Here is a 115,343-nt window from a genome sequence, read left to right on the forward strand (position 1 = left end):
GTTTTATATAATACCATAATAATTTAGGCATACTAGATTAAAATAGTCAGTATACCTAAATTATTATGATGATAATCAAAATACCTACAATTATCTTCAATTTTCGCATATTGATACACTAGGATAAGTATATAATCTACTTCATTAATACTTCCCTTAACCTCTTACCAATGCTATTATAATATTTTCATTTTTTATCATTTGTGCCATAATAAACTTATTAAATATTTGGAGATGGTTTTATGAGTAATGAAATAGAAAAGCTAATTCAGATTTTAAAAACAAGTAGCAATATTGTTTTTTTCGGTGGCGCTGGTGTTAGTACTGAATCTAAAATTCCAGACTTCAGAAGTTCAACTGGGCTATTTAATGAAAAACTTAATGTTACATTTACTCCTGAACAACTAGTATCACATTCATTTTATATTAGATACCCTGAAGAGTTTTACAAGTTTTACAAAGCTAAACTTATATATCCAGAAGCTAGACCTAACGCTGGTCATTTAGCTTTAGCTAAACTTGAAGAAATGAGAAAATTAAAGGCTATAGTAACACAAAATATAGATGGTCTTCACCAAGCTGCAGGTTCTAAAAATGTTTTTGAACTTCATGGATCTGTTCACAGAAATTATTGTGTAAAATGTCATGAATTTTATGATGCTAAATATATTTTAGAATCAGAAGGAGTTCCTACTTGTAGAAAATGTGGTGGAACTGTTAAGCCTGATGTAGTACTTTATGAGGAAAGCTTAGATGATACTGTAATTACGGGAGCTGTAGCTGCAATTTCTAAAGCTGATACTCTTATTATTGGAGGAACTTCACTTGTAGTTTACCCAGCTGCAGGTCTTATAAATTATTTTACAGGTAAAAATCTTGTACTTATAAATAAGAGCTCTACTTCTGCCGATGCCAAAGCTGATTTAGTTATTAATGATTCTATTGGAAAAGTTCTAAGTGATGCTGTAAATGCACTTTAAAGGTAAAGCAAAAACCTACATTAGTCAATATATCTATATATTACCAAAGCCATTACTTATATATCTGTTATAAACTAAAAAAATGCTGATAGGATGTTAGACGTACACTAACAACTATCAGCATTTTCAATAATTATGACTACTTGCTATGCCCTGGATGAATCCCTAGTCCTTCCCCCTTAGTTAATACCTTTTACTACCTCTACTCCATTTATTATCATGCTGTACAAAGCCATTATATCCATGAGGTCTGCATAATGAGTTTCCAAATCATATGTATCCACAGCATTTAGCGGAACTATAACTCTTGATTTTCTATTATTTAAATTAAAATACGCCTTTAAGCTTTTTGAAAATTGTTCTATACATATATCTGTACAGTCTCCAACTACTATAAAATTTGTCACTTCCTCATTCTGCCTTATCCATTTCTGAAATGCATTTTCCAAGAAGCCGTTTGTTGAGTTTTTAGGAATTAGCAAATAATCATTAGCTTCTTTCAATTCCGCTACTAATTCACTTTCTGAGGTACCGGTTATGCAGTGGCTTGGGTATGCCTCAAACTCAATAGAGTCATCTGTATGATTATCTGCAAATGCAATCTTTGTAATTCCACTTTTATCACATAACTTTGAGAGCCTTAGAATTTCTGGAATAAGAGCCTCTACTCTTTCACTCTTCAAAACACCTTCTCTTGCAAATCCATTAATCATATCAACAATAATAAAAACTGTATTTTCCCCATGAAAATCTTCTAGATTTATTGCAGGTAATTTATCTATTGTATCCATAATATCATTTAAAATATCTTTGCTTTTTTCTAAGAATTCTTGTGGATTTTTAATTATAGCCATATTGTGTTCTCTCCTTTTTCTTATTTTATCCTTAATAAAATTATATCTCATTATTTAACTTATTTATTCCTTTTATTCATTGCAGCTATCTTTATTTATTAACTCATTGCCAAGCATAAAAGCCCTATAAGCATATCCTAACAAATAGCTTACAGGGCATATTTTATACAAGAGATGCAGCAAGCTCTCCCAGAGTATTTATAAAGTTGAAATCTTCAAATTTAAATTCTTTAGCATTTGTAGATACAGTTAGATATAGTACCCCTTTTACCTGACCGGAGTTTATTAGGGGAACCGCCACAATAGACTGCCAATCTGGCATGCCAGTAATAATATCAAAATTGGCACTTTCATCCCAATCTGTCATATATACTCCTTGTTTCTTTTCAATAACGCTCTTTAATATTTCCGCGTTATAGCTCTTTCCACTAATCCATTCCTCTTCATAATTTTTTCTAGTGTACTTTTTTTGTAAATTATCATCCTTTAAAAGAAATAGCATACCGTACTGGGCTTCAGTAATTTCTATGGTTCTACCTAAAAAATTATATATCTTTTCTTCTGTACTTATATCCTTCTCTATAAGCTCTATTATTTCTACCATAGCAAGAACATTTCTTAAATCCTGAACTGTATTTCCAGAAACTATTCCAGCTAGCTTATTAGTAACCTTTGTTTTATTGGAGAATTCTTTACTCCATACTTGACACCTATTTCTACCTAGCTCCTTACTTACATATAAAGCTTGGTCTGCCTTTTCTATTAATTCTTGCTTCCACTGTGCATGAATTGGATAGGAAGCAATACCCATACTAATTGTTACTGGAGTACTCTCTCCTAATATTTTTGCTGCTTCAACTTGAACCCTAATTCTTTCAGCTGCCTCAAGTGCTTCTTTTGAGTCAGTGTCAGGAAGCACAACAATAAACTCTTCGCCTCCATACCTGCAGCATACATCTTCTTTTCTTATATTATTTTTTATAATTTCACAGGTTTCCTTAAGTACCTTATCACCGGTCTGATGTCCATATCTATCATTAACCTGCTTGAAGTGATCCAAATCTAGCATTATTACTGAAAACATGCCATTTGTCTCTTCTGCTAAATCAATCTGATAACTTAAAAGCTCCTCCATGTACTTTCTTGTATATGAACCTGTTAACTTGTCTATAGAAGAACTTCTCTGAAGCTGATACTTTTCAATAATGCAGCCTACAAGCTTAGCTACTTCTATACACCTTTCAAGCCCCTCTTTATTAAAATTATTTAATATTCTATCTGACTCAAGATATATATATCCCTTTATCTGTTCTCGTAAATGGCTAACTTTAAACTTACTTTCCTTTTCTTGTGTTCTTCCAATGTCCATCTCATTCATCAATATAGGCACACAAATTATAGCTTTTACACTTTGTGACACCATATTGGATTCAGGTATTACTTTAAACGGTGTCCTATCATTTATTAAAACTGGTTCCTTTAGTGCTCGTACATTTTCAAAAACGTATTTATTTAATACTATATTGTTATCACCATCACTTGAAGCTACAACTTGAAGCTTTCCTTCTAAGTTATCAATTAATATCACGCTTCTTGTAGCTAAAGTTGCAGATGCCAGGTACTCTGATACAAGATTAAGATTTTTAAGTGAATCTGAATTAAGGTTTTTTATTACATCCTTTATATCCTTAAGCTTCTTTGAAATGCTTGTTGAATAAATTTTTCTTGCTGATTTTATAAAAAACTTATTAGTAAGAATATCTTTAAAATCTTCGTAATCAAATAAACTATTTAATTGTTTTAAGCTTTCTACCTTATTAAAAGCAGCCCTTATTTCGTGTACATTGTTGTAATTATTATACTCCTTCATTCCCATAAGTTTAATAAATGGACTCAATAATCCTCTATTATTGATAAAATTAAGTTTAAACTCATTAGGTATTTGCACAGCCAAGTTTTTTATAACTTCACAAGCCTCAAAATAATAATTTACAGCGTAAAAGTAATTCTTCTTTAAGAAATAAAAATCTCCTATAGCTTCATAAATTTTATACTGAAGATTCTTTTCACCAATTTTTTTTGCCATTTCTAAAGCTTCATTAAATAAATTTAACTTGCGCTTTCCTGAATCGAATATGCCCTTTAAATATATTTTCTTAGCTTGAATAATCTCGGGTACATTATTGCATCTCAAAGCCTGAGCATCGTTAAAAATAGCCTCAGCTTTATCTATGATTTTTTTATTAGACAATACTATAGCCATATCATATAATGCATTTAGTTTGACCCTTGAATCCTTATAATTAGGCAATATATTTTTAATTTCTTTTATATAGGTTTCTATATTTTCTTTATTAGTCTCAAATAATAGCATTTGCTGGTTCCACATTAAAAGCAAATCCCATTTTGGTAAATATGCTTCATCATAATTAAGCTCCAAAAACTTATTAACAAATTCATTGCCTTTTTCATATTCACCAAATTGAAAGAACATCTCTGCGGCAGTTCCATAATAACTATTTATATCTGAGCCATGGTCAGGATATAGCTCAAGTTCCATTTCGGCATTTAAATGATTGCTATATGCATCATCAAATTTGTATAATCTTAAATCTACCCCAACTAAGTTGCAGTAGCAGGTAAAAATAGAACTCTCAAATTCAATATCCTTTGCCTTCTTCAAAGCATCATTGAAGTATTCAAAAGCTAGATCATACTTCCACTCATAAATGTAGGAACAGCCAAGGTTAAATAATGCAAAAATCTCATTGTTTATTATTTGATTCCTCTCACTTAAATCCTTCATTTTTAAAAGATAACTAATGCACTTTTCATTATCCTGATAATAGTCACCATAAATTACGGCTATATTGTTTAGACACATCACAGTGCCTCTAATATAGTTATCCACCTCAAAACACTTTATACCTTCATTGTAGCATTGAAGTGACATTTCTGATTTTGAAGTATTCATGTAAGTATTTCCAAGACAATTATAAAAAAGTCCCTTCAATCTGTTAAAATTATTACCACATAAAGTAATACACTTTTTACAAATTTCCTCTGCTTTTTCATAATCAAGCCTTACAACACACATGTTAGCTTCTAGCCTTTTACTTTCTAAATACCCCTCTAAATAATAAGCTTCAGCACCATGCCTGCTTAGTATTTTTTCAACTCTCTTCACATATCTTTCCGTGTTTTTTAATTCATTTTTTACATAATAAGCCCCTGCTATCTTATTCAAACAATCTATTTCAAGCTTGTAATTAGACGTCTTAGCAGCAAGCTTTTCGGCTTTATCATAGTATTTTATAGCAACAGCTATACTTCCTTCACTTTCATAAAGCTCTCCAGTTCTAATTAATAGCTTTATAGTTCTTTCATCCATGCATTCTTCATCCATCATGGACAAAGCCTTTTCTAAATTTTTAATAGCTTCTCTTCGATTCTTAAAGGCCTCCATTTTATCGGCATTTTCAAGACAATATCTTATTACCTTTTCTTTTTCTCCAGCTTCTTCTAAGTGAAAAATTAGTTCTTCTCTATATTCCCTTCCTTCTTCACATTGCCTTTCAAGTATTTCAGCTGCTTCTTTATGCTTTAACCTTTCATAGTTTTCTTCTAGTCCGTCTCTTATAATATTTTTCAGTACTCTATTACAAAAATCAAAAACAAAACCTCTATCTTCAATTTTTTTGCATAGAATCCCCTTGTTTTCCAAACCCTTGGTAAGCTCTTCAACAACTTTTAGATCTTCTCCTAAAAGCTCTACAATATTTTCTAAAAACAAGCCTAAATTAAAAATACTTAGCACTCGTAATATTTCATAGCTTTGCTCATCAATTCCCTTTATTTGATTCATAACAGCTTGCTGCATATTTACTGGAAGTGGTATTCCCTCGAAACTCTTATAATAATCATCATAATTCCACTTTCCTGTTTTTTTATCTACATATATTACTTTTTGTGATACGAAATTCTTTATTGTTTCTTCGATAAATAGAGGATTTCCATAGGTTTTAGAGTATACTCTTGATGTAAAATTCATAGGCTTTTTATCCATACACAGTATATCCCTTATTAAAGCTGCTGATTCTTCTACACTAAACCCATGTATGGGCATATCAAGAGAATAATTTCTTCCACTAAGTTTTGAGAGCAATTGGAAAAAGCTCTTATTGTTTTCTGTTTCTCCATCACAATAGGATACTATAAAAATTATATTCTTGTTTCTTAAAAATAAATGTTCTATTACATTAATTGCAAAATCGTTTGATAAGTGCAGATTATCAATAATGAAAATCGCTGGTCTATTTTCAAGAAAGTCCGTAATAAGGCCTATTACACTATTCAAAAGTCTATTTCTTTCCTTTTGTCCGCTTAAAGGCTCCACAGGTACTATCTTTTTCAGCTCACCTATTTCAGGTATTATTTTCATAATATCAGCTTGATATCTCTCTAAAATCTCCTCATCACACTCAGAAATAATCTTCCTAAGAATATCCTGGTAAGCCTTCTCTACATTATTAGCACCGCTATTTAAAGAGAAACTAGAATACACCCTAATATTTCTAAGGTACATTATTCTTTCTGCTTCTTTCAAAAGCTTTGTTTTTCCTACTCCATATTCTCCGTGAACAAAAATAATCTTTTTATCAGATTGATTTTTCAGCATGGTATTATATATATTAACTATAGTATTAATTTCATAATCTCTTCCAATTAGTTTTGTATTTATATTTATTCTTTCTCGTTCTTCTTGTTTATGCGCAATAAAATTTGTATCAAACTTCCTGTTTATATCTTCTACAATCTCAGCTATATTGTTATACCTATTCTCAACATTTATTTCAATCATCTTTTCTACAATCTCAATAAACTTGTCCACAAATTCAAAATAACTTCTATTTACCTTAAATTTTTTATTTGCTGAAATTTTTATTCCTCTAACTTTTTCATATAGATCAGTTGAACTTTTATCTTCTTTTCCTAGTAAGGTAATAAACAATACTCCTAAAGAATAAATATCTGATGCTGCTGATGCTGCTTGTCCCGCCATAACCTCAGGTGATTTATACAAAAGCATGTCACTTTTAGATGTCCAGTAGTCGTATTTTTTATAATCAACTGTAACCAAATCTTTAAGCATGATTCTGAATCCATCAGCGCTATCAACCAAATAAGCATTATCTAGGTTTAATTCTCCATACACCATTCCTCTAAGGTGCAGATAATTAATAGTCTGCAGCAAATCTACAAAAAGATTTAACAAAGCTTTCTCATCTACACTTCTCAAAGCTTCAATTAAATTATACTCACTTTTTATATTATCGCTGGTAAAATAATATTGGATGGTGTCCAGCTTTTTGTTGTCCATTAACTTTACTAATCCGAAGTCATATACTTTAGCAATACCACAAGTATCAATATTGGCAAGTTTAACAAACTCCCTAGAATAATACTTCAACAAGCTTTCTGGGAAATACTCGGAGCTAAGCATATTCAATTCTATTGTTCTATGATTATTTAACATATCAACTGCTAAGTATGTTGATACTAGTTTATGCTGTTTAATATGTTTAACAATTCTATATCTACCATTTATTAACTCCATATTGCTGAACCTCCCAAAGAAGAATATACATCTATAGTATACCACTTGAAATATTTAATATAAATATTATATCTAAATATTTTCAATTTTGAATTTTGCAAATCCATAACCACCAATTTATTTGATATTTTCTATAATATCAAATATTTATCACACCCCCTTTAGAGGTTAATATACTAATTAGTATGAAAAATAAATATAAGGTGAAGTCTATGAATTCTGTAACAATGGAAAACAACTATAGAGATTTAGTAATAGGAACAGACACCAAAATACCTCTATCTAACGGTAAGCTTGTACCAGTTGTAAATTTTGACAATGCCGCCACTACTCCACCATTTAAATCGGTGATGGAGGAGTTAAATAGCTTTGCTCCTTGGTATTCTTCAATTCATAGAGGAAAAGGACTAAAATCTCAAATTTCCTCTGAATTTTATGATAACGCAAGAAAAATTATAATGAGCTTTGTTGGAGCAAACCTGGAAAGTGATACTGCTATCTTTGTAAAAAATACTACTGAAGCCATAAACAAATTATCATTTAGACTGTGTACTAATAATAAAAGATGCGTTATACTCTCCACAAACATGGAGCACCATTCTAATGATCTCCCTTGGAGGGATAAATACAGAGTGGATTACATTGCAACAAATGCTTCAGGAAAGCTGTCTCTTTCTGATTTAGAGAATAAATTAAAAAAGTATGACGGATTTGTAAAACTGGTAACTGTATCTGGTGCATCAAATGTAACTGGATATATAAATCCTATTTATAAGGTTGCAGAGCTTGCACATAAATACAATGCAAAAATACTTGTTGATGGAGCTCAGCTAGTCCCCCATGTACCAGTTAACATGAATCCTGAAAACTATAGCCACCACATTGACTATTTAGCCTTTTCCGCACATAAGATGTATGCACCATTTGGTATAGGAGTTTTAATCGGTCCAAAAGAAACTTTTAAAAGCGGTCCTCCAGATTATTCAGGTGGAGGTACAGTGCAAATAGTAACTCATCAATTTGTTAGCTGGAATGACCCTCCAGATAAAGAAGAGGCAGGTTCTCCTAATTTAATGGGGGTAGTAGCTTTAGCTGCTTCAATTGCTACACTAACCAATGTTGGTATGGGTAAAATAGATAAATACGAAAAACAACTAACCAGATACACATTGAACAGACTAAGAGACATTGACGGAGTAGAGATCTATGGAGATAGCATTGATTGCAGCGAGAAGGTTGGAATAATTCCCTTTAATATAGACGGCTTTCATCATAATACAATAGCTGAAATATTGTCCTATGAAGCAGCTATTGCCGTAAGAACAGGCTGCTTTTGTGCTCAACCTTATGTCCAAAATCTACTAAATATCTCTGAAGAAGCAATGAAAAGCTATATTGCAAATCCAAAGTCTCCAAGACCTGGAATGGTAAGAGTGAGCTTTGGCTTATACAACACTCTTCAAGAAATAGATATCCTGCTCCATATGCTAAAAAAAATTACTTGTAATAAAAACTATTATTTATCCAAATATAATAATCCTTAAAAGTCTTCTTTTTAGAAGGCTTTTTTATTTAAATAACTTATTTATGAATAAAAAATGGTAATAAGCTTAAAATAAATTTGTTATTTGAGAGCAATAATAAATACAAATATTGATATACTTGCTTACCTTAGAAGTACAAGGAGGGTAAATTGTGGATAAAAAGATGAACCTACTGGTATTCAGCGGAGACTATGATAAGGCTTTAGCTGCATTAATACTGGCTAACTCTGCAAGGGAAATGGATATTGAAGTATCTATGTTTTTTGCCTTTTGGGGGCTCCTATTAGTAAGAGATCCTGAAAAGTCTATTTTGGATGACAAAAGTTTATATGAAAAGCTCTTTGGAATGATGACCCCTAAGGGTCCCGAAGAATTACCTCTATCAAATATGAATATGAGTGGTATGGGGAAGGCTATGCTTAAAGCAATGATGAAAGATGATGAAACCCCTAGCTTAACCCGTTTTTTACAAGGCGCTAGGAAAAAAGGTGTCAATTTTTACGGTTGTAAGCTTTCAGTAGAAGTTATGGGCTTTAAAGAAGAAGAATTAATTCCAGAACTCCAAATAATTGATGCTAAAGAATATTTGAAAGATGCTATTAGTTCAGACATGCAATTATTTATTTAAAAGGCAGGTTGATTAATTATGAAGGCACTATGCTTTGAGGGAATTAGAAACGTACAAGTTAAAACTGTAAAAGATCCTACCATAGAGAAAAATGACGATATAGTTGTTAGGGTTACTTCAACTGCCATTTGCGGCTCGGATCTCCACCTGATTCACGGCCTTGTACCTAATATGCCTAAAGGCTTTATACTAGGTCATGAAACTATGGGGATTGTGGAGGAGGCAGGAAGTGAAGTTCACAAGGTTAAAAAGGGCGATAGAGTTATAGTTCCCTTTCCTGTTTCTTGTGGGCATTGTTGGTACTGCGAGCATGACTTATGGTCTCAATGTGACAATTCAAACCCCCATGGAGAAGTCGGTGCAATTTTGGGCTACAGCAACACTTATGGAGGTTACGACGGTGGTCAGGCTCAATATATCAGAGTTCCATATGCAAATGTTGGTCCTACAAAAGTACCTGAAGAGCTTACAGATGAGCAAGTATTATTCTTAACCGATATTCTACCCACCTCTTATTGGGGTGTAGATATTGGGGGTGTAAAACCAGGGGATACAGTGGTTATCCTAGGCTGCGGACCTGTTGGACTTTTAGCCATTAAATGGGCCATTTTCAGAGGAGCAAAGAGAGTAATAGCTGTAGACTGCGTAGATTATAGATTAAATCATGCACAAAAATATAATGGTGTTGAGATTATTAATTTTGAAAAGCATGACAACACAGGAGAATACATAAAAGAAATAACAAGCGGCGGAGCAGACGTAGTAGTTGACTGTGTTGGTATGGACGGAAAGATGTCCGGCATAGAAAAAGTTGAAACAGTACTTAAACTTCAGGGCGGATCCAAGTCTGCTATTGAAATAGCATCACAGGCTGTTAGAAAAGGTGGAACAGTAGTATTAGTAGGTGTTTATGGTTCAAAATATAACCTATTCCCACTAGGAGACTTCTTTTCTAGAAATATAACCTTAAAGATGGGTCAATGCCCGGCACATGCCTATGTAGAACCAATACTGGATCTTATAAAAACAGGCAAATTTGATGCACGGGATATAATAACCCACGTGCTTCCATTAGATCAAGGAGAACATGCTTATAAAATTTTTGATGGAAAGCAGGACAATTGTATTAAAGTTGTTTTAAAGCCTTAACTAACACTATAATTCTAAAGTACATGAAAACACCCTTCTGCTAGCAAAGCTATAAGAAGGGTGCTTGTTTCTTCACATTTTATTCCTCTACTGGCTCAAATTGATCCTTACCTACTCCACAAAGCGGACATACCCAATCTTCAGGAACGTTTTCCCAAACTGTTCCTGGTTGTACCCCGTTATCTGGATCTCCTTCTTTTGGATCGTAAATATACCCGCAAACTAAACATACATACTTTTGCATATTCATTTCCTCCTTTCACTGATTGCACTGAGTATACTAAGCTTACTGATACTCATCAGAAGTTTACTCGCAAAAGTCATAAAAAGACTTTTATTTTCTTTATCTACTTTCTCTAACATATCATTCCCAATAATACGTCCAATTTATTCTACAGTAACCACTCTTCATATGTATTCATACATTATATTGAATATGAATTTTGAAAAATAAGAACATGGAGGAATCAATATGTGCGGTATAGCAGGATGGATAAACTTCGAACAAAATATTTCTTACCAAAGAAAAGTTATTTTAGATATGACAAACACACTAAAAAAGAGAGGACCAGATGATGAGGGCTTTTACTATTCAACCAATGCTCTTCTGGGCCACAGAAGACTTATAGTAGTTGACCCTAAAGGCGGTGCACAGCCAATGATTAAGATAGTAGGTTCTAAAAAGTACGTTATTGTTTATAATGGCGAACTTTATAATACTGAAGAATTAAGAAAATGCCTTTTATCAGAAGGTTTCATATTTGACGCCTACTCAGATACTGAAGTACTTCTTACCTCCTACATTTACTGGGGAATAGACTGTCTAAAGCATATCAATGGAATATATGCCTTTGCAATTTGGGATGAGGCTAAAAATAGAGTTTTTATGGCTAGAGATCCTCTTGGAGTAAAGCCTCTATTTTATACAATAAAAAATAATTCTCTTATATTTGGATCTGAGATTAAGACACTACTTGCTCATCCTTATGTTACTCCTGTAATTAATCGTGAGGGCCTAACAGAGTTGTTTTCCTTAGGACCTGCTACTGCTTTAGGCAGCGGTGTTCTTCAGGATATATCAGAAGTACCTCCAGCATACTATCTTCTCTACGACAAAGCTGGTATAAAATTAAAGGAATACTGGCGCCCTAGTGCAAAGCCACATGATGAGGACATAGATACTACAGCTGAACATGTTAGAGAATTATTAACTGACTCTATTAAAAGGCAATTAACTGCAGATGTTCCAGTATGTACTTTCCTTTCTGGCGGATTAGATTCTAGTATCATATCTGCTGTGGCAGCTGAGGAATTTAGGAAGCAGGGAAAATTGCTTCATACCTACTCTATAGACTACGAAGATAATGATTTATATTTTAAGGCTAATGAATTTGAGCCAAACTCTGATAAAATTTACGCTTTAAAAGTTCATAAATATATAGGCAGCATACATCACAATATTATTAACAGTAGTACTGATTTAGCTGATGCCTTAGCCAACTCAGTAAAAGCTAGGGATTTACCAGGAATGGCAGATATAGATTCTTCACTCTATCTCTTTTGCAAAGAAATCAGAAAGTCCAATACAGTAGGAATTTCTGGTGAATGTGCTGATGAAATATTTGGTGGTTATCCATGGTTTAGAAGAGAAGAAGACATTAATTCAGATACTTTCCCATGGTCCAAGTCTATAGGTACAAGAAAGCAATTATTATCTGCTGATTTAAAATCTCTTGACCTTGAAGAATATACTAGAGAACAATATCGTAAAACTATAGCAGAAGTACCTCATCTTACCGGAGAATCTGATATAGATTACAGAATGAGAGAGATTTTCTATCTTAATATTAAATGGTTTATGGTGAATCTTCTTAATAGAAAAGATAGAATGAGTATGTCAAACAGCCTGGAAGTTAGAGTTCCATTTGCAGATTACAGGCTAGTTGAATATGCCTTCAACATTCCTTCACAGATTAAATTCTGCGGTGATAGAGAAAAGGGTATATTAAGAAAAGCGCTGGAAGGAATGCTTCCTGAAGATATCATTTATAGAAAAAAGAGCCCTTATCCAAAAACTCACAACCCACAGTATACTATGCTAGTTCAAAAGTGGCTAGGTAGCATACTAAAGGATAAAAACTCACCAATTCTTCAACTTATAGATCAAAACGCAGTAACTGAATTAGTTGAGACTGGCGGCAGCTCCTTTAAAGCACCTTGGTTTGGACAACTAATGAGAGGTCCTCAGCTCATAGCTTATCTTATTCAACTTAATGTTTGGCTTGAGGAATATAAAGTAAGCATAAAAATATAAAAATAAGGTGGCAGAGAACTACTCTCTCTGCCACCTTTAAAATACTTATTTAATTATGAAACTAATAATTTTGTTTATATTTTCCTCGCTAAAACAATCTATTATTAAATCTGCCATGCTTAAATCTTGTATACCAGAATTTTCATTCTTAAACCCAACACATTTCATTCCACCAGCTTTTGCTGCAATTACTCCATTTGCTGAATCTTCTACTACTATACACTTTGAAGGGTCTATACCAAATTGCTTAGACGACTTTAAGAATATATCTGGATTTGGCTTACCATGAGCAACTTCATCTCCACTTACAATAAAATCAAAGTACTTTATTAATCCTAGCTTTGACAATATAAGTTCTATGGTTCTTCTTGGCGATGAAGAACCCATACATACCTTTACCCTTAAAGTCTTTAAACTCTTTAATAATAATTCTATCCCATCAATAGCTTGCAGGCTCTCGATAGTTTTTAAATGCTGAAATTTTTCTTCTTTTCCTCTAAACATAAGTTCTTCTAGGGACAGGTCGGTATTACATTTATTCTTTACAGTTGTCCATTTTTTATTAGAAGCAATTCCAACAAAAGAATGCTGTTCTTCTGGGGTAATTACTGCTCCTAAGGATTTAAATATTTTTCTATCAATATCCATGTATATAGGTTCAGTGTCAATAATAACTCCGTCCATATCAAATATAACTATCTTATCCATGCTACACTCCTATTTAATGATTTTGCATATTTATACTTGTACCCTCTATATTTAATTTTATCATGTGGATTATACACTAACAAGCATGGAACTCAATAATGTAAAGCTTCATAGAAAATGTATAAAAACTTAGGAATACTTTATAATATTTATGTAATGAAATACTTTATAGAATTTATAATTTAAGTGGTACTTCTCCTATTACTATCTTAACTTATTACTATAAATAGATTAATATATTAATAGGAAAATGGTTTATATATAGATTTTAAGGCGGTGTTACTGTAATGCTTAGTTTCGTAGTAGCTATTTCAGAAAATAATGTTATTGGCAAAAACGGCAGTCTTCCTTGGAGGCTTCCTGAGGACTTGAAATTCTTTAAGGATATAACTTCTACCTCTTCAAAAACTATGATTATGGGCCGTAAAACCTTTGAATCTCTTCCAAAGGTGCTGCCAGGCAGGAAACATATAATTCTTACTAGAAATAAGAACTTTAAAATTAATGATGAGCAAGTTAGTGTAATATATGATATTAAAGATCTACAACCTTATATCGAGGCCCCAGAAGAGTACTTTGTAATAGGCGGAGCTGAAATTTTCAAGCAATTACTCCCCTATGCTGATAGAATTTATCTTACAAGAATTCATGAAAACTTTCATGGAGACACCTTTTTTCCTGAATTTGATGAAAATCAATGGAAAACCAATATTCTTCGTAAAGGTACTGTGGATGAAGAAAATACATATGCTCACACTTATTTAATATTAGATAGAAAAAATGAGGCTTAGAGCCTCATTTTTTTATACCCTTGGAACGTTAATTCCATAAAAAATCTCTGTCATTTCTCTATCAAGCTTTTCTATAATGTCCTGCTTCTCATTTTCTGATAAATCCTCTTCTTTTATTTCAAAGAGATAATTATCTAAATTCATATCTTTAACCTTCATCTTAGTATGGAATATATTAGATTGATATATATTCATATCAATTAGATTGTATCTATCTATAGTTTCTTTTGCTATAAAGTTTTGTATTGAATTAATGTCGTGATCTATGAAATGCTTTCCTCCATCTACGTCTCTTGTAAAGCCTCTAACTCTGTAATCTATAGTAATTACATCTGAGTCAAAGCTTCCAATAAGATAGTTTAAAGCCTTTAGTGGTGATATAGTTCCACAAGTTGAGACATCAATATCTACCCTGAAAGTACTTATATCATTTTGCGGATGACTTTCTGGATAGGTATGCACTGTTACATGGCTCTTGTCCAAATGCCCCACAATATTTTCACGAATAGGTGTTAAAATTCCTCTATTACAAGATGGATCAAGAACATATAAAGGAACCTCTTCTTCGGATATAAGCAGGGTAACACTTGCCCCTTGAGGATCATAATCCTGTTTTGCTACATTGAGCACACTAGCACCAATAATCTCTGTAACCTTTTTTAGAATATTAGTTAACCTCTCAGAATTATATTGTTCATCAATATACTCAATATATTTCTTTCGGTCTTCTTCAGATCTTGTATAACAAATATCGTAGATATTAAAACTTAAAGACTTTGTTAAATTATTAAATCCGTACAGCTTTATTTTGTTATTCTCCATCTTATGCAATGATTCTCCTTTTCCAGCAAATATTTTTACACTAATAATAGATTAGTCAAAAATAGACTATTTTTAAAATACGAATATAAAAATTTACTAATAAAAAACTTTAATAAAGTCTATTGAAATTATACATACCTATATTGCAAATGTAAATCCTTAATTAATCCATTCAGAATATTTTACTGCTATATTAAAATTTTTTCTACACTTTTTCATTATTTTGTAAAAAATTTATTACTTATTCTTACAAGTATTACTTATATTGATTTGTATACTTTATGGTGTTATACTTATTTACAGGTGTATATACACAATAAATAATACGGAAGTGATTTAATATGAGTCCTAATATTAAGGAACAAATTTTAAAATTAAAGAAGGAAAAAAACGCAATAATACTAGCACACTACTATCAAAGACCAGAAGTACAAGATATTGCAGATGCTGTAGGAGACTCTTACTATTTGAGTCAAATAGCGCAAAGCTGTAATGAAACAACAGTAGTCTTTTGTGGAGTTAAATTCATGGCTGAAAGTGCTAAAATACTATCTCCAGAAAAAAATATTCTACTGCCGGTTTTAGATGCGGGCTGCCCTATGGCTGATATGGCTGAACCTGAAGCTCTGCTAAACTTAAAAAAACAACATCCTAATGCTGCAGTAGTTGCATATATTAATTCTACAACAGAGGTAAAGGCACTGTGTGATGTTTGTGTAACCTCCTCTAGTGCTCTTAAGATAATTAACAATATAGATAGTGAAGAAATAATATTTTTACCTGATAAAAACCTAGGCTCTTATATAGCGGAGCAATTTCCTAAAAAGAAATTCATATTGTGGGACGGTTATTGTATAACCCATAAAAAAGTTCGACAAGAAAATGTACAAGCTATTAAAAACATTAACAAGGATATAAAGGTTTTAGTTCACCCTGAATGTGAAGCAGAGGTTAGAGCTCTTGCTGACTTTATAGGCAGTACAGGAGAAATTATAAGCTATGCTTCAAAGTGTGAAGCCAGGGATTATCTTATAGTAACTGAAGAAGGGGTACTTCATGAATTAAAGAGAAGAAATCCTAATAAAAACTTTTATGTACCTGGCAATACTATGACCTGCATAAATATGAAAAAAACAACCTTAGAGGATGTATACGAAAGCCTTCTAAATAACACCTACCAAATAAACATTGAGGAAGAAATGAGAATTAAAGCCTATGATTCCTTAATGAACATGCATAAGCTGGCAAGGTGATATTATGAACGTTAAATATGATGTATTAATAGTAGGTACAGGAGTGTCTGGATTATATTCTGCTCTAAATCTTAGAACTGACCTTAATATTTTAGTTATTACAAAATCTACAATTACTAATACCAACACATATCTAGCTCAAGGTGGTATATCAACTGCAAGAAATTTAGAAGACATACCACTATTCATAGAAGACACTATGAAAGCTGGAAAATATAAAAATAAAAAGGAAGCTGTTGAGATACTTGCAAAGGATTCTATGTGCAATATTAAAGCCATTTTAGATATGGGTATTAACCTTGATAGGAAGAATGGTGAACTTCTATATACCCGTGAAGGCGCCCACAGTATAAATAGGATTGTGCACCACAAGGATACTTCGGGAAAAGCCTTGGCTGATACTCTTATCGAACAGGCTAAAAGGCAAAAAAATATAACTATATGGGAAAATACTTACCTGGCAGACATTTTGACAGCTTCACACATATGTGTTGGCGGTATAGCTATAAAAGAAGATAGGCAGATAAACATACATTCAAAATGTGTCATATTGGCAACAGGCGGCATTGGAGGTCTTTTTAACAGTTCAACAAATAGACGGCATATAACAGGTGATGGTATTTCCATAGCCATGAAACACAATATAGCTGTTAAAAATTTAGATTACATTCAGTTTCATCCAACTGCACTATATGATGCAGGTGATAATTCTGAAAAGTTCTTAATCTCAGAGGCTGTAAGAGGCGAAGGAGGAAAACTATACAATACTAAGGGTGAACGGTTTATTGATGAGCTTCTCCCTAGAGATGTTGTTTCGGAGGCAATTAATAAGGAAATTAAAAAATCATCTATCCCCTATGTATTTTTAGATATATCTTTTCTAAATAGCAGCTACATAAAAGCTAGATTTCCATCAATTTATAAAGAGTGTTTAAGCCGCGACATTGATATTACTAAAAAGCCAATACCTGTATGTCCTGCTCAGCACTATTTTATGGGTGGTATAGATGTTGATCTTAATTCTAAAACCTCTATTGAAAATCTCTATGCTGTAGGTGAAACCAGCTGTACTGGTGTGCATGGTGCTAATAGGCTTGCCAGTAATTCACTTTTAGAAGGATTGGTGTTTTCTAGAAGGGCAGCTCTTGCAATAAATGGCCTCATAGATGAAATAGATATAATTAGGGCTATTCCTCCTTGTATTAAGAGTGATATAAACGCCCTAAAACTAGAAAAACAAAAATCTACCATTAATATTTTTAAAAGGAGAGTAATTGGATTAAATGATGAATTATTTAGTTATAGATAAATTAATTATTAGCGCTCTAGAAGAGGACATCCCAAATAGTGATATTACTACAAATTCAATAATAGCCTTTAATTCCAGATCAAAGGTAGACTTAATTGCTAAGGAAAATGGAATTATCGCTGGACTTCAGGCCTTTGAAAGAGTTTTTACACTTCTAGGTGATGTATCAGTTGAATTTTATAAAAAAGATGGAGACTCTGTTAAAGCTGGGGACATTCTTGCAGTAGTAAGCGGCTCCACTAAAAGTATATTAAGTGGTGAAAGAACTGCCTTAAATTATCTGCAGAGAATGAGCGGTATAGCAACAATAACTAATAAATTTGTGAATAAGCTTCAAGGCAGTAATACTAAACTTTTAGATACTCGAAAAACTACCCCTAATATGAGGATACTTGAAAAGTATGCTGTTAAAATAGGTGGTGGGTGTAATCACAGGTTTAATCTATCTGATGGAGTTCTTTTAAAGGATAACCATATCAGTGCAGCAGGTGGTGTAAAAAGTGCCATTAGACTTGCAAGAGAAAATACCTCTTTTGTTAGAAAAATTGAAGTTGAAGTTGAAAATTTAGAAATGGTAAAGGAAGCTCTAGAGGAAGCTGCCGATATAATAATGCTTGACAACATGGATATTGAAACCATGAAAAAGGCTGTTACCTTAATAAACAAAAGAGCCTTAACAGAATGTTCAGGAAATGTAAACTTAGATAATATTGAAGAAGTTGCAGGAACAGGGGTTGATTTTGTATCCGTGGGTGCCCTTACCCATTCTGCAGGAATACTTGATTTAAGCATGAAAAATTTAACTAATCTATAGTGTGCCACAGGGACACATGCATGCCCGTAGCACATTAAAAACTTAACTAATATATAAAAATAGTTTATTAGCAAATTCCCTTCCATTTGCAACTAAGACGCTGCATTGTGGCACATCCCCTCCAAACAGCATAGGATACAATAGAAGCCTTTCTTAGTGGAAATATTACCACTGGGTAGCTGTAAAATAGGAGGGGGTTATATGATATTTCAGGAAGTTAGTTGGATACGTTCAAATACTGATAAATTTTGTCCTACCCTTAGAAAACTGGCATTGGAGTGGTATAGGCCCTTTAAGCATGTGCCCTGTTTTATGCAGGGATTATTTAAGGGTATTAAGCAAAGATTCAAAAAGCTGCCAGTAATAGTTCAATTTGATGATAACTTTGAATATAATACTTGTTTAGAATTTCTTTCTATAACTACTAAGTGCAAGGTATCTAAAGAAATGCCCTTAATCCACGGTTTTTGCGCCAATGTAAATGCAATAGTTCTAGAACAGCTTATTTCGCAAAAGAAAGTTAAAAAGATATGGTATGACAATACTGTAAAAGCTGTGCTTGATATCGCTTCAAAAGAAGTGAATGCTTCTACTCTATGGAGTTCAAATCCGCCATATACAGGTAAAAATATCGTAGTAGCGGTGCTGGATACAGGTATTTATAACCATCCTGATTTATCAGGGAGAATTATAGCTTTTAAAGACCTTATAAATGGAAAGACTGCTCCTTATGATGACAATGGACACGGTACTCACGTTGCTGGAGACATCGCCTCAAATGGCAGTAAGTCTAACGGTACTTATAAAGGTCCAGCTCCAGAGGCTAGCCTTGTAGGTGTTAAAGTACTTGACCGATTTGGGTCTGGAACTCTTTCTAAAGTTATACAAGGAATACAATGGTGCATTTCGAATAAAGATGCTCTAAAAATAAAGATCATCAGCATGTCCTTAGGCAGCACTGCCTCACAACCTCATACTGATGACCCAGTTTGCCAAGCCGTAGAAAAGGCTTGGGACGCCGGAATTGTAGTATGTGTTGCTGCAGGAAATGAAGGCCCGGATGCCAATACTATTAGCTCTCCAGGAATAGATCCAAAAGTAATTACTGTAGGTGCAATAGATGATAATAATACCCCTGATATCTCTAATGACGAAATAGCATACTTTTCAAGTAGAGGTCCTACTCTTGAAAATATATCAAAACCAGATATAGTATCTCCGGGTGTGAATATCATTTCTCTGCGCTCTCCAAACTCTACTTTAGATAAACAGAATAAGAGTTCTCGAGTAGGAAACTATTACTTTTCACTATCCGGTACATCAATGGCTACTCCAATTTGTTCAGGTGTAGCAGCATTACTTCTTCAAAAGAATCCAAATCTTACACCAAGTCAAGTTAAAAAACTAATAATGACTACTGCGCACCCTATAGGGATTCTGCCAGCAACTACACAGGGCAGCGGACTTATAGATGCCGCTAAAGCAATAGAACGAGTTTCTCGTTAATACAGTTATAAAAATAGGAACAGCTAAATCTAACACTGCTCCTATTTTTATTCCCATTTATCGTTTTGTTTTATCCTTTAGTTTTTGGTATTCTGGCCGCTTCTTTGTAAGCACTATATTACTCAATATAAAATCTTTTATGTCATTAAAATAAAATGGTGCTACAGGCGCTGTATATGGTATGCCAAAGCTTGTGATTGATGCAAGCTTTACTACTATGAAAGTAATTCCCATCACTAGGCCAAATAGTCCGAAAATACCAGTTAAAAAGAGCATTAAAAATTTCAAAATTCTTATAGGATTCATTATTGTGTAATCTGGTACAGCAAAGGATGCCATTAGTGACAAAGCTACTATGATTATCATAAGAGGGCTTACCAGTCCTGCACTAGCAGCTGCCTGACCTATAACAATAGTTCCTACTATACTTACAGCAGACCCTATTTGCTTTGGAAGCCTTATACTTGCCTCACGAAGAAGTTCAACCACTAATTCCATAAGCAGGGCCTCAGTAAATGCATTTACAGGTACAGTAACCCGAGATGCTGCAATGGCCAAAATATACTGTGACGGAATAATATCAGGATGATAAGCTACTAGAGCTACATACAAAGATGAAAAAGTCAGTGTTATAATTAAAGCTGCGTATCTGATTACCTTAACAAAAATGCCCATATAAGTATTATCGTAGTGATCATCAGCAGCATCAAAAAATTCAATAAAATTTTGTGGCCATATCAAAGCTAAATTGCTTCCCTCTACCATTATGCATAATTTACCACTTAATATAGCTGCACAAGTTGAATCAGACTTTTCCGATATACCCGATTGAGGAAACAAGGATGTCTTATTGTTTGATATAAATTTTTGTATGTAGCCTGATTCAAGAATTCCATCAACACTAATTTCTTGAAGTCTATTTTTAATATCCCTAACATACTTTGGGTTTGCTATATCAACCATATAAAGAACTGCCACAGTGGTTTTAGTCCTTTTTCCTACTCTAAAATATTCAACTTTTAATGCTTTACTCTTAATTCTATATCTTATTAGAGATAAGTTAGTCTCCATATTCTCAGTGAAAGCATCTCTAGGTGACCTTATTGTACCTTCTATCTGTGGAGCTTCAGTACCCCTTTTTTCAATATTAACTGTATTTGCAACTAAGTATCCAATATTGTTTGAAAACAATATTACAGTTTTCCCCTGCAATATGTAATCATTTATGGCATCATCATCATATTCTAAAAAAACATCATCAACATAAATAACAGAACTTATAATTATCTCTGGTGTTATTAGCTCATTCTTATGATAGTGTAATAGTGGTTTTATTATATTATTTGAAATAGCATTTCTATCAGAAATTTCCGATATATATAATATGAAAATTTCTATATCCTGCACAATAACTTTTCTTATGGAAATCCCAGATACAGCATGGCTAATCTGTCTAATCCTATATGTAACGTTATATTGATTGTTCATCATATTCACCTTCAGCTCTTTTTCTTCATATCACTATTAAATAAATTGGTATTAATGATTTTTACTTTTACCTCCACATTAAAGTTTACATTAGGATATTCTTCCTTCCATTTTAATTGCTTATAAATACTGGGATTATCAGCTCTAAAATATCTAGCAAAACCAAATACATCACTTTGAAATTCTCCCTTGGACTTTTCTAAAGCACTGTTTACTTCTTTTTTTAAATCCTCAGCAACTATATGCTCAGCTTCACTAATAGCTTTTGAACTTATAGGTTCTATAAAATATCCGTATTGCATCTTGGCATCAAAGTTTAAACCAATATTTATATTTATTCTATTATCATTATAACTAGTTTTTATCTTTCTTTTTTTTAGAACAGACTCAATGGAAATCTTGTTACTCTTATTTTCAGGACTTATTATGGATTCTCTAAATACAGGCTTATCCTCTACAAGGAATAAAAAGCCCCTAGATTCTTTTTCATCTATTAGTCCAACTAATTTTGCATCCTTCAGTACAGCAAGTCCTAACAACTTAATAGAATTATCTTCTAGCCCTACATAAGGTAAAAGAAAGCCAATATCCTTAACCTGTATATCAGATTGTATATCTTGAGCTGTTTTATATATAGTCATTCCTTGTTTTGAAAGTGATCTAATTGTATCTTCTATTGCATAGCCCGCAGAAATATCATTAACAACGTTTGCTTCAAATAGTGTGTCTGTTGTTTCTCTGCTCACTACCACAAGCAATGATTTTCTAAGTCCTTGAATAAAATCAATTCTATTTATATATTGCTCTATTCCATCTTGCGCATATTCCTTGCTAAATACCACAACTCTATTAGCTCCAGAAAAATCAACAAAGGGTATCTTTGCGTCATATTCAGCTCTTACATCTTCAAAATCCTTGCCTACTGACCTATTATGATACTTCCCAGGAACTTGAGGACCTTCTTTTCCCTTTCCTATACTTGATGAAAACTCTGCAAATTCAGTGTTAGCCTGCCCTTTATTTCCTTTTTTATCTATTCCTATAGCAAGGGATATGCTTCTCCTATTTATATCTTCATAGTCCCAGCAGCCTTCTAATGTTAATGATAGTATTAAAATAAAGCACAATTTACTGTATTTTTTTATCATGATTTTTCACCTTCATAACAATAAATAGAATTGTTGGTATAAAAAAAGCTGCAGCAATACCTAAATAACTTGCATAATTTATTATCTTCTCTACTAACATCTTAGACTTTGGGGCTAGAGATATAATAAAGGAAATAATTATTGTAACAGTAAGTACAGCATTAAACCTAGCACCTTTAAAAATGCTGCCGAGTGAAACTGTCAATGAATATCCCCATAAGCATATGCTGCAAAATACATCTATTGTCCAAATAATCATATAAATACCATCCAGCCTTCTAAAAAACTCCAAATAGTGTACATCAACCCCTCTTACTATATTAAATAGGGAAGCTTTATAAATAACTGCTGTTTCCACACCAACTACTGAGATTGCTGATTCAACCACAAATATATAGAAAATTCCTATAAACAGTACTGTAAAAATGGTGTATTTATATAAGCCTCTGTTATTCTTTTTACTTATAGGCATAAACAAAAGTAATTCCATTCCTAAAAAAGGAAGTATCAACTGATACGATGATTTTATATAACTCATCACTCCCTGTTTCATAAAAAATGGTCTTAAATTAATTAATCTCCCCTGAGTAAATAGTATAAAACTCATAATAATTATTCCTATAATTGCCATAGGAACATATAGCTCGCAGACTCTTCCAATTACACTAGGTCCTTTGCTTATAGCATAAAATACTACGCTATAGAGCAACATTTCTATAGCCCATATAGGAGTCCTAATTAACATAACAAGCTTTAATGTTTCAGCATACATTCTTATTAAGTATGAAAATATTAATATAAAATATGTTATAAATATAATTTTAAAGATGAATGTTATAAACTTTCCAACTAATTCTTCACTGTACTCATAAATAATTTTATTTTCATTATTGTAACAAAGATATGTAATAATATAAGTTGCTGCACCAGCTGCAACCGTTACAATGAGAATAGAAATCCAACCAATTGTGCCGCCTGCTTCTGATACATTTTGAGGCAGATTAATAAGTCCATATCCTACTATTGCACTGTATACTATAAAACTGCATTGCCTATTGGTTAATGCTTTATTCATCTTCTATTACCCCTTATGATATTTGATATTAGTATAACCATTTTTATGAATCAAATATGAACTAATACTTTTTTTTAGACAAAAAAAGAGCATGGATTTCAAATCCATACTCTTTGAAGTTAGTTATTTAGCCGCATCCTGATTCTTTTTCTCAGCGATATTTTTCTCATCTTTATTAATACTCTTATTTAAAAAGTCTAAAATATTAACCCCTGTTAATGCTTCAACTGTTTCAGGAAGCTGAGCCATAATATCATTTACATAGCCTGTAACCTTAGATGCCCCTTTTCCTTCTCCTGTTCCTGAGCCATTGTCAACAATAACGATTTTTTCAGTTTTTGATAATGGTTCTGATACAGCCTTAGCTATTTCAGGAAGCTTTTCAATAATCATTTGAGTCATAGCAGCATCGTTATACTGTTTGAATGCTTCTGCCTTCTTAGCCATAGCCTCTGCTTCTGCTTTACCTTTTTCTCTTATGATATCTACTTCAGCCATACCTTGAAGTCTTAGGGCTTCTGCTTTTGCCTTACCTTCTAGTTCTATAGATCTTGCTCTTGCTTCTGCATCTGCAATTTCCTTATACTTAACTGAGTCTGCTACTTGTACTTGCTTATATTTTTCTGCCTCTGCTTGTTTTCTTACTGTAGCTTCAAGTTCTCTTTCTCTTCTTAAAGCTTCTTTTTCTGCAAGTTCTATTTCTTTATCTTTTCTTGTAATATCAACTTGTACAGTGGCCTCTGCCAATTCTCTTTCTTTTTGCTTCTTAGTAATCTCTACTTGAATTTGAGTTTCAGTAACTTCTTTCTTAGCTTTGTTTGCTTCTATTTCATAAGCTAAGTCAGAAACAGCTTTTGCCTGTTCCTGTTCTTTTCTATAAGCTTGAACCTTTAATTCCTTTTCCTTTGAAGATTCAGCAATTTGAGTTTCTGATAATATCTTTGCAGCTTCTCCAAGTCTTATAGCTTCTGCAGTTTTAATCTTAGTTTCTTTATTAGCCTCCGCCTCAGCTATTAAAGCATCTCTCTTAACTGCAGCAATTCTTGGTTTTCCAAGAGCCTCTAAATAACCATTCTTATCGGATATATCTTTTATAGTTAAAACCTTTAGTTCAAGACCCATTTGAGCTAAATCAAGAGCTGCCACTTCTTGAACATGAGAAGCAAATTTTTCTCTATCTTTATATATTTCTTCTACAGTCATCTTAGAAACAATTTCACGAAGCTTACCTTCAAGTACATTCTTTGTAGTATGCTCTATAATCTCAAGCGTGTGTTGAAGTCCGTTGGAAGTGTTAAACTGCTCTGCAGCTGATAATATGGAATCAGTATCTGATTTTACCTTAACAACAGCAACACCGTCTGCAGTAATACCAACGCCTTGCCCTGTAAGAGCTCCGTCAATTCTAATTTCTATCTCCATGTTCTCAAGTGAAATCTTATCTGTTCTTTCTAATAGCGGTATAACAAATCCACCACCACCAGTTATAACTCTCTTTTTAAGGCCTGTAACAACTAAAGCCTTGTCTTGAGGCACTCTTTTCCACATGGAAAAAATGCTTAAAATAAGTAAAATTACTACTCCTACTATTATTGCAGGAATAACAAAAATTGTATAATCCATAAATTTACCCCCTGAATTTATTTTGATTCATTTAATGGTTGAACATAAAATACATTGTTCACTATCTCATAAATCATTACCTCTTCCCCCTGAGGTACTGACCTTTTGTTAATATGCTGTGCTGGAGCATTATACTTGCTTCCATTTACAACATATGCTATAGTTCCAAAGCCATTTTCAAATATTGGAGATATGACTTCAGCTTTTAGCCCAATAAGCTGGTGTTGAGTTATAGCGCTGGTATTTTGAGCCTTATATAGCGGTACTACTATAAATTTATATAGCAGAAAAGAAATAAATAGTGCTATAACTATAGCCAGTATAAATACTATTACGGCACCTAACTTGCTTCTCGTCCCCATAAGCCCAACTCCACCAAATACAGTTAAAAAAGAAACTACCGTTATAGGCTTTAACGGGAACACAGTAAAAGTTGGTGAAACACCCGGTCCATCAATATGAGTGTCAATATGAGTATCTACATGCATATCAATATGAGTGTCTATATGTCCGCCAAGATGTACAAAGCCCAATAAACCTCCCATTACAAAGGTAACCACAGTATAAATTACTCCTACTAGAAAAACAGTGGTATAAAAATATTCCATATACCCCCCTCCTTTTAATAATATTTTATAATGTCTTGGTTTACTCTATTACTACTTTAAGTAGTAATATGCAAGCAATTTGTACTAAGAGCAAGTTGCATTAAATAGTATTTAATAACTTTTTATATGATATAATTTATTATACCACATATCCTGCTTTCAGCAAATTACCATTTAGTAATATTATATACTTTTCTTACATATTTAGGCTATAATAAAAATTTAAATCACTGTATCTTATCGCAGCTCCTTTTATCACTATTTATCTATGCTTTTCAATTTCTTCTTATGTGTTCCACGGGGACGTTTCGTTTGGCACATGCACTAGGGATATGCTATCGTACTTGCCACGTGGGTGTGGCCTTTGGCACACAGATAATTATGTGCCGGAGAGATGGGCTGCCGGGACATTTAGTCAGGGGCCCACGGCATAAAAAAATGTCACAGAGAAGTTTCACATGGTGCATGTGTACCAAAGAAAACTTCTCTGTGACATCAGTTAATGCAAATATTTATCATGAACCCTTAAAGCTTTTAAGGCATTCTTAACAATTGTGTATATTGGGACAATGGCAAAGGCTGCAAAAGGCCCTCCTACTGCTATAGCACCAATAACTAAAAATATATCTGTCAATGGGTGTATTTTCATGCTTTTAGCCATAACAGCCGGCACTACTACTCTTCCCTTTAAGGTCTGCACAATAACAAAAACTGCTGCTAACTTTAAAGACATATAAAGTCCCATGCCTAGTGATATAACACTTGGAATTATCATAGAAATAAAAAAGCCTACAAAAGGGATAAAGGCTAGTATAAATGTAATACTCGAAAGCAGCATAGCATTTGGCATGCCTATTATCTTATACCCCGTAAATATCATTATTGCTAGTGACAGTGCCACCTTTGCCTGACCAGTAACATAGTGGCTGAGTATTACATCACTGTCAGAAAGAATTGTATCTGACACCGCTTTATATTTTTCTGGTATAAAATATAATACCTTTTCTTTAAATATATTTCCATCCTTCAACATATAAAACACAATGACTAAGATTAAAAATACTGTAGAGAAGGTATTCATAAAGTATCCAACAAACCTTTTAAAGCTAAGTCCAATTTGGTGTATGTAATTTTTAACCATTCCAGCAGCTAAAGTATATATTTCATCCACATTTATGTATTGATTAAGCCAGGCTACAAATCCATCTATTTCCCTTCCATCACCTAGAAGCTGAATCAGCTGATTAGTAAGCTGTCTAAACTGCTCCATTGCATATTTTGCGAAGTAAGATAAAATACCACTTAGTATAAAAGCACAAATAACTAAGCTAAGCATACTTGCTTTACCGCGTCCCATACCCTTTTCTATAAAGTGATTATTAATTGGCCTTATAATATAATAAAGGAGTACAGATATAAAAAGCGGAATCAAAAAACCTTTTGACAAAGTAGCCACAAGCTTATGCAAAATCTGTATCTTTCCTAAAAGTATGCAGGCTAAAAGAATTAAATTTATAATTATAAGAATACGAATAACTCTATTCTTTATTTTTATCATCCCCTTCAAAACTCACAATAATAGTTATTTAGTAGTCTTATTGTAAGCATATTGAAGGACTCTTATTCTTATTTTTTCTTACACTTTTTATCTATGCCCTCATAAAGGTATTCTAGGTATTCTGTATTTGCGCCTTCGTTTTTCAAGAAGGTTATTCTTGATTTAGCCTTTTCTAAAGTTTCCCTTGCTTCCTCAAAATCATTTTGCTTTATGCAAGTACTAGCATACTCTAGTATGTAATCAATCTTTAAAACTACCTCCGCTAGATCTTCTCTGTCTTCATTTACAAGCTCCAATAAAATATCATATATCTTAGGAGATGTATTAGCCTTTGCACTATTTAATAATTCACTGTTTCTTGTACTTTTCTTTGACATACAATTGTCACCTCAATTTACTTTTTTATTAATATTATATAGCATTCCTTAAACTCTATAAACATATTATAGAGTTTAAACAGCTTATTACTCCTTTGAAAGTAAAATGCCTGCAATGGTTTTTGACTTGTATGAATTAAATGATATAATTAATATTAATATGATATTTAAACTATCATATCTTCTAACAGGAGGTTATTTATGAAGAATTTGCTCTTAGATATTGAAAATCCTAAGATGATAAAGCAAAACAAAGAAGATGGTCATGTTATAGCCCTGCCCTATGATGATTTCCAAGCAGCCTTGTGTTTAAATCCATCAAAATATAAATTGAGCCTTAATGGCAATTGGAAATTCAAATGGATAATGGGCATTAAAAATATACCTTCTAATTTTTATTGCGAAGATTATTCAGTAGATAGTTGGGCGCACATTGAAGTTCCTAGCGTATGGCAGTTAAAGGGCTATGGAAAGCCTTATTATATAGCTTTTGATTACCCTCCCGCATTGAGTAAAAGAAAGAGACATATTCCCAAAATAGATCAAAATTTGAATGAAGCTGGTTTATATAAAAGAACCTTTATTCTTCCAAAGCATTTTGAAAATAGAGAAGTTTTTATATACTTTGGAGCAGTAAAATCTGCCTTTTATTTGTATATAAACGGTAAAATGGTAGGGTATTCACAAGGCTCTATGACTCCTTCCGAATTTAATATAACAAAGTACCTTAGAGAAGGAGAAAATACTATAGCTGTGGAAGTATACAGATTTTCTGACGGCACTTACCTGGAAGATCAGGATATGTGGTTCTTCAGCGGTATTTACAGGGAAGTCTATATTTATTCTGAACCTAAAACCTATATAAGAGACTTCTTCTCAAGATGCACTTTAGATAATAACTATGAAGATGCTGAACTTTTTATAGATTGCTACATAAAAAATACCTTAAATGAAAATATGAGCACTACTGTAGAAGCCTACCTTGTTGACTGTGCTTCAAAAAATGCCGAGGCTTCCAAATTGTTATCTAATAAGTCACTTACATTAAGCGCTAATAGTGCAGTCTGTGCGTCCATTAATGCACATATAAAAAGCCCGAAAAAATGGACTGCTGAAACTCCTAACTTATATAGGTTGGTGCTGATGCTTAAGAATGATATGGATGAAGTAATTGAAGTAAAGTCAATACAATATGGCTTTAAAACAGTGGAAATAAAAGACGAAAAGCTTCTTATTAACGGCAAACCTATAATGCTTAAAGGGGTTAACAGGCATGAATTTGATCCCGATAACGGCTGGGCTGTTCCAAAAGAAAGGTATCATGAAGATTTTAAGATAATGAAAAGAAACAACATAAATTCCATAAGAACCAGCCACTATCCTAATGACCCTTACTTTTATGAGCTATGCAATGAGTATGGTTTTTATGTTATGGATGAAGCAGATGTTGAAACCCATGGAGTTAGAAGAAAAAATGTTCCAGGCGACAATCCGCTTTGGACGGATGCTGTAGTAGACAGAATGGAAAGAATGGTACTTAGGGATAGAAACCACCCCTGTATATTTATGTGGTCTTTAGGAAATGAAGCTGGTTATGGCAGTAACTTTTTAAAAATGAAACAGGCAGCACTTGCCCTTGATACAACTAGACAGTTTCACTATGAAGGGGATTTTGATATATCAGTTAGTGATGTAGTCTCAAGAATGTACCCAACTATAGATATGGTAGATAAATTAGGAAAACATGAAGAAATCAAAATCAGTATTTTTGATAATATACTAAATAAGCTATCCGCAGATAACAAACCATTAAAGCCTGAGCAGTATATAGGTAAGCCAGTTATACTTTGTGAATATGCTCATTCTATGGAAAACAGCCTTGGCAATTTTCAAAAATATATGAATAGATTTGAAAAGTATCCTAATATGGCAGGCGGTTTTATTTGGGACTTTGTAGACCAATCCATACGAAAGGTTGAGGAAGACGGTACTGTAAAATGGCTCTATGGTGGAGATTTTCACGAAGAAATAACTCATAGATACTTTTGTGCGAACGGTATTGTTGCCGCAGACAGGACTCCTCACCCAGCACTTTATGAAGTTAAAAAGGTTTACCAGGAGATTAAAGTTAGTCCTATAGACTTATTAAGTGGAGTAATTAAAATTCATAATAAGTACTGCTTTATTGATCTTAATAATTTTAGGCTGTATTGGAGTATAACTGAAAACGGCATAGAAATTTTACAAGGTATTGTAGAAAACCTGGAGCTTGGTCCAAAACAATCACAAGAATATGAATTGGGATATTCTCTTTCTGAGTTAAATGCTGATAGTGAATATCACATACTATTTAGCTTTCGATTAAAAAATACTTCAGCATGGGCTGAGGAAGGTTATGAACTTGCATTTGATCAATTTTTGATTCCAAACAAAAAAAGCTTTGTAAATGCTGAGCCTCCTCAAGATAATTTAACTAAGGATAATAATTTAAATGTGACGGAAACTAAAAATAGGATAACAATTCAAAATGATAAAATTTCAATTAGTATTGGAACCTTAAGTGGAGGCATCGAATCTCTAAACTATGGCTTTGGTGAATTGATTCACTCCCCACTTATTCCAAACTATTGGAGAGCCCTTACTGATAACGATAAAGGTTATGCTAATTTTAAACCTGAACTAGAAAAAATATTAATAGATACCTCTTGGAAAAAAGCATGTATCACTAGAAAAGTAGAAAAGCTACAGCTGCTAAAGCAGCCTGATCAAGTTAGTATTATAGTACATCAAAGTGTTAAAAACTGTAGTGGCGATGTATTAACTGAATTTAAAATAAATAGTTTAGGTGAGATTCAAGTTAAGCATTCCCTAACACCTAAGAAGAGCATGTACAGAATAGGAATGCAAATGGCCCTACCAAAGGAATATGAAAATATAACTTGGTTTGGCAAAGGCCCTCATGAAAATTATATTGATAGAAATACTGGTGCTAAGGTTGCCATTCACACTGGCGGAGTCAAAGAACTTATTCATAATTATATGAGACCTCAAGAAAACGGTAATAGAACTGAAGTCCGCTGGCTTTGCATCGATAATAAAGATGGCAGAGGAATTAAAATAAAAGATACCAGTAATACCTTTCTTAACATAAGTGCTTGGCCCTATAGTCAAGAGGATTTAGAAAATGCTCAGCATATATATGAACTGCCTGATAGAAACTTTAACACCTTTAATATTGATTATACTCAGTGCGGGGTTGGAGGAGACCTACCCGGAGTCGCTAATCTTCATGAGGAATTTAAAATACACAAAGGTATAAGGTATGAATATAGCTTTGTAATAACAAACAACGTAAAAGGAGAATAACTATATGGATTTAAAAACCAAGAGAAAAAAAGAACTTTTCGAGCAAAAGGAGAGGCGTAAAGATGAGGTTATATCTGCTGCTGTAGAAGTTTTTAAAGAAAAAGGCATAGAAAACTCAAAGATGACAGACATTGCAGAAAAAGCCGAAGTGGGAGTTGCTTCTGTTTATAGATACTTTAAAACAAAACCAGATTTAGCAGTGGAAGTTGCCATTAAGTTTTGGGATATGGAAATCAACAGTATTTATACTGAATTTGACAAGGACAATATTAACAATCTAATTGGCATTGAAAAGCTGAAAACTATACTTAATGTATTTGTTAACCTTTATAATAATCATAAAGACTTTGTCAGGTTCTTGGAGGAATTTGATAACTATGTTATCAAAGAGCAGATACCAAGTGAGAAGCTTGAGAACTACGAAAAAAGTATAATCAATTTGAAAAACATAATTTTTGAAGCCCTTGAAGAAGGAAAAGTGGATGGTTCCATCCGCAGCGATATAGATAATGAAGTTTTTTATATAACTGTATCTCACTCTCTAATGACCTTAGCGCAAAAACTAATACTAAGGGGAAACATTTTGAAAAGCGATAGCGATGTTTCCGGAGAAAGCCAAATAAATTTAATAATAGATATGGCAGTTAACTATATTCAAAACTAATATTATAGCCCTGAAGCAGCATAAATGTGCCTCAGGGCTTTTTAATATACTCATTTCCTACTGTTTTATTCCTACCTTAGTAACACCCGTTACTGGATTATAGAAATCATCTGATATTATCTCAGAATTAACTACTATTCCATTCTCAACAACATTTCTTATCACTCGCACCATATAACCGTCATGTCCCTTTTGCACATCTTCAACTTGACCAATTGGGAGATTCGGATCATCAACTACCTTTGTTGTAGATTGAATTGTCTTGTATATATTATTTGTAATAACATATTTTCTTTTAGCTAGACTTGAATTTGAATATAAATTAATATATAATACCTTATTTTTAGTATTAGCTTCTATAAATAGCGGATAATTAAATGTATTTTCAAATTTAAAATCAATATCATTCCAATCCACAGTTGCATCTAAGCCTAAGTCTACATAAGTAGATGGAAGAGTGTGATGTGTTCTTTCAACCGGTTTTAACCCTGTTTTAAGCACCGCATTATATAAAGTAGAGGATACCTGGCATATGCCGCCGCCATAACCTGATTCTACTTTATTTCCAACAATAACTCCAGCTTCTTTAAAACCTCGTTCCTTGGTTCTCTCACCAACAATGTCATTAAAACTGAATACTTCACCAGGAAGCAAACACCTACCATTTATAAACCTAGCAGCAAGTTCTATATTCTGAGATCTTTCAGGGGATGAAGACAAATAATCCGTATGAAAGGATGCTATATTATAATCTATTGTACTTAGCACTTCTTTAGTTACAGCTGCATGCAGCTCCTGAATCGGGGCTTTTATTGCAGTATCATTAACAGATTCACATACTACTTTTTTTATACTGCTCTCAAGCTTTTCATTTTCAATTTTATAACCATCAATAGCATCAACAACTTTTATACTGCCATCTGGCATTTTTTCAACTGTAGCATTTGTTGGTGACTTATTTATTTCACCTGCAATTGATGCTACAAATTCTTTTATGTATGCTTCATTATAATTAAAAGACACCCTAAATTCTCGTTCAGCGCCTTTTCTTATTAATCTCCCTTTTTTTAATACACCTAGATTTTTTCCATAATTAAATGCACTGTTAACTGCGCTGTCAATGTCATAATTACTAATTAACTTAGACCCTTCTACAATATATACTTTATCAAGAGCCTGAATTTCTATCTTCTTTTTATATAACTCATCTACATATTTTGATTTAACAAGTGCAATACCTTCTTCCTTTGTTTTACCACTTAAATCTATATTAGCTATACTTATACCTGGATAAACTACATTGTCCCATTTTTTACCCTCAGCATAAGCTCTGAAAGTAAATCCCGCAAATACAGCAATTGAGCACAATATAAATTGCATTATTAATATTTTAGCAGCAAATGTGAGTTTATATTTTCTTGGCTTCATAGAATATCCCTCTTATTAGTAATTTAATTGTAAAAACTCTCTGAGTTTTATCCATAATTATTACCTTTTCACTCTTACCTCTTACTTATTCATAAATTTCTACTTCGTAAAAAAATCTATGATGCTATTAATTTTCTCAGCTTCGTATTTAATTATGTATTTTTGTTCTTCCATCTTAGTTTCTTTTATTCGTATTTGTTCCTTATATTTCTTTATTAAATCAGTAAGCTTTTCTATTTCACTCTTATACTCTTCTACAGTGTTTACTGCCCCATTCTCATATTTTTCTATAAACTCTCCTAATAAATTCAGTCTGTTTTCTCCATCAGACAGCAATTTATTTAAGTCAGTATTTGAAGCACTGATAATATTCATAACTGAAGCCTTTTTTACATCGTAAGGTAAATTTTCTGGCAGAGCATTAATAAAGTTACCTAACATAAAGATAGTGTTAATATTACTATTTTCTATTCCATAAGATGAATAAATTTCTTCTATAGTCATATTCCCTTCAACCTGAAAACTCACTTTTTTGTTATTTACAGCTTCTACTTTTGGTTCAACAGTGATGGTTTTACTTTCGCTAGGCAGTTCTATTTCTTTTTCTAAAGCATTTTTTTCAGGCTCAATATTATCATTTTTCACTTCAACTGGTGAGGCTTCATTATTGCTGACAGCTGGTACCTCTTCACTGACCTTTTCCATTAAATTTAACTTTTCAAACATTGACATTATTTTTGACATTTTACCTCTCCCCTAATCACAAATCTTATATATTAAAATTCTCTTTTAAATGCATCTATATAAACTAAAGGATTTTATAGAGAATTTCTCCGCCCAAAAAAAAGCCCATAGTTATAGTAATAAATAAAACTATTATGCTGTAAAACTGGTTTTTCATTTTATAATTTCTAGAAGCACACCACTTATTAATAAGATGGACTATGACTTTACACACATAAAAAGCAGCCACTAAAGTTAAAGCTTGGACAATAACAAATTTCACCCACATCTTTAAAACACACTCACTTTATTTATTTTTTAAACATTTAATTTATTATTTAATGCCAATAAACAACTTTAGGCAAAAATTTCTATTATATTCTATTTTTATTATATACCACTATCCATAATTCATCAAGATATCTAAATATATGAATTGTTTCTTGCTTATATTTATCGTTTTATGTCTACTTTGTTAATATTTTTTAAAATAATTAATGATTAAATTTAATATAGCTTATTTTCTATAAATATTGATTATTGAAGCATTTGATGTAAATATAGTCATTTAAATGTATCAAATTTCATGCGCTTTTCATTACCACATCATGGCAAGGCCTTAATTCCTTTTTTATCAATTAATCTAATTACTTTTAGAAAAAAAAGAATTTATCGATTTATCAGAATATAATATTTTTTGAAATATGACTATTTTTATTCAAATCACACGCAAATTTGCAAGTATCATTGCGTTTTTTGAAGCTTTCCACTGTTTAATCTAGAAAATTAGCCGTAACAGTAATATAGGGCTTTTGACAGTACCAGGGTTTTTTCTTATTATAATATTGCCTTATAGGGAGTAAGTAGTTAAAAATATTTAATTTATATATTGGCATTATTACTGAAGTATTTAAATTTTATCTCATAACAATCGGAAGGAGATTTATAGAATGAACTCTTTATTTAGAAAAAAAGATGTAGATTTGATCTTAAGTAACAATAAATCTGCCTCAACTCCAAAAACCTTAGGTGCCTTTGATGTTACGCTTATGAGTATAGGCGCAACCATTGGTACAGGCGTTATGGTATTAACAGGCGTGGTTGCTGCAAGAGATGCAGGCCCAGCTGTAGTACTTTCATTCATTTGTTCCGCAATCATATGTATTCTTGTAGCACTTTGCTATGCTGAATTTGCTTCTACTATACCAACCTCTGGCAGCGCATATACCTACATATATGTGTCCTTAGGTGAATTTGTAGCTCACCTTATAGGCTGGTCCTTAGTTATAGGTTATACTTTAAGCACTGCTACAGTGGCTGGTGGATGGTCTGCTTATTTCACAGGACTGCTCAATGAAATAGGAATTCATCTTCCTAAACAGCTTACTGCTATTCCTTCTCAAGGTGGAATTATCAACCTTCCAGCAGTACTGGTAGTTCTTCTTATTACAATTCTTCTTTCAAGAGGAACAAAGGAAAGCAAAAAGATTAACAATCTTATGGTTGTAGTAAAGTTAAGTATCATTGTATTATTCGTTATCGTTGGTGTATTTTATATAAAGCCTCAAAATTGGCATCCGTTCATGCCATTTGGATATAAGGGAGTGTTTGCAGGAGCGGCTTCCGTATTCTTTGCTTTTTCAGGTTTTGATGCTGTTTCTACCTCAGCTGAAGAAGTTAAAAACCCACAAAGGAATTTACCTATAGGTATAGTTTCCTCCTTAATAATCTGTACAGTAATTTATATAGTAGTTTGTCTAATACTAACAGGAATTACTCATTATACACAGTTAAATGTAGCTGACGCTATGTCTTATGCTCTTAGTACGGTTGGACAAAGCTGGGCAGCCTCAATAATATCAGTTGGTGCTGTTATAGGAATTATGGCTGTTATGCTTGCATATAGCTATGGAGCATCACGTATATTGTTTTCTATGAGCCGTGATGGATTACTTCCAAAGAAATTTTCAAAGGTTAACAAAAAGACTAACGTTCCAGTACTTTCAACTTGGGTTGTTGGAATTTTAGGTGCAATGCTTACAGGTATGGTTGATTTAAAACAACTTGCTGATTTGGCAAACATAATTCTAATAGGAACCTTTATGTTAGTTGCTTTTTCTGTAATAGTACTAAGAAAAACTCACCCTAAGCTAAAAAGAAACTTTATAGTTCCATTAGTCCCTACACTTCCTATAGTTGCAGTAATATGCTGTCTATTCCTAATGTTTAATCTTTCTAAGATAACTTGGGTATACTTTGCTGGATGGCTGGTTCTAGGAACAATAGTTTACTTTACTTATTCACGCAAGCACAGCACACTTGAAGTTAAGAAACAGGGTAAGAACGAATTAAAAATGTCAGCTTAATGTTATAGAATAGCTCACTAATATTAGTGAGCTATTCATTTTTCCCTTCAAAAACACTTCGAAAATTACACAAATTAATTTAAATCATTCAAATTATTTAAAGTTTTGAAAGTTTTTTTTCATATTGCAAATAATGGTGAAAACACCAGTGAAATTAGTTGAATTTTAAGATAATTCATTTTCTACCCACTTTTTTGGGCTTTGTGGTAAACGTATTCAAGGTATATAATATAAATTGGGTTATTGAATTAATATTTATTTAAAAGAGGTGCTTTAAATGAATAAAATAGTTAATATCGATTGGAGTAATCTTGGGTTTACTTACACTAGAACTGACCTTAGATATGTCTCCATATGGAATGACGGAAATTGGGATGACGGCAAATTAGTTGAAGATAATACTATTACAATTAGCGAAGGCTCTACAGCTCTTCATTATGGTCAACAATGTTTTGAAGGATTAAAAGCATATCGCACAAAAGATGGAAGAATTCAGTTATTCAGGCCTGATCAAAATTCAAAGCGTTTAAATAATAGCTGCAGACGTTTACTTATGCCTGAAGTTCCAGAAGAAAAATTTATTGAAGCTTGTCTACAAGTTGTAAAAGCTAATGAAGCTTTTGTACCACCTTATGGAACTGGAGCAACTTTATACTTAAGACCTTATGTCATAGGAATTGGAGACAACCTTGGAGTAAAACCAGCTCCTCAGTATCTCTTTGGAGTGTTCTGTTCACCAGTTGGCGCATACTTCAAAGGAGGACTAGCTCCTGTTAACTTTACAGTATCTGATTATGATAGAGCCGCTCCTTCAGGAACAGGTGCAGCTAAGGTAGGAGGAAACTATGCAGGCAGTCTTCTTCCTCACGAGCAAGCTACAAAGAGAGGCTTTGCTGATGCTATATATCTTGATCCAGCAACTCATGTAAAAATAGAAGAAGTTGGAGCAGCAAACTTTTTTGGTATTACAAAAGATGATAAATTTATAACACCAAAATCAGATTCTATTCTTCCAAGTATAACTAAATATTCACTTATGCATGTTGCGAAGGAATATCTTGGCCTTGAAGTAATAGAAGGTGATGTATTCATTGATAAGCTAGATATCTTTAAGGAAGCTGGTGCTTGTGGAACTGCTGCTGTTATTTCTCCAATAGGAGGAATAGAATACAAAGGAAAACTTCACGTATTCCACAGCGAAACTGAAGTAGGTCCTATAACAAGAAAGCTCTACGATACACTTTGCGGCATCCAATTCGGAGATGTAGAAGCTCCAGAAGGATGGATAGTAGAAGCCAAATAATTTAAAATAAAAAAATAATTCAAGGTGTGACACTGTGACCTTTAGCGCGGTACAGACATGTGCAGCAGGAACATTTCGAATGGCACACAAAAATTAAGGGGAGCATATCAAACTATTGCTCCCCTTAACTTTTATGAACTTATTCTTCAAAAGCCAAATTACGATATTGAGCCGGTGTTCCCCAGTTCTCAATCCTGTTGTATTCAGGATAACTAGAAATAAAATGTACAATTATAGGAGCAAGGTCTAGACTAGGATGTGTGTTAAAAAACTCTCTATCTCCATATCTTATTGCTTGAAGGGCAAGCGGAAGTTCTCTTCTAAAAACCGCATTTCTAATACTGGCATCTACTTCTGTACGTCCGTCTACATATAAGTACACTGCATAAATATATCTACCTCCAACAAACTGCCATTCAGCTAAAACCTCATCCCTATCAGGGTTAATTCTTTCATAAGCATATGTTGGTCCAATTACAAGATACAATTCTCCGCTTACATCAGAATGGGTGAGTGTATACCTTCTCGGAATAACCGGATATTCAGGAGTAGCCATTCCCCTATATTCTACATAAAGCTTATCGGGATTGAATTTAAACAATATCCTCCACCTTCTTTTTATAAAACTACATCACTTTAGTATATGAGGCTTTATAATTTTTGGTGTAAAATTAATTTCTATGTTTTATTTTAATCAGTGTGCCACAGGGACGTTTCGTATGGCATAAAACAATGTGCCACGCGAAACGTCCCCGTGGCACAAGAATCTATATGGCTTCGTCATCTAAATTTGCGCCAGTGAACTGGCTGTTATAAAGTTCTGCATAGAAGCCGCCTTTTTCAAGAAGCTCATTATGGTTTCCTTGTTCAATAATAGTTCCATTATTCATAACAAGAATTAAATCTGCATCACGAATGGTAGAAAGTCTGTGCGCAATAACGAAGCTTGTTCTTCCCTTCATTAAATTAGCCATGGCCTTTTGTATTTGAAGTTCAGTTCTAGTATCTACACTTGAAGTAGCTTCATCTAGTATTAATATTGCAGGATCTGCAAGTATTGCACGAGCAATAGTTAGAAGCTGCTTTTGGCCTTGAGAAATATTTGAAGCTTCCTCATTGAGTATTGTATTGTACCCTTCTGGAAGTGTTCTTACAAAGTGATCAGCATGGGCTGCTTTAGCTGCTCTAATAACCTCAGTTTCTGTAGCACCTTCACGTCCATAAGCTATATTATCCTTTATAGAACCATTAAACAACCAAGTGTCCTGAAGTACCATACCAAACATCTTACGAAGTTCTCCACGTTTGATATCTCTTATGTCTACTCCATCTACAGTTATCTTTCCACCTTGGATTTCGTAGAATCTCATTAAAAGATTAACTAGCGTAGTTTTACCTGCACCAGTAGGTCCAACAATAGCTATTGTCTGACCAGACTTTACGTCTATATTCATATCTTCTATAAGAGTCTCATTTTCTTTGTATCCAAATTTAACATTTTCAAATTTCACTTCACCCTTAGGTGCTTCAATACTTTCTGCATTAGCTTTATCAGCCAATTCTTCCACTTCATCTAGCACTTCAAATACACGCTCTGCAGCAGCAACAGTGGATTGAAGAATATTTGCTATATTTGCAGTTTGAACTATTGGTTGGCCAAACTGTCTTGCATATTGTATGAATGCTTGAATATCACCTAATTCAATTTTCTTCTTAGTAACAAATATACCACCAACAACACATACAATTACATAGCCAATATTATTGATAAAACCCATAAGCGGCATAATTATACCTGACATAAATTGTGCTTTCCAACCTACATTGTATAAATTATCATTTATTTCATTAAACTCAATTTTAGCTCTTTCTTCATGACCAAAGGCCTTTACTATCTTATGACCAGTATACATTTCTTCTACATGACCATTTAAATTTCCTAAAATCTTTTGCTGGTCTTTAAAATACTTTTGTGATTTTTTAGCTATAGTCATTGTTGTAAATATAGAAAGTGGTAAAGTTATAATAGTTACTAGAGTTAGCCATGGACTTATAGAAAGCATCATTATAATAACACCTATTATTGTTACAAGTGATGTTATAAGCTGAGTTAAGCTCTGCTGTAAAGTAGTAGATATTGTGTCTATATCATTAGTTACACGGCTTAATATTTCACCATGAGTTTTAGAATCAAAATATTTTAGTGGAAGCTTATTTAGCTTTTCATTTACGTCATTTCTCATATCGTAGACAGTCTTTTGAGCAACGCTTGCCATAATGTACTGCTGAATATATGAAAAAATTGAACTTACTACATAAAGACCTATAAGTAATAATATTATGCGTCCAATATAGGTAAAATCCACTTTTGGAGCATGCTTGCTTATAAAAGTCCATACCTGCGAATCCATATTGCTTGCATCCATTTTAGGAGCACCTTGCTGTGCAGCCTTTGGATTTGCCATCATATCAGTAATTGTCTTTCTAAGTGAATCTGGAAGGTCCGGCATTTTTAAAAGGTTTGGTATATTCTTAGGTGCAAAGAGCACCTCCTTTGCGTAAGTCCCCTTGGCCATTAAGCCTTCAAATAATTTTGTAGTAGCCTTTCCCATAATCTTAGGTCCTACAATGTTAAAAATTGTACTTAGAATTGCAAATATAAATACCACAACCAGTTTTAATCTTCTAGGCCTCAAATAGACCATTAGCCTCTTTACAGTTCCCTTAAAGTCCTTTGCCTTTTCTACAGGTCTTCCCATTGGTGGGCCACCATGTGCTCCAGGTCCTTTACGCATTCCTCTGGAATGCTTTTGTTCTCTATTTTCACTCATATTATCCCTCCTTCTCTGTCTAAGCTAATTCCTCTTCACTAAGCTGTGAAGATACAATTTCACGATATACTTCATTACTGCTTAACAGTTCTTTATGAGTTCCCATTCCTACAATTTGTCCTTCATCTAGAACTATTATTCTGTCTGCATCCATAACAGTTGAAACTCTCTGTGCTACTATAATTGCAGTGGCTTCTTTAATCTCGCTCTTTAATGCTGCCCGCAACTTTGCATCTGTCTTAAAATCAAGAGCTGAGAAGCTATCGTCAAATATATATATTTCAGGTCTTCTAACAAGGGCACGAGCAATAGAAAGTCTCTGCTTTTGACCACCAGAAACGTTACTTCCACCTTGCGCTATTTCTGAATCAAAACCATCTTTCATATTAGAAATAAACTCCATAGCCTGAGCTACTTCTGCTGCATTTTTAATCTCTTCTTCAGTAGCATCTTCTTTGCCATACTTTATATTTTCAGTAATAGTTCCACTAAATAATACAGCTTTTTGTGGTACAAATCCTATTTTTGTTCTAAGAGCTTCCTGAGTCATGCTTCTAACATCTACTCCATCAATAAGAATGTTTCCACCTTCAATATCGTAGAATCTAGGGATAAGGCTTATAAGTGTTGATTTACCTGAACCGGTACCCCCTATAATTGCCGTTACCTCACCTGGCTTTGCACTGAAGCTAATATTCCTTATAGCAGGTTCTTCTGCCCCAGGATAACTAAAGGTGACATCCTTAAACTCAATATATCCTCTTTGCTTTTGCACATTATCTGGCTGCTTTGGATCAATAATCTCTGGCTCCATTTCTAAAACTTCATTTATTCTAACAGCTGAAGCCTGAGCACGAGGAATCAATACGAACATCATTGAAACCATTATTAGTGAGAACATTATTTGTGTTGCATATTGAATAAAAGCCATCATAGCTCCCACCTGCATGTCCCCTTGGTCTATACGGATTCCTCCAAACCAAATAATTGCCACACTTGTCAAACTCATTATTAACATCATTAAAGGCATCATTGCAGCCATTATTAAATTTACCTTGATAGCATTGTTTGTAAGATCTTCATTGGCGGCTACAAAACGCTTTTTTTCATCATCAATTCTATTAAAAGCGCGTATAACTCTAATCCCAGTAAGATTTTCACGTACAACTAGATTAAGCTTATCTATTTTAACCTGCATTGCTTTAAATAGAGGTACTCCTTTTGATGCTACAAAGGCAATAACCCCTACAAGTAGTGGAATAACTACTACCAAAACCCAAGATAGTCCCTTATCCTTTTGAACCGCCATAATAATACCGCCTATGCACATTAATGGTGCACTAATCATCATACGCATTATCATAACAGTAACAGTTTGAACTTGTGTTATATCATTAGTAGTTCTTGTAATCATAGAAGAAGTACCAATTTTATCAAACTCATTAAGTGAAAAGCTTTCTGCTCTTTCAAATACTTTTTTTCTTAAGTCTCTTCCAAATTTCATTGCTGTTTTTGAAGCAAGTAAGCTTGCTATGATTACACATACTGCACTGCCACCTGCAACAAGCAGCATGAAACCTCCAGTTTTTATAATATAGCTTGTATCCCCATTATAAATTCCCTTATCAACTATGTCTGACATTAACGTAGGCAAATATAGTTCTGCCATGGACTGAAGAAAAAATAGCATTACTACTGCAGCTACTGTGGCAGCATAAGGTTTTAAGAACCTAAACAACTTAATCATTAATCATCATCTCCTGTCAAATAATATGCAACTTAGTTAGTCGTCTGAATATCTAAAATTGATATTTTCCTCATCTGAATTTACAAGATTATCTCTCATCTGCATAAGCAGTCTGCGCATAATAATCTTTTCTTCTTCTGTAAAATTACTAAACATTTTTTCATTTATCTGCTTCATTATATCTGCGCATTCTTTGCAAACTTCTTTCCCTTTATCAGTAATGTATACTCTTGATACCCTTTGGTCATTAAGATCCTGCTTTCGCTCCACAAGCCCTGATTTTTCTATTCTACCAAGCATAACTGTGGCAGTTGCTGGTTTTATACCAAGCCTTTCAGCAAGCTCCTTTTGATTTTGACCATCCTTATGGTATAGTGCAAATAACATTGGCGGCTGCCCAGGATAAACCCCTACCTTATCCAACATTTTTTGAGTACGGTGATGGTGATATCTTATAACCTGACCAAATACTGCGTATAAGGAATCACGATTCATACAATCCATTCTTCATTCCTCCAATTTAATTAGCTGACTAACAATATCTAATATTATCATCAGTGTCATCATTAGTCAATAGAGCTACATAATTTTAAATAAATGTACACAATTTTAAATAAACTTCTTCTTATTCATTTATCTTAATCATATTATCAATCCTTAGTTTTCCATAAATTCGTAATATTTTTACAAAATTAAATAATTGTTAATAGACATTATCTATTTGCAATGATACAATGAATTATCATTCTCAAAATGATTATTCAAAAATAAAAAGCATTTATTTTTAATGCTTTATTCAAGGAGATTATAAGCAATGAAATTTATTAATTTCTTGGAGAAAAATATCAAAGAAATTGTTAAAAACCGCTTTTTTGTTACTGCAGCAATAGGAACACTTCTTGAGTTTATTTTTTTCATATTGCTTTTATCAGACGGCAATGCAATAAGTATAAACTTTAAAACTGCAATTCTAGGTGTCCCTTCATTTCTGGTTTATATATGCTTCGCATTAATACCCTATTCCTTCAGTTTTTTATTTAAAGGTAGAGGGCAAAAGATTTTTATTATTATTACAAACCTTTTCATATCTTTACTACTGATATTTGATTTATGGTATTACAGAAGCAATAGCTCCTTTTTAAATTTTTATATGCTTGATATGACCAGTAATCTTGATGGGCTTTCCTCCAGCATATTGGCTATGTTTAGGCCTATAGATTTAGCCTTTTTAACACCCTTATTAGTTTTGATAATTATGTTTTTTAAAAATACACATGAATATAAAGGCTTTAGAATAGATATAAGTAAGTTTTGTTTATTATTTTTAATCCCATTACTATATCTAGGTTATGATCATATAAAAGTTGACAAATACCAGAGGGGTTACGCGTATCAGTATTTATTTAGAAGAACTTGGTCCCAAAACCTGATGATGTACAGTTTATCTCCTATTGGCTATCACCTCTTTGATTATTACAACTATATTGAGGACAAAAAGCCTTATGTAATGTCTAAAGAGGAACAGGACAAGATTAATAATTATTATGCATCAAAGGAAAAGCCACTTCCAAACAATGAATACAGCTCTATTTTTAAAGGCAAGAATTTAATAGTTCTTCAAGTAGAGTCTATGGAGAACTTTATTATTAACCAAAAGATTGATGGGCAAGAGATTACACCTAATTTAAACAGGCTGCTAGGAAGTTCTCTATATTTTTCAAATTATCATGAGCAGACTCTTAATGGTACAACCTCTGATGCTACCTATGTTTCAAATACGTCAATGTTTCCTACCCTGAGCGGTAACAACAATTTTAATTATCCTTTTAATGATTATAATTCACTGCCAAAGCTATTAAAGCAGCAAGGGTATAATACCTACTCCATGCATGGTGAAAAGGGCACTTATTGGAATTGGATTACTGCAGAGAAGCATTTGGGCTTTGACACTTGTTTAGATATTTCAAAATTTAATAGCAACGACATTTTAGGCCTGGGCTTAAGCGATAAGAGCTTTTTATCCCAAGCTGTAAATAAAATTCAGGTGCAAAAGCAGCCTTTTTACACTTTTATGATAACTCTCACAAGCCACAGCCCTTTTAGCATTCCAGCTGGTCAGATAACTATAAAGCTTCCAGATTATCTAAAAGGCACAAAAACAGGCGGATTTATTGAGAGTATACACTATACGGATGCAATGATAGGAAGTTTTATTGAGGCTTTAGATGAGAAGGGCTTACTAGATAATACTGTTGTAGCTATCTACGGAGATCATGAAGGGCTTCATAAATTTTTTAATGAAGATGTTCAGGGGATTAAGAATATACCAGACAGCTGGAAAAATAACGATAGAAGAATACCTCTAATAGTATATTCAAAAGGAAGTACAGGCAAGGAAATCAAGGTCAATGGTGGACAAGTAGATTTTCTTCCAACCATAAGCTATTTAATGGGTATAGACGAAAACAAGTACTCAAATACAGCCTTAGGACGAAACCTTCTTAATACAAATAAAGATTATGTAGTTCTAACAAATAGAACCTATAGAGGTACACCTATTTCAACGCAAGAAGAACAAAAGTATATAGATGTTTTAGGCACTTCAAACTTAATGATTAAAACTAATTATTTTAAAGGAAGGTAGTACAAGCATGAATACTTCTTTAGAACAAGACTTGCTTCTAGAACAAATTCCAATTACTTCTCTGGACATACCTATTAAAGAGACAATACATGAAAAAGTACCTGCAGCAATTAATACTAGTTCGATTTCAATGTATTTAATGCTTTCTGTATATTTATTAATTCCAATCTTGTCAGTAGAAGGACTGATAGGCTGGTCAATAGGTATAATAGGAGCCTACAAGACAGTAAATATCTATAGAAACCCTGAAAAAGCTGACAGTAAAAAAGCATTAAGGCTTTTGGCTATAAATGTAGCTGTAGCACTTATCTATAATATTTTGGTATATTATGTTACAAAAATTCTTGTATCAAAACTTGCATAGTTCGCATTAAAAAAGTGGTGTCTAGGTTAGACACCACTTTTTAATGCTTTGATCTCTTTTTTATGTTTACCTTGTTAACTCTACTTTTAATTTCTTCAATAGCTGTTCCAAACTTCTTAGAAGTAATTTGCGGATAAGCTCTTAGTAAGGCCTTATGTCTTAAACTTACCCTACTTGCCATTCTCTCTTTTATATCCATTAAGTGGCTTACTCTAAGCTGAATATTTTCTTTTGCTTCAGTAGTCAGCTTCAATTCTCTAAGCTTTTCTACATTATTTTTGGTTTCAACTAATACTTCCTGTAAATCAATAAATAGTTTTCTAAAGGTAATAAGGCTGTTTATTGTAAGTGCAATATCTACAATCAGCAATATTAGCAATATATGATATAAAATCTCACTATTAAAATAGGAAAGCCAGGTTGTAAATTTTGAGACTTGTACATTTATTACTTTTAAAAATATTATGGAAATAAAACCCCATATAATTGAAAAGCGCACACATATATAGCCTTTAAAATTAAACTTCTCATCTGAATAGTCCCACCATTTTGTATTAAAAAATGCTTCAAGAAGATACCCAGTTATAAGCTCCAATAGTGATGCTATAATAGCTCCCCCTACAAAAACATACAAGATATTTTCACTTATGGGTGTTAAAAATAAAATAAGCAAAACAGCAGTTATCCCATATATAGGACATAGTGGTCCATTGAGGAACCCCCTGTTTACAAATCTCTTTTGCTTATACAGATGATAAAGCACCTCTAATCCCCATCCTAAGAAGGCATAAGTTATAAAAGAATAAAACAAATAATAATATGTATTCAACCTTCATCATTCCTTGCTCAAAATATATCTTTAATAACTGTATTAAGGTATGCATAGCTTTATGTCAGCAACTTTTTTATTCCACATCTAAACTAATACTTCTGTGATTATTTGCTTTAATAATATCGGAAAGCATCTTTACAACTCTAGGTTTTTTCATAAGGTTTGTAAGCTTTGCACTATTACTTTCCTTTTCATTTTTATCAACTTTAAGTTTATTATCTTTATCAAGTGATATACTAACTAATTTCTTCTCATCTGTATTGCTTTTGCTCTTATCCTTATCAGTTTCCGTTTTATTATAAGCTTCGCAGGAAGTTTTCCATCTCTTCTTAAATGCTTCCTTTTCATCCTTACTAAGTGAATAATCAAAGCGCTGTCCGTCTATCACTACCCACTTTTTAGTTCCATCACAGCCTATTTCATCCCACTTATTTGCTGGATTCTTCATAGAATAATCCATTACCTGATTAAAGGTTCCTTTATCTATTTTCACTGTTGTATCTGCAGCTGTTCCAATATCAGCTTTAAAGCCAACTGCACTTGAAATAGTACTGCCATTTATTTTTGTAGAATCGTCTAAAAGACTTTTTGTCTTTGTGTTTCCTGTAGACTTTATACCTCTAGAATAGATACTTCTACCCTCCGAATAACTTGTCCTATTATTTTGTGTTCTCCCATATGACCCTCTTATATAACCAAAGTTCATTTTTACCCCCAAAATTAACATAATAATTAATACATTTATGCCAATTATACCATATTTCTTCAAATTTCTCCACTTAATATCATTAGTAGAGTCTCACTATCACAAACATTAGTAATCTAGTAGCCCCTAATATTTAAGAAAGGTTATTGCAAACCTAGTGCCATGTCCTAATTTACTTTGAACCTCTATTACTCCGTTATGAGCTTCAATTATTGATTTTGCTAGTGCAAGCCCTATGCCAACAGAATCACTTTTTCTGGAGGTTTTTACTTTATAAAAGCGCTTAAATATATTAGGCAAATCCTCTTCACGTATTCCTTCACCAGTATCCTCTATAATTATTCTTCTATAAATAGGATTCTCTATAGCTTCAATACTAATTGATCCTCCTTCTCCAGTATGCTCTATACCATTTTTAATAATATTGATTAATGCTTCTTCAAGCCAAAGCCTATCATGCTCAAATACTATTTCACCTTTTTCTATAAACTTCACATGAACCTTGCCTTCAGCAGCCTTACTATCTAGTGCGTCTACTGCTTCCTGTATAGTATCATTAAGGCTCTGCTGTTCTTTATCCAGCTCTATAGCCTTAGCATCAAGCTTAGCAAGCTTAAGAATACTTTGAATGAGCCACTTCATCCTCTGTAATTGGTTTTGATTATCTATAAGAAACTTCTCTCTCTGTTCCTTACTTAATTCCTTATTTATCATAATATCGTTGTATATAATCATAGAAGAAAGCGGAGTTTTAAGCTGGTGGGATATATCTGATATTAGTTCAGCCAAAAACTGCTTTTCTTTTTTAAGCTCACCAATGTTATTCCTGATGATTTCCCTCATAGAATTAAAAGCTACAGCAAGCTTAGAAAAGTCTCCTTCCTTAATCTCGCTTATTGTTAGATCATAATCTCCCTCTACTACTTTTTTTGCCCCAATAGTAAGCCTTCGTACTCTTTTGTAAAAAACACCATACTGCAAATAATTAAATATAAAAAGTATAGCAGCCATAGCTATAAACAAAACGGCTATAGAAATATTGTCCTTTTTTACAGTTGTATTTACATAGGGAAAGAGTTCATTTTCAAGGGCATCACTTAATCCGTACTTTGCCAATATGACTTTGCCCTTTACAGCATCTTCCTCATTAACACCTTTAGTTACAATTGGCATAATACTCTTTTCAAGGGATGGGTCTGCTTCTATTACCCTGGCAGTAACAGCACCAATACTCTTTATATAATCTTCCTTTAATCTCTCATTATGCACTTTTAAAATACCAATCTGTAGGATTAAAAACAATGCCATTAAAGAAACTAAAACAGCTGAGCTCTTCTTAAGCTCTGAATTTATAAAATATCCCTTCATCACTACCTACCATCCTTAGCAACATCCTTATTCCATTTATAACCTAACCCTCTTTGAGTCACTATATACTCTGGTTCTTTAGGATTATCCTCAATTTTTTCTCTAATTCTCTTTATGTACACAGATAGCGTATTTTCATCAAAAAAAGCCTCTGCCCCTTCTGTAAGCTCCTTTAATATTTCATCTCTCTTCATGAGCACATGGGGTTTTGACATAAATATGAGCAAGAGTCTATATTCCTGTGCAGTAAGTACTATATCCTTTTCATCTTTCTTCACAACTGCAGTAATTATGTCAACTAATATATTTCCGCTCTTAAGCTTACCACCTTCAGCAGCAGGTCTTGAATTTCTCCTTAGAAGCGCTTTAACCCTTGATAAAAATTCTCTTACTCCAAAAGGCTTTGTTATATAATCATCTCCACCAATTTCAAGGCCTAAAACAATATTAACTTCATCATCAAGTGCAGTTAAGAACATAATTGGTACATTACTCTTAGTTCTTACATACTTGCATAATTCATAGCCACTTCCATCTGGCAGGTTCACATCTAATATAAGCAGGTCAAACTGCTCAGTTTCATATGCACTTTTGCTTTCCGCAACTGTAGCTGCTCTTATGACCTCATAACCCTCATCCTTAAGTGTAAATTCAATAGCAAGTGCTAGTGAATCATCATCTTCAACTAATAATAGTCTATTCATACAACACACCTCACAATATATGATACAATTAAGGGTTCAATAAGCTATTACCTCATTGAACCCCTTAATAAATTAAATCTTAAATTGATCTACAGCAGCATTCATATTTTGAGCCTTATTCGTTAAGCTCATAGAAGTAGCTGCAATCTCTTGAGAGGAACCACTTAATTCCTCAGTAGCTGCTGATATTTCATCTGTAGCTGCTGAAATTTCCTCCGCCATATTCAGTACTGATTCTGCACTCTTTATGATTTTTTCTTTTTCTGAATCAATAACAATAATGCTTTGGCTTATTCTGCTTATCTTTGGCAGCGCATCTTCTATATCTGTCATTATATCCTTAAAGGAATCTACTGACTTTGTTATGATTTCAGTTTGCTCATTTAGCTTCTCATTCATACTATCGGAACTCTTTATAACGTAATTACTCTCGTTTGAAATAGCATCAACTAATTTATTTATACTCAAGGATGAAGTCTTAGATTGCTCTGCTAGCTTTCTAATTTCGTCTGCTACTACAGAAAAACCTCTTCCTGCTTCCCCTGCACTAGCTGCTTCAATAGCTGCATTAAGAGCTAAAAGATTAGTTTGATCTGCAATACTGTTTATTATATTTGTTATTACATTAATTTGAGAAAGCTGATCACCAAGGGACTTTATTCTTTCACTTACATTACTAAAGGATGTCACTATTTCTTTTATAGCTCCATCAAGCACCTTTAAGTCCTCATCACTAACCTTTGCCTTAGAATTTATTGAATCTATCTTTGTACTAACATCTTCAATGGCGTTAGCTGCCTCATCTATCTTATTTCCGAAGTTCTCTAAAGCAGAATTTACACTTTCAAGTTCCTGTACCTGAGCATTGGTGCCCTTAACTGAATTTTCTATAGCTACAGCAACATTTGAGGAAGATGCAGCTAATTCTTCGGAAACAGCTGATAAAGCCTGTGAACTTTCCATAACCACACTGGAATCCTCTTTCACAATTTTAATGGAGTCTCCTAGCTTTAGCTTAAACTCATTTATGGCCTCAGCAATGCTTTGTATTTCATCCTTGCTAGTTACACTCAATGCAGTTGTTAAATCCCCAGCAGCCATCTTTTCAAGTGCATCTTGTATTTTTCTTACGTTAAAAGCCATTATTCTTGAGAACAAATAGCTTCCTAATGTTGATAAAAGCACTATTATAATTCCCGCCATTAAAATAGCCATAAACATTCTGTCCTTTATACGAACAAAATCAGTTACATCCTTATCTACACCAACAAATGCGATTATTTTACCAGAGGAATTTTTAATTGGAGCATATCCTGATATAAATGTTCCATTTTCATCTTTAACCGGCTTTTTTGTATAGACCTGCTGTCCCTCCAAAGCCGTTTTCATCTCATCTTCTAAATTATAGGTTTTTCCTGGCTGTTCAGTATTCACTAAAGATCCATCCACTAAATAATATGCATTTTTATCATCTGCTTTACTCATAGTATATATAAATTTTATATCTTTATCATTCTTATACTTTACCAAAGCCTGTTGAATATCTTTATATTCATTACTATCCATAGACTTATTATTGATTACCTTTTCTAGCTTGTCCCCATCTATGGCACTAATAGCTTGAGATGCACTATTTTTAGCATCTAATTGAAGTTTAGAAAACTCCGAATTAAAAATAAAAATATTCAGTGCTATTAACAGCGACATTGAAATAACCGATATGAATCCTACAAATTTTAAAATTTTTAATCCTAGTTTTCCCATAATCGTCATCTCCTCCAATTAGTTCATGCTAAACTTGTAAAGTTTACAACTAATTAATCATATTTTTTATACAATCATACATCAATTATATAACAAAAGCGTGTGAAAAGTATAACAAAATAAGTATAAATTTATTACAATTTCTAAGGAAGTTTTTTTACTTTATTACAGCTTAAATAAAAGGATACTTCATGCATACAAAATGCATTAATATCCTTCTATTAAACTTAGCTTTCTTATATTTTTTTAACTAAAAATCTTCTCTTATAGTATCAATAAGATTTTCCTTTTTAATTCTTGAAAGTGGTGATAATACTGACAGGTATCCTATAACTAAAGCTGCTGAACCTGCTATAGCTATTGCTCCCCATGGTATAGTCCAACCTAATTCCCTAACATCATTCAAACCTCTAAACATCATGTATGATAATCCGCAGGATATTATTGAACCGTATATTGTTCCTACTATACCATACAAGAGACCTTCAAGTATAATCATTTTCCTCAAACCCTTTTGAGTCATTCCTATAGATTTTAATGCTGCAAATTCTCTCTTTCGCAGTAGTATATTTGTTGTAAGAGTATTTATTATATTGACACTTCCTATTAAGGATACAACTACAACAAAGCCATAAATTAATATCTGAATCATCAATGAACCGGTCTTGCTCCTTCTATTATTATCAATATTATTTACCAATTGTAATGAAGGATTAGATCTTATAGTATTTTCAATTTCTGTCTTTGCTGCTTCTTCCTTTTTAATATCTTTAATTTTAATATTTAGGTTTACAGGTTTAACTTCAGCATTTTCCACTAATGATTTAGCTACAGCATCAGTAGTAATTAACTTTAGTCCGCTGCTATTTCCTCTGTAGTTAAAAGGTTCATCCTGCAAAATTGCCATAACTTTAACCTTTTTTACATTTCCCTTACCAAAGTCCAGCTTCTTTTCCCCTTCTTTTACTGGATTAAAATATTGCAGGTCTATCTCGTCTCCAACCTTTAAATCAGCAACAGAACCATAATAATTCCTCTTTGTCTTATCATTGTGAACAGTGCTCTTTCCAATCAAAATTACACCATTTTCACTATTGAGCTTCTCTATATCTATATTCCCTGATTTCAAGAACTTTTTAGCAACTTCCATAGAGTCTTTATCATAAACTACTACGGAACTACTAATAATAGACTTTTCACTTCCATTTATGGTTGCACTCTTATAAATTGTACCTATATCCTGAACTTCTTTAACCTCACTAGCTTTACTTACTGCAGCATCAAAGGTATAAGCATTATAAATTTCATAAACCTTATCTACAGTACTTAAGGCCTTTATATTGTCTACAAGCTTATGGTCTATTGCCATATTCTTTTCAGTGGATTCTTGATCCCTTACCACTGAAAAATGAATATTTTTTGATTCATTTGGGCTGGAGGATATAGTTAAAGTCATATCCATAAAGGATTTAAAGGTAACAAATAAAACTACACTTATTACTATTGAAAATACAGTAACTCTATATCTTTTTCTATTTCTTTTAATATTTTTGGCAGCCATGGCTCCTTCAAAGCCAAATATCTTTTCTACAATTTTATTTTTTCTTTTCTTTATCTTTTCCTTAGTAATAGTTGCTCTACTGCTAATAGCAACTAGTGGCGATATTCTTCCAGCGAAAACAGCCGGTATTAATGCTGATATATATATGGATACTGCTCCTACAGCAGCGCTTAATGCTAAAATTTGTCCATCTATTACAGGCTTCATACCTAACACTGTATCTGCACCAATAAGTTTAAAGGTGATATTAATTCCATAGATAGCTATGATGCCGCATAACAGCCCTAAAGGCACTCCTATAATGGCCAGCGCTGTGGCTTCTCTAAGCACTATCCTTCTAATCTGCTTTGGCGTAGAACCTACAGCTCTTAATAGTCCAAACTGTTTAATTCTCTCTACGATACTTATCTGAAATGAGTTATATATTACAGCTATAGTTGCTATTACAACAATTGCTATTATTATGCCTATGGTTAAATATAATCCCCCAAGGCCTGAGCCATCACTAGTTGCACCAAGTACAGATAGTAAATATACATTTTCTATAACCTTATCCTTTTGCCCTAGCTGTTTCAATTCTTTTACTGCATTTTTAAGATTAGTTTTTGAACTTACTTCAACTAATAACGCAGAATTTTTCTTGTCTATAGTATTATTTTTAGTTAATATAACCCCTTTATTTTCCATCTGATCTTGTACAACATCTTCTAATATACCTACCAAGGTATATTCTTTGTTATTAAATTTAATTTTGCTTCCTACTTTTGCATTTTTATCTATTTGGCTCAAAACCCACTTCTCTATAGCCGCTTCGTTTTGATTCTGTGGCAGCTTGCCCTCCTTTGCTTTATAGGGCATAAGCTCAAGGGCTTTATCTGTAGCTACTACTTCATTAACAGTGAGCTTTTCACTTACTTTAACCCCTTCTCCAATTCCATAAAACCCGTATCTGCCCACCTTAGGATTGTTAATCACCTTAGAAACTAAATCCTCATTTGTATCTAAATACATTAAATGATATGAACCATAAGTATCCTTCATACTATTAATTTCCGATACTTGTATACCTTTAAAGAAAAGTCCAATTGAAGATATAAGCGCTACAGATAATATAATTCCTATTAAGGTAAGCAGGCTTCTTTTTTTATTTGCCTTCAGGTATCTGCCTGTAAGCTGTTTATAGCTATTTATCATTACTACTCCCCCCTGCTAGTTGTTCTTCAGATGTTTGTCTGAAACTATTTGTCCATCTTCAATAGTGACTATTCTGTCAGCCATAGAAGCAATGTTAATATCATGTGTAATAAGTATTAAGGTCTGGTTATACTTTCTTGCTGTAAACTTTAATAGTTCAATAACTTCTTTAGAATTCTTGCTGTCAAGATTTCCAGTAGGTTCATCTGCAAGTATTATTGAAGGCTTATTAAGAAGTGCCCTTCCTATGGAAACCCTTTGCTGCTGTCCACCTGAAAGCTCTGAAGGCAGATGACTTTTTCTCTCTGTAAGTCCTAAAATTTCTATAATCTCATCTAAATATTTTTTATCAACCTTATCATTGTCTAGTAGTGCTGGCAGTGCCACATTTTCTTCTACATCTAAAACAGGAATCAAATTAAAAAACTGAAATATAAAACCAATCTTTCTTCTTCTAAAGATAGCAAGCTTTTCTTCTTTATAATCATAGATGCTTTCACCATCAATAATAACCTTTCCGCCTGTAGGCCTATCAAGTCCTCCTAGTAGATGCAGCAGCGTACTCTTTCCTGAACCTGAGGCTCCAACAATAGCAACAAATTCCCCTTTATTTACAGAAAAATTGATATCCTTTAATGCCTCTACTATGTTTTCTCCCTTACCATAGGTTTTATTTAAATTTTCAACCTTTAATATTTCCATTTGTTTATCTCCCCTTTTCCTTATCAAAACTATATTTTAATTATAGCCAGTAAAATCAGCTCTCACCATGTCAGCTAGCTTACATAATAAAAGGTTATCTTACAATTTAGTAAGATAACCTCCTATATAGTAATTTAAATTTTAAACTTTCCTGCTGAATCCATCATATTTTGTGCTTTACTAGTTAGATTTATGGAAGCTGCTGCAATCTCCTGTGAAGAAGCACTTAGCTCTGAGGAAGCTGAGGATATTTCCTCTGTAGCTGCGGATATTTCCTCTGCCATCTGCAGCACTGACTCTGCACTTTCCATAATTTTATCCTTTTCTGTATTAATAACAATAATATTTTCACTAATCCTGCCTATCTTTGGCAGCGCCTCTTCTATATCTATCATTATGTCTTTAAAGGATCCTACAGACTTAGTTATAATCTTAGTTTGCTCCTTTAGCCTTTCATTCATACCATTAGAACTCTTTATAACATAATCACTTTCACTTGAAATAGCTTCAACCAAACTGTTTATACTTGAAGATGAAGTTTTAGATTGCTCAGCAAGCTTTCTAATCTCATCTGCTACTACAGAAAATCCTCTTCCTGCTTCTCCTGCCCTGGCTGCTTCTATAGCTGCATTAAGTGCTAAAAGATTAGTTTCATCCGCTATATCATTTATCAAGTTTGTTATTACATTAATTTGTGACAGTTGGTCCCCAAGTGCTTTTATTTTTTCACTTACATTATTGAAGGATAGAACAATTTCTTTTATAGCTCCTTCTAGTACATATAAGTCCTCATCACTAACCTTAGCCTTAGTGTTTATTGCATCTATTTTCAAGCTGACATCACTTATAGAATCTGTAGCCTCCTCCAACTTATTACCAAAGCCCTCCAAAATGGAATTTACATTTTGAAGTTCCTCTACTTGAGCAGTTGTGCTTTTTACCGAATTCTCTATGGATACGGCAACTCCTTCAGAGGAGGCTGCAAGCTCTTCAGATACAGTTGACAATGTTTCTGAGCTTACCATAACCGTATCAGAATTCTCCTTTACAATTTTGATTGAATCTCTAAACTTACCAGCAAACTCATTCAGCGCTTCACCAATACTCTGTATTTCATCCTTACTATTTATATTTAATGTCACAGTCAGATCTCCCTCTGACATTTTATAAAGTGCATCTCTTATACTTCTTACATTAGCTTCAAGAATTCTAGAGAACAGAAAACTTCCTGCTACAGATAAAAATATTATAATAACTGCTGCAATTACCACAGACATAAATATTTTGCTCTTTATATGAATAAAATCAGACACATCCTTATCTATACCTACAATGGCTATTATTTTGCCTGAAGAGTCTTTTACTGGTGCAAATGCAGATAAATATGTTCCGTACTCATCGGTAACTGGCTTCTTTGTATAGGTCTGCTGTCCTTCAAAAGCTAGTTTCATCTCTGGCTGCATATCATAACTTTTTCCAAGCTCTGAATTGTTTACTAATGACCCATCCACTAAAAAATATGCATTTTTATCATCTGTTTTACCCAAAGTATAAATATACTTAATATCCTTATCATTTTTAAACTTAATCATAGCTTGTTGAATTTCTTTATATTCATCACTGTCCATTTTTTTACTGCTATTTACTTTATCAAGTTTGTCCCCATTTATAACGCCAAGAGATTGAACAGCTGAATTCTTTGCATCTATTTGAAGTTTAGTAAACTCGGAATTAAATATAAATGCATTAAGTCCAACAAGTATAGCCATTGAAATAATTGATATTATACCTACCATCTTTAAAATTTTAAAGCCTAATTTACCCATTCTTATTTTCCCCCTAAATTCTCGTTTAAAATTAGAAAAACAACAAAATTGCCAGACATAATTCATTATGCAGTACATAAATGCATTTTTGGTCATAAAAACTGCACAAAAATTATCCACTTTTCTATTATACAGCAAATAAATAGTAACATCGACTATTTTTGGAAGTATTAAGATAAAATTTTAACAAATTTAAGAATTTCTTAATTTTTTTAATTTGCCAAAGCTAAAGCATTTATATATCTGCCTTTGTAGCTAAGTCCATTTTGCATTGATTTTTTAATGTTCATTAAAACTAACACATTATGCTATTAATCTCATATTATATATATTGGAGAAATTTATAAGGAAAAGTGATATATGAATAAAAAGGTTTTATTTTTTGGTGATATAGGCGTAGATGATGCCCTTGCAATTATTTATGCTCATTTGTCCTCACAAATTGATATAGTAGGAATCGTTTCTGAATACGGTAATGCCCCGAGAAATGTTACATTTAGAAATGCCCATTACTTACTTGGTCTTTTAGGAAAAAGTGATATTCCTGTTTTTACAGGTGCTGAAAGACCCCTGTCAGGAGAAATTCCAGTTTTCTATCCAGAAGTACATGGTCCTCAGGGCTTAGGACCAATTATACCTAAAATACCTGCTATTACTCCCAAGGAGAATTTTTTAGAAGTAACAAATTTAATCGAGCAGTATAAGGATGAATTAATCATAGTTGCTACTGGCCGATTAACTTCTTTATCCACACTATTTATTTTATATGGTGATTTGATGAAACATATAAAAGCCTACTATATCATGGGTGGCGCATTTTTAGTACCTGGCAATGTTACTCCTCTAGCCGAAGCTAACTTCTATGGAGATCCCTTAGCTGCAAATATTGTTATGAGTAATGCAAAAAATGCTAATGTCTTTCCCTTAAATGTTACCATGAGAGCATTAGTAATACCTGCCGAGGTAAACTATATAAATCAAAAAGGAAATATAAAGATAATCAAGCCTATGATTGACTATTACTATAACTTTTATCAAAAGCATTACCCAAATATACAAGGTAGTCCAATGCACGATGCCCTTGCTATGAGTGCAGTAATTAATGATACTATCTTTAGATTTGTAAAGCTTCCGGTTCAAGTTGATACCTGTAACAGTATTTCAAAGGGACAAAGTGTTGCAGATTTCAGGCCCTTTCCTGAAGGCCCTACAAATCAACTTCCACAAAACATTGCTTATGATTTTGATTACAATCAGTTTATAAATAGCTTCTTAACAGTAATGACACGACCTTTGGCAAAGTAATAATTTTTGAATAAAGTAAAACTATAAATATATTTAAATATTTATATGACTTTATATAAAGAAAATGCCGCAAACTACTTTCTAATAGTCTTGCGGCACTCTTTTAATCCTCAACTATACATTATTTTTATAAATTCCCCAATACCACCTTAATTTCATTCTGCAATAAGATTATTATTTTTTGCAAATATATTTAATCTCTTAATTTCTTTCTTATCTTCAATTTCGTTCACTATTTTATTATACAAGCTTTTTGCATCTGTATTTCTTCCAAGCTTTATTAGACAATCTATTGTCCAAACAAGACCTTCAGCATAGTGAAATTTCTTTTCGTAGGAAAATAGCTTCTCAAATGTTTTTTCATAATAGTTTACTGCTAGTTCATATTCCTTTAATTTGTAATAGCTATTAGATATAGTAAATAGTACAGTAATCATCTCTTCTGTGTCTAATGTGAATTTATCTAATATCTCTAGGGCCAAGTCTATGGCCCTTTTCCACCTTTTACCTACAAGATGCATTTCCAGTACTTTCATATAATCATTTTTAGTTTTTGGCTTATAACTCTTTTTATAAATAAATGAAGCAATAACAATTATACATCCCGATATTACAATTACACTTCTCATTTTTTATCCTAACCATCCATTATTCTTTAAGTATCATATGCATAAATTAAATCTTTAACAATAGAACCTATCCAATTCCTGCAGAACTAAATTCATCAACTTAAATTATTATTAAATTATAACTAAATTGAAGCGAAATATAAATTATTAATATTATGAACCCTATAATGCTTAATTGGACACTTCTCTTCTTGTATGTAAGCTCTCCACTTTTTTTAAATCTTTTCCCAAGGTACAATGAAAATCCAATAAAAGCAATTGCTAAAATTAATATTAATATTAGTATTACTTGTAGCCAAAACATTTTACCACCGCCTAAAATAAAATTCACAGATGCGGCCCTAGGATATCAATTTAACTATATGTTCTTCTACAATTGCCTGTCTCAAGCTAAAATATCATAAACCACATTGCTATACAGCTTCACAGCTTTTATAAGGTCCGCTTCATTAAAATCAAAATTTGAGCTGTGATGTTCTCCCATTAAGTCACTTCCAAACATGATGTAAGTGGCTTTGCCTCCTGTGGCTTGGACTCTTTCCATCATGTAGGCAATGTCTTCACTAGCTCCAAATTTAACTTTTTCATGGTGAATTTTATTGTAAACTCCCATATGAGCTGCAGCATTTTCAACTATTGCTGCCATTTCTTCATCGCTTATGGCACTAATTGAACTTCCCATATATTTTATATGAACTCTGGTTCCATGCATTTCTGCAGAAGCTTTTAATATCCTCTCTGCATAACTTTTCATGTACTCATTTAGCGCTGTGGTTTCTCCCCTAGTCTCTATGATCATATAGGCCCTTTCAGGAATAACATTTCTTTGCACTCCTGCCTGCAAGCAACCTACATTTATCCTTGTTTCACCCTCACTATTTCTTGGAATTGAGTACAAGTTCATAACTGCTGAGGCAGCTGAAAGCAGTGCGTTATCTCCCTTTTCTGGAGCTGCTGCTGCATGAGAAGCCTTTCCGATAAATTCTGCATCTATCTTAGATGTTGATAAAAATCCGCTGGTACCACATACTAATTCACCTGATTTTCTAGAATTTATTCCAATGTTCCCACTTATTAGAAAATCCACATCCTCCAGTACTCCAGCTTCTACCATGGCCTTAGCTCCTCTAACGCCTTCTTCCGCTGGCTGAAATATTAGTTTCACTGTACCTTTTAGTCTTTCACTAATCTGCGCTAATATTTCAGCTACTCCAAGGCCTATAGCTGCATGTCCATCATGCCCACATGCATGCATAACATTTTTCTCTATGGAAGAAAAGCCTTCTCTGTATGGTTTATGAGAAATATCTTCACTCTCATTAATTTGCAGTGCATCTATGTCAAACCTCAATGCCACAATAGGACCTTTACCATTTCCTACGGATGCGACTACCCCCGTAAAACCGTCTTTCATCTCTTCTGCTATTTTTTTATCTGCACCATAGCTTAAGGCTTTTTTCAGGTTTTCCTTAAGGATAGCTTCCTCAGGTACATCCATCCTAAAAGCTTCCTTAAGAACTTCCCTTCCAAGCTTAACCTCATATCCAAGTTCTATAAGCCTTCGCGCAATTAGTGAAGCCGTTCTAAATTCCATGAACCCTAGTTCAGGATACTTATGAAAATCTCTTCTCATTTCAATAATCTTGCTTTCTATATTATCGGCCAAGCTATTTATTGTTTCATCCATTGTAATCACTTCCCAAGCATTTATTTATGCTAAAATTTAATAGTGCCCAAATTCACAGCCCCCATTTTTTCCATAAAGCTCATCAATAAGAACATACCTGGAATCCCTTTTTTCATAAAGCTTTACTATCCCCTTTGCATGCTGGCCATTCCACAGTTCCGTACGGCTTTTTTCACCTCTAGGATTTTCATGGTTAACCTTACTCATAGATTTCTTGTCACATACAAAGCTGACTTCAATTTTACTTGTTTTATTGGAAACATTTATGTTCCACATAATTATATTTTCATTTTCTCTGAAGTCGACTTCTTGCTTTGAGCCATCAAGTACCTTTAAAAAATCATATTCGTATATCTTTCCTTTATAGGAAAAGTCAGCTAGTACCTTTTCAGTGAATTTAGCTCCAAAAACAACAGGGCACCCTCCCCTTAATTCGAGGCTAGTTTGTTCCATCATATCCCCAGATATTGCACTTTTAAAATTATTGCAGTTAAGCCATATCCATGGATTTGTAAAATCTTTTCCCCTAGCAAGTAATCTTTGCTTTAGCTGATTAGAACTTTTCTCTTCATATAAACTCTTTGACCCCATAAATTCTCGCCCCTATCTAAGAAATTACTAAGCTATTTCATAGCCTTTCTCAATAGCTTAATTTTTTTCTTATTATAAGGTGGAAAAACTAAGCTAATATTAACCTTAGTACTCTTTTTTAGCACACTCTTCATATGTGAGAAGGTTTCAAAGCTCTTATGTCCATGATAGGACCCCATACCTGAATATCCTACGCCTCCAAAGGGCAATAAGGGATTTGCTAAGTGAGTTATAGTATCATTAACACAGCCTCCGCCGTAGGACACATTTTCTATAACCTTTTTCTCTATAATGTTATTTTCAGTAAATAGATATAAAGCTAAAGGTTTAGGTCTGCTATTTATCTTCTTTATGGCTTCATTAATATCTTCGTATTCAATAATTGGAAGAATAGGTCCGAATATTTCATCTTCCATAACCTTATCCTCAAAGGTCACATTATCCAAAATAGTTGGAGCAATGTACTTTTCTTCAACATCGAAGTCTCCTCCTAAAATCACCTTATCCTTATCAATTAAATCAATGAGCCTCTTCATCTGCCTGTCATTTATAATCCTGCCATAATCTGCACTGTCTTTTGGGTTTTCTCCATAAAAGTCTTTTGTTTTTTCTATAAGCTCCTCAATTAATTGCTTTTTCACAGCCCTGTGCACAAGAATATAATCTGGAGCAACGCAGGTCTGTCCTACATTCATAAACTTTCCCCAAGCTATTCTTTTAGCAGCTATGTCTATATTTGCATCTTTATCAACTATGCAGGGGCTCTTCCCCCCTAACTCCAAGGTTACTGGAACAAGGTTTTTAGCAGCTGCCCCCATAACTATCTTTCCAACTCCAATACTGCCTGTAAAGAAAATGTAATCAAAAGGAGCATTTATAAGAGCTGTGTTATTATCTCTTCCTCCTCCAACTACTCTAATGTATTTTTCATTAAAATTATCCACAATAATCTTCTCCACTACAGCTGCTACATTTGGTGTATACTCTGAAGTCTTAACTACTGCACAGTTTCCAGCGGCTATGGCTCCTACTAGAGGCTCAAATATAAGTTGAAATGGATAATTAAAAGGTCCCACTATAAGTACTGTTCCAAAGGGTTCAGGATATATATAGCTTTTTGATTTGAAATGAACTATAGAAGTTCTTACCCTTTTTACCTTTGCCCATTTTCTGATGTTCTTTATAAAATTACCTATACTGTCATATAAAAATCCTATTTCTGTTGCGTAGGACTCAAATTCTGATTTATGCAGATCCTTGTATAGAGCTTCCACAATTGATTTTTCATTTATTTGAATAGCATTCTTAAGCTTTTCAAGCTGTGCTATTCTAAATTCTATACTTCTTGTTTCCCCAGTTTGAAAGTAATCCCTATGCTCTGACAGCATGCTTAATACTTTTTCATTATTCAATATTTCCATAGTGCCCCTCCATTCATATAATGTATATGCTATAATAATCAAACTAATATATTATACTTATCTGAGCTCACAGCTTTTTTCTATTAAGCCTATTAGGACTTTTATTTTCTCTATTGGTTCTTTAAGTGTTAGATAATAAAAGTTCTCGGTACCCTTTTTTTCACTGTCTACTATCCCAGCCTGCTTTAAAGCCTTTAAATGGTGTGATATAGCAGGTCTTGAAAGTGGCATCTTTTCCGTAATCATATTGACATTAAAGCCCTCTTCTCTCTCCGCAAGCACCATAAGTATATTTTGTCTTATTTCATCTGCTAATACTGAAAATAGCGGTATACATTCCCTAAATACATTTAAAATATCTTCTACATCTTTTTCTGTTTTCATATTTTCTCCTATACGTTTATTAGTTTAATCTTTTAAACCATTGTAAAACAACTTCAAAATTATGTCAACTTATTATTGACATAACATGCTTTTAGGATTATAATGAACGTAGTTCATAAAATTAAAATTTATAGTTCTTTAATCATTTTTTATGAACATTACTTTTCATCAGTGTTATAACTTATGAAAAATATCATGTTGTAATTCATGTAAATAGATACTTATGAAGTTAATTTTGAAATCTATTTAGCATGAATTTATTTAAAGTTTTTTATGAACAAGGTTCACATAAATACAAATATCTATTATATTAATGGAGGTTTAATATGAAAAAAAAGAGTTCAAACTTAATACTAATTTTATTTCTACTAGGAATTTTTATGGGAGCAATAGATACAGGAATAGTCTCCCCTGGCAGGGAACTTATACAAAACAGCTTTGGGGTAGATAGAAGTGCAGGTACTTGGATGTTAACATTATACACCCTTGTTTATGCTGTATCCATGCCTATAGTCAGCAAAATGGGAGACAAATTTGGATATAAAAAAGCCTATATATTTGGTATCGCTACTTTTGGTTTAGGTTCATTACTATGTGGTCTTTCCAACTTTTATGGAACCTTTTCCTTTTTCCTAATTTCTCGTGGAATTCAAGCACTAGGCGCAGGTGGAATAATGCCAATTGCAAATGCAGTAATAGGTAACAGCTTCCCTGAAGAAAAGAGAGGAACTGCACTAGGCCTTGTTGGTATGATATATGGAGTAGGAAATATTCTTGGGCCTACACTAGGAAGCAGTATAATTGATTTAGCTGGTTCTAGTCATTGGGGATGGATATTCTTTATAAATGTACCTATCAGCTTAATAATACTATTATTCAGTTATAAATTAAAAAATACAAAAGCAGAAACTCAAAAGCCAATGGATTTAGCAGGTGCAGTAGTGCTTGCTGGGGTAATAAGCAGTATTATGTACGCACTAACTAATTTAGACTTTTTCCACTTTACCACTAGTATAAAAGCAACTAATGTTTATCCATACTTAATAATCTTTGTTGTATTAACTCCATTTATGGTATTTATTGAAAGTAAAGCTAAAGACCCAATACTAAATATAAAATACTTTAAAGACAAGCAAATGTTAACTATATTAATAATTTCCTTTATTGTTGGTATTGGAATGATGGGTATGGTATTTGTACCTCAATTCTCGGAAAATGTATTAAAACTTAAAGCTGGCAGCGGTGGATATCTTGTAACTTTACTTGCAGTATTCTCAGGTGTGGCTGCTCCAGTAAGTGGTAAGCTTATTGATAAAAAAGGTGCTCGCTTTGTTTTATGCTTAGGCTTCCTATTTACTATTACAGGTACCCTATTTCTTGGATTTATAGCTACTAAGCTTTTAAATTTTATAGGCATATTCATAGGCCTTGCTTTAATGGGACTTGGTGTAGGTTTTACAATGGGTGCTCCATTAAACTATCTTGTTCTTGAAACAGTACCGAAGGAAGAAAGCGCCACTGGGCTTGCAACTATGTCTCTTATGAGATCCATAGGACTTGCAATATCTCCAAGCGTAATGATTGGCTTCATTGTTGACGCCGCTAAAAATCTTCAGCCTAAACTTATGGAGGTTTTGGCTGTTGCAATGCCAAAAGGCATGTCTATGCCTGCTGCGACTTCAGGTTCAAGTTCAGGCGCCTTTAAAGCTCTACAAAATGCTGATGTAACTACTATTGTTCCTATGCTTAAAACAGCAATAACCAGCATGGTTCCAAGTCAAGCTAAGCCAATGGTAGCTAAAGCTATTGATCCTATTAGCAATAAAATAGTAGATACCTTCCAATCAGTGATGAATACTGGTTATACTCATATGTTTGTTGCTGCAGCCATTATAGCAGTTTGTGGTTTTAGCTTTACACTAATTCTTAGAGGAAAAGCTGAAGCTGATAATGTAATTGATGACTTTATGCTAAATGAAGACTAATTAAAATAAGGAGTGCTGCAAGATATACTAGCAGCACTCCTCATTATTTTTAACTATTCATATATGCTATAATAGTCCTCGCCCCAATACTTTTGAATAAATTCATCTCTTCCAGATATCTTTCTGTCTTCCTTATATTCCTTAGAACTTTTCTTGTAAAAATCCTGATGGTACTCTTCAGCCTCATAAAACTTCACTGCCTCAAGTATTGGAGTTATTACTTTACCAGGAAATCTGCCTGATTCATCCATAGCCTTTTTAGATGCTTCAGCCTTTTTTCTCTGCTCTTCTGTAGTGTAAAAAATAGCAGTTCTGTAGGAAGGGCCTCTGTCCTGAAATTGACCGCCATCATCTGTTGGATCAACCTGCCTCCAATAAGCTTGAAGCAGCTTGTCATAATCTATTACCTGTGGATCATAGATAACCTTAACAACCTCATAATGCCCGGAAGTTTGTGACTTAACATCCTTATAGGTCGGATTTTCTAAATGTCCCCCTGTATATCCTGATTTTACTTCCTCAATTCCATCTAAAACATCAAAGGGTGAAACCATACACCAAAAGCAGCCTCCAGCAAATATAGCTGTCTCATATTTTTTATCCTTATTATCAAGTACCATTTATAATTACCTCTTTTCTAATAATTCTATTTATATAAGTGAATTTACCTTTTCTAAAAGCTTCATAAAAGCTTCTTCATCCTTTTTCTCTAGATACATATTTACAAGTGAACGAGTGGACATTTTATTTAAACCTTTAAATCCATTTTCTAATATTTCACCTAGAACATTAACAAAGGTTTCATTGCTCTTGTCAATATCCTTCAGCATCTTATTTGCTGTATCCTCAATAATTTCTTTTTTAATAACCTCTTTAAGCTTTTCATTGTACTCCACCATGAATTCTTGTACTTCTTCAGGATATGTTGAAAAATCCTCTGACATTAAATCCTCTATGTTAAACATACTGCCTCCTAAGTTTTACCTTACAATAAATATTCATTTATTATTATGTCTTAATTATATTGATTTTTGTAGAAATTTTCTATACTTATTTAAAGATCACTTAGTAAGCCCTTAATTCTTACAATATATATCCATACAAAATACTAACCTTTCATTTGTTTTCACAATATTGAAAAAATTATATTTGTATTATTCTTCCATGGGGTTTATACTGATAAGTATAAAAGATGAATAAGGGGAGTTTTATGATGGGTGTAAAAAATGAATTGCTAAAAGAAGCTGAGCTTACTAGATCAGTGAATTTATGTGATGAGAGAGGTCAACTGCTTGAAGAAGCTATTGGCTGGTCCAGACAGCCTGTATTTAATTGCAACCTTTCAAAGCATTTTTTACGAAAAAAGAAATGGAACTATTGGTGTGTAACAAATAGCGATTGTCTTTTTTCCATTACTATATCCAACTTAGACTATGCAGCTATGGTATTTGCATACTTTCTAGATCTTAAAACCTTTAAATTTATTGAGAAAACTGTGGTAACTCCTTTTGCAAGAGGTTGTTCAATACAAGAAAATGTACATACTCCAGTATGCTTTGAACATTCTGAAATGAAGGTAGACTTTTTAGAGGAAGATAACAATACTCACATACTAGTAAAATGCAAAAATTTTGATGGCATGCCTATGTCTGCAGACTTTAAAGTTATTTATCCAGAAGGTCATGAAACCTTAAATGTGGTTATACCTTGGAACAAAAAAACCTTTCAATTTACTTCTAAGCAGGAATGTCTTCCTGTAGATGGTACTCTTACTATTGGAGAACAGTTATATAATTTTAATAAAGCTGACACCTTTGCCTGTTTGGATTTTGGAAGAGGGGTATGGCCAAGACAGATTTCCTGGAACTGGGCCAATGCTTCCGGTATAAGTAATAATAGAGTAGTTGGTTTTAATTTAGGTGCCAAATGGACTGATGAAACCGGCATGACAGAAAATTGCCTAGTTGTAGATGGCAAAATAACAAAGCTCAGTGAAGATATTATATTTGAGTATGATAACGCTAACCTTATGAACCCGTGGACTTTAAAAACAGGTATAACAGATAGGGTTAACTTAATATTTACACCTATTTATGAAAGAGTATCAAAATCTAACTTTTTAGTTATTAAATCTGATATGCATCAAATGGTTGGCCACTTTTCAGGTACCATAATTACTGACTCAGGTGAAACTATAAAAGTTAATAATATTTTAGGCTGCTCAGAAGAGCATTTTGCAAAATGGTAAACTTATTTTAAATAATAATTTATAAGCTGTAAAATAGGGTATAATGTTCTTATAGGATAAAACCTTATATTTTTACAACTTGCCATATGCTAAGTGTTTTATGAAATATACAAAAGGAGAGTGGTAGCTATGAAACCTGTAGTTATGCTTATTACAGACTGGTGTCCACACTGCAAAAGAGCTGCAGCCTGGATGAAAGAGCTAGAAACCGAAACCCCTGACTTTTCTCAGGTTGAAATTAGAGTTATAGATGAGGAAAAAGAGCCTGAGCTTGCTAAAAAGTATGATTATTACTATGTTCCAACCTACTATGTTGGGGACATAAAGGTTCATGAAGGAGTTCCTACAAAGGATATAGTTCGCAGCGTGTACGAAAAAGCGCTTGAATAATCACATTAATGAAAAGTATTCAATTAAACAAGCAGCCCTTGAAAAAGTTAGAAAATGCCTAACAATTTCAAGGGCTTTTTTATTATTTATTTATTGCATCTAGACTCTTTTGTATTTCTGCCTTTACCATTTCTGACAGATTATTTTGTTCTTCCCTGGTCATGGTTTTTGTCTCTATTGGCTTAGATATAATTATATCCATCTTAGTAGGCTTAATATGTAAAAAACCTTTTCCATCAGTAAGTCTATATACATTGTTTAGGGCAACTGGAACTACAGGCACTCCTGCTTTTGTAGCAAGCTTCATACTTCCTTTTTTAAACTCACCCATATTAGGTCCCTTGCTCCTTGTTCCCTCAGGGGCTATGGACATGGAATAACCAGACTTTAGAAGTTCTACTCCCTCAAGGATTGACTTCACAGACTCTCTGCTGTCTTCTCTATCCATAAAAATACAATGTATTTGTTTCATCCAATAGCTTACTGCCGGAACCTTTTCCAGCTCCTTTTTAGCAATAAAGCCTTTAGGTTTATCAATATATCCAATCATTATAAGAATATCAAAATACTCTTGATGATTATGTACAAATAAGCAATTTCCTTCTGTCAGGTTTTCCGTTCCAACTACATTTATAGTGCAGCCAGTACCCTTCAATATCTTCCTTGCCCATGTTTTTACATAATTAAAGGCATAGCTTTCCACTTCTTCCTCTGTCATATTTTTCTTCAATATCTCAAATTTCAATCTGCCTATATACAGAGAAATAACCACATAAATTCCAAACATCACATTGTATATCTTTCGCATTTGTATTGTCTCCTAATCCTTTTATATATCGTCCTAATTTTAACACTTTTTAATATCTTTATTCAAGTGAAGTTTTAAAACTCTCTAAGGATCTTTTAATTATAAATTATTTAAAAAGAGACTTCCCAACTTTGTAAGCTTTAGCTATAGCTTTATTATCCTTTTCAGCAGAATTTGCCTCAAAGCACTTTGTAACAATAATATCCTTGTAATGAATCAATCCCATAGGCTTAAATATATTTCTCATATATCTAATATATTTCTTAAAGAAAAATGGAAAAGGGGCTGCCTGAGTATATACCATAACTAGTTTTTTAGTTCCAAATCTTGGCTTATGTTTTTCATCAGTAAAAGGATACAGTCTATCCATCATCATCTTAGTTTGCCCCGAAACCTGATAAATATATATAGGACTGCCTATTATAACCGCATCTGCTGTCTTTATATCTTCGTATATAAGCTTCATATCATCCTTAACACAGCAGCTATCATGCGTTCTGCAGTACATACAACTTTGGCAGCCCCTTATATTCATATCATTTAGATGGTACACCTTAGTTTCTGCCCCCATATCTTTTGCGCCTTCCATAACTTTATTAACAATGCATGTAACATTACCTGATTTTCTTGGACTTCCTACTATTCCTACTACTTTCATATTATTTCTCCTATTCTATTTTACCTAAAATATCTTTCAAATCCGTTAATGCAATTGCTAATTTTTCTAAATCCCTTTTGCTTATACTTGAAAGTTTCTTTTTTAATCCTTCTGTAACTATGTCTTTATGTTTTGATAAAAAGTCCGTTCCACTCTCAGTAAGCTTTATGTAAATGTACCGTCTATCCTTTTTATCTTGAAACCTTTCTACAAAATCTTTATCCACTAACTTTTGAACAATTGGTGTTACATTAGGCTTTGAAACCATAAGTGCCTTTGCAAGCTCAGTAACAGACATAACCCCTGTTTCCTCAAGTATGAACATAGCTTGAAAATGTGGCAAAGTTAAATCTATATCCTCATATATGTCATATTTAACTAGCTTTTTATTAAATAATGGTGGTATAAGAAACAAGCTTTCTACTATATCCTGTAGCTTTTTATCTTCCATAGCGCTCTCCTTATAAAAAACAAAATCAAACTTAGTTATAAAAATATAATAGTTATATATTTATAACTATTATATTGTAAGATTATGCTTAAGTCAATAAAAATAAAAGGGGCTAATACCCCTCTTAACTTTATACTTAATCATATAAATCTCCAGATAGTTCCTCTAACTTATCTCTATCGCTTATCTCATAGGAATCCTTATTTTTAACTATGCAGCCACTTTCACATAACTTGTTCAAGGTTCTAAGCAAATGTCTGTAGCTGGTTCCAAGCAGCTCTGCCATCTCTGTTAAATTGCAATCCTTGTGTAGACTATTGCTTATCTTTCCATCTGAAGGAGGGGTAACTGCTAGAAGGTAGCTGGCAAGCCTGTTTTCTAGTGGATATAGCAAATTTATTGAGCTATACTTTGACAGTCTAATGAGCTTTTCTCCCAGCCCCTCATTCATATACTGCAAAAACTTCGCATCTTCCAGTGCATATTTACGTATTTTGTGGAATTCAATTGCAATGCAATAGGTATCCTCTATCACCTGAACATTTGAGCTTGCTGCATTTAAGTTTAAAAATTCCACATCACCAATAACCATTAACGGCTTGTAAAAACACACCAGCAGCGACTTGCCATTGCCAAGCAAGGTGTACACCTTTGCCTTTCCATCTACGAAAAAGTATAAATACTCTATCTTTTCATCTATCTTGCAGATGTATTCATTTTTACTAAATAGGAAAAGCTCCATATACCTTTTCATATCCACACTGAAGATATTTTCAAGGTTATATTTTTCAATATAATATTCAATCCTATCTCTGTCCTTAATCTTAATCATTAAAAGCTCTCCTTAAAATATATTGAAAATTTAATGACTTATCTTATCCATCTATTCACATTAAATTTAACACATAACATTATACTTCACTATGACATATGTCATAATGGCTCCAGCAAATTTTATGCTAATCTTTAATAAAAGATCTTAAGGAGGTAATCTATGTACAGTCTATACTCAGCCTTCGTTGGAATGTTAATAACTATAATGATTGGTTTGAACGGAACCTTATCAAACCTTTTGGGAAATTACATCTCCAGTATAATCGTTCACTTTGCAGGTCTTGCTGCTGTTATTTTAGTATTATTTATAAAGAAAAATAAAGTAACCTTTAAGCGAGAAATACCACTATACCTTTACAGCGCTGGTGCAATAGGGGTTCTTATTTTACTATTTAATAACGTAACCTTTAATACAATAGGTGTATCCTTGACAGTAGCTCTTGGTTTACTTGGGCAGTCAGTTGCCTCTATAGTAATCGACAGTTACGGTTTATTTAACATGAAGCTTGTTAGGTTTAATAAGAAAAAAATATTAGGCTTTATGTTTATTTCAATAGGAATAATTATAATGACCATCTATTAAGGAGGATTTTATATGATTTATATAATAATAGCCATATGCGCAGGTGCTTTAGTTACCATATCCAGATTAATTAATTCAAACCTGGCAGATGAAATAGGGATTTTTCAAGGAACCTTCTATAATTATTTAGTAGGCTTAAGTGTATCCTTGGTAGTATTACTTTTCAGTAATGATTCTATACTAAAGGCTGCATCTAGCTTTTCTAAGGTACCGCTTTGGGCCTTTACTGGAGGCCTTGTAGGGGTTATAGTTGTAGCACTATCCAGCTACATAACGCCAAAGATTTCAGCCTTCTATTTAACTATTCTCACCTTCATAGGTCAGCTCTTTACAGGCATTATAATGGATTACTATACTCTTAATATTTTATCAATAGGTAAACTTATTGGAGGCCTTTTCGTGTTAGTTGGTCTAATTATCAATGTATTAATAGATAAAAAAGACTTAACTAAGAACCAAGCAGCAGTAAGTGCTGAAACATATTAAAAAAAGCTGTCACTTAATATGACAGCTTAATATTATTTACTACCTTTTTTAGGCTCTAAAATTGCAAGGATAATGCTGCTGCATAAGCCTAAAACAATTCCAAATAGCCAATCGTTTAGCTGAAACCTATTGGCAATAAAAATAAATATGAAGAATGCCAGCATAGAAATAAACCTAGTTACAGTAGTTTGTTTCCCGCTATTCTTTATATATGCATGTATTGGTCCAAATAAATTATATTTATCATTGGCCCATCTTAACAATTTATTTGTTGCTATAAACGCAGCCGCAAAAGAAGCTATAAAAATAATAGTTGAAATTAGTAAACTCATAAATTTCTCCTTACACAGTTCTTTTATTAAACATTAATAATGCTTGAAAAACTATTGTCCATAATATTGTATTAGAAATTAATTCATATTTGTAAAAAACAATTGATATAAGTATGAGCACCATTGAAATTATTATTCCAATAGCCCTGTTCCTTTTAATAAGCTCATCCCTAGTAAGCTGCATGGCAGGATTTATCACCGGGGCTTGCTCATATATACAATATAAGGATACCATACTTAATATTAGTTTAGCCACAAAATTTATACTCAAAGTGCTGCTTAAATAAATAATACTGTCAACAACCACCAGCGTTGCAATAAAGCACTTTATCTGACTATCCTCATGATATCCCCCTATAAAAGGTTTTACAATAGCCATGGCCACAACTGCTATAATAGCCTGCATGGAATGTCCAAGCAGGCTAAATGTAATAATAACACCTATAATCTTTATAATTTCAAATATTAACATTTTCAAGGCATACTCTACTTGCTCTGCCTCATCATTAGTATAATTATTTGCCTTTGAAATGAGCTGTGCCATTTTTTTTATAAACTTTCTCAAACAAACTCCACCTCATTTAACACAAACTATTGTTTATACGGAATTTCAATCTTAAACTCAGTCCATTCTTTATCACTGTCAATTGATATATGTCCATTACATTTTTTCATAATGTCGGCTACTATACTTAGTCCAAAACCTCTATCGCCGCTTTTATTGTCTTTTGTACTAAATCCAGCCTCAAAAATTTTCTGCTTTATCTCTTTAGGAATTTCAGGTCCATTATTACTTATACTTATAATAACACCTTCATAGATGCTATAGCTTTTAAATTTTATTGTAGGGTTCATGTGAGTTTTAAGTACGTCCACTGAATTTCTAACTATATTTGATAAAAGCTTAAGCAGCTCATTTTCAGTTATTGTTAAATTATCATAGTCACCGCCATCAAAAACAATAACGTTTACTCCTTCATTTACAGCATAATTCAATACTGAGGCAACCAGCGGTGTAGCTTGTACACTTAAATTTATTGCTGGATTCACGCCCTGATATCTTTCAACGATGCCTTTTAGTAATGCACCTATTCTGTCCATCTTACCCATTTGGTATAATCCATATAGACTGCTTATTTCGCTTCCATAATCATGCTTTATCTTTTTAAGCTCCGTTATTTTTTCATTTAAAGCTTCATTTAAAAGCTCTACTTCCTTTGATTTATCATTTATTTTTGCATAATATACAGTTGCAAATACAAAGCCTATAAATGCTGCTAAGTATAGACTTGCCTTAAACATTACTCCCATACTCTCTGTAATCCATTCCATATGTAACGTGTCCAAAAAAAGTAAAGCATAGTCTAAAAGCAATATATAAACTAAAGAATGCTTAAGCCCCTTCAAGGAAATAGCAGTATTAAAAATGTACTTTCTAAACTTATAGACTAAAAAATATAAAATCCAGCCTGGTATGTATATAGCAAAAATCAACTTTAAGTCATCAGAAATTGGCAAACTTAGTTTAGCTATAGCATTCTGATATACTGTAGTTAGAAAATATGACACTAACACAATTATTGTATACGCTAGCCCAAATCCCAGAAAACCATCTACAATATGTTTTCTATAAAAAATGATTGTAAGCAGTAACACAACAAACATCATTAAAAAGTTTGCAAGCGGCCCATTGATGCCGCTATATGTAAAAAACACTATATCTGCAAATACAGTTACCATAAAGGCATAATATTTAACTTTCGAAAGTTTATTATCTCTTGAAGCTATACTGTTAGGCGTCCAAACAAATATCAATGTCTGCAAAATAGTGGTCAGGATGTCAAAAACCTTTAACAACATTTATTAACTCCCCCTAATTCAAAGCGCGTAAAGCGCCGGGGCAAAATTGCCCCTACTGCACTTTTAACTTTTATCTCTTGTTTTTAATGGATTGAGGAATTTCTTCTATCCCCATACCACTGGCTGATGCAGGTCCTACAGCTACAAACAATGCCGCAATACCTAAACAAAATGTTCCAATCAGGTTATAGAGTTTTTTCATAAAAACGCCTCCCATTATTTTTTTCAAACTAGCTCCTTTTATTATACAATATTTTTAACTAATTTTGAATACGATTGCTCAATTTTGACAAAAAAAGTAGTATACTGTCGAGTTTTATAAAATATTAACAATAATTTATTGAAACTTTGAAAAAAAGGTACCTCAAATATGAAATACCTTTTTCAGAGCTGCATATCTGTAAACTATCGCCATAACTTTCCTACTTTGCCGTGTACACTGTAGCCCTTATTATTTTTAATTCCCTATCTCCAATATTATAAAGTTTTACTTTAGTGCCTTTTTCATTTATTGGAGTTTTTATATAAACTAAATCTTCTTCAAAAAGCTTTAAACTTTTATCATCATCTATACATATCTCTGCCTGTCCCTCTACGCAGTACAATACCTCTGAAATATCTGTAAAATCTCCATTTACACTTTCAAACGTTAAATCTAAGTCTCTTGATGTTCCTATTTTAATAGCTTCAATATTTCCTGCGCAGCCTTCAGCCATCATAAGATTAAAGTCTGTTACTCTGCCAAAGCTTTTGGTCGTCCAAGCTCCACTAAAGCTGTCTTGTTCAAAAGGCTTCAACTCTACACTATGATGACCTTCATGCTGAAGTAGAAGCTTGCCCTTAAGTATCATGATTATCCTAGATATACCAGGTAAGTTAGTGAATACAGATTCCTCATCCTCAACCTTTGCAGAGCTTAATCTCCATTTAAAGTTGCGCTTAGCATATTCAGCATTTGGAGGAAATATTAATAGCTCCGTTGTAGTTCCACCTGACCACTTACTTGTAACCTGCTGAGACTTTCTTATAATCTCAATATCAGCGCTCATATAGTGTCCTCCTCGCATTATTACCACAGCAGTTCTATTTTAAATATTTATTAAACCACCCTATGATTTCCTCAAGCCTTCTCAATCTATGCTTTGGTTTTCCACTTCTGCTGAGCTCATGGTTTTCTCCCCTAAACATACACAATCTAGATTCAACGCCATGATATTTAAGTGCTGTAAACATTTGAATTCCTTCAGCCAACCAGCATCTATAATCTTCCTCAGAGTGCAGGAATAGTGTTGGGGTTTTTACTCTATCAGCATATTTTAATGGAGAATGCTGCCACAGCTTTTCATGGTCTCCCCAAGGTGTAGCTAAATTCTGGTCTTCTACAAAAAAGTATCCTATATCTGTAGTGCAAAATTTAGAAATCCAATTGGATATGCTCCTTTGAGATGCTGCAGCCTTAAATCTGTCCGTGTGCCCTATTATCCAATTTGTCATAAAACCCCCATAGGAACCACCAGTAACTCCTATTCTTTCAGCATCAATATAACTGCATTTCTTAAGTACCTCATCAGCAAATATCATCAAATCATCATAATCTATAGTGCCATATTTTCCTCTTATATCAGCAAACTCATTACCTTTTCCATCACTTCCTCTTGGATTACAGAAGAATACTGCATAACCTTCACTTGCAAAGTACTGCATTTCATGGAAGAAAACTGTACCATAAACTGTTTTAGGTCCTCCATGTATATCAAATATGGCTGGATATTTTTTATTTTCATCAAAATCTACAGGCTTTATAACCCATCCATCTATAATCACTCCTGGTGCTGTCTCTACACTAATTCTTTCAGGTGCTGATATATTCCTTTCTTCATAAACCCATTCATTAAAGCTTGTGACCTTTCTTTCTTCACCTTTTTCTATAAGGTATAGCTCTTGTAATTTATTTGGTCTCATTGCTATAAACATTATGCTGTCACCAAAAATACTTATTCCGTCTACAGAGCCTTCAGCTGTAATAATTCTATCCATATATCCAGTACTGTTAATGCTATTAAGGAAAGAACTGTCTCCTTCTGTAGTTACAAAATAGAGCTTCTTGTTATCCACCTGTTTAAGCGCAGAACCTCCAAACCTGCAGTCTGATCCAACAGAATTGGTCATTGCTACATCAAGCTCTGGAGTTAAACAGCTACTTTCCATAGTATTTAAATCAGCTATATAGAATTTTTCATTTTCATTTAGACCATATTTCTTCATATCAGTAGCTGTTATTATTAATTCATCCTTTGATAAGAAGTCTGCATAATAATGGCATAGCTCCTCAGCTTCACAGATTTCATTTAATTGATTACTTTGGATTTCATAAACTTTTATTTTATTAGTCAATTCCATCTTGTCTCTAAAGCTGGAGCAGATTATTGCAGCCTTTGTTTTATCCTCATTCAAATTAAATAAATCCACATTTTCATGCTCATCAGTAATTGCCTCTAGTATACCTGCTGCTTGATTGTATATGTATAATCTTGTCCTCTTTTTACTTGTAAAACCACCGCCATTAGCCCAAAATGGTATTTCCTCTAACACCTCATAGTCCTTTTCTTCTTTTCTCTTCTGCAGTTCTGCACTCTTCTCGTCGCCATCTAATGAGTTTATGTCCTTATGGTTTATATTAAATTCTGCAGTAAAAATAAAAGTATCTTCATCAATGATCCTTATATCATTTACCTTTTTAGGTATTCTACAAGCTTTAACAGCCTCTCCTCCATGGATGTTTATCTTATAATACTGGGTGAATTCCTCTCCAGCATCCATCTTTTCCTTATCCTTTGCATCTCTGCAGTCTTGGAAAAGTATATTTTCGTTGTCCATCCATAAAAAGCTTCTCTCACTATCAAAGGAAGTAAGCTTAAAGCATTTTTCATTTTCTAAATTAATTATCCATAGATTTGAAAGATATTTGTTATCTTCAACATTGCTTTCATGAAGTACAAAGCATCCGTGCTTTCCGTCTGGCGAATGCTTTATCCCTGATAAAAATTTGAATCTACTAAAATCATCAATTTTAACTTTTTCCATAATAGTCCCCCATTCTTTTTTATATTCTTCCAAAGGCCTTTAAAAGAATTAAATTATCTAATGCTATCTTTCCAGACCACTCCTTCTTAGCTAACTCCCATTGTTCATTAAATCTTCCCCAGTTCCAGTTAGGTGTCCAGCTGCCTTCTTCATTTTGACTTTGTATTATATAATCCAAATTAGAACTGATTTGTTCTCCAGTAAAAATCTTTGCAAGCTCATCAGAGGGAGAATGAATATAGGACAATGGTCTTGCCACATAATCCGTCCATTTTTGATGATCAAGCTCTACTTCCCTAAGAATAGGCTGTTCTAGTATATGAAGCATACTAATTTTCTCATTCTCAGGCAAAAATTCTGCCATCCTTTGATAACAAAATATATCATGCATACTAAGACTATGATTATTTTCATTTAAGTATTTCATTGCAGCATATACTGCTTCTTCTAATAGCTCCTCAGGCACAAGCTCCTTAAACTTGATGAGATATCCTGTAAGCTCTACAGCTGGATTAGGCATGTATTTATTTTCCTCATTGGAATCAAAGTTCCACCACATAGCCCTTGGCACTTCATTAATCTCAGGAGGAAACCACAGCCATCCATTGAATTCTTTTTTATAGTTCCTTATTAAAAATTCGATTCCCCTTTTCACCATCATATCTTCGGCACTTAAACCAAGCTTACATATAATTTGGAAGGCTACTGAAGTTGCAAGGCAATTAGAAACTTCAAGTGCTGCATCACTTTCAAGTGAATGCCCAAAGCCACCATCCTCATTTTGATACTTTGACAGAGCAAGTAATACAGCTTCTTTACTTCCACCTTGGAAGTAGAATTGAAACATTGCTCTTTCTAGTTCTCTGCCCTCTCTAAATATGTAGTCTTTTGCCCTCTCATAATTTTCTTTGGATAATCTTACCACTCTCGTCACCCCTAACTCAAACATTAACTCTTTTCCATAAATAACCTTACATAATAATTATTATGACATTTGTATGGCTTTTTTTAAATAGTTTTTACAAACATTGTTAGTAAATTCACACAAAAATCTGAACATTCCTAAATTTTTATGCTAAAAAGCGTAGAAGAATATATCCTTCTACGCTTTTTCAATGTTTAAAAGTCATATTTATTAAGCAATTCTTCAGCTGAGTTTTTTAAGTCCTCCAGCGTACCATCATTTAAAACAACCTGATGACACTGATTATTTATTATATATGGTACATCCACCTCCGTATTGTGCTCAGAGCTGCTATTTTTCACCATTTCTTCTCCGTCTCTATAGATAAGTCTTTGTTTTCTGACCTCCTCACTTATCTTAACCCCAACTATTAAAAAGTTTTTAGACTTCCAGTATTCTAAATCTGTTAAAGTACGACCTCCCACAATTATTGGCAGTTCATCATTTCTTATAATAGAAAGCTGCTCTAAAATGGCTTTATCAAAAGCTTCGCCTTCTAAGCCTCTATTGTCAAAACCGTATTTCTTCTGACCATTCTCATATATAAGAGCTAATATATAATCGCACATAATATTAATGTCTAAATCTCTAAGCTTATCAGCAACAGTCTGTCCTATGTATCTTTCTTTTCCCCTCCAAATTGGATTAACCTTAGATACCTTCATCATTTCCCTGCATAATACACTAATTTTATAGATTTTTGCCTTATCTCTCAAAACACAAAACTGCTCAGCTAGTGCATCTTTTCCCGCACCCATTTCACCAAAAATAACTATTCCATTATAAACCATGTCCATTCTTCCCTTCTTCAGTATTTGAAAATATATAAATCATTGATATATTATACGCTTTATCCATCACAACATAAAATTGTACCATAAAGTAACTAAGTATCCCATATGCTTTATATTTATTTTAATGGCGTATTTACCCTACATTGAGTTCACTATTAAATGCTTTTCAACACATAATGTCAAAATCCTCCATAATTTTACTAAAAATTCTTATTTAAAGCTGTTTTTTCTTGTAAGAAAATTACATCACATGTATAATTGAATTATATGAAGCCATATAAAAATATCACAACTCGCAGGGATGGGTGAAAACAATGAGAAAGTTTCTTAATACAATATTTTCTTTTTTTAAAAGTATTAGAAGTAAAATAATTCTTTCCATAGCACTTACATCTGTAATTGCTTCCTTATCTGTTGGATTATTAAGCATGAAATTCAGCACAGCAACGGTAAACCAGGAAGCAAATCAAAAGCTTAATTATATGGCTAAATCTTATGCCAATTATTTTGACAAGTACTTCAATGACGTTACTAAAATAGTAGATATTTTGCAATATGACCTGCTAGAAAATATAGATGAATCTAAAATAAATGATGATGCGTACCTAGAAAAACTAGTAAAAAATATAGAACCAGCTGTAAAGAGCCAAGCTCAGAATTCCTTGCAAGGGAAAACGGCATATATTTATTTTAATCCTGAACTCACCGGCAATGTACACGATATATACTATGCTGACCAAGATGGCGATGGTAAAGTTGAGAGGCAAGGTGTTCTTTCAAAGGACTTTTATAACAAAAATTCAAGCAGCTCAGAGGATAAAGCCTGGTGGTTCATTCCAGTTTCTACTCATAAGGAATATTGGACAAAGCCTTACAACTGGAGGCTGGACAATGGACGAGTTCAAGAATTTGTATCCTATGCAAGGCCAGTCTATGTAAAGGATAAGCTTCTCTGTGTTATAGGCAGTGACTTTACCTATGAAAACATAAGTGAAAAAGTAAATGATATGAAAATATATGATTCCGGTTATTCGTTTCTTCTAGATGACAATTATAATATAATCTTACATCCTAATTATAAAGATTATAAAAATATTACAGATATTAACGAAGGACAATTTAAGCAATATATAGCTAAGTTAAGTGGAGAAGATTCCTCTGTATTCAGCTATAAATCGCCGGATAATCACGATAAGGCAGCTGCTTTAGCCAAGATGAATAATGGCTGGGTTATAGGTATTATTGCGGACGAAAGTGAAATACTCAGCAGTATACTTTCATTAAAAAAGCTACTTTACTTTTTTATACTTGCGCTATCTATATTTTCAATTATTTTATCCCTTCATTTAGGGAATGCCATATCAAACCCTATAATCTCTATTTCTAATATAGTAAGAAACATTGGAGATATGAACTTTAGCATTAAATTGCCTTCAAAGTACTTGAAAAGGAAGGATGAACTGGGAACACTAGCTTTATCCTTGAAAGTCATGAGTGAAAAAATAGCTGAAGATGTTGAAGAGATAAATCACCAAAATCATATACTCAAATATGATACTTTAACAAATGCGGTAAATAAGGACTATTTTAGGCAGCTTGTTAATCAATATATTAAAGATATTGAAAATAACGTGACAAGAGCAGCAATGGTGATAATTAACATTAATAACTTTAGAGTAATAAATGAGAGTATGGGCTACGAAACAGGAAATACTCTTCTTTATGAGGTTGCTCAAAGACTATTTTCAACTATTAGTCACCCGGATCTATTGTCAAGAACCAACGGAGATGAGTTCACTATATTCTTTAAGGAAATAGAGGATCAGTATGACTTAATCAATAGGATTGACAGGATTTTCTCCTTATTCAATACTCCCTTTAAAATATACCATGAAGAAATTTTTGTATCCATAAGTGCTGGAATAAGCCTTTATCCAGCAGATGGCACCTATCACGAGGAGCTGTTTAAAAATGCAAGTTCAGCTATAAATCATATAAAACAAAGCAAAAAGAATGGCTACGAGTTTTACGAAAAAAGTATTAATAAAATAACCACAGAAAAGTATGAAATCATAAATAGCTTGAGGTTTGCCTTAAGCAGAAATGAATTTGAACTATATTATCAACCTCAAATAGATATTCACAAAAATAAGCTTATAGGAGTTGAAGCACTACTTAGATGGAATAGTCCTAATGGTGCTATACCACCTAGTAAATTTATTCCTCTTGCAGAAGAAACCAATATCATTGTACCTATAGGTGAATGGATTATAAATGAAGCTTGTAAAATGGGAGTTAGGCTTAAGAATTTAGGCTTTCCAATTGCAGTTGGAGTTAATATTTCTGCTATACAATTTAAGGAAGCCTATCTTGTTGAGGTAATCAAAAAGACTCTCAATGAAACAGGGCTGCCACCTGAAGCTCTTGATATTGAAATTACAGAAAGTATTTTGATGGACAACAATGTTACAACCTGCCGAATTCTTAAGGAGCTTAAAGAAATTGGAGTAGGCTTATCTATTGATGATTTCGGAACCGGATATTCATCTTTAGCCTATCTTAAGAATTACGTTGTAGACAGACTAAAAATAGACAGATCCTTTATAAAGGATATACCTGAAAAAGATGACGGAACTATAGCGAAGACTATAATAACTCTTTCAAAGAGCCTAGGAATTAAAGTAATAGCAGAAGGAATAGAAGAAAAAGAACAGCTTGATTTTCTCAGAAGAAATGGCTGTGATGAAATTCAGGGGTACTATTATTGTAAACCAGTTCCAGAAGACAGACTTATTGATTATATAAAAGAGTTTAAATAAAAATATATGTTTATTTTTATTTAATTTTTGATATAATAAAAATAATACCAAAGTTATCTAAATATAATTTAAAAATAATAAACAGTGATAATAAAAGCTACGATTTATAACTTTCTTCAGAGAGCCGATGTTTGGTGTGAATCGGTGAAAGATTAAATCCTTCCACTTTTGGAGCTGTCGATGACGAATCGAAAGGTTGGTACCCTTTATCCTACTTTAGAGTGGCTGGTTCATATTATGTGCCGGCAATTTGAGTGGCAACGCGGATTACTTCCGTCTCATTTATATATGAGATGGAAGTTTTTTATTTTTTAAAAATCAAATAAATTAATATATTTATAGGAGGAAAAAACATGTTAGATTTAAAATTCTTAAGAGAAAATCCTGAAGTTGTTAAGCAAAATATAAGGAATAAGTTTCAAGACAGTAAGCTAGGCCTCGTAGATGAGGTAATAGCTTTAGATGCTGAACTTAGAAATAAAAAACAAGAAGCTGAAACCTTAAGAGCAAACAGAAATAAGATTTCAAAGCAAATAGGGGGCCTCATGGCTCAAGGAAAAAGAGAAGAAGCTGAGGAACTAAAGAGACAGGTTACAGCAAATTCAGAACGATTAGCAGAGCTTGAAGTAAAAGAAGATGAACTAGATAAAAAAGTTAAAAACATTATGATGGTAATCCCAAATATAATTGATCCAAGTGTTCCTATTGGTAAGGATGATAGTGAAAATGTAGAATTAGAGCGCTTTGGTGAACCTGTAGTGCCTGATTTCGAAGTTCCATATCATACTGAAATTATGGAAAAGCTAAATGGTATTGATTTAGACAGTGCTAGAAAAGTTGCTGGTAATGGTTTTTATTATCTAATGGGAAATATAGCTAGACTTCATTCTGCTGTAATTTCTTATGCAAGAGACTTTATGATAGACAGAGGCTTTACATATTGTATTCCTCCTTTTATGATCAGAAGCGAAGTTGTTACTGGAGTTATGAGCTTTGCTGAAATGGATGCCATGATGTACAAAATCGAAGGCGAAGACTTATACCTAATAGGAACTAGTGAGCATTCCATGATTGGTAAATTTATAGATACCATATTACCAGAAAGCACACTTCCACAAACCTTGACCAGCTATTCTCCTTGCTTTAGAAAAGAAAAGGGTGCTCATGGCTTGGAGGAAAGAGGAGTTTACAGAATTCATCAATTTGAAAAGCAAGAAATGATAGTTGTATGTAAACCTGAAGATAGCATGAAATGGTACAACAAGATGTGGAAGGATACTGTAGATTTATTCCGTTCTATGGATATTCCTGTAAGAACCATAGAATGCTGTTCAGGGGACCTTGCAGACTTAAAGGTTAAATCTGTGGATGTAGAAGCTTGGTCTCCAAGACAAAAGAAATACTTTGAAGTTGGAAGCTGCTCCAATTTAGGTGATGCACAAGCACGCCGTCTAAAAATACGTGTAGACAGTGAAAATGGTAAATATTTTGCTCATACACTAAACAACACTGTAGTAGCTCCTCCAAGAATGCTAATAGCTTTCTTAGAGAACAACTTAAATGAAGATGGATCAATAAATATTCCAGTTGCATTAAAGCCATACATGGGCGGCATGACAGTAATTAAATAGTGTGCCACGGGGACGTTTCGTCTGGCACAAAACTAACAGAATGTGCCCAATGGGCGTGACCTTAGATACAAAACTAACATATTATTAATAACAAAGCGTATCATAAATGCATTTCAGTGTATTATATGATGCGCTTTTTTGAATTGGCGTAAAGCATCATTGACTATTTAAAAGCACAATGATAATATTATTACATATAAATACATTTTTATAATAAAATGTAACAAGTCTTGATTGGGGTGATTTATTATGAAATATCCATCTCTAAAGGTGCCATCAAATTCATAGCAAAGACTGCTATGAAGAGATTATATTATTAGCACATAAAATTACTTTAAAGTAGTCTTTGCTTAATTTTTATATATTATTAAGGAGGCAAAGATGATGAATATTGAATTTAAAAAGCCAACAGAAAATGATGCTAAGAAAATTGCTACATGGAAGTATGATGGTATATATTCCTTTTATGATAATGATAAAACAGAAGCTAAACAGCAGTGGGTACTAAATATACATAATGAAGAAAATACCTTTGTTATGTATAATGAGAATAATGAATTAATAGGAAACTGTTCCTTTAGCTATGATGATGAAGAAAAAGAATATATGCTTGGAGTACAGATGCGGCCAGATTTAACAGGCAAAGGTATGGGTACAGAAGTAGTAAAAGCTATATTGAACTTTGGCAGAGAAACCTATAAGTTTAACGAACTGGTTTTGCTTGTTGCAAAGTTTAATAAAAGAGCTATAAAAATATATGAAAGATTAGGCTTTAAAACTATTGAAGAATTTATGTTGCATGTAAACGGTGAAGATAAAGAGTTTTTGGCAATGAAGATTGCCTGGTAAAATAGTATAATAATTGAAAAAGAAAAGGCATGCTAATAGTATGCCTTTTCTTAATTTTGCCTAAAGCTTCTCAGTGCTTTCAGCACTTTTCTTATTTACTTTTACTAAAAGTGTATAGCTATTTATAATTACTAATACACTTCCTAGTGAACCTAAGGCTTTGAATGCCACGCTTAGTGAATATCTATCACCTATCATACCTATGAAAGGAAATAGTGTAATCATGAAAAAGCTAAACACCATACTGGAAAAAGAAAGAATAGTCGCCCTGTTTTCACTTGGAATCATTTTATTTATATAATCACTTATAGAAACATATAGGATTCCCTCCATAAGCATAAGTACTATAAAGAATATATAGTGAAAGCTGCTTAAAGCTACTCCCCAAATACAAGCCACTGCTACTAGTGGTATCAAAAGAAGCAATCCCTGTTCTTTTATTTTTTTCTCAATTCTATGAACCTGCGTTGCTACTAAGGCGGAACCAAGAGAAGATACAGCATAAATAATTCCTATTACAGCTTCGCTATAGCCGTCTCCCTTTAGATAGTTCTGCAAGTAAAAGAAAATACAGGTACAAAAGGCCATTACTATTTCAGTAAATATTATTAAAAATCCTATTTTAGGCTTATCTATAATTACCTTAATACTAGCCTTAAGCTGTTTTACAAAAATATTCTTATTATCTCCCTTTGCTTCTATTCTCCCAATACTGGGCTCTTTAAAAGTAAAAGACTGCATAATATTTATTGAAGCTATAACTATAGTCAATACAAAGGCTATATTATAGCTTTTTGTTGCTAAATATCCACCTACAAAGAAGGAAATGACACTTGCTATCTGGTAGAAGAATTCCTTTCTGCCTGATATCTTCATATAGCTGTGTTCTTCCCCTATCTCTTTCAAGGAATCGTATACTAATGCATCGCCAGCACCTGATTCTAGGTTATAGGACAGTGCAGTAAACACAAAGGATATAGCAAACCATAGGAAGCTGTTTGCTGCCAGTAATAAAATCACACTTACTAACGAGAATATCCTCCCTAAAATTCTGCTTATTTTTCTTCCAAATATATCTGCCACGGCACCAGTAGGTACCTCCATAGTAAAAGAAGTTATATGAAATATAGTTTCTAGTAGTCCAAGCTGAGTAAGACTCATGCCTTTACTAGCTAAATAAATCATCCATATTCCACGGGTTAAATCTATATTTTGCAATAATACAAATACGTAATTTTTATTAATATTTTTTCTAAGCTGCACATTGTGCTCCATTTTAAATCCCCCTCAGATACGTTTTTTAGAAGCCTTGCCCACCCTTCCAATGTGCCCAAAAATATTATATAAACCTAAAAATGCATATAAAAATACCCCTAAGTAGAATTATACTTAGAGGCTTATCTTCGTCTAAATATTAATAAAGAGAGTAAATTCTACACTATCAGGCTTACATATATTTAATTTTGGACGCACTTTCCCCAGTGATTCCAAAATTACCTGTAATAGCATGTGCAGTAGCCATAAAATCTAACATGCTAGACCTGATAATAGCTGACATTTTTCTCCCTCCTCTTTAAAATCATAAAAAATCAAATTGTATCATATTAATTTTATAGTATTTTAGCTATAACATCAATATAAATTTCAAAATATTTCTTAATTTTTCAATTTTAGCTTTACCTTAAAACTGATGATATTCTCATTTTTCTCTGCCCATATATCTCCATGATGCAGTTCAACTATTTTTTTAGCAATAGCAAGCCCAAGGCCTGAGCCCTGCACTCTACTAGAACGAGATTTATCAATTCTATAAAACCTTTCGAACATTTTATCTGTATCTTCTTTGGTTATATTTTCTGCTATATTAGAAAAGGTTATTACAGCATTTCCATCTAAGCTTTCTACATCAATTACTATATCTGATGGCTTATAGCTGTATTTTTCCGCATTGCTTAGAATATTATCAAAAACTCTTACTATCTTCTCTATATCCGCATTTACTATTAATTCTTCCTTAGGCATATGAGATACAATATTTAATCCTTTCGCCTCAAATATAGGAATATATTCTCCAAGCAGCTGATTAATTAGCGCACATATATCTATATCACTAAGCTGCAATTCTATGTCACTATTAGAAAGCTTTGTATATTCAAATAGCTCATCAATAAGCTTTTTTAACTTTATGGAGAGACTGTAGGTTGAGCTTAAATACTCCTTTTGTTCCTCACTGCTCTTAACTGATTCGCTTGATAGAATATCAAGATATCCTATAATAGATGTAAGTGGTGTCCTTAGATCGTGTGACACATTAGTTATAAGTTCAGTTTTGGTTTTTTCTAATTCCCTTTCCTTTTCAAACCTATTTTTAAGTTCTATTGACATAGAATTTATATTTTTGCAAAGCTCTGCAAGCTCATCATTGCCTCGTACTTCCAGTGTTGATCCAAGTTCTTCAGATGAAATCCATTTTACCTTATGAGCAATATATTTAATATATTTTATCTCTCTATTCACAAGTACTAAGAATGTTACGGTGAATATTGCAATACTTAATGCAAATATAATTGCTACTAAAACGTTGTATATGGTTACAGTTAAGCTCTCTCTGTTCTCTACAATATATTTAGTTATAAAAACATTAGATAATACCCATAATGCTGCTAAAGATATAAAAAAGCTCAAAGCTACTTTGAATAAAAGCTTAGCACTAAGGCTTCTTCCGACTACATTGCTTCTCATATCTTATAACCAACTCCCCATATAGTTTTAATATATATAGGCTGCTTTGGATCGGCTTCTATTTTTTCTCTTATCTTTGTTATATGAACCATTACAGTATTATCTGACTTATAATATTCCTCACCCCATACCCTGTCATAGATCTTTTCTATACTAAAAACAACACCTTTGTTTCTTGCCAAAAGCTCCAGTATATCAAACTCCTTAGGAGTAAGTCTTACATTTTTATTTCCTACCAGCACTTCTCTAGTATCAGTGTTTATAGTTAAGTTTCCAATTTCGATAATATTCTTGTTTACACTTTGCACTGCAGAATATTTTGTGTACCTTCTTAAGTTGGATTTCACCCTAGCTATAAGCTCCATGGCATTAAAGGGTTTTGTTATATAATCATCTGCCCCTGAAGCTAACCCTTGAATCTTATCCAGTTCTTCAGACTTTGCCGATAAAAATATAATTGGCATGACAAGCTGTTTTTCTCTAATCTTCATGCATACCTCTATACCATCCATTTCCGGCATCATAATATCTAACAGTATAAGGTCAACTTCAGTGTCTTCAATGCATTTAAGAGCCTCTATTCCATTTTCCGCCTTTAATATTTCGTAGCCTTCATTAGCTAAATATATACCTGTAACCTTTCTTATCTCAGCATCATCATCTACTATTAGTATCTTATTTGACATAATTAAGCTCCTCTTCAATTAAGCATTTTTACATCTCAAAACATAAGCAGGTGGAAGATTTAATAATACTCTTCCATAGCTTACACTTTTAAAATAGCCTGCTATATACTCCTTCTTCAATAGCGTATACTGGAATGTAATAAATATCCCATCTCTTTTTAATATTTCTCTAGTATTGTTTAATATATTATTGGAAATGCTTTTGGGCAGGCTTGCAAAAGGCAATCCCGAAACAATATAATCTACTCTCTCAATGCCGTACTTTTCTAAATGCTTGTGTATTTTTTCTGCGGAATCATTTACTATAATAACATTATCATAACCGCTATATTTTTTCACCAACTGTTCGCAGAATTGCTGATTATACTCTAAAAGTATCAATTTCGTATCCTTGCTTTTTCTATTAACAAGTTCCTCAGTAAAAACTCCCGTACCAGGACCATATTCCACAATACATTCAGCACTGTTGAAATCTATGCCCTTAACCATTTCCTTAGCAAGCTTTTCCGAACTTGGCGCTATAGCTCCTATAGTTCTAGGTGATTTAATATACTCTATTAAAAAATTAATCCATTTCATACTAATCCATACCTCCTGTGCTTTCCAAATCATAATTAACTTACAGGCTTAGTATAAAAGTTAAAGATTAATATTCTATTTGAAAAAATCTTAAGAATCCTTAAGATTATATTCAAAATAAAAAGGGCCTAATTTAAGGCCCGTAAATTAAACTATCTTATATTGTTTTTGTTCTCTATTCCATAGATAAATAGAGTAACAGCTAATAGCTAAAACCATGCTTCCTATAATGAGTGAATTATTTAACGAAGATGTAACACTATCTCCTAGAAAGGAGTATAAAATAGCCATTGGTATATTAGCAATAACTACTGTCACTATGAACCTTCCATACCTGACGCCTGTAGAACTTGCTAAAAAGCAAGCTACATCTGAAGGAGCCAAAGGACACAAAATTCCAAGTGCCAATATTCTTGTATTATTTCTAAGGAGTAATTTGTATACCTTAGGATATTTATTTACTAGATACTGTTGAACCTTAGCTGCAAGCATTACTTTTGATAGTATGAATATTATAGTTTCACTAAGGATTACTGAAATCAAGGTAAGGAAGAGCCCCTGCATTGGAGTAAACATTATTCCTCCTAGAATCATAAAGACTGCACTTGGTATCAATGCTAAAACTCTAAAAGTTGATAAAGCAATAAATAATAAGGTCTTGTACTCACCATGATTCTTAAAAAAGTTACTAAGTTTATTCATATCCCCATTTAAAAGATTTAGTTTAAAAAATGCATATATTATCGCTGCCCAAACAACTATAATTAAAACTTTACCAAGCTTTCTCATATTTTTCACCTCGTACATTTTATAAATTTAAGTTTGCTTATCTTAAGCAAACTTACAATTCAAATTGTACAGGTGAATTATTAAAAAACTATCTCAATAATTATTAAGATTTCTTAAGTGGTTTATAAATAAAATTGTGAATGTAATATTGTTATGAATTTATACAAATACTAGTATAGTGTTCATAAAAAGTTTTACTTAATTTAAAAGGACGGTGCTATAAATGAAACCTATACTAATGTCTGTAAGAGAAGATTCTCCTTACTGCAAAGAAGCTATCCTGTGGATGGAAGAGCTAAAAAAAGAAAACCATAAATACTTAAACCTTGATATTAACTTTGTTAAAGACAGCATGTATTCTGGAGTAGGTGAAGATGCCTATGAAATGTCTTTTGTCCCTACCCTCTATGTAGGTGGAACAAAAGTTCATCAAGGAACTGTTACAAAAGATACCATTAGAGAAGTGTTTGATAAAGCACTTGAATAATAAAAGAAAAAGGACGTTTTCCTGCCAGTAACCTGTGGCAAAGGAAACGTCCCTATTTATTATTTATCTTCACGTAATAAAAAGCTATTTCCGTCCTGGTCTTCAAATGAAAACATCTTTCCGTAAGGCATTTTCATTATATCAGAAACCTTAACTCCCTTAGCCTTCATTTCGTTATAGGCCTTTTCTACATCAGTAGTGCTTAATAGTATAGATGGATGACCAACATTAGTTGCAGGATTCTGAGTCATCATTAAATTCTTATCGTATAAAACAAAAGATGTAAATTCACTTTCGCTTGGACCTACTTCTACCCATTTCATATTTGGTCCCATTGGCTGTTCTAATTTAACTACAAAACCTAATTTTTCAGTCCAGAACTTTTTTGCTTCTTCTTGGTTATTAACATAAAGTGTTATTTTGCCTATTTTATCAATCATTTGTTAGCCTCCTCCTGTTTTTTTATATTATACACTTAAATAGTATAGTATTTCAAATTATCTTACATTCAATAAACTCATTACTGAAAAGAAGTGGCACACACTTCCTCCAATTACGAATAGATGCCAAATGCCGTGATTAAACATAATTTTGTCTTTAGAGTAGATAACTGCTCCCACTGTATAAAGCACCCCTCCAATAACCAAAAACAATATTCCTGAAAATGGCATTGTAAGGTACAGTCTTCTTATTGTTCCTATAATTAGCCACCCCATTACTATGTAGAGCACCGTGGACAGTCTATCCTTTTTCCCTACTAAAAAGGCTTTTATTACAATTCCAATTACAGCACAGCCCCACACTATTCCGAATATAGTCCACCCTAAAGGCCCCCTAAGTACTGTTAGGCAAAAGGGTGTATAAGTTCCTGCAATCAATAGATAAATTGACATGTGGTCAAATTTTCTAAATAGTCTCTTTGCCTTTTTATTAGTCAAGCTGTGATATAAAGTTGACTCTAAATACAAAATCACTAGAGTTGAACCAAAAATAGTAAAGCTTACTACATGCCATGCAGTCCCCTTTACTGCCGAAAACACTATTAGTAGAACTAGTGCTGCTATTGCAAGTGCTGTTCCTATTCCATGGGTTACCGCATTTGCTATTTCCTCACCCTTGGTATAAAAATTTTCTTCCATGTTTCTCCTTTCCGGCTGGCATTACTAGTTTTGAGCTAAAAAAGAGGCCCATTTAATGTCACCTTAAAAAATTATTTTTACTTGTTATTATATGAATATAGAGCAAATAACTTTACTCATAAATTTTATCCTTTAATGCTATAATTATAATCCTTTATTTTAAAACAGGCTAGATATGGAAAATAACAATCACACAATTTTCACAAAATCTTTTGATATTAGTGCAACAATTGCTATCTATAATTATAAACAGATAAATGAAAAAAATAACACTATGGCTATAGGGGTGAAAAAAATGAGTAATGGAACTACATATTCTATTATTGTCCCACTGTATAATGAAGAATTGGTTGTTAATGAGAGTTACAGAAGATTAAAAGCAGTTATGGATTCAACAAAAGAAACTTATGAAGTTATCTTTATTAATGATGGAAGTAAAGATGCTACAAGAAAGCTAGCTGAAGATATATGCAAAAATGATGAAAATATAAAGCTTATCAACTTTTCCAGAAACTTTGGTCATCAAGCTGCAATTACAGCTGGAATGGAATTTTCAAAAGGAGCTGCAGTTATAGTAATAGATGCAGACCTTCAGGACCCTCCCGAAACTATCTTAGACATGATAGCTAAATGGAAGGAAGGCTTCCAGGTTGTATATGGCAAAAGATCCAAGAGAGAAGGAGAAACCAAATTTAAAAAACTTACCTCCAGCATGTATTATAGGCTGTTAAAAAGTATGACAAGTATAGAAATTCCAGTAGATACTGGTGACTTTAGATTGATTGATAGAAGGGTCTGCGACGCCCTCAATGCTCTGCCTGAAAAGAACAGATACGTACGTGGGCTTGTAAGCTGGGTAGGTTATAAGCAAACTTCTGTAGAGTTTGTAAGGCAGGAAAGATATGCTGGTGAAACTAAATATCCATTAAAGAAGATGCTGAAGTTGGCCTTTGATGGAATAACAGCCTTCTCCTTCAAGCCCTTAGTGCTTTCAGCCTATTTAGGCGGCTCCATGCTTGCAGTAGGCTTTATTTCACTTATTACAGTTATAATAAAAAATATAGTTGATGGTCTTAGTGTATTAAGCTTAGGAGTAGTATTGTCAGCTAATCTAATAATGTTTGGAATGATTTTATGCTCTCTAGGTATTATGGGACAATACCTTGGAAGAATTTTTGATGAAAGTAAAGATAGACCTAATTACATTATCGAAAGTATATCCTATTATAAAACTGCTGATCAAAAACATGAACTGATTGGCTAGTGTTTAGACTGGAAGGAGAATTGTAATGAAAAAACTAAAACTTACAAAAGAAAATATTGCGCTAGCACTGATAACAGTTCTGTCAGCAATTCTAAATTTAGGCAACCTAAGCATAGAAGGCACTGCAAATGCATATTATGCAGCAGCAGTAAAGAGCATGACTGTGAGTTTTAAAAACTTCTTTTTCGTAGCCTTTGACCCTGCTGGCTTTGTAACCATCGATAAGCCTCCACTTGGATTTTGGCTTCAAGCTATATCAGCAAAAATATTTGGCTACAGCGGTTGGAGCATACTTTTACCACAAGCTCTTGCAGGAGTAATTTCAGTAGTACTTATATATGTTATCGTTAAAAGATCCTTTGGAAGCGCTGCAGGGCTTATTTCAGCCTTATGTTTAGCCGTAACCCCTGTATTTGTAGCAGTAAGCAGAAATAATTCAGTAGATAACACACTTGTAATGGTATTACTTTTAGCTTGTTTAGCTCTATCCTCAGCAGCTGAAAAAGGTAAGTTTAAATATCTTATACTTAGTTTAGCCTTAGTTGGTGTGGGCTTTAATGTTAAAATGCTTCAAGCTTACATGATAGCACCAGCACTATATATTACTTATCTACTAACTACTTCAGTTTCCTTTAAGAAGAGAATAATTCATCTTGCTGCCGGTACAGCCGTTCTTGTAGCTGTTTCACTTTCTTGGGCTCTAATTGTGGATTCCATACCAGCAAGCAGCAGACCTTATGTAGACAGCAGTACAAATAACACAGTAATGGAGCTTATAACTGGCCACAATGGTATAGAAAGACTTAGTCTTAGCAGTAATTCAAACAATGGAGGTGGTGGAGCTCCTGGTGGTATGCCTGGCGGAAGAAATAATGATTCAAATTCATCGGCAGCTCAAAACCCAAACAGCAATAATTCTAATAGCTCTGAACAAAATCAAGCAAATCAAGGTTTCCCGGGAAATCCTCCTAGCGGTGATGGTAATACACAGGGTAACCCTCCAAGCGGTATGCCTGGAAACCCACCAAGTGGTGATGGACAAATGGGGCAAAGACCAGACGGAGACATGCAGGGCGGTCCTATGGGCGGAGGTTCATCTGGATTACAAGGTACCTTTGGTGGAGAAACTAAATCCGGAATTACAAGACTATTTTCAAAAAACATTCTTTCTGATCAAATAGTTTGGTTTATACCTCTTGCAGTTTTAGGCTTTATAGCCGCAGCAATCAAAGAAAAGTTAAACTACAAGTTGGATAATAAGAAAAAGCAAGCATTAATGCTATGGTTCATGTGGTTCCTACCTGTATTTATATACTTTAGCTTCAATACTGGTACCTTCCACAGCTACTACTTAACAATGCTGGCTCCAGCAGTTGCAGCACTGACAGGCATCGGTCTTACTTCAATGTGGGAGCTTTACAACGAAGGCGGATGGAAATCCTGGTACTTACCTGTATCACTATTGGCTAATGGAGCTGTGCAGCTATTAATGCAGTATTACTTTGTAAGTACCTCCAGTATTATTAAAGTATTAATGGTACTTCTAATAGTTCTATGCTTTGGATCTTCTATAGTTCTCGGCATATCTAATCTAGCAAAGAAGAACACTAATAACAATGATAAAATAAATCAAGAAAATAATAATAACTTTAAAAAGATTTTTGTAAGTCTAGCTATGATAGGACTTTTAATAACTCCTCTTGTTGGATCATCCACAGTGTTATTTACTAAACTTAATGGCTCCTTCCCAGCAGCAGGACTAGAGCTATTATCCAGTGTAGCAACACAAGGTGCTGGACAAATGGGTTCAAATGGTCCAATGGATATGGCTGGAAATAGTAATTCAAAGCTTATTGAGTACTTACAACAGAATAAAACAAGCTCACAAAAGTACTTGCTAGTTGTGTCAAATGCTAATGAAGCAGCAGATATAATAGTGCAGACAGGAGAACCAGTTATGGCAATTGGCGGATTCCTTGGCAATGATAAATCTATCACCCTAGATCAATTTAAAGAATTGGTTAAAAAGGGAGAAGTAAGATATGTTATGACTGGTGGCATGAAAGGCGGCGGCAGCGGAAACGCAAGCAATGAAATCATGAATTGGGTTCAGCAAACTGGTACGCTTGTTTCTTCTAGTGAATATGGAGTAACAAATGCTGCAACTAATCAAACTAATAACAATGCTTCTTCATCAAATACTCAAACTAATACTAGTAATACCGATTCAGCTAATGCTAAAACTAATAATAACAATGCATCTCAAGATAATCAAAGACATGATGGCTTTGGCGGTGGAAACTCCGGACAATTATATGACCTAAAAGCATATACTGATAGCTTAACTAAATAATTTTCTCATGGCAGTAGAGGTGAATTCCTCTGCTGCCTTTTTATTCTAAGTTTCATGAACTCCCTCTCATTATTCATAAGCATATCATAGCCAATTGATAATTACTGGAATATAATACTATATTTTGATACAATGGTATTGTTATAGTTTAAACATAATAAATGGAGGTTGCGTCATGGACATTACTTATTATAACAATGATAAAACCGTTTTTAATTATAGAACTTGTGCAGTTATTACAGATGATAAAAGAATGTTGCTGCATAAAGGAAAGAATGATGATTTTTGGACACTTGTTGGCGGCAGAGTACAAATGCTAGAGTCCTCAGAGGCTGCTATAAAAAGAGAGATAAAAGAGGAATTGGGAGAAACCGTTGAAATTAATGGTTTGCTATGGACACTAGAAAACTTTTTTAAATTAAAAGGCAATAGCTTTCATGAGCTTTCAACCATTTATTCTGTTAGCCTTACAAAAGGCTCCTGGCTGCTAAATCAAAAGACTTCATTTAATGGATTGGAAGGTGAAAGGCTAATATATAAATGGTTTACTGTTAATGAGCTTAAGGAGCTAAATATTAAGCCAAGCTTTTTAAAAGAAAGACTAATGTGCTTGCCTAATAGTCCAAGCCACATAATTTATAGTGAATATTAGCTTTATTATGTCATATACATGAGATGATATATTAATGGTTATTTTTGAGGGGGAAATTTATGATAGAATTACGTAAAATCACATTTGATAATTTTGATGAGTGCATTAAATTAGAGCCAAATGAAAATCAAAAGAGTTTTGTTGCAAGCAATATACGCAGCCTCGCACAGGCCTATGTTGCATTAACAAACAACGACTGCATTCCTATGCCCTATGCCATATATGCCGATGATATTATGGTAGGGTTCATAATGATGTCCTACGCTGAAGAAGATGAGGATGGTTTTGAAACGGCTTATTGGGTATGGAGATTTATGATTGACAAAAATCATCAAGAAAAAGGTTATGGCAAGGAAGCTATGACAAAGGCTCTTGACTTAATTAGAACCTTCCCACACGGAAAGACTTCTTCAGTTTATCTTTCCTATGAACTAGAGAATGTAGTTGCAAAAGCTCTCTATGCTTCTTTCGGCTTTGTTGAGACTGGCAGAATAGAAGATGGTGAAATGGTAGCAAAACTTACTTTATAAATATATAAAAATTGATGGAGAACGATAAGATGAAAAATAATTTATTAAACGATATGATATTATCAATAGAAAAACAAAACTTACATGTGCTTAATGTAGTTGTTAGGCAAAATGGTGAAGTAATTGCTAAACATGATTTTGAAGAGGAAAAGCCAATTCTTTTATGGTCAATAAGCAAAACCTTTACTTCTATGGCAGTTGGAATTGCAATTAGTGAAGGCTACTTTAAAATAACTGACCATGTTATAGATTTTTTTCCTAACATCCCAGCTGCATATTTAAGTGAAAATCTTAAAAAGGTTACAATTCATGATCTGCTTTGCATGGGATCTGGACATGCTGAATGTCCAATATTTAAAGCTGATAGAGAAGGTAATGGAATATATGATATCTCCCAATTATTCTTTGAAGAACCCTTTTTATACGAGCCAGGTACTCATTTTACCTATGACAATACAGCAACCTACATGCTTTCAAAAATTATTGGCATTACAACAGGCACTAACTTAGATGAGTACTTAGAAAAAAGAATATTTCAGCCGCTAGACATACAAAAGCCTAAATGGGATACATGTCCAAAAGGGACTCCACTAGGATTTTCAGGCTTACGTTTAACTGCAAATCAATTATCTAAATTTGGGCAATTACTTCTTAATAAAGGCCTATGGGATGGCAAGCAGCTTATTCCTTCAAGCTATATAGAACAGGCAGCCTCTGTTCAAATTAAAACCTACGATTTCAACGAATTCTTTGCAACAGAAGATCATCATCAAGGATATGGTTATCAAATGTGGATGAACTCATATCCAAATTCCTATCGAATGGATGGTCTATATGGTCAATATGTTGTAATGCTGCCAGATAAAAACGCTGTTGTTACCTTTGTTTCTAATGAACCTGAAAAAATGACAGCGATTCTTGAGCTTACATGGAAAACAATAGTGGATAAACTATAAGTATATTGAAGACTAGGAGCATAACAATACTATGCTCCTAAACACTTTTTTAAAATTATTGAATGATTAGAAGGTGAAATTATGATGAGTTCTATACTAAGTTACCTAAAGAAAATTTTAATCTTAACTTTTATAAATCTCATTATTGTTGTATTAGTGTATCTAATTAAAAAACAGTTTACATTGTATAATGTTGGTTATGGCTTATCTATTGGTGGTATAGTAATGTGTATCCTAGGGGCTCTTGCTTTGATGGGATTTGGAAATATAGCCAATATAGATGCTCGAAATACTTATGCAGCTAGATATGACGGAGAAAAATTTGGCAGACAGTACATTAAGGAAAGAAATAAAAATAGAAGCTTCACCTTACTTATGCTTTTGTCTGGTCTTTTCTCCTTAATACTTGGATATTTAATAAGATAGTGGGTGTATATTATGAATATAAGTATTACAAAAGCTGAAGCTGCCACTTTATAATTAAGAATTTAGAGGAGTGATTACAAAATGTACTATGTAAAATCACTTATGTATAGAAATCCAGTAATATCAGCGCTTATCATAAACACCATTACTTTGTTTGTCGCTGTATATTCAGTATTCTACGATGAATATTGGCTATTAGCATGGATGCCTTTAGTTGGCATTTTGAACAGGAAAATCATTAATAAAGGCGAAAATATTAACAAACAGAAAAAGAACTTTATTTTAGTCAGCCTTGTTTTTATGATTATATGCTTTTTAGCCTATTCTTTTCATATGCATAATATAAGAATTAATCAAATTATGAATGGTCTATAGGCTTTTTATATTTAAGTTCAAAAGTGCATAATATTATTAAGACTATTGCTATTGATAAGAAGGATTTGCTTACGCCAATAGAATTATATAGGACCTGCAATTAAAAATTCTATTATAGCAAAGAAAGTGAGCAGCAATTTCAAGTCTATATTTTACATTTTTTACATGATATAATTAAATTAGGGGAGAGTTGAGACTTTTCATTTCACACTTCTATTTTCCACAAAAAACAAGAGTGGAGCTGAATCACTATGAAAAAAAAACTAACGAATATACTAAAAGTGATATTCTTAATTATAATTGCCGTTATTTTATTATTTTTTCTTATTCGATCTATCATAAGCCATAACACGTTAAAAAACTCAACAAGTAAAAACAAAGTAAGTGAACTACAACAGATAAAGCTGCAAAATAAAATGCAGACTGTACTTCTAGAAGGAAAATCAAAAGACTTGCCTATCTTAATAACAGTTCATGGAGGTCCAGGCACCCCTATTCCTTTCAGTATTGGAGCTAGAAATGCATTTCCTGAATTAACAGATAAATATATTATGGTTTATTGGGACCAATACGGCTGTGGAAAAAATTATTCCCCTCTTAATAATGAAATTACAATTGAAAACTATGTAAACATGTTAGCAGACCTAGTAATGGAAATAAGAAAGCAGTATCCAGATAATAAAATATATCTTTTGGGAATGTCCTGGGGATCAATATTGACCTGTAAAGTATCTAACCGTCTGCCGGATATAATAAGTGGAGTTATAGTCTATGGGCAGATAGTAAATAATCTTGGAAAAAACGAAGATGCATACAATCAATTGATTCGATGTAATTTAAAAAAAGAAGAAAGACAAGTATTGGATCAGGTTATGAAATCTGATAATTGTGATTTTGAATCTCGCCTAGAGGTTTACTCATTAATAGGCAAATATACAAATGGGTATTTTTATAAAGATAAAGGTGAAAGTAATTCTAAAATATATAAATTGATTCTTGGAATGTTTTTTAGCCCAGATTACACACTAACAGATGCCTATAATTCTCTTATTGGCGGCAACAAAAATGTTCAAATGAATTCAAATCTTTTAAAAGAAATGTTTAATACTGATTTGTCAAAGGAACTTTCTAATGTAAAGATTCCATATCTAATTTTACAGGGTAAGGAGGATACAATAGCTTCAACTTCTACTGTAGAAACTCTAGCTTCACATTCTAATAACCCAAATTTAAAAGTTAAGGTGCTTGAAAAATCCGGACATATTCCTACGAATAATTGCTTTAAAAAAATTATTGATACAGTAATAAATTATCAAACTAAATAATACCACTTAATGCTTTAAATTATGGTGCCTAGTATTAAAAGTACCAATAAAATTACTTTTAGTAAATTGTAGGTTTACCATTGGGGGTTGTGTATGAAAACTAAATTTAGCCTTTGGTCATTTATACTTTCTTTAATTTGCTTAATAGCTTTTTTAGTTTCGTCATTCTCAAAAAAAGCACTTGAATTTATAACTAGTTCTATGCATGTCCATCCAATGTATGTTGTATTATGCTTATCTTTGGTTACATTCACTTTGGGCTTAATTGGCTTTGCTGCAGCAACCAATTGGAAATTGTTATTAAGAAGTATTTTAACGGTCCTCATAGCCTTTACTTTGTCTGTATTAACACTGTTTATCATACTTGGAGCAAATATGTTTCAATTCACATAATACTTAATATTTATTTAAGAATAACTATAATAGTTATTCTTTTTTTGTTGAAGTTGTTTTAAGCTATACACCCTATTTTGTTGAAAACATTTACAATTATGTTATATATTTGGTATAATTGTTATGACTTTACTCTAATGTTCTTTACATTAATGTAAAACTAATATTTATGATTACAAGGGGGTGAATTAAATGGAAAATCAAACAACTATTGCTCTAGATCTTTCTAAGGAATTAGAAATAGTAGATGCTTGGGCATCTGGATGTTGTTCTAACACAGCAGATCCTACTGAAATTTAGCTTTATTCTTTACTAATGACATTTAAAAATTAAATCAAATTTTTTAAGCATAAGTTTGGCAAGTTCTATTATTAAAATCAAATGATAAAGTCAAACTTATGTTTAATCAAAGATTTGTTATGATTTCGTTTATATAATTCTGATAAATAGATAAAAGAGGTGTATTTAAAATGAATGCTACTACAACTTTATGCAACAATGACTTTTTAGTTATACATCCATCAACAATCATGAGACAAGAAGATGAAAACAAATGGTTAGTTTTTTTTCCGCCAACTCGCGGACTCCATTTTATTAAAAATATAGGCAAAGAAATACTTGATTTATGTAATGGCGAGCAATCAGTAAGCAGCATATCAGAAATTATCTCCAATAAATATAATCTTGAATTAGCTGAAACTAGTAATTACATATTAAATTTTCTTAATGAATTATTTATTCGTAATGTGATTATAAAAAAGGGGGAGTAATTTATGTTAACTAGCTTAAAAGCCCCTATTTTTGCTGCACTTAGCATAACCAAAAAATGCAACTTAAAATGTGTTCACTGTTATGCTAGTGGAGGCGAAAGGGATAAAAATGAACTAACTGATGATGAGTTAAAAAATGTTATTAAGCAATTAATTGATATGGGAATATTGAACATAGATTTCTTAGGCGGTGAACCCTTCGAAAGAGAAAACTTTCCAGAACTAATTCAAATGGTTATTGACGCAGGCCTCAGGCTTAATGTTACAACCAATGGAACACTTATTACCGAAGACTGGCTGGATAAGTACGGAAAAAACATATCTCTTCTTAGAATAGCTCTAGATTCGCCAATCCCAGAAGAACATGATAAATTTAGGGGTGTTCCAGGTTCCTGGCATAAGACTTATAATTCAGTTAAGTCTGCAGTAGATAGAAAGATTAACGTAACATTAGTAACAACTTACCACCGAAAAAATACTCATCAATTAAGCGATATGGTAAGCCTAGCTGCCAATCTAGGAGTTGCAGGTTATGCCAACACATGCCTCTTTCCATCTGGAAGAGGAAAAAGTCTAGAAGAAGATGTTTTTTCTGTAGAGGATATGAAAGAATTTCTCACCGAATGGGGAAATCAAAGAAAGATATTAAAAGAAAAGAATATTCGTCTAAAGCTAATAGATGAAACACCTATTACCATTTTACTAGCTGATAAGTCTGGTTACGAAAATGAGTATCTAACATTTAAAGCTAATTGTGCTAACAAAACTCCTACATGCAGAGCTTGTACTGCTGGTTTACTTCAAGTTCATTTGACTCCTACTGGACATCTAATACCTTGTGGCGGAATGGAAGGTATAAAAGAACTTCAGACAGATGACAACGATGTTAGATTGCATTCAATTGAACACATTTGGAAAAACTCATGGATTTTTAATGCAATGAGAGATCGTCTATATACGGACAAGCCTTATTCAATAAATGACAAATGTAACAAATGCGAATTTTTACAATATTGTGGTGGTGGCTGCCGTGCTGCGGCATATTTAACACATGGCAATTTTGAGAAGGCTGACTCATTTTGTTGGTATGAGCCAAAATAATACTGTATTATTTTAATTTAGGAGAAAATCATTATGTTAGAAAGAGTGGTTATATCTATTACAAATAGATGCAATCTTCACTGTATTCATTGTTATGCTAATAGTGGACAAGAAGATTCTAATACATTAACAACTACAGAGCTTGAAAGAATTGTTGAGCAAGTAGCAAGGTCCAGTGCACAGTATTTAATTATTTCTGGTGGAGAACCTATGCTAACTCCAGATAGATTAGAATGTGTAGCTATTAATGCAAATAAGCTTGGATTAAAAACTATACTAACAACAAATGGAACTCTAATAGATAGCCATACAGCCAAATGGCTGAAAAGGCTTAAAATTGATACAGTTCAAATAAGTCTTGATTCAGATAGAGCTGAAGAACATGAATTTATTAGAGGAAAGGGCACATTTAGAAGTGCTGTTAATGGAATACAAACCATTGTGGATAATGGACTAAACTGCCATATTATGATGGTTGCCTTTAAACACAATGTAGAGCGAATAAGCAGCTTAGCTATTCTCTCAAAAGAATTGGGTGTGAATTTGCTTGCAGTAGATAGGTTCGTTCCTACTGGCAGAGGAAAATTTTCTGATAACCTTGATTTAAGTAAAGATGAGTTAATTAAACTCCATTCTCAAGTTTTAGAAATAAAAAATGAAAAATATATACCAATTTCTACAAATGACCCTATTTGTAATGCCATATATTTAAAAAGAATGGGATTACAAAACTTTGACTGGGCAAAAGATGCTAACTTGGGTTGTACTGCCGGAACGCGTTTATGTATGATTTCAGCTAACGGAGTTGTCTATCCATGTACCTTCATTAATGTTCCAATTGGAAATATTCGCGAAAATAATTTAAAGGATATATTAGAAAATAGTCCCTTGATTACAGCTTTAAAAGAAAGGGATAAATTTAAAGGCAAATGTGGTAACTGTAATGTCCGCTATATATGTGGCGGTTGTCGTGCACATGCTCTTAGTACATATAAAGATATATTGGAAGAAGATCCCTGTTGTTAATTGCTATGATATAATTAAAGTAAGGTAAGAAACATCTCAACCCTATATATAAACTTAATATATAAGGTTGAGATATTTATATCGGGCAAATATATTTCAGTTCACATAATATTTTTTACAAGGGGGTTTATCATGAATTTAGAAGAATTACGCTTAGACTGTGCCATTAAGCAGAAGAAAGGACTGCACTTTATACTAGCATCCATTCTTATTTGGCTTGCAGTATTAATAGTACATTTAACATCCTTACCTATTTTGACTAAAAACTTACTTACCTTTTGCTGTACAGCACCTCTACTACCTATAGCATTTCTTATATCAAAGGCTATTAAGGTTGATTTTCAAAACAAAGGAAATCCATTAACTAATTTAGGCCTTTTGTTTTCCATAAATCAATTATTATACTTATTGATTGCCATGTGGGTATATCCAACGGTACCTTCAAAAATGGTAATGGTACTAGCTATGATTTTTGGTGCTCATTTATTGCCCTACAGCTGGCTATATAAGTCTAAATCCTATATGGTTTTATCAGTTGTAATTCCAATTTTATCACTTATAGTGGGCTGTAACTTTGAATCTTATATCCTTGCAGCAATGATGATGGTAATAGAAATTCTATTCAGTATCTCTTTAGTGATTGAAAATAAAAAGCTATAAATCTAGCTGCAAAAATTATATATTGGTGGTGGAATTTAATATGAACAGAATTGAAGTTTTAAGAAAATATATTGATGAAATGCTTATAAACATGGTAGATTCTGAAGAACGCAGATGCGCCTATTTACATTTATATGGCGTTTCCCATTTATGTACCTTAATTGCATTAAAACGTGGAGAAAACGCTGAACTTGCTACAATGGCCGGTATGCTTCATGACATATACTCATATTCTAAAATGGACTCAAAAGACCATGCGCATAAAGGTGCTTCTATGGCTAGAGAAATATTAAATGCACTTAAAATAACAAATGAAGCTGAAACTGAGTTGATTTGCAGTGCTATTTATACCCACAGTGAAAAAGAAGTTATACACTCTAGTTTTAATGAGATCTTAATAGATGCTGATGTTTTTCAGCACTGCCTATATAATCCTTTGTTTGAAATCATGCCTCATGAAAAAGACAGATATGAAAAACTTAAGCGTGAGTTTGGTCTATCATAGAATTTTAAACTCTTTTACAATAATATTTACTTAATGTTGAAAATAATTACTTTAGTGTGTTTCAAAAAAGAAAGGTAAGTAAAAATGGGTATTTTCATATTTTTCGTGCTAGCAGCTATTGAAATTGCTCTAGCAGTATTCAGCATTATTACAAAATCTAAACAGCTTAAAGTGAGGAGCATTGCAAGAATATTTGAAGGTGCAGCCCTTCTGCTACTAATCATTCTAGCAATAATTCACTGGGGCCCTAGTTATTACGCTTTAACTGGGTTGATACTTTTACTTGCAGTAACCGGAGTAATGAATTTAATTCGTAAAAAGGATGAAAAAAAGCCATATACAACAAGACATACTATTTTTAAAACTATAGGAATGGCACTGCTTATCTTCATTGCAGCCCTACCAGCCATCTTATTCCCACAGTATGAAGAAATAAAACCAACAGGCAGTTATAAAGTTGGAACCATAACCTATACCTATACTGATACAAACCGCATTGAAACTTATACTAGTACAGGTAAAAACAGAAGGTTGAATGTGGAATTTTGGTATCCCAAGGATGCACAGGGCACTTATCCCCTGGTTGTTTTTTCACATGGCTCCTTTGGCATTAAAGAGAGTAACGAAACACTTTATAATGAGCTTGCAAGCCATGGTTATGTTGTGTGTTCAATAGACCACACTTATCAGTGCTTTTCCACAACAGATGTAAATGGAAATACCATAAGAATGGATAGTACCTATGCCAAGGAAATCCAAGCTGAAGATGCACATAATAATAAACAGCAAAGCTATGAGTATTATCAAAAGTGGATGAAAATACGAACTGGTGATATAAATTTTGTAATAGATCATATACTTGGAGAAGCTAATACTCCTAATTCGGATAGAGTGTACAAGCTTGTGGACTCAACAAAAATAGGCGTTATGGGACACTCTCTAGGTGGTTCCGCAGCACTTGGAATAGGTCGGCAGCGAAAGGACATTAAAGCAGTTATAAGCCTGGAGGCACCATTTATGTGCGATATTGAGGGCGTTAAGAATAATGAGTTTGTATTTACAAAGGAAAATTACCCAGTGCCGCTTCTTAATGTGTATTCAGACTCATCCTGGGGCCATTTAGCAGATTGGCCGCAATATGCGGAAAATTATGCTCTGCTGTCTAATACTAATAAAACAGCATTTAGTGTACATATTAGTGGTGTAGGCCATCTTTCACTCACTGACTTATCCCTTACAAGTCCTGTGCTGACTCGCATACTAAATGGACATAAATCAACAAAAGGCGCAGACTGTTTAAAAATAATTAATAAGCTTTGTCTACAGTTTTTCGATTGCTATTTAAAGGGAGAGGGTCAGTTTAAATCCAGTGGCAACTATTAATTTATGATTTTTTAAACAAGTAGTAAAATACAAAGTGCTAACCCATAAAATTAGCACTTTTTTCTTTTATGTTGAAAACTTTTTTTAGACTTCAAGGGTATATATTAGTGAAATGAGAAACTTTGAAGTGAGGAGGTGGGCTTTTGGAAAGTCAACTAATAAAAAGAATAAGACAAAAGGATAAGGAAGCTTTTAAAGAGCTTTATAATCTCTATGCAACTCAAGCTATTAGAACTGCAATTGCTATTACTAAAAATACTGCAACTGCTTCTGATGTGGTTCAGGAGACCTTCATAAGGGTGTATAAAAATTTAGATAAGTTTGATAAAAGTAAACCCTTTAAGCCTTGGTTTTATAAAATCCTTATTAATGAATGCAACAGAGTGCTAAAGACCTCATCTAATATTGTATATCTTGAGGATTCAGACAAGGAAGCTATTACTGGTTCAAGTGCTGATACCTATGAGTTTCAGGAATACGAGGATCTTTATGCTGCCATAAGTGATTTAGAAGATACAGTTAGGATACCTATAGTTTTAAAATATTTAAAGGGCTTTAAGGAAGAAGAAATTGCTGACATACTTAGTCTCAATATAAACACAGTAAAATCCCGTTTATATAAAGGCAGGCAAAAATTAAAGAATGCAATGAACAAATTATCAGAAAGGAGTGAATTAAATGGATGATAGATTGGATGAAAGAATAAGTGAAGCACTTCTAAAGGGCACTGAAGAAGCAGATAAGCTAACTGATTCCATATGGGCAAATATAGCGCCGGAAGTGGATTTTATTGAAGATAAAAAAAGCTTTAAGTCATTTAAAATTGCAGTAAGTGCTGCAGTTATTATGATAATACTAGTACTAACTACCCAGCAGGGCAAGGCTGCTATAGGTAAAATTAAAGAAATTTTTGTTCCTAAAAAGGTTGTAGTTCAAGAATTAGAAGGAATAAAGGAACAAAAGCAGGTAGATTTGCAAGAAGGCAGCAAGAACTATATTATATATTTTGATAAAGAAATGTTTACTATGACTAAGGCAGGCTCTAAAGACAGAATTGAGCCTAAGCAAAAAAATGATAAGCTTCCAGCTATATATATGGAAATTGAACAGATTAAGAATAAAAATGTGAAAACAATGGCCACTGAACTTCAAAATGAGCTAAAGTCTAAGTATTCTATTGTAAACACTCCAGAGGAAGTAACTAAGCCACTAAAGGGCACTGTTTTAATGGCTCAGAGCGGCAATAAGTGGAATGATACGGCTATTAGATATTATTTAGTGGATAACACTAAAGGCGGCGCCTTTGTAATAAAGCAGCAGTTCTTTGTAGAAGCAACTGAGGGCTATGGTGCAAGATTCGATAATATGCTTAAAGAATTTAAGATTGTAGATGCGGATAAATAAAACAGGGAGTCAAACTCCCTGTTTTATTGTGCCAACTTTTTCTCCAGCTCTTTTTTAAATTCTTCTGAGTCTATTGAAATTCCTCTGCCCTCGGAATCACCAAATACAAGCACTCGGCAGCCATCCCTTTTCATTCCCTGAAGCCAATACTCCATGAATTCAAATAAATCTATGCCTTCTGGGTTTGCTTCCTTCCACTGATTTTCCTTGCAGTACTTTGCAAACTCAAAGCCAGGCCAAATGGGCATTGCTATATTATTATTTTCATCTTTTATAGTTACCCAGCCATTCTTGTTCTTAAGCCCCCATATCTGCTCTGTTTCAGCAACTCTATCAAAAAAGTACTTGTACTTTCTATCCTTAGTTAAACAAAATATTTCCTCTACCTCACTGTAGTACATATAAATTTCTCCCTATATTTTCAGTTAATCTCTAGCCTGTTCAATTATATCCTTTATCTTATGTTTCAAATTCTTTAGCTGAATCTCCTTAGCATCGCAATCCCCTCTTAGCTTTTCCATAACTTCTTTGACTCTATCAATTGAAGAAGCTACATTTTCTAAAGAGCTTTCAATTTTATCTTGAACACTCATGTCAGTAAAAATGTTATCAAAAAATAAATCAGCAAATCTATCAAAGGAATCAATGTCTATGGTTATATTTATATCCAGATTTACATCTTTTAGCTCTCTTTTAAATCTGTTCAGATTGCTCATTGCGGCATTAATATATTCTACTGCCTCATCAATATTGGAATGTTTTGCAGAGGAGCTTATAAAGCCACCTCCAAAAATGTCTAAAGTTCCCCAGCCCTCAGCTTCACTTAAGGAATCTTTGGCACTCTCAAGTGAACCAAGTACTGTACTTCCTGCGTTAATTGCTTCTATAATCTCAGTTATATCTGAATTTAAATCCGCGGCTTCTTCCATTAAGGACAATATTTCATTTGAATACTTATCTTTTGACTCCAGTATAAGCTTTTGCTTTTTCTCTATCAAAGCTTCGTAATCAATTTCTGCATTAGAAACTTCCCTTAACTGAGCTTTATAGTCTTTCATCTCCGCTTCCATAAGCTTAATTGAATTACAGCATTCATCATATTTTAGCTTGGCAGCCATAAATTCTCTCTTTTCCTTATCTAGCCTTTCTTCTTTGCTGCCAAGTACTTCTAATATCAAGCCTTTAACACTTAAATGTTCCAGCTTTTTAACATCCATTTCTTCTTTATCAAGAATTTCTTTTAGCTCAGCTTCTCTATGCTTTTCACTGTCTAACTGCTCTATAGCATGCTGCAGCAGGCCATCTATTCTCTCTTTTTTTCTAAGCTGCTCTTTAGCTTCTAAAATTTCAGAATTTATTTTCTCATACATATAAATACCCCCTTGTTAGATTATATTATACTATGTTTTTCGCTACTACGAAATATAGCAGCAGAAGGAAGGAGTTCCCCCTTTAGCCTAAATACAGCTATATTACTAACCTTTAGCCCCTATGATACTATTAAAAACTTTACCAGTACCTATCAAAAATCTATTTTATACTCGTATATTATAAAATGTACTTTCATTTTGAAAACAGTATATGGTATAATATGGTAAAACAATTTATTTTCTATTAATTCCTTTATGGTATAATATATTTGTATTTCTGTTTAGGTAATTAGACAGAGGAGGTATAAAATTGGTTAAAAAGTCTTTACCTTTATCAATATTGCTCGCTCTTTTGATTTGTACAAGCAGTGTGACTTTTGCTGCAGTGGACCCTCAGAGCACTATTGCAGATAATAAAGTTAAATTTCAGCAGATGAGCGACAATTTAATTGAAACAAACAAAAAAATCTCTACTTTGAATACTCAAATTGAAAAGTTGAAAAATGACATTAGCAAAAATAATGCAGACATTGATAAAAACAATAAACAAATAGACGTGGAAAAAGCACATATGGAACAGCTAATGAAGGAAGTAGATAGTAGCCAAGCTGTTGCAAATAGGCGAATTAGGGCAATGTACATAAATGGATACAATGAAAATATAGTTGGTTCACTGCTTTCATCTAAGAGCTTCTCTGATGCTGTTTGTAAATTTGAAGCAGTAAAAGAAGTGATTTCTTATGACAAAAAAATCTTTAATGGTTTAGCAGAAAAAAAGAAGGAATTGGACAAAAGTATTAGCTCTCTAGATGCTAAGAAGGAGCAGCTGCAAAAGTTAAAGGATAATAACGATACAAACCTTAAGCAATTAGATGATGATAAGGCTAAACTCCAAGATTTAGCTAAACAATTTGAGCAGCAAAGGAATAACGCAGCTCAGATTATAAAAGAAAATGAAGAAAAGCTTATTGCCCATGCTGTTTCTGTAATAGATTCTAGTACAAGCTCTATAAGTGATATGAAGAATGCTCTTATGACTTTAAACAGCTTGCTGCCACAGATAAGTACTGATTCTGTTAAACAGAAGGCAAAGAGCTATATAAGCTCTGGAAATGCAAAGCTTGCTGACATGATTGCAAGGAGTTCAGCTCCTGCCGGAACTGACAATGTTACTTTTAAAGCTACTTATACTATGGAAGCTACGGCCTATTCTGGTGGAACAGTTACTGCCTTAGGATTAAAGCCTGTAAGAGATCCTTCAGGCCTAAGCACTGTAGCTGTGGACCCATCTGTAATACCTCTAGGCACTAAGGTTTATATATCTGGCTATGGCTATGCTATTTGCTCAGATACAGGTGGAGCAATAAAAGGAAACATTGTAGACTTGTATATGAATAGTGAGAGTGAATGTCTTTCCTTTGGTAGAAGAACAGTAGTTGTGAACATAGTAGCTTATCCAGGCGAGTGGTAATTTTTAAGATGTTATTTAATAGGGAGATAATTAGTTATGAGAAAGTTAATAAATTTAATTCTAGGCATTGTTCTCTTGATATTAGTTTTTAGAATAGCCAAAGTAGTACTAAAGCTTCTATTTTTAGCTATTATAGTATTTCTCATTTATGATGCTGTTAAAAAGAGCTAGATGCTAACAAATACATTTTGCTAATAACAATTTTGAGGTAAGAACTAAGAAGTAAAAAGTAATAGTTGTAGTTAAAATTCAGCAAAGCTGAATTTTACCACAATTATTATCTCTTAGTTCTTACCTCTTACTTATTTACAAGTTACATTTCATATTTCCATAGTTTTTGCTAATGCATGAAGCTTGCTTAGTGTTTTCCAATTACGCACAGTTGTTGGTACATCCAATTTATAAAGATTATTAGCAAGTTTTGAATTTCTAATACTATTATTGAATAAAAGATATACATCTCTTCCTACAATATTGTATTTATCACTTTCACTTCTATAAACATCTATGCACTGAAGCTTTTCCTTTAATGGACTATGTGCAAGTAACGCAACATATAGACTCTCCGCATCGGATACTGCCTCTGCTTCTATTACTTCATCCTTGGAGAATGGGCAGTTCAATATAATCTGTTCTAACTCCGCAGCTGTTCTCAAAATAACTTTTACTGAAGTTCCAAAAACCGCCTCAATCTCATGTTCAATTTTATTACACAATACTTCCTCTGCTTCATTTGATTTAAATAAAACATTTCCACTTTGAATATAGGTTTTTACTTCACAAAGTCCAATTGATTCAAATACTTGTCTTAAATCCGCCATCTTAATTATGTTTTTTCCACCCACATTAATACCTCTTAACAATGCTATATAAACAGTCATATTCTAAACTCTCCTTAATTGAAAATAAATTTAAATTTTGAAGCAATTTTACTATATTTATGCAAACCTTTTCTTTTATTGTAATTTTACAGCATACTTTTAATTTTATCAAACAATTCTTTGCTGTATCATCCTAAATTATTTCATTAAGTACATATTTGTATAATTTATTTTTTAAGTTAAATAATATTACTATAAATTCAAGTTAATTGTGAGAGGAGCTACCATTATGCAGTTAGTTAAAATATCAGATCACCAAATATACTCTGATGACAGATTTGTAAAAAAGGATATGATAAATGAAGAAAAGGCTCTTTTGTTTACATTAAATCTTAAACCTGGGCAAGAAGTTCCTCCTCATACTCATGGAGAGAGCGGACTTATAATTTATGTAATTTCTGGAAATGGGCTTCTAAATGTAAACAATAAAACAGAAAAGATAGCTGCTGGAGATGCAATTTATTGTTCTGGAAATGAACTTTTCAGCATGAAAAATACATCAGATGAAAACCTTTCTTGCTTTGCATCTTTAACTAAATAAAATCAGCCAGCCCCGTGACTTTCACCTGTTAGCCTGCGTCCATACTGAACGCACCAAAAAACCCCTCAAATAGAATATCTATTTGAGGGGTTAAAATATATACTAATTAAATTGCTATAATTTAGATAGCCATTATATTTTCAGCTTGAGGTCCTTTTTGTCCTTGAGCAACATCAAAAGAAACCTTTTGACCTTCTTCAAGTGACTTATAACCTTCTGATTTTATTTGAGAAAAATGTGCAAAAACATCTTTTCCATCTTCTCCTGTAATAAATCCAAAGCCTTTTTCTGAATTAAACCATTTTACTGTACCAGTCATCTAACTGTACCTCCGAAATTTTATTATTCTTAAACTCATTGCACTAATTCACTAATAAAATTTCGATATCATCATACTATACGTAGAAAGTACTAATTGAAATATATTTTGTTGAATCGTTAACCATCAATTTAAGTTCTTATTAAGAATAACATAGTTTATTAAATAAAACAAGTTATCTTTTATAAATAACTCATTTATATAAATTATTTGTATAATCACTATTAATGGTATATGATTAAAGGATATGGCAGCTAGAAGGTTCTAATTGAGCTTCCATTGTGAAGGAGAAACAATATGGAACTAATTCAGCCAATAAAAGACACTGACTTAATTAATACGCTAGAATCGGAATTGCTTAAGGTGGGATATAAAAATTATTTACTATTTGATATAGCAATAAATACGGGTTTAAAGATTATAGATATAATAAATCTTACCGTTTGGGATGTGAAAAACAAGTCTCAAATTGAAGTAAAGGATGGTAGGACCGGCAGGATACTAAAATATGCCGTGCCTCCTGAAGTTCACGAAGAGATTGAGAAGTTTATACTTGGAATGTCTGCAGGAGATCTGCTTTTTCCAAGTAAAAATGGCGGAAAAAGGCCTATAACAAATAAGCAAGCCTTTAAGTGCCTGAATGAAGCAAGCGGAAAACTTGGTCTAGCTGATATCGGCACACACACACTCAGAAAAACCTTTGGGTATCACCATTATAAAAAGTATAATGATATTGCCTTACTGCAGAGCTTATTTGGTCACTCTTCCCCTGACATGACTCTTAGATATATAGGTGTTGCTGATATTGAAGACATCAGCATTGAGGATTTCTTTCAATAATAAATAAAAGTGAGAACATATACAGACAAGGCTACAACTTCCTATTTATTGAACCAAAACACAGCTGTAGGCTTTAAGCAATAGAAAATAAAATACCACGAAGGGACTTAGGTGAAGATAAGCATGGCTACAAATAGAAGTGTTACTGGAAATTTCAACTATAATAATATAGAAAAAAAAGCTAAAAACTTTATGTACAAAAATCTAGAGAGAAGCAACTGTTATAACTGCGACTTTTCAGGCTCGGTTTTTGATTTTGTAAGCTTTAGAGGAGCACATTTTAAATCCACCAATTTCTTCAGGTGCAGCTTTAAATATGCAGAATTTATTGGAACACAATTAAAAGACAGTGACTTTAAAAGTGCTGTTTTTGAAAATGCTGTTTTTGACTCTGTGAAACTGGACGGTACTAATTTTAAGGATGCAAAGTTTATAAATACTATCTTCTTATCTACTGATATAAACAAAGCTAAAAATATAGATATAAATACTCCCGGCATCAGAATTTTCGAAGAAATGCCCAAATTAGAAATCAGCGAAGAGTTAAGAGCTGCTATTTTAACTGCTATGGAAAACAAGTATATAAAAAAGGCACGAGTTCTTGATACAAAAGACGGTGGCCTGAACACATTAAATATTATGCTTCTACTAGAAAACTTTACTGAAGAAACAATAATTACAGGGCTTAAGTTAATTGTTACAAAACTTGATAGGGAATTTTTCACTTTAAGTTATATAATAAAGTTTTTGAAGAATATGTAGAAAATCTTAATAACTTTTCACTTATATAAGAATATGCCAATTGAGACTTCTTCAATAATAAATGCAATGAGAGCGTGCATGAAATTTTATGTCCGCTCTCATTTTTTTTGTTTCTTATCTAGCATATCCCTCTAATTGCTTTTGCAAACCCGTTTTTGTCTTCTTCGTCATCAAAGCCGCCAAACCAATCAACTATTTCAATTGCAAAATCAATAAATGCATTACCTTGAGCTGTTATAATATTGCCATCCCTAATTACTCTATCTAAAATAAAATTCTGTCTTGGAAATGGATCATCTTCCATATAATTCTTCTCATGTGTTTCTGTCCAATTAACAATTGATGTTGTGTATTTTACATTATCAAGCACTCCAGCCTTAGCTAAAAATCTTGGACCTGCACAAATGGCCCCTAATAACTTCCCCCTGGAGTTTATGCTTTGAATAAGTTCTATTAATTCTGACCTCATTTCACCGTTCCACCCTCCTGGGATTATTAATCCTTCAGCCTCTTCCTTCAAAACATCCTTTACTAGTTTTGATGGCTTATAAATAACACCTGATTTACTTCTTATTAATTTATCTTCATAGGAAATAGGAACTATTTCCATGCCTAAATCTGCTCCTAACATGTGAGTAACAAATGTTATTTCAAAGTCCGCCATATCATCATATATAAATACAAAAATTCTTTTCATTTAAATCCCCCCAATTTTAATTTATTTAGATTTTTTATAACTGTCCACATCTTTTAATTTAAGAGAATCGGATATTTTTAGTTCCTTTTGCTTTTTATTAAATTCATCATTTTCAAAAGGACCATAAATTTTATTTTCTTTTGCATTTATAATCCAATAACGTATTACTTTTTCATCCGGTATCATGTATGTACTATTTTCTGATTCCTTTTTTAAGCCTAGTTGTTTTGCTAGAATAAAAGTATCATCGAAGACAATTTCAACAACCTTTGCTGGAATCATTGGAATACCAACGGATGATTTCGGAACAACTTTTATTTCATGTGCTGATGAACATATTAATTGATATCCAGTTGCAAGGTCATATCTATAGTCGGAAATTCCTGGGCCGAAACACCCGCAAAGGGTCATACTTACATAAAGTACAATCACTAATATACATATCCTCTTCATAAACTATACACCCATACAAAATTTTACTAATATTATAAATTATAGCTGAAAAATTAGGTTATAGCAAATTAAAAAAAGATAAATAAATAAGTGGTATAGCAAACTTTTTTAGAATAGTTTGCTATACCACTTTAGTCACTGTTATGAGTAGGATTAACTATATAGCTCTAGTTGCAGCCTTTAAGTATTCTAAATCTTCTCCTTGTACAAATGGAGATAGCTTTTCAAATACAGTCTTGTGATAGTTATTTAACCATGCTTTTTCCTCAGCAGTTAATAAGGAAGCATCTATAGCATCTAAGTCTATAGGGCATAGTGTTAAAGTTTCAAACTTCATAAATTGTCCGCCAAATTCAGTGTTTACATCCTTTTGAACAACTACTAGGTTTTCAATTCTTATACCATGCTTTCCAGCTTTGTAAACTCCTGGCTCGTCAGAGGTTATCATTCCTTTTTCAAGTTTAATTGTATTAGGAACCATTGAAACTCTGTGTGGTCCTTCGTGAACATTTAGGAAGAAGCCTATTCCATGACCTGTTCCATGTTTGAAGTCCATGCCTGCATTCCAAAGTGGAATTCTAGCTAATATGTCTAAGCTTGAACCTGTAGCTCCATATAGGAATCTTTGCATTGCTAGGTCTATCATACCTCTAAGTACTAGAGTAAAGTCTGTTTTTTCTTCTTCTGTTATTGGTCCCATTGCTAAAGTTCTTGTTATATCTGTAGTTCCATCTAAATATTGAGCTCCTGAATCTATTAGATAAAGACTCTCTGGCTTAATTGTAGCTTGAGTTTCTTGTGAAGCACTATAGTGAGGCATAGCAGCATTTTCTTTGTATGCTGATATGGAACCAAAGCTAAGGTCATAGAAGTTTTCTCCTTCTCTTCTAAAGCCTTCAAGCTTATCAGATGCTTCTATTTCAGTAATGTTGCGTGTCTTTATAGTCTTCTTTATCCAATTAATAAATTTAACCATAGCCACGCCGTCTCTTACCATTACATTTCTAACATTTTGGACTTGTATGTCATTCTTTACAGCCTTAAATCTTGTAGTGATATCCATAGCTTCTATAGTTTTTACTTTTATAGCGCTGTGTATCCAAGTATTTGTCTTAGCTGGATCTAGTAATATTGTTCCTTCATTAATAGTTCCAAGGAAGTCAGCTATGCTGTCATATGGCTTAATCTCTATGTTAGCTTTTTCAAGTTCAGCTCTAACCTGTGCATTAACCTTCTTTTCATCTATAAATAGATAGCACTTTTCGTTAGAAATAACTACATAAGATATTGTTAGAGGATTACACTTTACATCTCTTCCTCTAATATTTAAAAGCCATGCTATATCATCAAGACCTGATATTACATAGTGGTTTGCGCCTACAGCCTTCATTTCTTTTATTACTTCAGCAAGCTTTTCTTCTCTTGACTGTCCTGCATATTTAACCTCGTGAATTATTACTTCTGTACAAGGCTTTTCTGGTCTATCCTTCCAAACCTTATCTATTAAATCTTCACTAACATCATAGGAGAACTCTTTGCTCTCTAAAGCCTTTTGAAGACCTCTAAAATAATCTACTGATATTACTTTCCCATCAAAAGCAACCTTTGCTCCCTTATTAAGTGAATCCTTTAAGAAAGCTTCAATAGTTGGTACTCCAGCCTCTCCCATTCTATATAGGGTAACGCCTGAGCCCTTTAGTTGATTTTCTGCTTGTATGAAGTATCTGCCGTCAGTCCATAGTCCTGCATCCTTTAAAGTTATTACTGCAGTACCAGCTGAACCAGTAAAACCAGTTATGAAGGTTCTAGCAGTGTAATGCTCAGCTACATATTCACTTTGATGTGGATCTGAACTTGGCACTATGTACGCTTCTATTCCCTTTTCTCTCATAAGAGCTCTTAGTTGTTCGATTCTTTCTTTAACGTCCATCATACACTCACCTCATCTTTGTGTAAACTATTACACGTATTTTTTCATTACAATTTTATTATAACACAAAGCTATGCAAGTTAAAGATGTGCCATTTAGTCAAATTATCATATACGAAAAATAAAGGGGCATACTATACCCCTTTATTTTTCTTTTTTATTTAAATTCAAAGCTACCCCTACAGCAGAGCCAATTGCAATTCCCAATGCAAGGTTACCAAACATTGTTCCAAATGCTATTCCTAAACCCAGCCCCAAAAACCAATAATCTGTTCTATTTTTTTCCGTCTGCTTTTGCTCCATAAACAAACGCCTCCTTCATATAAACTTTCTACATTTATATTCACTGTTTTGAGCAAAACCTATCAGTTAAATCTCCTATTCGTAAAGTTGTTTTTCTTTTTCCATCTTTTTAATCTTTCTAATATATGAGACCAGTACTGGTGTAAAGAATATTACGAATAACCAATTTATAATTGAAATATAAGCATTAAAGCGAAAGGTATGCATACCTATTGAAGATAAACCAAGAATTAAATTATAAAGTGCTACAATTATATTGAACAAATATACAAAACCTGTAAATTTAACTATTGCTTTATAATGCTTAATGCGTGAATCATAATCGGAATATAAATCAAATTCACCTTCTGATTTCTTCTTTCTAAAGAAGACCCACCGTACATACGTAGCAACACATTCAACACCTGTTTCTTCCATAAACTTTATATATTCCTTACTTTTAGGGTGAGTAGGAAGATCATTTAAAAGCTCTATTCTATAAATATATTCTCCTGGTGTTCCTTCCTCAAAAGAATATTTTAAAAAACTATAATCAGTTAAGTTTAGCCCCTTATCAGCCATTTCATTTAGCCATTCTTCTTCCTTTTCAAAATTTGCATATAACTTTCTTATTATTTGTTTCATTTTAAGCGCCCCCTACTATTTTCTTGCCATTTTCAATTAATTCCTCAAGCCTCTTTATTTCCTCAAGTACTACTTCTCTACCAGCAGCAGTTATTTCATATTCCTTTTTCCTACTGTCAGAATCCCCCTCAAGTGACCTTATCCAATCCTTTGAAAGCATTGTATTTATAGCTCCATAAAGTGTTCCAGGTCCAAGATTTACTCGTCCTCCACTTATCTCTTTAACAAACTGCATTATTCCATACCCATGCATTGGGGTGTGTAATGCTAAAAGAATATAGTAAACAGCCTCAGTTAGCGCTCCACGTTCATTGCTCTCTGGCATTTTAATTCCTCCTAACAAGTTAATATCGTTATACGTTATATCGTTTGAAGGTATATCGTCTTACGATATACTATACTTATATTATATCGGCTACCGATAGTAAATGCAATAGCAATTTGTAAATTTTTCAAATAATTTTTATACCCTATTTTAGGATATAATATAAAATAGAAATTATATTTTTAGTTATTGATGAGGTGAGCCCTGTTGAATAAAAAAATCCTATCTATT

Annotated in this window: 111 protein-coding genes and 1 other annotated feature (1 of these 112 cut by a window edge); of the genes, 48 read left to right on the forward strand and 63 right to left on the reverse strand. The window is 33.0% G+C overall.

What is annotated here, in order from left to right:
* The first annotated feature begins 242 nt into the window (after positions 1-242).
* The gene (locus bsdE14_RS07360) at positions 243-980 is read left to right on the forward strand and encodes an NAD-dependent protein deacylase (protein WP_264849283.1); all 738 of its coding nucleotides are present in this window, start codon (positions 243-245) and stop codon (positions 978-980) included.
* A 179-nt stretch (positions 981-1,159) separates the two neighbouring features.
* Here the strand turns inward: bsdE14_RS07360 and bsdE14_RS07365 are convergent, their stop codons facing one another.
* Together bsdE14_RS07365 and bsdE14_RS07370 are read right to left on the reverse strand one after the other, a co-directional pair.
* Positions 1,160-1,834: a cysteine hydrolase family protein gene (locus tag bsdE14_RS07365; protein ID WP_264849284.1), complete on the reverse strand. Its 675-nt coding sequence runs from the start codon at positions 1,832-1,834 to the stop codon at positions 1,160-1,162.
* A 163-nt stretch (positions 1,835-1,997) separates the two neighbouring features.
* On the reverse strand, positions 1,998-7,451 hold the full coding sequence (locus bsdE14_RS07370) for a diguanylate cyclase (protein WP_264849285.1): 5,454 nt from the start codon (positions 7,449-7,451) through the stop codon (positions 1,998-2,000).
* Positions 7,452-7,663: 212 nt separating this feature from the next.
* Here bsdE14_RS07370 and bsdE14_RS07375 point away from each other — a divergent pair, with 212 nt between their 5' ends.
* The 3 genes from bsdE14_RS07375 to bsdE14_RS07385 all read left to right on the forward strand — a co-directional run bounded on the left by bsdE14_RS07375 (position 7,664) and on the right by bsdE14_RS07385 (position 10,772).
* The gene (locus bsdE14_RS07375) at positions 7,664-8,995 is read left to right on the forward strand and encodes an aminotransferase class V-fold PLP-dependent enzyme (RefSeq protein ID WP_435382436.1); all 1,332 of its coding nucleotides are present in this window, start codon (positions 7,664-7,666) and stop codon (positions 8,993-8,995) included.
* Positions 8,996-9,146: 151 nt separating this feature from the next.
* A complete protein-coding gene (locus bsdE14_RS07380; RefSeq protein ID WP_264849286.1) occupies positions 9,147-9,623 on the forward strand; it encodes a DsrE/DsrF/DrsH-like family protein in 477 nt (158 codons plus the stop codon).
* An 18-nt stretch (positions 9,624-9,641) separates the two neighbouring features.
* Positions 9,642-10,772 (forward strand): zinc-dependent alcohol dehydrogenase, encoded by a 1,131-nt coding sequence (locus bsdE14_RS07385; protein WP_264849287.1) that lies wholly within the window; start codon positions 9,642-9,644, stop codon positions 10,770-10,772.
* A 79-nt stretch (positions 10,773-10,851) separates the two neighbouring features.
* Here bsdE14_RS07385 and rd read toward each other — a convergent pair whose 3' ends face one another.
* On the reverse strand, positions 10,852-11,016 hold the full coding sequence (gene rd / locus bsdE14_RS07390) for a rubredoxin (protein WP_264849288.1): 165 nt from the start codon (positions 11,014-11,016) through the stop codon (positions 10,852-10,854).
* Between the two features lie 228 nt (positions 11,017-11,244).
* Between rd and asnB the strand changes: the two genes are divergently transcribed.
* Complete coding sequence (asnB, locus tag bsdE14_RS07395) at positions 11,245-13,086, forward strand: asparagine synthase (glutamine-hydrolyzing) (protein WP_264849289.1); 1,842 nt, start codon at positions 11,245-11,247, stop codon at positions 13,084-13,086.
* 45 nt (positions 13,087-13,131) lie between these two features.
* On the opposite strand, the gene bsdE14_RS07400 is transcribed toward asnB, so the two are convergent.
* Positions 13,132-13,794, reverse strand: coding sequence for an HAD family hydrolase (locus bsdE14_RS07400; RefSeq protein ID WP_264849290.1), 663 nt, complete (start codon positions 13,792-13,794; stop codon positions 13,132-13,134).
* Positions 13,795-14,081: 287 nt separating this feature from the next.
* Between bsdE14_RS07400 and bsdE14_RS07405 the strand changes: the two genes are divergently transcribed.
* Positions 14,082-14,585, forward strand: a complete 504-nt coding sequence (locus bsdE14_RS07405; RefSeq protein ID WP_264849291.1) for a dihydrofolate reductase — start codon at positions 14,082-14,084, stop codon at positions 14,583-14,585.
* A 12-nt stretch (positions 14,586-14,597) separates the two neighbouring features.
* Here bsdE14_RS07405 and speD read toward each other — a convergent pair whose 3' ends face one another.
* Positions 14,598-15,407, reverse strand: coding sequence for an adenosylmethionine decarboxylase (speD, locus tag bsdE14_RS07410; RefSeq protein WP_264849292.1), 810 nt, complete (start codon positions 15,405-15,407; stop codon positions 14,598-14,600).
* A 341-nt stretch (positions 15,408-15,748) separates the two neighbouring features.
* Here speD and nadA point away from each other — a divergent pair, with 341 nt between their 5' ends.
* The 4 genes from nadA to bsdE14_RS07430 all read left to right on the forward strand — a co-directional run bounded on the left by nadA (position 15,749) and on the right by bsdE14_RS07430 (position 20,289).
* Positions 15,749-16,660 carry a quinolinate synthase NadA gene (gene nadA, locus bsdE14_RS07415; RefSeq protein WP_264849293.1) on the forward strand — a complete coding sequence of 304 codons (912 nt, stop codon included), beginning with the start codon at positions 15,749-15,751 and terminating at the stop codon, positions 16,658-16,660.
* Between the two features lie 4 nt (positions 16,661-16,664).
* Complete coding sequence (locus tag bsdE14_RS07420; protein ID WP_264849294.1) at positions 16,665-17,969, forward strand: L-aspartate oxidase; 1,305 nt, start codon at positions 16,665-16,667, stop codon at positions 17,967-17,969.
* Positions 17,947-18,783 (forward strand): carboxylating nicotinate-nucleotide diphosphorylase, encoded by an 837-nt coding sequence (gene nadC, locus bsdE14_RS07425; RefSeq protein WP_264852239.1) that lies wholly within the window; start codon positions 17,947-17,949, stop codon positions 18,781-18,783. The genes bsdE14_RS07420 and nadC overlap by 23 nt, the downstream gene beginning before the upstream one ends.
* A 201-nt stretch (positions 18,784-18,984) precedes the next feature.
* Positions 18,985-20,289 carry a S8 family peptidase gene (locus bsdE14_RS07430; protein WP_264849295.1) on the forward strand — a complete coding sequence of 435 codons (1,305 nt, stop codon included), beginning with the start codon at positions 18,985-18,987 and terminating at the stop codon, positions 20,287-20,289.
* Between the two features lie 57 nt (positions 20,290-20,346).
* Here bsdE14_RS07430 and bsdE14_RS07435 read toward each other — a convergent pair whose 3' ends face one another.
* From bsdE14_RS07435 to bsdE14_RS07465, 7 genes are all read right to left on the reverse strand, one after another.
* On the reverse strand, positions 20,347-21,780 hold the full coding sequence (locus bsdE14_RS07435; protein WP_264849296.1) for a spore germination protein: 1,434 nt from the start codon (positions 21,778-21,780) through the stop codon (positions 20,347-20,349).
* A gap of 8 nt (positions 21,781-21,788) precedes the next feature.
* Positions 21,789-22,925 (reverse strand): Ger(x)C family spore germination protein, encoded by a 1,137-nt coding sequence (locus bsdE14_RS07440; protein ID WP_264849297.1) that lies wholly within the window; start codon positions 22,923-22,925, stop codon positions 21,789-21,791.
* Positions 22,906-24,000: a GerAB/ArcD/ProY family transporter gene (locus bsdE14_RS07445; RefSeq protein WP_264849298.1), complete on the reverse strand. Its 1,095-nt coding sequence runs from the start codon at positions 23,998-24,000 to the stop codon at positions 22,906-22,908. Before bsdE14_RS07445 ends, bsdE14_RS07440 begins: the two co-directional genes overlap by 20 nt.
* Positions 24,001-24,123: 123 nt before the next feature.
* The gene (locus tag bsdE14_RS07450) at positions 24,124-25,623 is read right to left on the reverse strand and encodes a flotillin family protein (protein ID WP_264849299.1); all 1,500 of its coding nucleotides are present in this window, start codon (positions 25,621-25,623) and stop codon (positions 24,124-24,126) included.
* 17 nt (positions 25,624-25,640) lie between these two features.
* Positions 25,641-26,231, reverse strand: coding sequence for a YqiJ family protein (locus bsdE14_RS07455; protein WP_264849300.1), 591 nt, complete (start codon positions 26,229-26,231; stop codon positions 25,641-25,643).
* A gap of 499 nt (positions 26,232-26,730) precedes the next feature.
* The gene (locus bsdE14_RS07460) at positions 26,731-27,789 is read right to left on the reverse strand and encodes an AI-2E family transporter (RefSeq protein WP_264849301.1); all 1,059 of its coding nucleotides are present in this window, start codon (positions 27,787-27,789) and stop codon (positions 26,731-26,733) included.
* Between the two features lie 68 nt (positions 27,790-27,857).
* Positions 27,858-28,166, reverse strand: a complete 309-nt coding sequence (locus tag bsdE14_RS07465; protein ID WP_264849302.1) for a hypothetical protein — start codon at positions 28,164-28,166, stop codon at positions 27,858-27,860.
* Between the two features lie 201 nt (positions 28,167-28,367).
* On the opposite strand from bsdE14_RS07465, the gene lacZ reads away from it, so the two are divergent.
* Together lacZ and bsdE14_RS07475 are read left to right on the forward strand one after the other, a co-directional pair.
* Complete coding sequence (lacZ, locus tag bsdE14_RS07470; RefSeq protein ID WP_264849303.1) at positions 28,368-31,532, forward strand: beta-galactosidase, LacZ type; 3,165 nt, start codon at positions 28,368-28,370, stop codon at positions 31,530-31,532.
* Positions 31,533-31,536: 4 nt separating this feature from the next.
* Complete coding sequence (locus bsdE14_RS07475) at positions 31,537-32,196, forward strand: TetR/AcrR family transcriptional regulator (protein ID WP_264849304.1); 660 nt, start codon at positions 31,537-31,539, stop codon at positions 32,194-32,196.
* A 57-nt stretch (positions 32,197-32,253) separates the two neighbouring features.
* On the opposite strand, the gene bsdE14_RS07480 is transcribed toward bsdE14_RS07475, so the two are convergent.
* Both bsdE14_RS07480 and bsdE14_RS07485 read right to left on the reverse strand, forming a co-directional pair.
* A complete protein-coding gene (locus tag bsdE14_RS07480) occupies positions 32,254-33,624 on the reverse strand; it encodes a VanW family protein (protein ID WP_264849305.1) in 1,371 nt (456 codons plus the stop codon).
* 99 nt (positions 33,625-33,723) lie between these two features.
* Entirely contained in the window at positions 33,724-34,368 is a 645-nt protein-coding gene (locus tag bsdE14_RS07485) for a hypothetical protein (protein ID WP_264849306.1), read from the reverse strand.
* 929 nt (positions 34,369-35,297) lie between these two features.
* Between bsdE14_RS07485 and bsdE14_RS07490 the strand changes: the two genes are divergently transcribed.
* A complete protein-coding gene (locus bsdE14_RS07490; RefSeq protein ID WP_264849307.1) occupies positions 35,298-36,713 on the forward strand; it encodes an amino acid permease in 1,416 nt (471 codons plus the stop codon).
* A 277-nt stretch (positions 36,714-36,990) separates the two neighbouring features.
* Positions 36,991-38,016, forward strand: coding sequence for a branched-chain amino acid aminotransferase (locus tag bsdE14_RS07495; protein ID WP_264849308.1), 1,026 nt, complete (start codon positions 36,991-36,993; stop codon positions 38,014-38,016).
* Positions 38,017-38,155: 139 nt separating this feature from the next.
* On the opposite strand, the gene bsdE14_RS07500 is transcribed toward bsdE14_RS07495, so the two are convergent.
* The 4 genes from bsdE14_RS07500 to bsdE14_RS07515 all read right to left on the reverse strand — a co-directional run bounded on the left by bsdE14_RS07500 (position 38,156) and on the right by bsdE14_RS07515 (position 43,098).
* Complete coding sequence (locus bsdE14_RS07500) at positions 38,156-38,617, reverse strand: staygreen family protein (RefSeq protein ID WP_264849309.1); 462 nt, start codon at positions 38,615-38,617, stop codon at positions 38,156-38,158.
* A gap of 166 nt (positions 38,618-38,783) precedes the next feature.
* Complete coding sequence (locus bsdE14_RS07505) at positions 38,784-40,847, reverse strand: ABC transporter ATP-binding protein (RefSeq protein WP_264849310.1); 2,064 nt, start codon at positions 40,845-40,847, stop codon at positions 38,784-38,786.
* A 19-nt stretch (positions 40,848-40,866) separates the two neighbouring features.
* Positions 40,867-42,594, reverse strand: coding sequence for an ABC transporter ATP-binding protein (locus bsdE14_RS07510; RefSeq protein WP_264849311.1), 1,728 nt, complete (start codon positions 42,592-42,594; stop codon positions 40,867-40,869).
* Positions 42,595-42,630: 36 nt separating this feature from the next.
* Complete coding sequence (locus tag bsdE14_RS07515) at positions 42,631-43,098, reverse strand: MarR family winged helix-turn-helix transcriptional regulator (RefSeq protein WP_264849312.1); 468 nt, start codon at positions 43,096-43,098, stop codon at positions 42,631-42,633.
* A gap of 310 nt (positions 43,099-43,408) precedes the next feature.
* On the opposite strand from bsdE14_RS07515, the gene bsdE14_RS07520 reads away from it, so the two are divergent.
* Positions 43,409-45,238, forward strand: a complete 1,830-nt coding sequence (locus tag bsdE14_RS07520) for an LTA synthase family protein (protein WP_264849313.1) — start codon at positions 43,409-43,411, stop codon at positions 45,236-45,238.
* A gap of 7 nt (positions 45,239-45,245) precedes the next feature.
* Positions 45,246-45,602, forward strand: coding sequence for a hypothetical protein (locus bsdE14_RS07525; RefSeq protein WP_264849314.1), 357 nt, complete (start codon positions 45,246-45,248; stop codon positions 45,600-45,602).
* 40 nt (positions 45,603-45,642) lie between these two features.
* Here bsdE14_RS07525 and bsdE14_RS07530 read toward each other — a convergent pair whose 3' ends face one another.
* From bsdE14_RS07530 to bsdE14_RS07565, 8 genes are all read right to left on the reverse strand, one after another.
* Positions 45,643-46,413 carry a putative ABC transporter permease gene (locus tag bsdE14_RS07530; protein WP_264849315.1) on the reverse strand — a complete coding sequence of 257 codons (771 nt, stop codon included), beginning with the start codon at positions 46,411-46,413 and terminating at the stop codon, positions 45,643-45,645.
* A 94-nt stretch (positions 46,414-46,507) separates the two neighbouring features.
* Entirely contained in the window at positions 46,508-47,140 is a 633-nt protein-coding gene (locus bsdE14_RS07535) for a hypothetical protein (RefSeq protein WP_264849316.1), read from the reverse strand.
* 126 nt (positions 47,141-47,266) lie between these two features.
* A complete protein-coding gene (locus bsdE14_RS07540; RefSeq protein ID WP_264852240.1) occupies positions 47,267-48,508 on the reverse strand; it encodes a HAMP domain-containing sensor histidine kinase in 1,242 nt (413 codons plus the stop codon).
* A 2-nt stretch (positions 48,509-48,510) separates the two neighbouring features.
* Positions 48,511-49,212 carry a response regulator transcription factor gene (locus bsdE14_RS07545; RefSeq protein ID WP_264849317.1) on the reverse strand — a complete coding sequence of 234 codons (702 nt, stop codon included), beginning with the start codon at positions 49,210-49,212 and terminating at the stop codon, positions 48,511-48,513.
* 72 nt (positions 49,213-49,284) lie between these two features.
* Entirely contained in the window at positions 49,285-50,976 is a 1,692-nt protein-coding gene (locus bsdE14_RS07550; protein ID WP_264849318.1) for a methyl-accepting chemotaxis protein, read from the reverse strand.
* 250 nt (positions 50,977-51,226) lie between these two features.
* Positions 51,227-53,731 (reverse strand): ABC transporter permease, encoded by a 2,505-nt coding sequence (locus bsdE14_RS07555; RefSeq protein ID WP_264849319.1) that lies wholly within the window; start codon positions 53,729-53,731, stop codon positions 51,227-51,229.
* Positions 53,732-53,746: 15 nt separating this feature from the next.
* Positions 53,747-54,433, reverse strand: coding sequence for an ABC transporter ATP-binding protein (locus bsdE14_RS07560; protein ID WP_264849320.1), 687 nt, complete (start codon positions 54,431-54,433; stop codon positions 53,747-53,749).
* A gap of 134 nt (positions 54,434-54,567) precedes the next feature.
* Positions 54,568-56,259, reverse strand: a complete 1,692-nt coding sequence (locus tag bsdE14_RS07565) for a methyl-accepting chemotaxis protein (RefSeq protein ID WP_264849321.1) — start codon at positions 56,257-56,259, stop codon at positions 54,568-54,570.
* Positions 56,260-56,619: 360 nt separating this feature from the next.
* Here bsdE14_RS07565 and bsdE14_RS07570 point away from each other — a divergent pair, with 360 nt between their 5' ends.
* Positions 56,620-57,564: a nucleoside hydrolase gene (locus bsdE14_RS07570; protein ID WP_264849322.1), complete on the forward strand. Its 945-nt coding sequence runs from the start codon at positions 56,620-56,622 to the stop codon at positions 57,562-57,564.
* Between the two features lie 155 nt (positions 57,565-57,719).
* On the opposite strand, the gene bsdE14_RS07575 is transcribed toward bsdE14_RS07570, so the two are convergent.
* The 5 genes from bsdE14_RS07575 to bsdE14_RS07595 form a co-directional block, all read right to left on the reverse strand.
* Positions 57,720-58,193: a tetratricopeptide repeat protein gene (locus bsdE14_RS07575; RefSeq protein WP_264849323.1), complete on the reverse strand. Its 474-nt coding sequence runs from the start codon at positions 58,191-58,193 to the stop codon at positions 57,720-57,722.
* A gap of 385 nt (positions 58,194-58,578) precedes the next feature.
* Positions 58,579-59,880: an amidohydrolase gene (locus tag bsdE14_RS07580; RefSeq protein ID WP_264849324.1), complete on the reverse strand. Its 1,302-nt coding sequence runs from the start codon at positions 59,878-59,880 to the stop codon at positions 58,579-58,581.
* A 36-nt stretch (positions 59,881-59,916) separates the two neighbouring features.
* Positions 59,917-60,471, reverse strand: a complete 555-nt coding sequence (locus bsdE14_RS07585) for a hypothetical protein (protein ID WP_264849325.1) — start codon at positions 60,469-60,471, stop codon at positions 59,917-59,919.
* A gap of 32 nt (positions 60,472-60,503) precedes the next feature.
* Positions 60,504-61,892, reverse strand: a complete 1,389-nt coding sequence (locus tag bsdE14_RS07590) for an aldehyde dehydrogenase (RefSeq protein ID WP_264849326.1) — start codon at positions 61,890-61,892, stop codon at positions 60,504-60,506.
* 57 nt (positions 61,893-61,949) lie between these two features.
* Positions 61,950-62,276 carry an ArsR/SmtB family transcription factor gene (locus bsdE14_RS07595; protein ID WP_264849327.1) on the reverse strand — a complete coding sequence of 109 codons (327 nt, stop codon included), beginning with the start codon at positions 62,274-62,276 and terminating at the stop codon, positions 61,950-61,952.
* 326 nt (positions 62,277-62,602) lie between these two features.
* Here bsdE14_RS07595 and bsdE14_RS07600 point away from each other — a divergent pair, with 326 nt between their 5' ends.
* Positions 62,603-64,261: an MFS transporter gene (locus bsdE14_RS07600; protein ID WP_264849328.1), complete on the forward strand. Its 1,659-nt coding sequence runs from the start codon at positions 62,603-62,605 to the stop codon at positions 64,259-64,261.
* 53 nt (positions 64,262-64,314) lie between these two features.
* Here the strand turns inward: bsdE14_RS07600 and msrA are convergent, their stop codons facing one another.
* Both msrA and bsdE14_RS07610 read right to left on the reverse strand, forming a co-directional pair.
* Positions 64,315-64,881: a peptide-methionine (S)-S-oxide reductase MsrA gene (gene msrA / locus bsdE14_RS07605; RefSeq protein WP_264849329.1), complete on the reverse strand. Its 567-nt coding sequence runs from the start codon at positions 64,879-64,881 to the stop codon at positions 64,315-64,317.
* Between the two features lie 30 nt (positions 64,882-64,911).
* Positions 64,912-65,226: a ribosome-recycling factor gene (locus tag bsdE14_RS07610; RefSeq protein ID WP_264849330.1), complete on the reverse strand. Its 315-nt coding sequence runs from the start codon at positions 65,224-65,226 to the stop codon at positions 64,912-64,914.
* Between the two features lie 245 nt (positions 65,227-65,471).
* On the opposite strand from bsdE14_RS07610, the gene bsdE14_RS07615 reads away from it, so the two are divergent.
* Positions 65,472-66,509, forward strand: a complete 1,038-nt coding sequence (locus bsdE14_RS07615) for a DUF2804 domain-containing protein (RefSeq protein WP_264849331.1) — start codon at positions 65,472-65,474, stop codon at positions 66,507-66,509.
* 129 nt (positions 66,510-66,638) lie between these two features.
* The gene (locus bsdE14_RS07620) at positions 66,639-66,899 is read left to right on the forward strand and encodes a glutaredoxin family protein (protein ID WP_264849332.1); all 261 of its coding nucleotides are present in this window, start codon (positions 66,639-66,641) and stop codon (positions 66,897-66,899) included.
* 82 nt (positions 66,900-66,981) lie between these two features.
* Here bsdE14_RS07620 and bsdE14_RS07625 read toward each other — a convergent pair whose 3' ends face one another.
* The 4 genes from bsdE14_RS07625 to bsdE14_RS07640 form a co-directional block, all read right to left on the reverse strand.
* A complete protein-coding gene (locus bsdE14_RS07625; protein WP_264849333.1) occupies positions 66,982-67,707 on the reverse strand; it encodes a lysophospholipid acyltransferase family protein in 726 nt (241 codons plus the stop codon).
* A gap of 106 nt (positions 67,708-67,813) precedes the next feature.
* Entirely contained in the window at positions 67,814-68,365 is a 552-nt protein-coding gene (locus tag bsdE14_RS07630) for a flavodoxin family protein (protein WP_264849334.1), read from the reverse strand.
* Positions 68,366-68,375: 10 nt separating this feature from the next.
* Positions 68,376-68,816, reverse strand: coding sequence for a MarR family winged helix-turn-helix transcriptional regulator (locus bsdE14_RS07635; RefSeq protein WP_264849335.1), 441 nt, complete (start codon positions 68,814-68,816; stop codon positions 68,376-68,378).
* A 136-nt stretch (positions 68,817-68,952) separates the two neighbouring features.
* Positions 68,953-69,648: a cyclic nucleotide-binding domain-containing protein gene (locus bsdE14_RS07640; protein WP_264849336.1), complete on the reverse strand. Its 696-nt coding sequence runs from the start codon at positions 69,646-69,648 to the stop codon at positions 68,953-68,955.
* A 162-nt stretch (positions 69,649-69,810) separates the two neighbouring features.
* Between bsdE14_RS07640 and bsdE14_RS07645 the strand changes: the two genes are divergently transcribed.
* Positions 69,811-70,233, forward strand: coding sequence for a DMT family transporter (locus tag bsdE14_RS07645; protein ID WP_264849337.1), 423 nt, complete (start codon positions 69,811-69,813; stop codon positions 70,231-70,233).
* 12 nt (positions 70,234-70,245) lie between these two features.
* A complete protein-coding gene (locus tag bsdE14_RS07650; RefSeq protein ID WP_264849338.1) occupies positions 70,246-70,719 on the forward strand; it encodes a DMT family transporter in 474 nt (157 codons plus the stop codon).
* Between the two features lie 32 nt (positions 70,720-70,751).
* Here bsdE14_RS07650 and bsdE14_RS07655 read toward each other — a convergent pair whose 3' ends face one another.
* The 8 genes from bsdE14_RS07655 to bsdE14_RS07690 all read right to left on the reverse strand — a co-directional run bounded on the left by bsdE14_RS07655 (position 70,752) and on the right by bsdE14_RS07690 (position 77,756).
* Positions 70,752-71,051: a hypothetical protein gene (locus bsdE14_RS07655; RefSeq protein WP_264849339.1), complete on the reverse strand. Its 300-nt coding sequence runs from the start codon at positions 71,049-71,051 to the stop codon at positions 70,752-70,754.
* 10 nt (positions 71,052-71,061) lie between these two features.
* Positions 71,062-71,616: an accessory gene regulator ArgB-like protein gene (locus bsdE14_RS07660; RefSeq protein ID WP_264849340.1), complete on the reverse strand. Its 555-nt coding sequence runs from the start codon at positions 71,614-71,616 to the stop codon at positions 71,062-71,064.
* 26 nt (positions 71,617-71,642) lie between these two features.
* On the reverse strand, positions 71,643-72,911 hold the full coding sequence (locus bsdE14_RS07665) for a sensor histidine kinase (RefSeq protein WP_264849341.1): 1,269 nt from the start codon (positions 72,909-72,911) through the stop codon (positions 71,643-71,645).
* A 70-nt stretch (positions 72,912-72,981) separates the two neighbouring features.
* A complete protein-coding gene (locus bsdE14_RS07670; protein WP_264849342.1) occupies positions 72,982-73,113 on the reverse strand; it encodes a hypothetical protein in 132 nt (43 codons plus the stop codon).
* A gap of 220 nt (positions 73,114-73,333) precedes the next feature.
* Positions 73,334-73,960, reverse strand: a complete 627-nt coding sequence (locus tag bsdE14_RS07675; protein ID WP_264849343.1) for a HutD/Ves family protein — start codon at positions 73,958-73,960, stop codon at positions 73,334-73,336.
* Positions 73,961-73,994: 34 nt separating this feature from the next.
* Complete coding sequence (locus bsdE14_RS07680; RefSeq protein ID WP_264849344.1) at positions 73,995-75,995, reverse strand: alpha/beta hydrolase family protein; 2,001 nt, start codon at positions 75,993-75,995, stop codon at positions 73,995-73,997.
* A 19-nt stretch (positions 75,996-76,014) separates the two neighbouring features.
* Positions 76,015-76,920 (reverse strand): hypothetical protein, encoded by a 906-nt coding sequence (locus bsdE14_RS07685; RefSeq protein WP_264849345.1) that lies wholly within the window; start codon positions 76,918-76,920, stop codon positions 76,015-76,017.
* Between the two features lie 194 nt (positions 76,921-77,114).
* Positions 77,115-77,756 (reverse strand): hypothetical protein, encoded by a 642-nt coding sequence (locus bsdE14_RS07690; protein ID WP_264849346.1) that lies wholly within the window; start codon positions 77,754-77,756, stop codon positions 77,115-77,117.
* 311 nt (positions 77,757-78,067) lie between these two features.
* Between bsdE14_RS07690 and bsdE14_RS07695 the strand changes: the two genes are divergently transcribed.
* From bsdE14_RS07695 to bsdE14_RS07705, 3 genes are all read left to right on the forward strand, one after another.
* The gene (locus bsdE14_RS07695; protein WP_264849347.1) at positions 78,068-80,572 is read left to right on the forward strand and encodes an EAL domain-containing protein; all 2,505 of its coding nucleotides are present in this window, start codon (positions 78,068-78,070) and stop codon (positions 80,570-80,572) included.
* A gap of 78 nt (positions 80,573-80,650) precedes the next feature.
* Positions 80,651-80,856: a binding site (T-box leader), on the forward strand.
* A 69-nt stretch (positions 80,857-80,925) separates the two neighbouring features.
* Positions 80,926-82,203: a serine--tRNA ligase gene (gene serS, locus bsdE14_RS07700; RefSeq protein ID WP_264849348.1), complete on the forward strand. Its 1,278-nt coding sequence runs from the start codon at positions 80,926-80,928 to the stop codon at positions 82,201-82,203.
* Between the two features lie 381 nt (positions 82,204-82,584).
* Positions 82,585-83,052, forward strand: a complete 468-nt coding sequence (locus tag bsdE14_RS07705) for a GNAT family N-acetyltransferase (RefSeq protein WP_264849349.1) — start codon at positions 82,585-82,587, stop codon at positions 83,050-83,052.
* Positions 83,053-83,112: 60 nt separating this feature from the next.
* Here bsdE14_RS07705 and bsdE14_RS07710 read toward each other — a convergent pair whose 3' ends face one another.
* The 5 genes from bsdE14_RS07710 to bsdE14_RS07730 form a co-directional block, all read right to left on the reverse strand.
* Positions 83,113-84,327 carry an MFS transporter gene (locus bsdE14_RS07710; protein WP_264849350.1) on the reverse strand — a complete coding sequence of 405 codons (1,215 nt, stop codon included), beginning with the start codon at positions 84,325-84,327 and terminating at the stop codon, positions 83,113-83,115.
* A gap of 381 nt (positions 84,328-84,708) precedes the next feature.
* The gene (locus tag bsdE14_RS07715; protein WP_264849351.1) at positions 84,709-85,794 is read right to left on the reverse strand and encodes a sensor histidine kinase; all 1,086 of its coding nucleotides are present in this window, start codon (positions 85,792-85,794) and stop codon (positions 84,709-84,711) included.
* On the reverse strand, positions 85,791-86,480 hold the full coding sequence (locus tag bsdE14_RS07720; RefSeq protein ID WP_264849352.1) for a response regulator transcription factor: 690 nt from the start codon (positions 86,478-86,480) through the stop codon (positions 85,791-85,793). Before bsdE14_RS07720 ends, bsdE14_RS07715 begins: the two co-directional genes overlap by 4 nt.
* A gap of 18 nt (positions 86,481-86,498) precedes the next feature.
* The gene (locus bsdE14_RS07725) at positions 86,499-87,059 is read right to left on the reverse strand and encodes a class I SAM-dependent methyltransferase (RefSeq protein ID WP_264849353.1); all 561 of its coding nucleotides are present in this window, start codon (positions 87,057-87,059) and stop codon (positions 86,499-86,501) included.
* Between the two features lie 147 nt (positions 87,060-87,206).
* On the reverse strand, positions 87,207-87,848 hold the full coding sequence (locus tag bsdE14_RS07730; protein ID WP_264849354.1) for a TVP38/TMEM64 family protein: 642 nt from the start codon (positions 87,846-87,848) through the stop codon (positions 87,207-87,209).
* A 223-nt stretch (positions 87,849-88,071) separates the two neighbouring features.
* On the opposite strand from bsdE14_RS07730, the gene bsdE14_RS07735 reads away from it, so the two are divergent.
* Entirely contained in the window at positions 88,072-88,335 is a 264-nt protein-coding gene (locus tag bsdE14_RS07735; protein ID WP_264849355.1) for a glutaredoxin, read from the forward strand.
* 59 nt (positions 88,336-88,394) lie between these two features.
* Here bsdE14_RS07735 and bsdE14_RS07740 read toward each other — a convergent pair whose 3' ends face one another.
* Together bsdE14_RS07740 and trhA are read right to left on the reverse strand one after the other, a co-directional pair.
* Positions 88,395-88,775, reverse strand: coding sequence for a VOC family protein (locus tag bsdE14_RS07740; RefSeq protein ID WP_264849356.1), 381 nt, complete (start codon positions 88,773-88,775; stop codon positions 88,395-88,397).
* A 57-nt stretch (positions 88,776-88,832) separates the two neighbouring features.
* Positions 88,833-89,474 carry a PAQR family membrane homeostasis protein TrhA gene (gene trhA, locus bsdE14_RS07745; RefSeq protein ID WP_264849357.1) on the reverse strand — a complete coding sequence of 214 codons (642 nt, stop codon included), beginning with the start codon at positions 89,472-89,474 and terminating at the stop codon, positions 88,833-88,835.
* Positions 89,475-89,769: 295 nt separating this feature from the next.
* On the opposite strand from trhA, the gene bsdE14_RS07750 reads away from it, so the two are divergent.
* The 8 genes from bsdE14_RS07750 to bsdE14_RS07785 all read left to right on the forward strand — a co-directional run bounded on the left by bsdE14_RS07750 (position 89,770) and on the right by bsdE14_RS07785 (position 97,355).
* Entirely contained in the window at positions 89,770-90,738 is a 969-nt protein-coding gene (locus tag bsdE14_RS07750; RefSeq protein WP_264852241.1) for a glycosyltransferase family 2 protein, read from the forward strand.
* A 25-nt stretch (positions 90,739-90,763) separates the two neighbouring features.
* The gene (locus tag bsdE14_RS07755) at positions 90,764-93,091 is read left to right on the forward strand and encodes an ArnT family glycosyltransferase (protein ID WP_264849358.1); all 2,328 of its coding nucleotides are present in this window, start codon (positions 90,764-90,766) and stop codon (positions 93,089-93,091) included.
* Between the two features lie 175 nt (positions 93,092-93,266).
* Positions 93,267-93,743, forward strand: a complete 477-nt coding sequence (locus bsdE14_RS07760; RefSeq protein ID WP_264849359.1) for an NUDIX hydrolase — start codon at positions 93,267-93,269, stop codon at positions 93,741-93,743.
* Positions 93,744-93,802: 59 nt separating this feature from the next.
* A complete protein-coding gene (locus bsdE14_RS07765; RefSeq protein WP_264849360.1) occupies positions 93,803-94,273 on the forward strand; it encodes a GNAT family N-acetyltransferase in 471 nt (156 codons plus the stop codon).
* Between the two features lie 29 nt (positions 94,274-94,302).
* Complete coding sequence (locus bsdE14_RS07770) at positions 94,303-95,229, forward strand: serine hydrolase domain-containing protein (RefSeq protein ID WP_264849361.1); 927 nt, start codon at positions 94,303-94,305, stop codon at positions 95,227-95,229.
* Between the two features lie 81 nt (positions 95,230-95,310).
* Entirely contained in the window at positions 95,311-95,655 is a 345-nt protein-coding gene (locus bsdE14_RS07775) for a hypothetical protein (RefSeq protein WP_264849362.1), read from the forward strand.
* A gap of 81 nt (positions 95,656-95,736) precedes the next feature.
* Positions 95,737-96,030, forward strand: a complete 294-nt coding sequence (locus bsdE14_RS07780; RefSeq protein ID WP_264849363.1) for a hypothetical protein — start codon at positions 95,737-95,739, stop codon at positions 96,028-96,030.
* A 251-nt stretch (positions 96,031-96,281) separates the two neighbouring features.
* Positions 96,282-97,355 carry an alpha/beta fold hydrolase gene (locus bsdE14_RS07785; RefSeq protein ID WP_264849364.1) on the forward strand — a complete coding sequence of 358 codons (1,074 nt, stop codon included), beginning with the start codon at positions 96,282-96,284 and terminating at the stop codon, positions 97,353-97,355.
* A 74-nt stretch (positions 97,356-97,429) separates the two neighbouring features.
* Here bsdE14_RS07785 and bsdE14_RS07790 read toward each other — a convergent pair whose 3' ends face one another.
* Entirely contained in the window at positions 97,430-97,717 is a 288-nt protein-coding gene (locus bsdE14_RS07790; protein ID WP_264849365.1) for a hypothetical protein, read from the reverse strand.
* A gap of 501 nt (positions 97,718-98,218) precedes the next feature.
* On the opposite strand from bsdE14_RS07790, the gene bsdE14_RS07795 reads away from it, so the two are divergent.
* The 8 genes from bsdE14_RS07795 (at position 98,219) to bsdE14_RS07830 (ending at position 104,597) form a co-directional block, all read left to right on the forward strand.
* A complete protein-coding gene (locus bsdE14_RS07795) occupies positions 98,219-98,518 on the forward strand; it encodes a PqqD family peptide modification chaperone (protein ID WP_264849366.1) in 300 nt (99 codons plus the stop codon).
* Between the two features lie 3 nt (positions 98,519-98,521).
* Positions 98,522-99,619 (forward strand): radical SAM/SPASM domain-containing protein, encoded by a 1,098-nt coding sequence (locus bsdE14_RS07800; protein ID WP_264849367.1) that lies wholly within the window; start codon positions 98,522-98,524, stop codon positions 99,617-99,619.
* Between the two features lie 33 nt (positions 99,620-99,652).
* Positions 99,653-100,645 carry a radical SAM/SPASM domain-containing protein gene (locus bsdE14_RS07805; protein ID WP_264849368.1) on the forward strand — a complete coding sequence of 331 codons (993 nt, stop codon included), beginning with the start codon at positions 99,653-99,655 and terminating at the stop codon, positions 100,643-100,645.
* A 132-nt stretch (positions 100,646-100,777) separates the two neighbouring features.
* Positions 100,778-101,305: an EscU/YscU/HrcU family type III secretion system export apparatus switch protein gene (locus bsdE14_RS07810; RefSeq protein ID WP_264849369.1), complete on the forward strand. Its 528-nt coding sequence runs from the start codon at positions 100,778-100,780 to the stop codon at positions 101,303-101,305.
* A 40-nt stretch (positions 101,306-101,345) separates the two neighbouring features.
* Complete coding sequence (locus bsdE14_RS07815) at positions 101,346-101,810, forward strand: HD domain-containing protein (RefSeq protein WP_264849370.1); 465 nt, start codon at positions 101,346-101,348, stop codon at positions 101,808-101,810.
* An 84-nt stretch (positions 101,811-101,894) separates the two neighbouring features.
* A complete protein-coding gene (locus tag bsdE14_RS07820) occupies positions 101,895-103,193 on the forward strand; it encodes an alpha/beta hydrolase family protein (protein ID WP_264849371.1) in 1,299 nt (432 codons plus the stop codon).
* Positions 103,194-103,336: 143 nt separating this feature from the next.
* Entirely contained in the window at positions 103,337-103,879 is a 543-nt protein-coding gene (locus bsdE14_RS07825) for an RNA polymerase sigma factor (RefSeq protein ID WP_264849372.1), read from the forward strand.
* A complete protein-coding gene (locus tag bsdE14_RS07830) occupies positions 103,872-104,597 on the forward strand; it encodes a hypothetical protein (protein WP_264849373.1) in 726 nt (241 codons plus the stop codon). The genes bsdE14_RS07825 and bsdE14_RS07830 overlap by 8 nt, the downstream gene beginning before the upstream one ends.
* 23 nt (positions 104,598-104,620) lie before the next feature.
* Here the strand turns inward: bsdE14_RS07830 and bsdE14_RS07835 are convergent, their stop codons facing one another.
* Both bsdE14_RS07835 and bsdE14_RS07840 read right to left on the reverse strand, forming a co-directional pair.
* Positions 104,621-104,998, reverse strand: coding sequence for a DUF2750 domain-containing protein (locus bsdE14_RS07835; protein WP_264849374.1), 378 nt, complete (start codon positions 104,996-104,998; stop codon positions 104,621-104,623).
* A 24-nt stretch (positions 104,999-105,022) separates the two neighbouring features.
* A complete protein-coding gene (locus bsdE14_RS07840) occupies positions 105,023-105,967 on the reverse strand; it encodes an AAA family ATPase (protein WP_264849375.1) in 945 nt (314 codons plus the stop codon).
* A 310-nt stretch (positions 105,968-106,277) separates the two neighbouring features.
* Between bsdE14_RS07840 and bsdE14_RS07845 the strand changes: the two genes are divergently transcribed.
* Both bsdE14_RS07845 and bsdE14_RS07850 read left to right on the forward strand, forming a co-directional pair.
* Entirely contained in the window at positions 106,278-107,438 is a 1,161-nt protein-coding gene (locus bsdE14_RS07845; RefSeq protein ID WP_264849376.1) for a 3D domain-containing protein, read from the forward strand.
* 36 nt (positions 107,439-107,474) lie between these two features.
* On the forward strand, positions 107,475-107,609 hold the full coding sequence (locus bsdE14_RS07850) for a hypothetical protein (RefSeq protein ID WP_264849377.1): 135 nt from the start codon (positions 107,475-107,477) through the stop codon (positions 107,607-107,609).
* A gap of 149 nt (positions 107,610-107,758) precedes the next feature.
* Here the strand turns inward: bsdE14_RS07850 and bsdE14_RS07855 are convergent, their stop codons facing one another.
* Positions 107,759-108,319, reverse strand: a complete 561-nt coding sequence (locus tag bsdE14_RS07855; RefSeq protein ID WP_264849378.1) for a DUF1697 domain-containing protein — start codon at positions 108,317-108,319, stop codon at positions 107,759-107,761.
* Positions 108,320-108,548: 229 nt separating this feature from the next.
* Between bsdE14_RS07855 and bsdE14_RS07860 the strand changes: the two genes are divergently transcribed.
* On the forward strand, positions 108,549-108,860 hold the full coding sequence (locus bsdE14_RS07860) for a cupin domain-containing protein (RefSeq protein ID WP_264849379.1): 312 nt from the start codon (positions 108,549-108,551) through the stop codon (positions 108,858-108,860).
* A 121-nt stretch (positions 108,861-108,981) separates the two neighbouring features.
* Here bsdE14_RS07860 and bsdE14_RS07865 read toward each other — a convergent pair whose 3' ends face one another.
* The gene (locus bsdE14_RS07865) at positions 108,982-109,179 is read right to left on the reverse strand and encodes a cold-shock protein (RefSeq protein ID WP_264849380.1); all 198 of its coding nucleotides are present in this window, start codon (positions 109,177-109,179) and stop codon (positions 108,982-108,984) included.
* A 297-nt stretch (positions 109,180-109,476) separates the two neighbouring features.
* Here bsdE14_RS07865 and bsdE14_RS07870 point away from each other — a divergent pair, with 297 nt between their 5' ends.
* Together bsdE14_RS07870 and bsdE14_RS07875 are read left to right on the forward strand one after the other, a co-directional pair.
* Positions 109,477-110,019 carry a tyrosine-type recombinase/integrase gene (locus bsdE14_RS07870; protein ID WP_264849381.1) on the forward strand — a complete coding sequence of 181 codons (543 nt, stop codon included), beginning with the start codon at positions 109,477-109,479 and terminating at the stop codon, positions 110,017-110,019.
* Positions 110,020-110,142: 123 nt separating this feature from the next.
* Entirely contained in the window at positions 110,143-110,781 is a 639-nt protein-coding gene (locus bsdE14_RS07875) for a pentapeptide repeat-containing protein (RefSeq protein WP_264849382.1), read from the forward strand.
* Positions 110,782-110,899: 118 nt separating this feature from the next.
* Here bsdE14_RS07875 and bsdE14_RS07880 read toward each other — a convergent pair whose 3' ends face one another.
* The 6 genes from bsdE14_RS07880 to bsdE14_RS07905 form a co-directional block, all read right to left on the reverse strand.
* Positions 110,900-111,478 (reverse strand): DJ-1/PfpI family protein, encoded by a 579-nt coding sequence (locus bsdE14_RS07880; RefSeq protein WP_264849383.1) that lies wholly within the window; start codon positions 111,476-111,478, stop codon positions 110,900-110,902.
* A 21-nt stretch (positions 111,479-111,499) separates the two neighbouring features.
* Positions 111,500-111,931: a DUF3997 domain-containing protein gene (locus bsdE14_RS07885; protein WP_264849384.1), complete on the reverse strand. Its 432-nt coding sequence runs from the start codon at positions 111,929-111,931 to the stop codon at positions 111,500-111,502.
* Positions 111,932-112,088: 157 nt separating this feature from the next.
* Positions 112,089-113,861: an aminopeptidase P family protein gene (locus tag bsdE14_RS07890; RefSeq protein ID WP_264852242.1), complete on the reverse strand. Its 1,773-nt coding sequence runs from the start codon at positions 113,859-113,861 to the stop codon at positions 112,089-112,091.
* Positions 113,862-114,004: 143 nt separating this feature from the next.
* On the reverse strand, positions 114,005-114,163 hold the full coding sequence (locus tag bsdE14_RS07895) for a hypothetical protein (RefSeq protein WP_264849385.1): 159 nt from the start codon (positions 114,161-114,163) through the stop codon (positions 114,005-114,007).
* A 75-nt stretch (positions 114,164-114,238) separates the two neighbouring features.
* Positions 114,239-114,787 (reverse strand): DUF2812 domain-containing protein, encoded by a 549-nt coding sequence (locus bsdE14_RS07900; RefSeq protein ID WP_264849386.1) that lies wholly within the window; start codon positions 114,785-114,787, stop codon positions 114,239-114,241.
* A 1-nt stretch (position 114,788) separates the two neighbouring features.
* On the reverse strand, positions 114,789-115,112 hold the full coding sequence (locus bsdE14_RS07905) for a PadR family transcriptional regulator (protein ID WP_264849387.1): 324 nt from the start codon (positions 115,110-115,112) through the stop codon (positions 114,789-114,791).
* A 207-nt stretch (positions 115,113-115,319) separates the two neighbouring features.
* Between bsdE14_RS07905 and bsdE14_RS07910 the strand changes: the two genes are divergently transcribed.
* A protein-coding gene (locus tag bsdE14_RS07910; RefSeq protein ID WP_264849388.1) for a metallophosphoesterase family protein crosses the window boundary here: on the forward strand, positions 115,320-115,343 show its 5' end (the start). The gene runs 993 nt beyond the window's last position; the window shows 24 of its 1,017 coding nt (coding positions 1-24); it begins with the start codon at positions 115,320-115,322; its stop codon lies off the right edge, out of view.

Origin of the sequence: Clostridium omnivorum, from assembly GCF_026012015.1 — a bacterium.
GTDB lineage: Bacteria > Bacillota > Clostridia > Clostridiales > Clostridiaceae > Clostridium_AX > Clostridium_AX omnivorum.

What these genes read in the sequence shown, in the direction of transcription:
- bsdE14_RS07360 (WP_264849283.1), top strand. Translation starts at nt 243, where the DNA reads ATGAGTAATGAAATAGAAAAGCTAATTCAGATTTTAAAAACAAGTAGC.
- bsdE14_RS07365 (WP_264849284.1), bottom strand. Translation starts at nt 1,834, where the DNA reads ATGGCTATAATTAAAAATCCACAAGAATTCTTAGAAAAAAGCAAAGAT.
- bsdE14_RS07370 (WP_264849285.1), bottom strand. Translation starts at nt 7,451, where the DNA reads ATGGAGTTAATAAATGGTAGATATAGAATTGTTAAACATATTAAACAG.
- bsdE14_RS07375 (WP_435382436.1), top strand. Translation starts at nt 7,664, where the DNA reads ATGAATTCTGTAACAATGGAAAACAACTATAGAGATTTAGTAATAGGA.
- bsdE14_RS07385 (WP_264849287.1), top strand. Translation starts at nt 9,642, where the DNA reads ATGAAGGCACTATGCTTTGAGGGAATTAGAAACGTACAAGTTAAAACT.
- rd (WP_264849288.1), bottom strand. Translation starts at nt 11,016, where the DNA reads ATGCAAAAGTATGTATGTTTAGTTTGCGGGTATATTTACGATCCAAAA.
- asnB (WP_264849289.1), top strand. Translation starts at nt 11,245, where the DNA reads ATGTGCGGTATAGCAGGATGGATAAACTTCGAACAAAATATTTCTTAC.
- bsdE14_RS07400 (WP_264849290.1), bottom strand. Translation starts at nt 13,794, where the DNA reads ATGGATAAGATAGTTATATTTGATATGGACGGAGTTATTATTGACACT.
- bsdE14_RS07405 (WP_264849291.1), top strand. Translation starts at nt 14,082, where the DNA reads ATGCTTAGTTTCGTAGTAGCTATTTCAGAAAATAATGTTATTGGCAAA.
- speD (WP_264849292.1), bottom strand. Translation starts at nt 15,407, where the DNA reads ATGGAGAATAACAAAATAAAGCTGTACGGATTTAATAATTTAACAAAG.
- nadA (WP_264849293.1), top strand. Translation starts at nt 15,749, where the DNA reads ATGAGTCCTAATATTAAGGAACAAATTTTAAAATTAAAGAAGGAAAAA.
- bsdE14_RS07420 (WP_264849294.1), top strand. Translation starts at nt 16,665, where the DNA reads ATGAACGTTAAATATGATGTATTAATAGTAGGTACAGGAGTGTCTGGA.
- nadC (WP_264852239.1), top strand. Translation starts at nt 17,947, where the DNA reads ATGAATTATTTAGTTATAGATAAATTAATTATTAGCGCTCTAGAAGAG.
- bsdE14_RS07430 (WP_264849295.1), top strand. Translation starts at nt 18,985, where the DNA reads ATGATATTTCAGGAAGTTAGTTGGATACGTTCAAATACTGATAAATTT.
- bsdE14_RS07435 (WP_264849296.1), bottom strand. Translation starts at nt 21,780, where the DNA reads ATGATGAACAATCAATATAACGTTACATATAGGATTAGACAGATTAGC.
- bsdE14_RS07440 (WP_264849297.1), bottom strand. Translation starts at nt 22,925, where the DNA reads ATGATAAAAAAATACAGTAAATTGTGCTTTATTTTAATACTATCATTA.
- bsdE14_RS07445 (WP_264849298.1), bottom strand. Translation starts at nt 24,000, where the DNA reads ATGAATAAAGCATTAACCAATAGGCAATGCAGTTTTATAGTATACAGT.
- bsdE14_RS07450 (WP_264849299.1), bottom strand. Translation starts at nt 25,623, where the DNA reads ATGGATTATACAATTTTTGTTATTCCTGCAATAATAGTAGGAGTAGTA.
- bsdE14_RS07455 (WP_264849300.1), bottom strand. Translation starts at nt 26,231, where the DNA reads ATGGAATATTTTTATACCACTGTTTTTCTAGTAGGAGTAATTTATACT.
- bsdE14_RS07460 (WP_264849301.1), bottom strand. Translation starts at nt 27,789, where the DNA reads ATGATAAAAATAAAGAATAGAGTTATTCGTATTCTTATAATTATAAAT.
- bsdE14_RS07465 (WP_264849302.1), bottom strand. Translation starts at nt 28,166, where the DNA reads ATGTCAAAGAAAAGTACAAGAAACAGTGAATTATTAAATAGTGCAAAG.
- lacZ (WP_264849303.1), top strand. Translation starts at nt 28,368, where the DNA reads ATGAAGAATTTGCTCTTAGATATTGAAAATCCTAAGATGATAAAGCAA.
- bsdE14_RS07475 (WP_264849304.1), top strand. Translation starts at nt 31,537, where the DNA reads ATGGATTTAAAAACCAAGAGAAAAAAAGAACTTTTCGAGCAAAAGGAG.
- bsdE14_RS07480 (WP_264849305.1), bottom strand. Translation starts at nt 33,624, where the DNA reads ATGAAGCCAAGAAAATATAAACTCACATTTGCTGCTAAAATATTAATA.
- bsdE14_RS07485 (WP_264849306.1), bottom strand. Translation starts at nt 34,368, where the DNA reads ATGTCAAAAATAATGTCAATGTTTGAAAAGTTAAATTTAATGGAAAAG.
- bsdE14_RS07490 (WP_264849307.1), top strand. Translation starts at nt 35,298, where the DNA reads ATGAACTCTTTATTTAGAAAAAAAGATGTAGATTTGATCTTAAGTAAC.
- bsdE14_RS07495 (WP_264849308.1), top strand. Translation starts at nt 36,991, where the DNA reads ATGAATAAAATAGTTAATATCGATTGGAGTAATCTTGGGTTTACTTAC.
- bsdE14_RS07505 (WP_264849310.1), bottom strand. Translation starts at nt 40,847, where the DNA reads ATGAGTGAAAATAGAGAACAAAAGCATTCCAGAGGAATGCGTAAAGGA.
- bsdE14_RS07510 (WP_264849311.1), bottom strand. Translation starts at nt 42,594, where the DNA reads ATGATTAAGTTGTTTAGGTTCTTAAAACCTTATGCTGCCACAGTAGCT.
- bsdE14_RS07515 (WP_264849312.1), bottom strand. Translation starts at nt 43,098, where the DNA reads ATGGATTGTATGAATCGTGATTCCTTATACGCAGTATTTGGTCAGGTT.
- bsdE14_RS07520 (WP_264849313.1), top strand. Translation starts at nt 43,409, where the DNA reads ATGAAATTTATTAATTTCTTGGAGAAAAATATCAAAGAAATTGTTAAA.
- bsdE14_RS07525 (WP_264849314.1), top strand. Translation starts at nt 45,246, where the DNA reads ATGAATACTTCTTTAGAACAAGACTTGCTTCTAGAACAAATTCCAATT.
- bsdE14_RS07535 (WP_264849316.1), bottom strand. Translation starts at nt 47,140, where the DNA reads ATGAACTTTGGTTATATAAGAGGGTCATATGGGAGAACACAAAATAAT.
- bsdE14_RS07540 (WP_264852240.1), bottom strand. Translation starts at nt 48,508, where the DNA reads ATGAAGGGATATTTTATAAATTCAGAGCTTAAGAAGAGCTCAGCTGTT.
- bsdE14_RS07545 (WP_264849317.1), bottom strand. Translation starts at nt 49,212, where the DNA reads ATGAATAGACTATTATTAGTTGAAGATGATGATTCACTAGCACTTGCT.
- bsdE14_RS07550 (WP_264849318.1), bottom strand. Translation starts at nt 50,976, where the DNA reads ATGGGAAAACTAGGATTAAAAATTTTAAAATTTGTAGGATTCATATCG.
- bsdE14_RS07555 (WP_264849319.1), bottom strand. Translation starts at nt 53,731, where the DNA reads ATGATAAATAGCTATAAACAGCTTACAGGCAGATACCTGAAGGCAAAT.
- bsdE14_RS07560 (WP_264849320.1), bottom strand. Translation starts at nt 54,433, where the DNA reads ATGGAAATATTAAAGGTTGAAAATTTAAATAAAACCTATGGTAAGGGA.
- bsdE14_RS07565 (WP_264849321.1), bottom strand. Translation starts at nt 56,259, where the DNA reads ATGGGTAAATTAGGCTTTAAAATTTTAAAGATGGTAGGTATAATATCA.
- bsdE14_RS07570 (WP_264849322.1), top strand. Translation starts at nt 56,620, where the DNA reads ATGAATAAAAAGGTTTTATTTTTTGGTGATATAGGCGTAGATGATGCC.
- bsdE14_RS07575 (WP_264849323.1), bottom strand. Translation starts at nt 58,193, where the DNA reads ATGAGAAGTGTAATTGTAATATCGGGATGTATAATTGTTATTGCTTCA.
- bsdE14_RS07580 (WP_264849324.1), bottom strand. Translation starts at nt 59,880, where the DNA reads ATGGATGAAACAATAAATAGCTTGGCCGATAATATAGAAAGCAAGATT.
- bsdE14_RS07585 (WP_264849325.1), bottom strand. Translation starts at nt 60,471, where the DNA reads ATGGGGTCAAAGAGTTTATATGAAGAGAAAAGTTCTAATCAGCTAAAG.
- bsdE14_RS07590 (WP_264849326.1), bottom strand. Translation starts at nt 61,892, where the DNA reads ATGGAAATATTGAATAATGAAAAAGTATTAAGCATGCTGTCAGAGCAT.
- bsdE14_RS07595 (WP_264849327.1), bottom strand. Translation starts at nt 62,276, where the DNA reads ATGAAAACAGAAAAAGATGTAGAAGATATTTTAAATGTATTTAGGGAA.
- bsdE14_RS07600 (WP_264849328.1), top strand. Translation starts at nt 62,603, where the DNA reads ATGAAAAAAAAGAGTTCAAACTTAATACTAATTTTATTTCTACTAGGA.
- msrA (WP_264849329.1), bottom strand. Translation starts at nt 64,881, where the DNA reads ATGGTACTTGATAATAAGGATAAAAAATATGAGACAGCTATATTTGCT.
- bsdE14_RS07610 (WP_264849330.1), bottom strand. Translation starts at nt 65,226, where the DNA reads ATGTTTAACATAGAGGATTTAATGTCAGAGGATTTTTCAACATATCCT.
- bsdE14_RS07615 (WP_264849331.1), top strand. Translation starts at nt 65,472, where the DNA reads ATGATGGGTGTAAAAAATGAATTGCTAAAAGAAGCTGAGCTTACTAGA.
- bsdE14_RS07620 (WP_264849332.1), top strand. Translation starts at nt 66,639, where the DNA reads ATGAAACCTGTAGTTATGCTTATTACAGACTGGTGTCCACACTGCAAA.
- bsdE14_RS07625 (WP_264849333.1), bottom strand. Translation starts at nt 67,707, where the DNA reads ATGCGAAAGATATACAATGTGATGTTTGGAATTTATGTGGTTATTTCT.
- bsdE14_RS07630 (WP_264849334.1), bottom strand. Translation starts at nt 68,365, where the DNA reads ATGAAAGTAGTAGGAATAGTAGGAAGTCCAAGAAAATCAGGTAATGTT.
- bsdE14_RS07635 (WP_264849335.1), bottom strand. Translation starts at nt 68,816, where the DNA reads ATGGAAGATAAAAAGCTACAGGATATAGTAGAAAGCTTGTTTCTTATA.
- bsdE14_RS07640 (WP_264849336.1), bottom strand. Translation starts at nt 69,648, where the DNA reads ATGATTAAGATTAAGGACAGAGATAGGATTGAATATTATATTGAAAAA.
- bsdE14_RS07645 (WP_264849337.1), top strand. Translation starts at nt 69,811, where the DNA reads ATGTACAGTCTATACTCAGCCTTCGTTGGAATGTTAATAACTATAATG.
- bsdE14_RS07650 (WP_264849338.1), top strand. Translation starts at nt 70,246, where the DNA reads ATGATTTATATAATAATAGCCATATGCGCAGGTGCTTTAGTTACCATA.
- bsdE14_RS07655 (WP_264849339.1), bottom strand. Translation starts at nt 71,051, where the DNA reads ATGAGTTTACTAATTTCAACTATTATTTTTATAGCTTCTTTTGCGGCT.
- bsdE14_RS07665 (WP_264849341.1), bottom strand. Translation starts at nt 72,911, where the DNA reads ATGTTGTTAAAGGTTTTTGACATCCTGACCACTATTTTGCAGACATTG.
- bsdE14_RS07670 (WP_264849342.1), bottom strand. Translation starts at nt 73,113, where the DNA reads ATGAAAAAACTCTATAACCTGATTGGAACATTTTGTTTAGGTATTGCG.
- bsdE14_RS07675 (WP_264849343.1), bottom strand. Translation starts at nt 73,960, where the DNA reads ATGAGCGCTGATATTGAGATTATAAGAAAGTCTCAGCAGGTTACAAGT.
- bsdE14_RS07680 (WP_264849344.1), bottom strand. Translation starts at nt 75,995, where the DNA reads ATGGAAAAAGTTAAAATTGATGATTTTAGTAGATTCAAATTTTTATCA.
- bsdE14_RS07690 (WP_264849346.1), bottom strand. Translation starts at nt 77,756, where the DNA reads ATGGACATGGTTTATAATGGAATAGTTATTTTTGGTGAAATGGGTGCG.
- bsdE14_RS07695 (WP_264849347.1), top strand. Translation starts at nt 78,068, where the DNA reads ATGAGAAAGTTTCTTAATACAATATTTTCTTTTTTTAAAAGTATTAGA.
- serS (WP_264849348.1), top strand. Translation starts at nt 80,926, where the DNA reads ATGTTAGATTTAAAATTCTTAAGAGAAAATCCTGAAGTTGTTAAGCAA.
- bsdE14_RS07705 (WP_264849349.1), top strand. Translation starts at nt 82,585, where the DNA reads ATGATGAATATTGAATTTAAAAAGCCAACAGAAAATGATGCTAAGAAA.
- bsdE14_RS07710 (WP_264849350.1), bottom strand. Translation starts at nt 84,327, where the DNA reads ATGGAGCACAATGTGCAGCTTAGAAAAAATATTAATAAAAATTACGTA.
- bsdE14_RS07715 (WP_264849351.1), bottom strand. Translation starts at nt 85,794, where the DNA reads ATGAGAAGCAATGTAGTCGGAAGAAGCCTTAGTGCTAAGCTTTTATTC.
- bsdE14_RS07720 (WP_264849352.1), bottom strand. Translation starts at nt 86,480, where the DNA reads ATGTCAAATAAGATACTAATAGTAGATGATGATGCTGAGATAAGAAAG.
- bsdE14_RS07725 (WP_264849353.1), bottom strand. Translation starts at nt 87,059, where the DNA reads ATGAAATGGATTAATTTTTTAATAGAGTATATTAAATCACCTAGAACT.
- bsdE14_RS07730 (WP_264849354.1), bottom strand. Translation starts at nt 87,848, where the DNA reads ATGAGAAAGCTTGGTAAAGTTTTAATTATAGTTGTTTGGGCAGCGATA.
- bsdE14_RS07735 (WP_264849355.1), top strand. Translation starts at nt 88,072, where the DNA reads ATGAAACCTATACTAATGTCTGTAAGAGAAGATTCTCCTTACTGCAAA.
- bsdE14_RS07740 (WP_264849356.1), bottom strand. Translation starts at nt 88,775, where the DNA reads ATGATTGATAAAATAGGCAAAATAACACTTTATGTTAATAACCAAGAA.
- trhA (WP_264849357.1), bottom strand. Translation starts at nt 89,474, where the DNA reads ATGGAAGAAAATTTTTATACCAAGGGTGAGGAAATAGCAAATGCGGTA.
- bsdE14_RS07750 (WP_264852241.1), top strand. Translation starts at nt 89,770, where the DNA reads ATGAGTAATGGAACTACATATTCTATTATTGTCCCACTGTATAATGAA.
- bsdE14_RS07755 (WP_264849358.1), top strand. Translation starts at nt 90,764, where the DNA reads ATGAAAAAACTAAAACTTACAAAAGAAAATATTGCGCTAGCACTGATA.
- bsdE14_RS07760 (WP_264849359.1), top strand. Translation starts at nt 93,267, where the DNA reads ATGGACATTACTTATTATAACAATGATAAAACCGTTTTTAATTATAGA.
- bsdE14_RS07765 (WP_264849360.1), top strand. Translation starts at nt 93,803, where the DNA reads ATGATAGAATTACGTAAAATCACATTTGATAATTTTGATGAGTGCATT.
- bsdE14_RS07770 (WP_264849361.1), top strand. Translation starts at nt 94,303, where the DNA reads ATGAAAAATAATTTATTAAACGATATGATATTATCAATAGAAAAACAA.
- bsdE14_RS07775 (WP_264849362.1), top strand. Translation starts at nt 95,311, where the DNA reads ATGATGAGTTCTATACTAAGTTACCTAAAGAAAATTTTAATCTTAACT.
- bsdE14_RS07780 (WP_264849363.1), top strand. Translation starts at nt 95,737, where the DNA reads ATGTACTATGTAAAATCACTTATGTATAGAAATCCAGTAATATCAGCG.
- bsdE14_RS07785 (WP_264849364.1), top strand. Translation starts at nt 96,282, where the DNA reads ATGAAAAAAAAACTAACGAATATACTAAAAGTGATATTCTTAATTATA.
- bsdE14_RS07790 (WP_264849365.1), bottom strand. Translation starts at nt 97,717, where the DNA reads ATGATAAACAGTGTTAATACAGACAAAGTAAAGGCTATGAGGACCGTT.
- bsdE14_RS07795 (WP_264849366.1), top strand. Translation starts at nt 98,219, where the DNA reads ATGAATGCTACTACAACTTTATGCAACAATGACTTTTTAGTTATACAT.
- bsdE14_RS07800 (WP_264849367.1), top strand. Translation starts at nt 98,522, where the DNA reads ATGTTAACTAGCTTAAAAGCCCCTATTTTTGCTGCACTTAGCATAACC.
- bsdE14_RS07805 (WP_264849368.1), top strand. Translation starts at nt 99,653, where the DNA reads ATGTTAGAAAGAGTGGTTATATCTATTACAAATAGATGCAATCTTCAC.
- bsdE14_RS07810 (WP_264849369.1), top strand. Translation starts at nt 100,778, where the DNA reads ATGAATTTAGAAGAATTACGCTTAGACTGTGCCATTAAGCAGAAGAAA.
- bsdE14_RS07815 (WP_264849370.1), top strand. Translation starts at nt 101,346, where the DNA reads ATGAACAGAATTGAAGTTTTAAGAAAATATATTGATGAAATGCTTATA.
- bsdE14_RS07820 (WP_264849371.1), top strand. Translation starts at nt 101,895, where the DNA reads ATGGGTATTTTCATATTTTTCGTGCTAGCAGCTATTGAAATTGCTCTA.
- bsdE14_RS07830 (WP_264849373.1), top strand. Translation starts at nt 103,872, where the DNA reads ATGGATGATAGATTGGATGAAAGAATAAGTGAAGCACTTCTAAAGGGC.
- bsdE14_RS07835 (WP_264849374.1), bottom strand. Translation starts at nt 104,998, where the DNA reads ATGTACTACAGTGAGGTAGAGGAAATATTTTGTTTAACTAAGGATAGA.
- bsdE14_RS07840 (WP_264849375.1), bottom strand. Translation starts at nt 105,967, where the DNA reads ATGTATGAGAAAATAAATTCTGAAATTTTAGAAGCTAAAGAGCAGCTT.
- bsdE14_RS07850 (WP_264849377.1), top strand. Translation starts at nt 107,475, where the DNA reads ATGAGAAAGTTAATAAATTTAATTCTAGGCATTGTTCTCTTGATATTA.
- bsdE14_RS07855 (WP_264849378.1), bottom strand. Translation starts at nt 108,319, where the DNA reads ATGACTGTTTATATAGCATTGTTAAGAGGTATTAATGTGGGTGGAAAA.
- bsdE14_RS07860 (WP_264849379.1), top strand. Translation starts at nt 108,549, where the DNA reads ATGCAGTTAGTTAAAATATCAGATCACCAAATATACTCTGATGACAGA.
- bsdE14_RS07865 (WP_264849380.1), bottom strand. Translation starts at nt 109,179, where the DNA reads ATGACTGGTACAGTAAAATGGTTTAATTCAGAAAAAGGCTTTGGATTT.
- bsdE14_RS07870 (WP_264849381.1), top strand. Translation starts at nt 109,477, where the DNA reads ATGGAACTAATTCAGCCAATAAAAGACACTGACTTAATTAATACGCTA.
- bsdE14_RS07875 (WP_264849382.1), top strand. Translation starts at nt 110,143, where the DNA reads ATGGCTACAAATAGAAGTGTTACTGGAAATTTCAACTATAATAATATA.
- bsdE14_RS07880 (WP_264849383.1), bottom strand. Translation starts at nt 111,478, where the DNA reads ATGAAAAGAATTTTTGTATTTATATATGATGATATGGCGGACTTTGAA.
- bsdE14_RS07885 (WP_264849384.1), bottom strand. Translation starts at nt 111,931, where the DNA reads ATGAAGAGGATATGTATATTAGTGATTGTACTTTATGTAAGTATGACC.
- bsdE14_RS07890 (WP_264852242.1), bottom strand. Translation starts at nt 113,861, where the DNA reads ATGGACGTTAAAGAAAGAATCGAACAACTAAGAGCTCTTATGAGAGAA.
- bsdE14_RS07895 (WP_264849385.1), bottom strand. Translation starts at nt 114,163, where the DNA reads ATGGAGCAAAAGCAGACGGAAAAAAATAGAACAGATTATTGGTTTTTG.
- bsdE14_RS07900 (WP_264849386.1), bottom strand. Translation starts at nt 114,787, where the DNA reads ATGAAACAAATAATAAGAAAGTTATATGCAAATTTTGAAAAGGAAGAA.
- bsdE14_RS07905 (WP_264849387.1), bottom strand. Translation starts at nt 115,112, where the DNA reads ATGCCAGAGAGCAATGAACGTGGAGCGCTAACTGAGGCTGTTTACTAT.